This window comes from Streptomyces sp. NPDC045967 (assembly GCF_056430495.1).
In genome coordinates this window covers 111,827-226,239 of the sequence record NZ_JBWKLE010000002.1, presented here as the reverse complement: position 1 = coordinate 226,239, position 114,413 = coordinate 111,827, and the positions used below count along the sequence as shown (strand labels likewise).

General features: G+C 73.6%; 94 protein-coding genes, 2 tRNA genes, 2 pseudogenes and 1 riboswitch (1 of these 99 cut by a window edge). Of the genes and pseudogenes, 29 read left to right on the top strand and 69 right to left on the bottom strand.

The genetic code is table 11. From position 1 onward, the window contains the following. From AC07FY_RS04870 to AC07FY_RS04805, 14 genes are all read right to left on the bottom strand, one after another. A protein-coding gene (locus tag AC07FY_RS04870; RefSeq protein WP_479000444.1) for a non-ribosomal peptide synthetase crosses the window boundary here: on the bottom strand, positions 1–39 show its start. It extends 13,455 nt beyond the left edge of the window; the window shows 39 of its 13,494 coding nt (coding positions 1–39); the start codon lies at positions 37–39; its stop codon lies beyond the left edge, outside the window. Positions 40–69: 30 nt separating this feature from the next. Continuing rightward, on the bottom strand, positions 70–1,068 hold the full coding sequence (locus AC07FY_RS04865) for a TauD/TfdA family dioxygenase (protein WP_479001557.1): 999 nt from the start codon (positions 1,066–1,068) through the stop codon (positions 70–72). 8 nt (positions 1,069–1,076) lie between these two features. Then, a complete protein-coding gene (locus AC07FY_RS04860; protein WP_479000442.1) occupies positions 1,077–1,289 on the bottom strand; it encodes an MbtH family protein in 213 nt (70 codons plus the stop codon). A gap of 152 nt (positions 1,290–1,441) precedes the next feature. Next, positions 1,442–2,680, bottom strand: a complete 1,239-nt coding sequence (locus tag AC07FY_RS04855) for a cytochrome P450 (RefSeq protein WP_479000439.1) — start codon at positions 2,678–2,680, stop codon at positions 1,442–1,444. Then, positions 2,680–3,633 carry a thioesterase II family protein gene (locus AC07FY_RS04850; RefSeq protein WP_479000436.1) on the bottom strand — a complete coding sequence of 318 codons (954 nt, stop codon included), beginning with the start codon at positions 3,631–3,633 and terminating at the stop codon, positions 2,680–2,682. The genes AC07FY_RS04855 and AC07FY_RS04850 overlap by 1 nt, the downstream gene beginning before the upstream one ends. Then, positions 3,630–5,456, bottom strand: a complete 1,827-nt coding sequence (locus AC07FY_RS04845) for a non-ribosomal peptide synthetase (RefSeq protein WP_479000433.1) — start codon at positions 5,454–5,456, stop codon at positions 3,630–3,632. Before AC07FY_RS04845 ends, AC07FY_RS04850 begins: the two co-directional genes overlap by 4 nt. 201 nt (positions 5,457–5,657) lie before the next feature. Next, positions 5,658–10,241 carry an amino acid adenylation domain-containing protein gene (locus AC07FY_RS04840; RefSeq protein WP_479000430.1) on the bottom strand — a complete coding sequence of 1,528 codons (4,584 nt, stop codon included), beginning with the start codon at positions 10,239–10,241 and terminating at the stop codon, positions 5,658–5,660. 58 nt (positions 10,242–10,299) lie between these two features. After that, positions 10,300–15,045, bottom strand: a complete 4,746-nt coding sequence (locus AC07FY_RS04835) for an amino acid adenylation domain-containing protein (RefSeq protein ID WP_479001554.1) — start codon at positions 15,043–15,045, stop codon at positions 10,300–10,302. A gap of 208 nt (positions 15,046–15,253) precedes the next feature. Then, positions 15,254–16,528 carry a glutamate synthase-related protein gene (locus AC07FY_RS04830; RefSeq protein ID WP_479000427.1) on the bottom strand — a complete coding sequence of 425 codons (1,275 nt, stop codon included), beginning with the start codon at positions 16,526–16,528 and terminating at the stop codon, positions 15,254–15,256. Then, on the bottom strand, positions 16,525–17,526 hold the full coding sequence (locus AC07FY_RS04825; RefSeq protein WP_479000424.1) for an asparagine synthetase A: 1,002 nt from the start codon (positions 17,524–17,526) through the stop codon (positions 16,525–16,527). The genes AC07FY_RS04830 and AC07FY_RS04825 overlap by 4 nt, the downstream gene beginning before the upstream one ends. Further along, a complete protein-coding gene (locus tag AC07FY_RS04820; protein ID WP_479000422.1) occupies positions 17,516–19,036 on the bottom strand; it encodes a methylaspartate mutase in 1,521 nt (506 codons plus the stop codon). Before AC07FY_RS04820 ends, AC07FY_RS04825 begins: the two co-directional genes overlap by 11 nt. After that, positions 19,033–19,527, bottom strand: coding sequence for a cobalamin B12-binding domain-containing protein (locus AC07FY_RS04815; protein WP_479000419.1), 495 nt, complete (start codon positions 19,525–19,527; stop codon positions 19,033–19,035). Before AC07FY_RS04815 ends, AC07FY_RS04820 begins: the two co-directional genes overlap by 4 nt. A gap of 289 nt (positions 19,528–19,816) precedes the next feature. Next, complete coding sequence (locus AC07FY_RS04810; protein WP_479000416.1) at positions 19,817–21,073, bottom strand: P-loop NTPase; 1,257 nt, start codon at positions 21,071–21,073, stop codon at positions 19,817–19,819. Between the two features lie 361 nt (positions 21,074–21,434). Beyond that, positions 21,435–21,511, bottom strand: a tRNA-Pro gene (locus tag AC07FY_RS04805). Positions 21,512–21,659: 148 nt separating this feature from the next. Here AC07FY_RS04805 and AC07FY_RS04800 point away from each other — a divergent pair. Both AC07FY_RS04800 and AC07FY_RS04795 read left to right on the top strand, forming a co-directional pair. Beyond that, positions 21,660–22,361: a transketolase gene (locus AC07FY_RS04800; RefSeq protein ID WP_479000414.1), complete on the top strand. Its 702-nt coding sequence runs from the start codon at positions 21,660–21,662 to the stop codon at positions 22,359–22,361. A 45-nt stretch (positions 22,362–22,406) separates the two neighbouring features. Further along, the gene (locus AC07FY_RS04795; protein WP_479000411.1) at positions 22,407–23,312 is read left to right on the top strand and encodes a transketolase family protein; all 906 of its coding nucleotides are present in this window, start codon (positions 22,407–22,409) and stop codon (positions 23,310–23,312) included. 63 nt (positions 23,313–23,375) lie between these two features. Here the strand turns inward: AC07FY_RS04795 and AC07FY_RS04790 are convergent, their stop codons facing one another. From AC07FY_RS04790 to AC07FY_RS04755, 8 genes are all read right to left on the bottom strand, one after another. After that, a complete protein-coding gene (locus AC07FY_RS04790; RefSeq protein WP_479000408.1) occupies positions 23,376–23,927 on the bottom strand; it encodes a GAF domain-containing protein in 552 nt (183 codons plus the stop codon). Continuing rightward, positions 23,924–24,562 carry a GTP-binding protein gene (locus tag AC07FY_RS04785; protein WP_479000405.1) on the bottom strand — a complete coding sequence of 213 codons (639 nt, stop codon included), beginning with the start codon at positions 24,560–24,562 and terminating at the stop codon, positions 23,924–23,926. The genes AC07FY_RS04790 and AC07FY_RS04785 overlap by 4 nt, the downstream gene beginning before the upstream one ends. Continuing rightward, entirely contained in the window at positions 24,540–24,878 is a 339-nt protein-coding gene (locus AC07FY_RS04780; RefSeq protein WP_479001551.1) for a DUF742 domain-containing protein, read from the bottom strand. The genes AC07FY_RS04785 and AC07FY_RS04780 overlap by 23 nt, the downstream gene beginning before the upstream one ends. A 71-nt stretch (positions 24,879–24,949) precedes the next feature. After that, on the bottom strand, positions 24,950–25,384 hold the full coding sequence (locus AC07FY_RS04775) for a roadblock/LC7 domain-containing protein (RefSeq protein WP_479001548.1): 435 nt from the start codon (positions 25,382–25,384) through the stop codon (positions 24,950–24,952). Between the two features lie 35 nt (positions 25,385–25,419). Then, on the bottom strand, positions 25,420–27,285 hold the full coding sequence (locus AC07FY_RS04770; protein WP_479000402.1) for a sensor histidine kinase: 1,866 nt from the start codon (positions 27,283–27,285) through the stop codon (positions 25,420–25,422). A gap of 243 nt (positions 27,286–27,528) precedes the next feature. Continuing rightward, positions 27,529–28,737 carry an MBL fold metallo-hydrolase gene (locus AC07FY_RS04765; protein ID WP_479000399.1) on the bottom strand — a complete coding sequence of 403 codons (1,209 nt, stop codon included), beginning with the start codon at positions 28,735–28,737 and terminating at the stop codon, positions 27,529–27,531. Between the two features lie 201 nt (positions 28,738–28,938). After that, a complete protein-coding gene (locus AC07FY_RS04760; protein WP_479000396.1) occupies positions 28,939–29,724 on the bottom strand; it encodes an SGNH/GDSL hydrolase family protein in 786 nt (261 codons plus the stop codon). 162 nt (positions 29,725–29,886) lie between these two features. Then, positions 29,887–30,849, bottom strand: coding sequence for a LysM peptidoglycan-binding domain-containing M23 family metallopeptidase (locus AC07FY_RS04755; protein WP_479000393.1), 963 nt, complete (start codon positions 30,847–30,849; stop codon positions 29,887–29,889). Between the two features lie 2 nt (positions 30,850–30,851). Beyond that, positions 30,852–31,028, bottom strand: a riboswitch (cyclic di-AMP (ydaO/yuaA leader). A gap of 316 nt (positions 31,029–31,344) precedes the next feature. On the opposite strand from AC07FY_RS04755, the gene AC07FY_RS04750 reads away from it, so the two are divergent. After that, positions 31,345–32,136, top strand: a complete 792-nt coding sequence (locus AC07FY_RS04750) for a tyrosine-protein phosphatase (protein ID WP_479000390.1) — start codon at positions 31,345–31,347, stop codon at positions 32,134–32,136. Between the two features lie 34 nt (positions 32,137–32,170). Here AC07FY_RS04750 and AC07FY_RS04745 read toward each other — a convergent pair whose 3' ends face one another. The 15 genes from AC07FY_RS04745 to AC07FY_RS04675 form a co-directional block, all read right to left on the bottom strand. Then, positions 32,171–33,586, bottom strand: a complete 1,416-nt coding sequence (locus AC07FY_RS04745; RefSeq protein WP_479000387.1) for an aspartate aminotransferase family protein — start codon at positions 33,584–33,586, stop codon at positions 32,171–32,173. Further along, entirely contained in the window at positions 33,583–34,614 is a 1,032-nt protein-coding gene (gene hpnH / locus AC07FY_RS04740) for an adenosyl-hopene transferase HpnH (RefSeq protein ID WP_479000384.1), read from the bottom strand. The genes AC07FY_RS04745 and hpnH overlap by 4 nt, the downstream gene beginning before the upstream one ends. Positions 34,615–34,619: 5 nt before the next feature. Next, positions 34,620–35,303, bottom strand: a complete 684-nt coding sequence (locus tag AC07FY_RS04735) for a phosphorylase family protein (protein ID WP_479000381.1) — start codon at positions 35,301–35,303, stop codon at positions 34,620–34,622. Beyond that, positions 35,303–37,405 (bottom strand): squalene--hopene cyclase, encoded by a 2,103-nt coding sequence (gene shc / locus AC07FY_RS04730; RefSeq protein WP_479000378.1) that lies wholly within the window; start codon positions 37,403–37,405, stop codon positions 35,303–35,305. Before shc ends, AC07FY_RS04735 begins: the two co-directional genes overlap by 1 nt. A gap of 123 nt (positions 37,406–37,528) precedes the next feature. Then, positions 37,529–38,629: a polyprenyl synthetase family protein gene (locus tag AC07FY_RS04725; protein ID WP_479001545.1), complete on the bottom strand. Its 1,101-nt coding sequence runs from the start codon at positions 38,627–38,629 to the stop codon at positions 37,529–37,531. A gap of 59 nt (positions 38,630–38,688) precedes the next feature. Beyond that, the gene (gene hpnE, locus AC07FY_RS04720; protein ID WP_479000375.1) at positions 38,689–40,068 is read right to left on the bottom strand and encodes a hydroxysqualene dehydroxylase HpnE; all 1,380 of its coding nucleotides are present in this window, start codon (positions 40,066–40,068) and stop codon (positions 38,689–38,691) included. 313 nt (positions 40,069–40,381) lie between these two features. After that, positions 40,382–41,332 (bottom strand): presqualene diphosphate synthase HpnD, encoded by a 951-nt coding sequence (gene hpnD / locus AC07FY_RS04715; protein WP_479000372.1) that lies wholly within the window; start codon positions 41,330–41,332, stop codon positions 40,382–40,384. After that, a complete protein-coding gene (gene hpnC, locus AC07FY_RS04710; protein ID WP_479000369.1) occupies positions 41,329–42,255 on the bottom strand; it encodes a squalene synthase HpnC in 927 nt (308 codons plus the stop codon). Before hpnC ends, hpnD begins: the two co-directional genes overlap by 4 nt. 372 nt (positions 42,256–42,627) lie before the next feature. Then, positions 42,628–43,410, bottom strand: a complete 783-nt coding sequence (locus tag AC07FY_RS04705; protein WP_479000366.1) for an ABC transporter ATP-binding protein — start codon at positions 43,408–43,410, stop codon at positions 42,628–42,630. Then, positions 43,403–44,332, bottom strand: a complete 930-nt coding sequence (locus AC07FY_RS04700; RefSeq protein ID WP_479000363.1) for an ABC transporter permease — start codon at positions 44,330–44,332, stop codon at positions 43,403–43,405. Before AC07FY_RS04700 ends, AC07FY_RS04705 begins: the two co-directional genes overlap by 8 nt. Before the next feature lie 94 nt (positions 44,333–44,426). Next, a complete protein-coding gene (locus tag AC07FY_RS04695; RefSeq protein WP_479001542.1) occupies positions 44,427–45,308 on the bottom strand; it encodes a glycosyltransferase family 2 protein in 882 nt (293 codons plus the stop codon). A gap of 8 nt (positions 45,309–45,316) precedes the next feature. Continuing rightward, a complete protein-coding gene (locus AC07FY_RS04690; RefSeq protein ID WP_479000360.1) occupies positions 45,317–46,096 on the bottom strand; it encodes a CDP-alcohol phosphatidyltransferase family protein in 780 nt (259 codons plus the stop codon). Next, positions 46,074–47,135, bottom strand: coding sequence for an iron-containing alcohol dehydrogenase family protein (locus AC07FY_RS04685; RefSeq protein ID WP_479000358.1), 1,062 nt, complete (start codon positions 47,133–47,135; stop codon positions 46,074–46,076). The genes AC07FY_RS04690 and AC07FY_RS04685 overlap by 23 nt, the downstream gene beginning before the upstream one ends. Next, a complete protein-coding gene (locus tag AC07FY_RS04680; RefSeq protein ID WP_479000355.1) occupies positions 47,123–47,875 on the bottom strand; it encodes a phosphocholine cytidylyltransferase family protein in 753 nt (250 codons plus the stop codon). Before AC07FY_RS04680 ends, AC07FY_RS04685 begins: the two co-directional genes overlap by 13 nt. Continuing rightward, positions 47,872–49,500, bottom strand: coding sequence for a DUF5941 domain-containing protein (locus AC07FY_RS04675; protein ID WP_479000352.1), 1,629 nt, complete (start codon positions 49,498–49,500; stop codon positions 47,872–47,874). Before AC07FY_RS04675 ends, AC07FY_RS04680 begins: the two co-directional genes overlap by 4 nt. Positions 49,501–50,050: 550 nt before the next feature. On the opposite strand from AC07FY_RS04675, the gene AC07FY_RS04670 reads away from it, so the two are divergent. Together AC07FY_RS04670 and idi are read left to right on the top strand one after the other, a co-directional pair. Then, positions 50,051–51,364, top strand: a complete 1,314-nt coding sequence (locus AC07FY_RS04670) for a GNAT family N-acetyltransferase (RefSeq protein ID WP_479000349.1) — start codon at positions 50,051–50,053, stop codon at positions 51,362–51,364. A 154-nt stretch (positions 51,365–51,518) separates the two neighbouring features. Continuing rightward, positions 51,519–52,118: an isopentenyl-diphosphate Delta-isomerase gene (gene idi / locus AC07FY_RS04665; protein WP_479000346.1), complete on the top strand. Its 600-nt coding sequence runs from the start codon at positions 51,519–51,521 to the stop codon at positions 52,116–52,118. Between the two features lie 54 nt (positions 52,119–52,172). Here idi and AC07FY_RS04660 read toward each other — a convergent pair whose 3' ends face one another. Next, complete coding sequence (locus tag AC07FY_RS04660; RefSeq protein WP_479000343.1) at positions 52,173–52,700, bottom strand: ATP-binding protein; 528 nt, start codon at positions 52,698–52,700, stop codon at positions 52,173–52,175. A 356-nt stretch (positions 52,701–53,056) separates the two neighbouring features. Between AC07FY_RS04660 and AC07FY_RS04655 the strand changes: the two genes are divergently transcribed. Further along, the gene (locus AC07FY_RS04655) at positions 53,057–53,821 is read left to right on the top strand and encodes an enoyl-CoA hydratase/isomerase family protein (protein ID WP_479000340.1); all 765 of its coding nucleotides are present in this window, start codon (positions 53,057–53,059) and stop codon (positions 53,819–53,821) included. Here AC07FY_RS04655 and AC07FY_RS04650 read toward each other — a convergent pair. Together AC07FY_RS04650 and AC07FY_RS04645 are read right to left on the bottom strand one after the other, a co-directional pair. Then, a complete protein-coding gene (locus tag AC07FY_RS04650; protein WP_479000337.1) occupies positions 53,808–54,434 on the bottom strand; it encodes a DJ-1/PfpI family protein in 627 nt (208 codons plus the stop codon). The genes AC07FY_RS04655 and AC07FY_RS04650 overlap by 14 nt on opposite strands. Positions 54,435–54,578: 144 nt before the next feature. Beyond that, positions 54,579–55,544 (bottom strand): GlxA family transcriptional regulator, encoded by a 966-nt coding sequence (locus tag AC07FY_RS04645; protein ID WP_479000334.1) that lies wholly within the window; start codon positions 55,542–55,544, stop codon positions 54,579–54,581. 103 nt (positions 55,545–55,647) lie between these two features. Here AC07FY_RS04645 and AC07FY_RS04640 point away from each other — a divergent pair, with 103 nt between their 5' ends. Both AC07FY_RS04640 and AC07FY_RS04635 read left to right on the top strand, forming a co-directional pair. Then, positions 55,648–57,285 (top strand): ABC-F family ATP-binding cassette domain-containing protein, encoded by a 1,638-nt coding sequence (locus AC07FY_RS04640; RefSeq protein WP_479000331.1) that lies wholly within the window; start codon positions 55,648–55,650, stop codon positions 57,283–57,285. Positions 57,286–57,620: 335 nt separating this feature from the next. Further along, positions 57,621–57,917 (top strand): hypothetical protein, encoded by a 297-nt coding sequence (locus AC07FY_RS04635; RefSeq protein WP_479000328.1) that lies wholly within the window; start codon positions 57,621–57,623, stop codon positions 57,915–57,917. Between the two features lie 69 nt (positions 57,918–57,986). Here the strand turns inward: AC07FY_RS04635 and AC07FY_RS04630 are convergent, their stop codons facing one another. The 5 genes from AC07FY_RS04630 to AC07FY_RS04610 all read right to left on the bottom strand — a co-directional run bounded on the left by AC07FY_RS04630 (position 57,987) and on the right by AC07FY_RS04610 (position 64,181). After that, positions 57,987–58,760: an SDR family NAD(P)-dependent oxidoreductase gene (locus AC07FY_RS04630; RefSeq protein WP_479000325.1), complete on the bottom strand. Its 774-nt coding sequence runs from the start codon at positions 58,758–58,760 to the stop codon at positions 57,987–57,989. Beyond that, on the bottom strand, positions 58,757–59,929 hold the full coding sequence (locus AC07FY_RS04625; RefSeq protein WP_479000322.1) for an MAB_1171c family putative transporter: 1,173 nt from the start codon (positions 59,927–59,929) through the stop codon (positions 58,757–58,759). The genes AC07FY_RS04630 and AC07FY_RS04625 overlap by 4 nt, the downstream gene beginning before the upstream one ends. Continuing rightward, a complete protein-coding gene (locus AC07FY_RS04620; RefSeq protein WP_479000320.1) occupies positions 59,919–60,419 on the bottom strand; it encodes a hypothetical protein in 501 nt (166 codons plus the stop codon). The genes AC07FY_RS04625 and AC07FY_RS04620 overlap by 11 nt, the downstream gene beginning before the upstream one ends. A 262-nt stretch (positions 60,420–60,681) precedes the next feature. After that, the gene (locus AC07FY_RS04615; protein WP_479000318.1) at positions 60,682–63,225 is read right to left on the bottom strand and encodes a Tex family protein; all 2,544 of its coding nucleotides are present in this window, start codon (positions 63,223–63,225) and stop codon (positions 60,682–60,684) included. A gap of 92 nt (positions 63,226–63,317) precedes the next feature. Beyond that, positions 63,318–64,181: an SCO6745 family protein gene (locus AC07FY_RS04610; RefSeq protein ID WP_479000315.1), complete on the bottom strand. Its 864-nt coding sequence runs from the start codon at positions 64,179–64,181 to the stop codon at positions 63,318–63,320. A 293-nt stretch (positions 64,182–64,474) separates the two neighbouring features. Between AC07FY_RS04610 and AC07FY_RS04605 the strand changes: the two genes are divergently transcribed. After that, complete coding sequence (locus AC07FY_RS04605) at positions 64,475–66,022, top strand: M1 family metallopeptidase (RefSeq protein WP_479000312.1); 1,548 nt, start codon at positions 64,475–64,477, stop codon at positions 66,020–66,022. 7 nt (positions 66,023–66,029) lie between these two features. Here AC07FY_RS04605 and AC07FY_RS04600 read toward each other — a convergent pair whose 3' ends face one another. Continuing rightward, the gene (locus AC07FY_RS04600) at positions 66,030–66,917 is read right to left on the bottom strand and encodes an oxygenase MpaB family protein (protein WP_479000309.1); all 888 of its coding nucleotides are present in this window, start codon (positions 66,915–66,917) and stop codon (positions 66,030–66,032) included. 286 nt (positions 66,918–67,203) lie between these two features. On the opposite strand from AC07FY_RS04600, the gene sph reads away from it, so the two are divergent. Further along, positions 67,204–68,193: a sphingomyelin phosphodiesterase gene (gene sph, locus AC07FY_RS04595; RefSeq protein WP_479000306.1), complete on the top strand. Its 990-nt coding sequence runs from the start codon at positions 67,204–67,206 to the stop codon at positions 68,191–68,193. A 42-nt stretch (positions 68,194–68,235) separates the two neighbouring features. On the opposite strand, the gene AC07FY_RS04590 is transcribed toward sph, so the two are convergent. Together AC07FY_RS04590 and AC07FY_RS04585 are read right to left on the bottom strand one after the other, a co-directional pair. After that, positions 68,236–68,670, bottom strand: coding sequence for a hypothetical protein (locus tag AC07FY_RS04590; RefSeq protein WP_479000304.1), 435 nt, complete (start codon positions 68,668–68,670; stop codon positions 68,236–68,238). Between the two features lie 145 nt (positions 68,671–68,815). Then, positions 68,816–70,657: an AMP-dependent synthetase/ligase gene (locus AC07FY_RS04585; protein WP_479000302.1), complete on the bottom strand. Its 1,842-nt coding sequence runs from the start codon at positions 70,655–70,657 to the stop codon at positions 68,816–68,818. An 85-nt stretch (positions 70,658–70,742) separates the two neighbouring features. Between AC07FY_RS04585 and AC07FY_RS04580 the strand changes: the two genes are divergently transcribed. After that, positions 70,743–71,534: a MerR family transcriptional regulator gene (locus tag AC07FY_RS04580; protein WP_479000299.1), complete on the top strand. Its 792-nt coding sequence runs from the start codon at positions 70,743–70,745 to the stop codon at positions 71,532–71,534. A gap of 113 nt (positions 71,535–71,647) precedes the next feature. On the opposite strand, the gene AC07FY_RS04575 is transcribed toward AC07FY_RS04580, so the two are convergent. The 6 genes and pseudogenes from AC07FY_RS04575 to AC07FY_RS04550 all read right to left on the bottom strand — a co-directional run bounded on the left by AC07FY_RS04575 (position 71,648) and on the right by AC07FY_RS04550 (position 78,237). Beyond that, a complete protein-coding gene (locus AC07FY_RS04575; RefSeq protein WP_479000296.1) occupies positions 71,648–73,819 on the bottom strand; it encodes a 3-hydroxyacyl-CoA dehydrogenase NAD-binding domain-containing protein in 2,172 nt (723 codons plus the stop codon). 120 nt (positions 73,820–73,939) lie between these two features. Continuing rightward, positions 73,940–75,154: an acetyl-CoA C-acetyltransferase gene (locus AC07FY_RS04570; RefSeq protein WP_479000294.1), complete on the bottom strand. Its 1,215-nt coding sequence runs from the start codon at positions 75,152–75,154 to the stop codon at positions 73,940–73,942. A 38-nt stretch (positions 75,155–75,192) separates the two neighbouring features. Then, on the bottom strand, positions 75,193–76,335 hold the full coding sequence (locus AC07FY_RS04565; RefSeq protein WP_479000291.1) for an acyl-CoA dehydrogenase family protein: 1,143 nt from the start codon (positions 76,333–76,335) through the stop codon (positions 75,193–75,195). A gap of 10 nt (positions 76,336–76,345) precedes the next feature. After that, positions 76,346–76,516, bottom strand: a pseudogene (locus AC07FY_RS04560) (LLM class F420-dependent oxidoreductase); the annotation flags it as partial. A gap of 104 nt (positions 76,517–76,620) precedes the next feature. Then, the gene (locus AC07FY_RS04555) at positions 76,621–77,751 is read right to left on the bottom strand and encodes a CaiB/BaiF CoA transferase family protein (RefSeq protein WP_479000288.1); all 1,131 of its coding nucleotides are present in this window, start codon (positions 77,749–77,751) and stop codon (positions 76,621–76,623) included. Positions 77,752–77,826: 75 nt separating this feature from the next. After that, positions 77,827–78,237: an MmcQ/YjbR family DNA-binding protein gene (locus AC07FY_RS04550; protein WP_479000285.1), complete on the bottom strand. Its 411-nt coding sequence runs from the start codon at positions 78,235–78,237 to the stop codon at positions 77,827–77,829. A 176-nt stretch (positions 78,238–78,413) separates the two neighbouring features. Between AC07FY_RS04550 and AC07FY_RS04545 the strand changes: the two genes are divergently transcribed. Both AC07FY_RS04545 and AC07FY_RS04540 read left to right on the top strand, forming a co-directional pair. Then, entirely contained in the window at positions 78,414–80,033 is a 1,620-nt protein-coding gene (locus tag AC07FY_RS04545; RefSeq protein WP_479000282.1) for a hypothetical protein, read from the top strand. Between the two features lie 116 nt (positions 80,034–80,149). Next, positions 80,150–81,352, top strand: a complete 1,203-nt coding sequence (locus AC07FY_RS04540) for a saccharopine dehydrogenase family protein (protein ID WP_479000279.1) — start codon at positions 80,150–80,152, stop codon at positions 81,350–81,352. Positions 81,353–81,358: 6 nt separating this feature from the next. Here AC07FY_RS04540 and AC07FY_RS04535 read toward each other — a convergent pair whose 3' ends face one another. Then, the gene (locus AC07FY_RS04535; RefSeq protein ID WP_479000276.1) at positions 81,359–82,039 is read right to left on the bottom strand and encodes an endonuclease V; all 681 of its coding nucleotides are present in this window, start codon (positions 82,037–82,039) and stop codon (positions 81,359–81,361) included. A gap of 26 nt (positions 82,040–82,065) precedes the next feature. Between AC07FY_RS04535 and AC07FY_RS04530 the strand changes: the two genes are divergently transcribed. After that, complete coding sequence (locus AC07FY_RS04530) at positions 82,066–82,365, top strand: YciI family protein (RefSeq protein WP_479000273.1); 300 nt, start codon at positions 82,066–82,068, stop codon at positions 82,363–82,365. 166 nt (positions 82,366–82,531) lie between these two features. On the opposite strand, the gene AC07FY_RS04525 is transcribed toward AC07FY_RS04530, so the two are convergent. Beyond that, on the bottom strand, positions 82,532–83,656 hold the full coding sequence (locus AC07FY_RS04525; protein WP_479000271.1) for a WD40/YVTN/BNR-like repeat-containing protein: 1,125 nt from the start codon (positions 83,654–83,656) through the stop codon (positions 82,532–82,534). Positions 83,657–83,979: 323 nt separating this feature from the next. On the opposite strand from AC07FY_RS04525, the gene ssgD reads away from it, so the two are divergent. From ssgD to AC07FY_RS04510, 3 genes are all read left to right on the top strand, one after another. Then, a complete protein-coding gene (ssgD, locus tag AC07FY_RS04520) occupies positions 83,980–84,396 on the top strand; it encodes a spore wall synthesis regulator SsgD (RefSeq protein WP_479000269.1) in 417 nt (138 codons plus the stop codon). A 286-nt stretch (positions 84,397–84,682) separates the two neighbouring features. Beyond that, positions 84,683–86,323 carry an ABC-F family ATP-binding cassette domain-containing protein gene (locus tag AC07FY_RS04515; RefSeq protein ID WP_479000266.1) on the top strand — a complete coding sequence of 547 codons (1,641 nt, stop codon included), beginning with the start codon at positions 84,683–84,685 and terminating at the stop codon, positions 86,321–86,323. Between the two features lie 218 nt (positions 86,324–86,541). Then, positions 86,542–87,513 (top strand): acyl-ACP desaturase, encoded by a 972-nt coding sequence (locus tag AC07FY_RS04510; RefSeq protein WP_479000263.1) that lies wholly within the window; start codon positions 86,542–86,544, stop codon positions 87,511–87,513. 91 nt (positions 87,514–87,604) lie between these two features. Here AC07FY_RS04510 and AC07FY_RS04505 read toward each other — a convergent pair whose 3' ends face one another. Together AC07FY_RS04505 and ligD are read right to left on the bottom strand one after the other, a co-directional pair. Next, positions 87,605–87,853, bottom strand: a complete 249-nt coding sequence (locus AC07FY_RS04505) for a WhiB family transcriptional regulator (protein WP_479000260.1) — start codon at positions 87,851–87,853, stop codon at positions 87,605–87,607. 99 nt (positions 87,854–87,952) lie between these two features. Then, positions 87,953–88,972: a non-homologous end-joining DNA ligase gene (gene ligD / locus AC07FY_RS04500; RefSeq protein WP_479000257.1), complete on the bottom strand. Its 1,020-nt coding sequence runs from the start codon at positions 88,970–88,972 to the stop codon at positions 87,953–87,955. 75 nt (positions 88,973–89,047) lie between these two features. Between ligD and AC07FY_RS04495 the strand changes: the two genes are divergently transcribed. Continuing rightward, positions 89,048–90,121, top strand: a complete 1,074-nt coding sequence (locus AC07FY_RS04495) for an ATP-dependent DNA ligase (protein WP_479000254.1) — start codon at positions 89,048–89,050, stop codon at positions 90,119–90,121. Positions 90,122–90,265: 144 nt separating this feature from the next. On the opposite strand, the gene AC07FY_RS04490 is transcribed toward AC07FY_RS04495, so the two are convergent. Further along, on the bottom strand, positions 90,266–91,243 hold the full coding sequence (locus AC07FY_RS04490) for an NAD(P)/FAD-dependent oxidoreductase (RefSeq protein WP_479001539.1): 978 nt from the start codon (positions 91,241–91,243) through the stop codon (positions 90,266–90,268). A gap of 132 nt (positions 91,244–91,375) precedes the next feature. On the opposite strand from AC07FY_RS04490, the gene AC07FY_RS04485 reads away from it, so the two are divergent. Both AC07FY_RS04485 and AC07FY_RS04480 read left to right on the top strand, forming a co-directional pair. Further along, positions 91,376–92,044 (top strand): helix-turn-helix domain-containing protein, encoded by a 669-nt coding sequence (locus AC07FY_RS04485; protein WP_479000251.1) that lies wholly within the window; start codon positions 91,376–91,378, stop codon positions 92,042–92,044. Continuing rightward, entirely contained in the window at positions 92,041–92,562 is a 522-nt protein-coding gene (locus AC07FY_RS04480; RefSeq protein WP_479000248.1) for an NUDIX domain-containing protein, read from the top strand. Before AC07FY_RS04485 ends, AC07FY_RS04480 begins: the two co-directional genes overlap by 4 nt. Positions 92,563–92,632: 70 nt before the next feature. Here AC07FY_RS04480 and AC07FY_RS04475 read toward each other — a convergent pair whose 3' ends face one another. The 3 genes from AC07FY_RS04475 to AC07FY_RS04465 all read right to left on the bottom strand — a co-directional run bounded on the left by AC07FY_RS04475 (position 92,633) and on the right by AC07FY_RS04465 (position 97,249). After that, the gene (locus tag AC07FY_RS04475; protein WP_479000245.1) at positions 92,633–94,708 is read right to left on the bottom strand and encodes an MDR family MFS transporter; all 2,076 of its coding nucleotides are present in this window, start codon (positions 94,706–94,708) and stop codon (positions 92,633–92,635) included. Positions 94,709–94,804: 96 nt separating this feature from the next. Beyond that, positions 94,805–96,160: a 6-phospho-beta-glucosidase gene (locus AC07FY_RS04470; RefSeq protein ID WP_479001536.1), complete on the bottom strand. Its 1,356-nt coding sequence runs from the start codon at positions 96,158–96,160 to the stop codon at positions 94,805–94,807. Between the two features lie 102 nt (positions 96,161–96,262). Beyond that, on the bottom strand, positions 96,263–97,249 hold the full coding sequence (locus AC07FY_RS04465) for a helix-turn-helix domain-containing protein (RefSeq protein ID WP_479000242.1): 987 nt from the start codon (positions 97,247–97,249) through the stop codon (positions 96,263–96,265). A gap of 218 nt (positions 97,250–97,467) precedes the next feature. Here AC07FY_RS04465 and AC07FY_RS04460 point away from each other — a divergent pair, with 218 nt between their 5' ends. The 3 genes from AC07FY_RS04460 (at position 97,468) to AC07FY_RS04450 (ending at position 99,942) form a co-directional block, all read left to right on the top strand. Beyond that, positions 97,468–98,136 carry a helix-turn-helix domain-containing protein gene (locus AC07FY_RS04460; RefSeq protein WP_479000239.1) on the top strand — a complete coding sequence of 223 codons (669 nt, stop codon included), beginning with the start codon at positions 97,468–97,470 and terminating at the stop codon, positions 98,134–98,136. Between the two features lie 64 nt (positions 98,137–98,200). After that, positions 98,201–98,758: a toxin-antitoxin system, toxin component gene (locus AC07FY_RS04455; RefSeq protein ID WP_361752715.1), complete on the top strand. Its 558-nt coding sequence runs from the start codon at positions 98,201–98,203 to the stop codon at positions 98,756–98,758. Then, positions 98,755–99,942, top strand: coding sequence for an MAB_1171c family putative transporter (locus AC07FY_RS04450; RefSeq protein WP_479000236.1), 1,188 nt, complete (start codon positions 98,755–98,757; stop codon positions 99,940–99,942). Before AC07FY_RS04455 ends, AC07FY_RS04450 begins: the two co-directional genes overlap by 4 nt. Before the next feature lie 107 nt (positions 99,943–100,049). On the opposite strand, the gene AC07FY_RS04445 is transcribed toward AC07FY_RS04450, so the two are convergent. Continuing rightward, entirely contained in the window at positions 100,050–100,826 is a 777-nt protein-coding gene (locus tag AC07FY_RS04445) for a bestrophin-like domain (RefSeq protein WP_479000233.1), read from the bottom strand. Between the two features lie 139 nt (positions 100,827–100,965). Further along, on the bottom strand, positions 100,966–101,541 hold the full coding sequence (locus AC07FY_RS04440; RefSeq protein WP_479000231.1) for a hypothetical protein: 576 nt from the start codon (positions 101,539–101,541) through the stop codon (positions 100,966–100,968). Between the two features lie 313 nt (positions 101,542–101,854). Here AC07FY_RS04440 and AC07FY_RS04435 point away from each other — a divergent pair, with 313 nt between their 5' ends. Continuing rightward, complete coding sequence (locus AC07FY_RS04435) at positions 101,855–102,778, top strand: alpha/beta fold hydrolase (protein ID WP_479000229.1); 924 nt, start codon at positions 101,855–101,857, stop codon at positions 102,776–102,778. Between the two features lie 105 nt (positions 102,779–102,883). Here the strand turns inward: AC07FY_RS04435 and metG are convergent, their stop codons facing one another. Continuing rightward, positions 102,884–104,599: a methionine--tRNA ligase gene (gene metG / locus AC07FY_RS04430; RefSeq protein WP_479000226.1), complete on the bottom strand. Its 1,716-nt coding sequence runs from the start codon at positions 104,597–104,599 to the stop codon at positions 102,884–102,886. A gap of 508 nt (positions 104,600–105,107) precedes the next feature. On the opposite strand from metG, the gene AC07FY_RS04425 reads away from it, so the two are divergent. Both AC07FY_RS04425 and AC07FY_RS04420 read left to right on the top strand, forming a co-directional pair. Beyond that, complete coding sequence (locus tag AC07FY_RS04425; protein WP_479000223.1) at positions 105,108–105,767, top strand: sigma factor-like helix-turn-helix DNA-binding protein; 660 nt, start codon at positions 105,108–105,110, stop codon at positions 105,765–105,767. A gap of 893 nt (positions 105,768–106,660) precedes the next feature. Next, positions 106,661–107,371: pseudogene (locus AC07FY_RS04420) on the top strand (IclR family transcriptional regulator domain-containing protein); the annotation flags it as partial. Positions 107,372–107,614: 243 nt separating this feature from the next. Here AC07FY_RS04420 and AC07FY_RS04415 read toward each other — a convergent pair. Together AC07FY_RS04415 and AC07FY_RS04410 are read right to left on the bottom strand one after the other, a co-directional pair. Continuing rightward, a tRNA-Leu gene (locus AC07FY_RS04415) sits at positions 107,615–107,702 on the bottom strand. 157 nt (positions 107,703–107,859) lie between these two features. After that, positions 107,860–108,801 carry a beta-ketoacyl-ACP synthase III gene (locus tag AC07FY_RS04410; RefSeq protein WP_479000220.1) on the bottom strand — a complete coding sequence of 314 codons (942 nt, stop codon included), beginning with the start codon at positions 108,799–108,801 and terminating at the stop codon, positions 107,860–107,862. Between the two features lie 218 nt (positions 108,802–109,019). Between AC07FY_RS04410 and fdhD the strand changes: the two genes are divergently transcribed. Next, on the top strand, positions 109,020–109,847 hold the full coding sequence (gene fdhD / locus AC07FY_RS04405) for a formate dehydrogenase accessory sulfurtransferase FdhD (protein WP_479000217.1): 828 nt from the start codon (positions 109,020–109,022) through the stop codon (positions 109,845–109,847). 45 nt (positions 109,848–109,892) lie between these two features. Here fdhD and AC07FY_RS04400 read toward each other — a convergent pair whose 3' ends face one another. Together AC07FY_RS04400 and AC07FY_RS04395 are read right to left on the bottom strand one after the other, a co-directional pair. Then, positions 109,893–110,324 carry a (2Fe-2S) ferredoxin domain-containing protein gene (locus AC07FY_RS04400; protein ID WP_479000214.1) on the bottom strand — a complete coding sequence of 144 codons (432 nt, stop codon included), beginning with the start codon at positions 110,322–110,324 and terminating at the stop codon, positions 109,893–109,895. 9 nt (positions 110,325–110,333) lie between these two features. After that, a complete protein-coding gene (locus tag AC07FY_RS04395) occupies positions 110,334–111,377 on the bottom strand; it encodes a bile acid:sodium symporter family protein (protein WP_479000211.1) in 1,044 nt (347 codons plus the stop codon). Between the two features lie 130 nt (positions 111,378–111,507). On the opposite strand from AC07FY_RS04395, the gene AC07FY_RS04390 reads away from it, so the two are divergent. Then, positions 111,508–112,359, top strand: a complete 852-nt coding sequence (locus AC07FY_RS04390; RefSeq protein WP_479000208.1) for a LysR substrate-binding domain-containing protein — start codon at positions 111,508–111,510, stop codon at positions 112,357–112,359. A gap of 98 nt (positions 112,360–112,457) precedes the next feature. Next, positions 112,458–114,281 carry an AMP-dependent synthetase/ligase gene (locus tag AC07FY_RS04385; protein WP_479000205.1) on the top strand — a complete coding sequence of 608 codons (1,824 nt, stop codon included), beginning with the start codon at positions 112,458–112,460 and terminating at the stop codon, positions 114,279–114,281. Positions 114,282–114,413: the final 132 nt, after the last annotated feature.

Sequence of the window (114,413 nt, the reverse complement as noted above, 5' to 3'; positions counted from 1 at the left end):
TGCGTACGAAACCGGGATCACGGTGCTTCCTCTGCTCACGTCACGGCTCGGATGGTGTGCGGGGTGCCCTCAGGCAAGGACCGCGGTGGTCGGCTGGACCGTGGGCCGGCAGTCCCCGAGGTCGACGGGGCAGCCCATCGCGACGGCGATCTTCCGGTCGCCGCTGAACGGGTCGCGGCCGTGTGCGCAGAGCACGTTGTCGACCAGCATCACGTCGCCGACCTGCCAGGTCTCCCGGACGGTGGCGGCTTCGTACGCCGCGTGCAGGGCGTCGACGTCCTCCCGGGTCAGCGGTTCGCCGTCGCCGAAGCCGGTGTTGAACGGCAGCCCGTCCGGGCCGAACTCCTCGGCCATCGCCTCGCGGATGTCCGGGTCGAGCGACCACTCGCTCCAGAAGGCCAGGTGGTTGAACCAGACCTCCTCCCCGGTCACCGGGTGGTGGATGGTGGCGGAACGCAGCTGCCTGGTCGCCAGGTTGCCGTCGGGCCGCCATTCCCAGGCGATCCCGTTCTCCCGGCAGTACTCCTCCACGTCGGCCCGCTCCTGCGTGCCGAAGGCGGTCCGCCAGCCGAGCGAGAGGTAGTCCGAGTAGCTGCGGGTGAGCGTCCAGCCGGAGGACCGGCCCCGTTCCGCGAGGTGCTCCGGCAAGGCCGCCAGCACCTTGCGGACGTCGGCCGTGGGGGTGGCACCGCCCACCGCGGGGGCGGTCAGGCAGGCGAAGAGCAGCCGGCCGGGGAAGGTCAGGGTGTAGCTGTTCTCGTTGTGCATCCGGATCGACTGCGCGGGCGGCAGGTCGGTGGACGAGAAGACGCCGTCGCCGAAGTCGCTGCGCGGGGTCGCCTTCTCCCGGTACGGCGTGGGCTCGGGGATCAGCACGTCCCGTACGGCGGCGACGTCCGCGCTGTCCGCCACCGGCAGGCCGCGCAGGAAGAGCGTGCCGTGCTCGTGCAGGGCCGCGGTCAGCGCGGCCTCGTTCTCCTTCAGCCACGCGCAGGCCCCGGCGAGGTCGGCCGTGGCGGGCACCCGGGCCAGGGCGGGGCGGCCGGGGTTCAGCTCCCAGGTCGGCATGGCGGCGCTCACCGCTGGTCGAGGGTGGCGAGCAGGCTCGCCGGGCGGATGTCCGTCCAGTTGGTCTCGATCCAGTCCAGGCACTCCTGGCGGCTCGCCTCGCCGTGGACGGTGGTCCAGCCGGCCGGCACGTCGATCCAGACCGGCCAGAGCGAGTGCTGGTTCTCGTCGTTGACCAGGACCAGGTAGCGGGCGTCGTCGTCCTCGAACGGGTTGCTCATGGTGGTCTCCGTAAGGTGAGAGGTGTTCCGGGGGTGTGTTTCGAAGGTAGGGGCGCCGATCGGGGCGCAGGGGCACAAGGTCCGGCAGGAGAGCGGCAGTTGCGCGGGATCGCAGGGAGGGCTTCCTGCCGCTGCCGTGTCGGGCGCGGCGGTCAGCGGGGGGTGAGGCGCACCGGGAAGTGGTCCAGGCCGAAGTTGATGATCGAGCGGTTGTAGCGGACCGGTCCGGTCGGCTCGATGACGGCGGCCTTCTCCAGCGCGGCCGAGTACAGCGCGCTCAGCTCGGCCTTGGCCAGTGGCGCTCCGATGCAGTAGTGGGCCCCCAGGCCGAGCGCGAGGTGCTTGTTGGGGGACCGGTCGAGGCGGATCTCCTCCGGCCGGTCGAAGGCATCCGGGTCCCGGTCGGCGGACCACACCCAGACCGCGACCCGGTCGCCGCGCCGGATCTGCCGTCCGCCCAGCTCGACGTCCCGGGTGGCGGTGCGCAGGGTGTGCAGGCCCACCGAGGTCCAGCGCAGCAGCTCGTCCACGGCCGAGTCCATGGAGACCTCGCCGCGCTGCAATCGCCGCCACAGGTCGGGGCGTCCGACGAGGGTGTGCAATCCCATGGCCGCCGTGTGCCGTACGGTCTGGACGCCGCCCACGACGATGTTGTCCAGGTTGAGCACCACGTCCTCGATCGGCAGCAGCCGTCCGCCGACCTTGTACGTGGCCATCATGGAGATCAGGTCGTCGCGCGGGTCGGAGCGGCGCAGCATCACCTGGTGCAGCAGGTAGGGGATCAACTGCTGGTGTCCGGCCCGGCGTTCCTCCGGCGTCCGCCCGAGGAAGGCCGCGTCGCAGACCCGGACCACCATGTCCCGGTCCTTCTCGGGGACGTCCAGCAGGTCGCACATGACCGCGAGGGGCAGCGCGGAGACCACGTCGACGAGGTCCACCTCGCCCTGTTCGACGGCCCGGTCGAAGAGTTCGGCGGCCCGTTCGGCGATCGAGCGGGCGGCGCCGCGCACCCCGCCCTTGGAGAAGAACGGGTTGGCCGGTGCGCGCAGGTCGCGGTGGCGCGGCGGGTCGGTGAGGGCCATCATGCGGCCCGAGCCGACCGGCACCTTGCCCTCGCCGGAGCCCAGCAGCGAGCCGGACTCGGAGCTGAAGACGGCCGCGTTGCGCAGCACGTCCGCCGATTCCCGGTAGGTGAGCACGGACCACACCGGGCCGTCGTCGGCGGTGTCGGTCAAATGGACGGGCGCCTCACGGCGCAGTTCGGCGATCAGGGCCGGGGTGTCGGGCCGGGCCCACAGGTCGGGGTCGGTGAGGTCGGTGGTCGCGCGGGTGGCGGTGAGGTCGGTGGTCGCGCGGGTGGCGGTGAGGTCGGTTGCGGTGCTGGTCAGCATCACTGCTCCTTGGGGTCGTCTTGGCAGGGGGCGGCCGCCCGGCGGCCGGTCAGCAGCGCGGTCAGGACGTCGACCGGACCGGGCAGGTCGACGGTGGCGAGGAGGTGGCCGCCGGGGACGACGCCGTGGCCGAACGCGCCGCGGGTGTGGGCGGCCCAGCCGGAGAGGCCGGCGGGGGCGAGCATCGGGTCGTCGGCGCCGGCCAGTGCGTGGATCGCGGAACCGATCGGCGTGTGCGGACGGTGGCGGTACGTGGCGCTGACCGCGAGGTCGGTGCGCAGGGCGGCGAGGGCCAGCTCGGCCAGGGCCGGATCGTCCCGGACGACCTGCTCCAGGCCGGTGAGGCCGAGGAGTTCGGGTGCGTCCAGGTCCCTGGTGGTGCGCGCGGTCCAGTCGGCGGGGCAGGGTGCGCCGACCGCGACCACCAGCTCGGGGCGCAGACCGGCGGGCAGTGCGCGGGCGACCTCGTAGGCGAGCAGCGCACCGAAGCTCTGCCCGTAGAAGGCGAACCGGCCGCCGTCACCGCCGGTCAGGTGCGGGGTCAGCGCCTCGGTGACCACGTCCACCAGGGCGTCGAAGTCCGGTGGCATCGGGTGCCGGGTGCGGCCGCCCCGGGCCGGCGGGCGCAGCGCCCAGACCTCGGCGAGGGGAGCCAGGGCGCGTGCCAGCGGGGTGTAGGCGGTGGCGTCGCCCCCCGCGTGCGGGAAGCAGAACAGGCGGACGGGGCGGTGCGGTTGCGGCGCGGGGACCAGGAGCCAGTCCCCCTCGGTCCGGGGGCGTGCGGTCCGCGCGGTACGGGAGCGGGCGGGGGTGGTCCCGGTGGTCCTGGTGGCCGTCGCGGCCGCCGTCGTCGCCGTGGTCACGGTCGTCGCCGTCGTCACCGTGGTCGCCGTGGTCGCCGTGGTCGCCGTGGTCGCCGTGGTCGCCGTGGTCGCCGTGGTCGCCGTGGTCATCGGACGGCCTCCCGGCGGGCGGTGAGGGCGGGCCGGGCGGCGGCCGGGCCCGCCTCGGCGGCGCGCCGGACGGCGGCGGTGAAGCCCGCCAGGTCGGCCGCGTCCAGCAGGTCGCGGAGGTGGATCTCGACGTTGAGCCTGCGGCGCAGCAGGTGGACCACGCGCAGGGCGGCGAGCGAGTGCCCGCCGAGGGAGAGGAAGTCGTCGGTCGGCTCGACGCCGGGGAGACCGAGCACGGTGCGCCAGACCTCGGCGACCTGCTCGTCCACTCCGCCCGCGGCGTCCGGTCCGGTGGCCGCCCCCGAGGCCGCCGGCTCCGCCGCCGGGGCGGGCAGGGCGCGGTGGTCGACCTTGCCGTTCGGGGTGAGCGGCATCGCGTCCAGTACGGTCACGGTGGACGGCACCAGGTGGGCGGGCAGGGTGCGGCGCAGCTCGGCCAGCAGCTCGGCGGGACGGACGGACCCACCGGTGACGTAGCCGGCCAGCCGGTGGTCGCCCGGCGCCGCCTCGTGGACGGCGACCGCCGCCGCGGCCACCCCGGGGAGGGCGCCCAGGGCGTGCTCGACCTCTCCGGGTTCGATCCGGAAGCCGCGCACCTTGACCTGGCGGTCCGACCGGCCGACGTACTCCAGGAGGCCCTCGGCGGAGCGGCGGGCCTGGTCCCCGGTGCGGTACATCCGGGCGCCCGGCTCCGCGCCGAACGGGTCCGCGACGAACCGGCCCGCGGTCAGGCCAGGGTGGCCCGGGTAGCCGTGCGCCAGGCCGGGCCCGGCCAGGTACAGCTCACCGACCGCGCCGGCGGCCGTCACCGGGGTGAGCCGGGTGTCGAGCAGGTAGGCGCGGACGCCGGGCAGCGGCTCGCCGAGGTGCGGGCCGGGGCCGGTGACCGGGGCGGTGATCGCGTCGACGGTGCACTCGGTGGGCCCGTACAGGTTGAGCGCGTCGGTGCCGGCGTCGGCCAGTTCGCGCCAGGTCCGGGCGGGTACGGGCTCGCCGCCCATGAACAGCCGCGGGACGCGGGCGCCGGCCAGCGGCTCGCGCAGCAGCTGCCAGTGCGAAGGGGTCAGGTCTAGGTCGGTGACGCCGTGTTCGGCGAGGAGGCGGACGAGACGGGCGGGGTCGGCCCGCCGGGCGTCGTCGACCACCACCAGGGTGTCGCCCCGGCAGATCCGGATCCACTGCTGGACGGAGGCGTCGAAGGACACGCTGGCGTTCCAGGCCACGACGCCCGGTTCGGGGCGGTAGGCGCCGCTGAGCTCCAGGGCCGCGGCGAGGTCGGCGACGGCGCCGTGGGGGACCTCCACACCCTTCGGGCGGCCGGTGGAGCCGGAGGTGTAGATGACGTAGGCGGAGTCCAGCGGGTGCGGCGCGAACGCGGACGGCGGGCCGTCGGCGTCCGGGGCGTCGGCGTCCGGGCGCAGCACCGCGACCCCGGACGGTACGGGCGGCGCGGCGTCCGTGCTGACCACGGCGGTCAGGCGGGCGTCGGCGGCCATGAAGGCGATCCGCTGCGCCGGGTAGGCGGGGTCGAGCGGGACGTACGCGGCGCCGGCCCGCCAGGTGGCGAGCAGGGCGACCGGCAGGTCGCGGGTGCGGGCGAGGTGGATGCCGACCCGGTCGCCCCGTCGGACGCCGTGCGCCCGCAGGGCGCGGGCCAGGGCGGCGGTGCGGCGCTCCAGGCCGGCGAAGTCGAGGCTCCCGTCGACGGCGTGCACCGCGGGCCGCCCGGGGTGCGCGGCGACGGCGGCCCCCAGCCGGGCCAGCAGGTCCCCGGCGGCGGCCGGGACCGGGGCGGGGGTGGGCGGCTCTGCGTAGGTGGTCATGCGCGGGTGCTCCTCTGTGGTGGGGTGGGGTGGGGCGAAAGGGATGGATCAGGACCTGCGGACGCCACGCCGGCGGGGCGGGGCCCGCGCGGCGACGAGGTACGACCGTCCGGCGTGCGGTCGCCGCTGCCGCCGGCGGGGGACGGCGTGGCCGCCGGCCGCGGACGCGGGGTGGGGGCCCGCCGCGGGCGAGCGGTGGCGTCAGGCGTCGGCGGCCAGGCGGGCCAGTGCCGTCGTGTACGCGTCGATGAACTCCTCCGCCGTGGCGTCGTCCACCAGCGCGCGCTGGTGGTCCACGGCGAGCAGCACGCGGTGCGACACCGGGTCCTGGATGAGCGAGGCGCCGAACGCGAAGCTGTTCGGCTCGTGCCGCAGGGTCGGCTCGCAGCCGATCCGGCCGTCCTCGATCCGGGCCGCGCTGAGCCGGCCCAGCGCGTGGAACCGCAGGAAGCCGAACTGGCTGTCGAGCGCGGTGTCGGCCATCATCCGGGCCAGCCGGGCGAACGGCACCCGGCGGTGCGGCATCATGTCCAGCTCCTCCCGGTGCACGTGCCGCACCAGCGCGGCCAGGTCCTCGTCGGGCTCGGCGACCAGCGGAACGGTGTTGAGGAACAGTCCGTACACCTCGGTGCCGCCGAGCCGTTCCAGCCGCCCGTTCATCGCCAGCCCGGTGGTGACCCGGCGGCGCCCGGTGATCCGGGCCAGGGCGTGCAGGTGCGCGGCGAGCGCGACGGACTTGACCGGGACGGCGAGCGCGTCGGCGACGGCGCGCAGTTGCCCGGGGGCGTCGGGCAGCACCCGCTCCACCGTGCGCGGCAGCTCGTGGACGTCCTCGCTGCCGGGCCAGAGCTGGCCGGTGGCCCCGTCGAGCCGCTCCTTCCAGTACGCCAGGGACTCCTGGTCGGCGGCGGCCGCGCGTTCCACCGCGACGAAGTCGCGGAAGGCGGTGCGCGGCGGCGGGGCGGGCGCGGACGCCGGGTCGGCGGCGAGGGCGGTGTGCCGTTCGAGGATCTCGGTGAGCAGCGAGGTGAAGCTCCAGCCGTCGAGGATGGCGTGGTGTTCGGAGATGGTGAGCTGGAAGGCGTCGTCGGCCAGCCGCTGCACGGTGATGCGGAAGAGCGGCGGTTCGGTGAGGTCGAAGGGCCGGTCGCGGTGGTGGGCGAAGACGGTGCGGACGCTGTCGTCCTGCTCCGCCGCCCCGGCCCCGCGCAGGTCCGCGAACTCGACCGGTACCGGCAGCGTGCCGTGCACCAGCTGGAGCGGTTCGCCGTAGCCGGAGAGATCGAGTCCGGTGCGCAGGACGGCGTGCCGGGCCATCGCCTCCCCGACCGAGCGGCGCAGGGCGCTCTCGTCGAGGTCGCCGGTGATGCGGTAGGAGTTGACGTTGTGGTAGCTGTCGGTGCCGCCGGCGACCTCCATGTGGAAGACCATGGACAGCTGCATCGAGACCATCGGGTAGGCGTCGGTGATCGAGGCCGGCAGGTCGGCCCGGTCCTCCTCGGAGATCAGCGCGAACGGCCGGTCCGCGGCCGGGTCGGCGTCCACCGGGCGGGCGAGCGGCAGGAGTCCGGCGACAGTGGGCGCGTTGAAGACGTCCCGCAGGGTGACCTGCCAGCCCCGGTCGTGCAGGGCGCCCGCCAGCTGCACGGCGCGGATGGAGTCCCCGCCGAGGTGGAAGAAGTCGTCGTGGACCCCGATCCCCCCGACCCCGAGGACGTCCGTCCAGACGGCGGCGAACAGCTCCTCCTCGGGCGTGCGCGGTTCGACGTGCCGGCCGGCGGCCGTCGGCGCCGCCCGGTCGGGGTCGGGCAGCGCGGCCCGGTCGACCTTGCCGTTGACGGTGAGGGGCAGGGCGTCCAGCACGGTGACGCTCGCGGGGATCATGTACTCGGGCAGCGAGCGGCCGAGGAAGGCCCGCAGGTCGCCGGGCTCGGCCGGGAAGCCACCGGTGACGTACGCGGCGAGCCGGTCGTCGTGCACGGTGACCACGCAGGCGTCCACCCGGGGGTGGGCGGCGACGGCGTTCTCGATCTCGCCGAGCTCGATGCGGAAGCCGCGCAGCTTGACCTGGAAGTCGGCGCGGCCCACGTATTCCATCCCGCCGCCCGGCAGCCGCCTGGCCACGTCGCCCGTCCGGTAGAGCCTGGCACCGGGCGGTCCGTACGGGTCGGCGACGAAGCGGCCGGCGGTGAGGCCGGGGCGGCCCCAGTAGCCGTGCGCGAGGCTGCCGCCGCCGATGTACAGCTCGCCGAGGACGCCGGGCGGGCAGGGGCGCAGCCAGTCGTCGAGGACGAGTGCGGTCAGGTGCGGCATGGGTTCGCCGACGAGGCTGCGTTCGAAGCCGGCGCCGCCCTCGGCGACGTCGTGCGTGGTGACGTGGACGGTGGTCTCGGTGATGCCGTAGAGGTTGCACAGCCGGGCGGGCGGCAGCGGGTCGAGGTCGTGCCAGCGCTGGACCACGCCCGGGTCGAGCGCCTCCCCGCCGAGCATGATCCAGCGCAGGGCGGGCAGGGCGCGGGGGCGGCGGCGCAGGGCCGGCTCCAGCTGGCGCAGTGCCGAGGGCGTGAGGCAGAGGTGGGTGACCCGTTCCTCGTCGAGCAGTCCGGCGAACTCGTCGGGCGAGCGGCTGGTGAGATGGGGGACGACGACCAGGCGGCCGCCGTGCAGCAGGGCGCCCCAGAGCTCCCAGACCGTCCAGTCGAAGGCGTAGCTGTGGAACAGGGTCCACACCGTCTGCGGTCCGAAGGCGAAGGGATCCCGGCCGGAGTCGAGGAGGCGGCTGACGTGCTCGTGGGCGACGGCGACGCCCTTGGGGCGCCCGGTGGAGCCGGAGGTGAAGATGAGGTAGGCGAGGTCTCCGGGGTGGCCGGCGAGCGGGGGCCGGTCCGCGGGCCGGGCGGCGATCTCCCCGGCCCGTGCGGCGAGGTCGAGCGTCTGCCAGGGGCCTTGCGGTACCCGGTCGGACCGGTCGGTGAGGACGACGGTGACGGCGGTGTCGCCGAACACCAGGGCCGCCCGGTCGGCGGGGGCCGCGAGGTCGACCGGTACGTAGGCGGCGCCGGTCTTGAGGACGCCCAGGATCGCGGCCGGTACGGAGGCGGTGCGCTCCAGCAGCAGCCCGATCCGGTCGCCGGGGCGCACCCCGCGGGCGAGCAGGGCGTGGGCGAGCCGGTTGGCCCGGCGGTCGAGTTCCGCGTAGGTCAGGGTGGCGTCGCGGTCGCTGACGGCGGGCCGGTCGCCGTGCTCGTCGGCGGCCCGCTCGAAGAGGTGGTGCAGGCAGGTTCCCGGATCGAGCCGGGCGGGGCGGTGCGGCCGCCCGCCGGAGGTGAGCCGCAGGACCGTGGCGTCGGGGTCGGTGAGGGCGGCGTCCAGCAGGCCGGTGTAGTCGGCGGCGAGCCGGCGCACGGTGTCGGCGTCGAAGAGGTCGCTGCTGTATTCGGCTTCGCCGCGCAGCTCCCCGCCGTCGGTGCCTTCGAAGACGGACCAGGTGAGGTCGAACTTGCTGGTGCCGTTGGAGCGGACGGTGCGCTCGGCGGTGGTGCCGGAGCCGAACGCGAGGGGGGTGCGGTCCTCGGCGTGCGCCCCGAACACCACTTGGACCAGGGGCGGGTGCTGCGGGGTGCGGGCGGCGCCGAGTGCGTCGGTCAGCTGGTCGAACGGCAGGTCGAGGTAGCCGAAGGCGTCGAAGGCACCGTCCTGGATCCCGCCGAGCAGCCCCCGGAAGGTGGCGTCGGGGGCGAGGCGGATGCGCAGCGGCAGGAGGTTGACGAAGTAGCCGATGACATCGGCGAGTTCGGGCCGGTCACGGGTGGTGACCGGTGTGCCGACGAGCAGGTCGTCGGCGCCGGTCCAGCGGCCCATCAGCAGGGCGAACGCCGCGAGCTGGACGGTGAACGGGGTGACGCCCTCCTGTTCGGCGAGCGCCCGGACCCGGGCCGCTGTGCCGGGAGGCAGGCCGAACGGCTCGGTCGCGCCGAGCCTGCTGCCCTCCGCGGGCCGGGGCCGGTCGCCGGGCAGTTCGAGCAGGGTGGGGGCGCCGTCGAGGCTCTGCTTCCAGTGGGTGAGGTGCTCTTCGTAGGCGGTGTATCGCTCCTCCCGCGCCCAGTCGGCGTACTGGAGGGGCAGCTCCGGCAGGAGGGGGGCCCGGTCTTCGCACGACGCGCGGTAGAGCTCGGTGAGTTCGCGCTCGAAGAGCTCGGCCGACCAGCCGTCCCAGACGATGTGGTGGACCGTGAACAGGAGCGTGGTGCGGTCGTCGGCGAGCCGGAACGCCTCGGCGCGCAGCAGGGGTCCCGTGGTCAGGTCGAACGGCGCGGCGGCCCGTTCGGTGATCAGCTGCTCGGCGCGTGCGTGCCGCCGGTGTGCGGGCAGGCCGCGGAGGTCGGTGACGGCGAGCGGCACGGCGAGGGCGGGGTGGACGTGCTGGCGGGGGCCGTCGGGGTGGAGGGCGAAGGTCGTGCGCAGCGCCTCGTGCCGGGCGGTCACCCCGTCGAGGGCCCGCTGGAGCAGTCCGAGGTCGAGCGGGCCGGTGACGTCGTACGTCCAGGGCGTGGTGTAGGTGGCGGCCTGCGGGTCCCACCGGTCGAGGAACCACAGGCCGCGCTGGAGACCGGAGAGGGGCGCCTCACGGACCGCACCGGCGGGCGGGGGCACCGGGGCGGCGGGGGCGGTGGAGCCGGCGGTGGGCGCGGTGGCCCCTGAAGCGTGCGCGGTGGCCGGCGCGGCCGGTTCCCTGGCCGGGTGGGCGGTCTGCGGTGCGGCGGGCAGGTCGGCGGACGGGTTCACGGCCTCGTTCCCTTCGTTCGGGCGGATCCACTGGCGGGGCGGCGGGCCGGGGGGCGCCTCACGGCGAGACCAGCCGTTCGGCGATGGCGCCGACCGTCCGGCCGCGGAAGACCACCTGCGGCGGGACGCGGGTGCCGGTCTGCTGGGAGAGCCGCATGGCGACCCGTACGGCGGCCAGCGAGTTGCCGCCGACCCGGAAGAAGTCGCTGTCCGGGCCGAGGTCCCCGGCCAGGCTCAGCACGGCCCGGACGGCGTCGGCGACCAGCCGCTCGTCCGGCGTCAGGGCGTCGGCCGGAGCGGTCTCGGGGCGCTCGGCCGGGGCGGGCAGGGCCTTCCGGTCGACCTTGCCGTTGGGGTTCAGGGGCAGGGCGGCCAGCACGTCGAGCGTCGCGGGGACCATGTGCTCGGGCAGGCGCCCGGCCAGGTGGTCCAGCAGCGCGTCCGGATCGGGCGCCGGCGCACCGGCCGCGGCGGTGACGTAGGCGGCGAGCCGGCGGTCGCCCCGGGCGGGCTCGTGGACGGTGACGGCGGCCTCCCCCACCGACGGGTGGCGGGTGAGCGCGTCCTCGATCTCCCCGGGCTCGACCCGGAACCCGCGGACCTTCACCTGGTCGTCGACCCGGCCGGTGATCTCCAGTACGCCCTCCGGCGTGCGGTGCCCGAGGTCTCCGGTGCGGTAGAGCCGCTCCCCCGGCGGGCCGAACGGGGAGGCGACGAACCGCTCGGCGGTCAGGCCGGGCCGGCCGAGGTAGCCGAGGGCCAGTCCGCCGCCGGCCGCGTACAGCTCGCCGGTGGCGCCGTCCGGGACGGGACGCAGGCTCTCGTCGAGGACGTGGACCCGCTTGCCGTGCACCGGGTGGCCGATCGGAATGGAGGCGCCCGCGGCGTCGTCCCGGGTGGCCCGGTGGCAGGTGGTCAGGCCCAGGCTCTCCACGGGACCGTAGCCGTTGGCGACGACGAGCTGCGGGTACTGGTCGAGTGCTTTGCCGACATGGGTGACGGAGGCCCGCTCTCCGGCGGTGAAGGCCACCCCGAGGTCGTCGTAGGTCTCCGGGAGCTCCTCCAGCAGGAAGTTGAACAGGCTGGCGGAGAGCTGGAGCTGGGTCACGCCGTGCCGGCGCGTGAGTTCGCGGATGCTCTGCGGATCGGGCCGCTGACCGGGCTGGAGGACGCACACCCCGCCGTGGGCCAGCGCGCCGTACAGCTCCAGGGCGAAGGCGTCCCAGGACACCGGGGAGCACTGGAGCCAGACCTCGTCGGGGCCGAAGCGGGCGTAGTCCTGGCCGAGGTAGGTCGTGGTGAGGGCGCGGTGCGGGACGGCCACGCCCTTGGGGCGGCCGGTGGAGCCGGAGGTGAACATCACGCAGGCGAGATCGCCGCCGGTGACCGGTGGGCCCGGGTCGTGGCCGGGGCGGGCCGCCACGGCGGCGGCCTCGGCGTCCAGGTCGAGGTGGCGCTCGACGGGGAAGGGCGGGCTCGCACGGCGGTGGGTGACCAGCAGGACGGCGCCGCTGTCGGCGACCGCGCCCGCCAGCCGCTCGGCCGGGAAGTCCGGGTCGAGCAGCGTGTAGGCGGCGCCCGACTTGAGAGCGGCGAGCAGGGCCGCCACCAGGTCCGGTCCGCGCTCGACCAGGACGGCGACGGTGTCGCCGCGGCCGATACCGAGTCCGGCGAGGTGGTGGGCGAGACGGTTGGCCCGCTCGTTCAGGGTGCCGTAGTCGAGCCGGTCGTCCCCGCAGACCAGAGCGAGCGCGCGCGGATCCCGGGCGGCCCGGTCCTCGAACAGGGCGTGCACGGGCGTCTCGACGGCGGCGGCGAGCGTGCCGAGCCATGCCTCGCACAGCTCGGCCATGGTGGCGGGGTCGAAGAGGTCGGAGTCGTACTCGAAGCGGCCGGTGAAGTCGGTGCCGCGGTCGTCGACGGAGATCGACAGGTCGAAGCGGGAGACCGGGTTGGAGTGCAGCTCGCGCGTCACCTCGGTGCCGCCGATGGTCAACGGGCGCGAGTCCAGCGGGTGCAGTTCCAGCAGGACCTGGCAGAGCGGATTGCGGTCCTCGGTGCGGTCGTCCGGGCGCTCCTCCATGACGGCGCTCGCGATGGCGTCGAACGGCGCCTCCTGGTGGCGGTAGCCGTCGATCGCCACCTCCCGGACGTGCCGGACCAGGTCCCGGAAGTCCATGTCGTCGTCGAGCCGGACGCGCAGCGGCAGCAGGTTGACGAAGTAGCCGATCAGCGCGTCGAGTTCGGCGCGGCCGCGGACGCTCACCGGGGAACCGATCACCAGGTCCCGCCGGCCGGTCCGCCGTCGCAGGGTCAGCGCGAGCCCGGCGAGCAGCACCATGAAGGGGGTCGCGTCCTCGCTGCGGGCCAGCGCCCGGACGGCCTCGGCGACCGGTCGGGGCATCGAGAACCGGTGGAACGCGCCGCGGAACGCCTGCAGTTCGGGGCGGGGCCGGTCGGTGGGCAGCGGGGACTCGGTGGGCGCGTCGCGCAGGTGCTCGCGCCAGTGGTCGAGCTGCCGGTGGGCCGCGCCGTCCCGGCGCTGCCAGGCGCTGTAGTCGGCGTACTGGACCGGGAGTTCGGCGAGAACGGCGGGCCGCCCGGCGGCCAGTGCCTCGTACAGGGCGGTCAGTTCGGTCTCCAGGACGGGCAGCGACCCCTCGTCCCAGACGATGTGGTGGCAGGTCAGCAGCAGCGTGGAGGTCCCGCCGGTGCGGTAGAGGTGGGCGCGGACCAGCGGGCCGGCCTCCAGGTCGAAGGGCACCAGCGCGGCCTGGGCGATCAGCTCGTCCAGGGCGTCGGCGGTGGTCTCCACGACGGTGAACGGCAGTTCCACGCGGGCGTGCACCACCTGCCGGGGGCCCTCCTCGCGCAGCTCGAAGGTGGTGCGCAGCGCTTCGTGGCGCTCGACCACGCCGCCCAGCGCCCGCCGCAGCAGCTCCGGGTCCACCGGACCGGCGAACCGGAACACCCACGGCACGACGTAGGTCGGCGCACCCGGGTTCCACTGGTCGAGGAACCACAGCCCGCGCTGGAATTCCGCGAGCGGTGCCTCACGGGCGCCGGTCCGGGTCAGCGCGGGGCGCTCGCCGGCGTCCGAGGAGGCGGTGACCGCGGCGGCGAACTCGGCGAGGGTGGGTGCGTCGAAGATGGTGTAGGGGGAGATCATCCCGAACACGTCGAAGACCCGCCCGACGACGCGTACGGCGGTGAGCGAGTCCCCGCCCAGGTGGAAGAAGTTGTCGTCGGCGGCGACCTCGGACACCCCGAGCACATCGGCCCAGACGGCGGCGATCAGCTGCTCGGCGGGGGTGCGCGGCGGGCGCCGGCCGGCGCCCGCCGGTGCGGGGGCGACCTGGGGCTCGGGGAGCGCCGACCGGTCCACCTTGCCGCCGGCGGTCAGCGGGAAGGCGTCCAGCAGGGTCACGGTCGCCGGGACCATGTGCTCGGGGAGCCGCTCGGCCAGGTGGGCGCGGAGCTCCGCGGCATCGGGGGCGGTCCCGGTCGCATAGGCGGCGAGCCGGCCCTCGTGGGCCACCACGACCGCTCCCGCGACGTCGGGGTGGCCGGCCAGGACCAGCTCGATCTCGCCGGGCTCGACCCGGAACCCGCGGATCTTCACCTGGTGGTCGGTGCGGCCGACGAACTCCAGCGGGGCGTGCGCACCGGCCCGCCGGACCACGTCTCCGGTGCGGTACATCCGGGCGCCCGGCTCCGTTGCGAAGGGGTCCGCGACGAACCGGCCGGCCGTCAGGCCCGGGCGGCCGTGGTAGCCGGAGGCCAGCAGCGGGCCCCCGAGGTACAGCTCGCCCGGCGCGCCGGGGGCCACCGGCCGCAGCCGGTCGTCCAGCACGTACGCGCGGCGCTCTCCGAGCGGGCGGCCGATCGGGACCGTGCCGCCGTCCCTCCCGTCGGGGTCGGGCAGCGCGTGGACGGTGGCGGTGACGACGGTCTCGGTCGGCCCGTAGGCGTTCAGCAGCGGCACGCCCGTGGCGGCGCACCAGCCGGCGGCGGCGTCCGGGTGGAGCCGGTCGCTGCCGGAGATCATCAGACGCAGCGTGCGCGGCGCCCGGCCGTCCCCGCGCAGTGCCGCCACCACTTCCTGGAAGTACCCGGCGGCGAGGTTCGCCACGGTGACGCCCTCGGTGTCCAGCAGGTCCAAGAGGGCCGCGGGCGCGAGGAGTCGCTCCTCGGGGATGAGGAGGCAGGCGCCGGCCGAGAGGGCGGTGAGCACCTGCTCGACGGCCACGTCCACGGTCGGGCGGGCGAAGTGCAGGACCACGTCGTGCTCGGTGAGGCCGAAGCGGTCCACGGCGGCGGCCAGATGGCCGGCCAGCGCCGCGAGCGGGACGTGCACGCCCTTGGGGCGGCCGGTGGTACCGGAGGTGTAGATGAGGTAGCCCGCGGTGGATGCGCGGCGCCGGTCCGGCCCCGGCCCCGGCCCTGGTTCCGGTGCGGCGACGCGTGCGGCTGCACGGCCGTCGGCCCCGACGAGCGCGCCCCCGGTGTAGGCGAGCGTGGCGCCGGCGTCCTCACGGATCCAGTGGTTGCGCTCATCGGGCGCCTCCCGGTCCAGCGGCAGGTAGGTGGCGCCGGCCCGAAGGGCCGCGAGCAGGCCGACGACGTGGTCGATCCGGTCCCGGCCGGTGACGGCCACCGTGCGGCCGGGGGCGATCCGGTCGGCGAGGGCGCCGCTCAGCTCGTCCAGCTCGCGGTAGCTGACGGTCCGGGAACCGAGGCGCAGGGCCGGCCGGTCCGGGAACCGGTGTGCGACGGATAGGAAAGGGAGATCTCGATATTCCATCATCCAACCCCGATGAGTTAACGACGCTGCGGGCAGTGGTCCCGACGATAGGGCGGCACGAAGGGAGCGATCGGCAGAATGCACGGAAGACCACGGGCAGTTTCAACTGCCGGTTGACCTGCGACTTTGATCGAAAAACGAACAGCCCGCCGCGACGCACAGGGGCGCCGGGGCGGGCTACGGACGTTACTTCTCCAATGACTCCGCGTTACTCCGCTCCGGGAATTCCGGGGAAATGCGGGGACCACATGTCGTCCCGGTCCAGCGCGGCCGGCGCGTATTTCCCCAGCGCGCTGATCAGGAGTCGGATCTCGAGTGCGAGGCACTCGGTGAACCGGATCAGCCCGGCCCGCGGGTCCTCGGCCGTCGCGAGCAGCGCCGCCCGCCCCAGACCCACGGCGCGGGCGCCGAGCGCGAGGCTCTTCACCGCCCGGCCGCCTTCCCAGATCCGTCCGGAGACCAGCAGGCACGGCGGGGGCCCGGCGATCGCCAGTCGGCGCAGGCACTCGGCCAGCGGCAGGCCGACCTGCGCCGGGAATGCCTCGGGCGCCCAGCCCGTGCCTCCTTCGGCACCGTCCACGGTGACGGCGTCCGCTCCCGCCTCGGCGGCCACGCGGGCGGCCTCGGCCACGTCCCGGCCGGGGTGCAGCTTCACCCAGACCCGGGCCCGCGGGAAGTTGTTGCGCATGAGCCGGATCTGCTGGCGCAGGATCTCCGCCGTGAAGGTGCCGGGGGTGCTGGAGCGCAGGACCCGGCCGTCGCCGAAGACCGCTTCCAGCCCGTACCGGTGGCCGAGCCGCGCGGCTTCCTCGGCGTCCAGCACGGTCATCCCGCCGAGGCCCGGTTTGGCCCCCTGCCCCACCTTCAACTCGAAGGCCAGCCGCCCTGATTCGAGCAGGGGCAGTGCGGCCGGGTCGCTGTAGACGAGGTTCCACACCTCGGCGTCCGCGTCCTCGGTCGACTGCTGGACGGCGACGCCGCCCCGGCCGTCCGGCAGTTCCCCGGCGTAGGCGCGCAGGCGGCCGAGAAGGGCCCGGTCCGCCGCCTCGCCGAGCCGGCCGTAGCCGTTGACCGGGACGACGTTCTCACCGATCACCATGGGCAGGCCCAGCGCACCGGCCTGTCTGCTGAGTGCCAGGCCGAGGTCGCCGCCGGCCGCCCGGGTGGAGCCGAGCGCGGACACGTACACCGGCAGGGAGGACGTGAAGCCCCCCAGCTCCGTGACCAGTTCGACATCGCGGTAATCAGGCTCCCGACCGAGGTCGATCAGGCGGGCGAGCCGCTCGGGCATGAAGACCGGTGGGACGATCCGCAGGGCGTCGAGCGGATCCGCCTCGACGCCCGGGTACCGCTCGCCCCGGTGCTCCGCGCCGAACAGGACCCTGCCGTAGTCGCCGGGAGGCGGGAAGGCCGCCGCCGCCCCGCCCTGGGCGCGCCGGCGGACCTCCTCCTCGGGGAAGCCGGGCGCCGCCAGGTCGCTCACGGCGACACCACTCCCGCCACCTTCGGGAAGGCCGCGGCCTGCCAGACCGCGTCCAGCCCGGCCACGTAGCGGGTGAGCCGCTCGACGCCGATGCCGAAGCCGGCGCTGCCCGGCACGCCCTCGCGGACCAGGTCCAGGTACCAGCGGTACTTCTGCGGGTTCTCGCCCGTCTCCCGGATGCGGGTGACGATCTCCGCGTAGTCGTTGGTGCGCTGACTGCCGCTGCACAGCTCGCCGTACCCCTCGGCCGCGATGAGGTCGAAGTTCCGGAGCAGGCCCGGCTGTTCGGGGTCCTCCCGGTCGTAGAAGCCGCGCGATCCCTTGGGGTAGTCGGTGACGAAGAAGGGCCGGTCGCGCTGGGCGGAGAGACGCGCCTCGCCCTCCCAGTCGAGTTCCGCGTCGGCGCTCTGCGGGTGGCCGAGCCCCTGGAGCTCGGCGACCGCCTCGGCGTGGCGCATCCGGCCGAAGGAGCCCTTGAGCAGCTCGGTGAACGCATCGACGTCCCTGCCGAGTGCGGCGAACTCCTTGGGCAGCTCACCGACCGTGCTGTCGACCATGTGCACCACCAGCTCTTCGACCAATTGGACGGCGTCGTCCCGGGTCGCACCCGCGATCTCGACGTCGAGCTGGTGGAACTCGGCCAGGTGGCGGCGGGTACCGGCGGTCTCCAGCGGCTCCAGCCGGACGTTGGGGGCGATGCAGAAGATCTTGTCGAAGGCCAGCAGCGATGCCTGCTTGTAGAGGATGGCGCTCGTCATCAACTTGTAGCGGTGCCCGTAGAAGTCGACATCGACCTGCTTGGAGCCGCGCGAACCGGGGTCGGTGACCGGTCCGATGATCGGCGGGAGCAGTTCGATGAAGCCCTTCCCGCGCAGGAACTCGCGGGCTGCGCAGAGGAGCTGGTGCTGGATCCGGAGCGCGCTGCGCGTGGTCCCGTCGGTCAGGTGGCGACCGGGGGCCGGGATCGCATCGCCGGCCGTGAGCCCGTCAGTGGTCATGGTGGAGTCCCAACTCTTGTCGTGGCGGGGGCGTCGTGCGGGGAGGCAGTGACGTACGGGGCACGGCGGGGGCGGCGCCGACGGCCGACCGCGCCTCGGCGCGGGCGTCGTAGGTCCGCTGGACCTGGGAGAGCGCCGAGATCAGCCCGGCCGACCCGAGGATCGGCGGGCTCGGGCCGTCCTCCGCCAGACCGGCGATGGGCATCGACCCGACGCTCGACCAGCGCAGCCTGCCGTCGGGGGCCAGCGAAGTGCGGGACCGGCCGGCGTTGTCGGGGTGCAGGCAGTAGGGAAGGTCCAGGTAGCCGGCGGCGAAGGCCCGCACCAGCGCCCGGCCGATGTCGGCGTCCAGCTCCAGCACGGCACCGATCAGCGCCCGCGCCTCCGCCTCGATACCGGTGTCCTGGATGCCGGGGCTGCCGTAACCGGGCTGTCGGCAACCGGGGTTCCGGCTGCCGGCGCTGTGGATGTCGGCGTTCCGGACGCCTGACTCCTGCGGGAGCGCGACCGCGCCGAGGGCGTGCCGTCGGCCGGCCCGCTCGTCCGCCGCCGCCGCGGCTGCCGTCTCCAGGGCCCGGATGTTCTCGCCCACGGTCGGGATCCGGTGGGCCTCGGCGGTGGTCTTGACGATCAGCCGGGCCGCCCCGGCCCGCACCGCCAGCCGCGCCGCGTCCTCCAGCAGCATCCGCGCCCCGCCGGGCGAGCGGGGGAAGACGCCCATGTAGGCGTAGAGGACGAGGTGGTGGTCGACGTCCGGCAGCAGCTCGTCGGCCAGCCGCCCAAGCACGGTGAGCGCCTCGTCGTCCTGGCGCGGATCGGCCTGCTGGGCGTAGCTGAGCGAGATGGACGACAGCCCCTGCTGCCGGAAGAACAGTGCCTCCAGCACACTGACCGCGATCAGCAGGCTCGGCGGGCAGAGCTGGCCCATCAGGCAGCCGCCGAACGTCTCCAGGTGCGGCTCGGCGCCGAACTCCGTGGCCGACAGCAGCAGTTCGCAGCTTCGCTGCCAGCTGGCGACGGCCTCGCGCAGCGGTGTCCGGCTGTACGGCAGGCAGTACGAGACCGGACCGCCCTCGGTGGCGTCCAGACCGAGCGCCAGCAGCGCGCGGACGATGTGGTCCGGCGTCGCCGAACCGTGCCGGACCTGCACCGGGAAGTGCGCGCCCGCCACCCCGCGCAGTACCGCGCGGGTGGTGTCCGCGGAGTGCGCGGCGATCGGGTAGCCGTTCAGGCCGACCCCCTCGGCGAGCGCGCGCCTGGCCGAGGCGAAGTCGCCGGTGCGGGTGTAGCTGTCGAGCGTGATGGTGCCGACGGTGACGGCGTCGGCGTCCCGCGTGGCGATCAGGCCGTCGCGCATCCGCAGCGGATCGGCCATGCCCATCCTGGGCTGGACCACCAGATCACCCCTCACCCGGGCGCGGGCGACGAAGGCGCCGAAGCCGGACGACGGCGCGGGAGGCGCGGCCGGCCGGGCGGTGACGGCCTCGCCCGCCCCGCCGGAGGCGGTCACAGCAGCACCCCGGACCCGGCGGGCAACGGTGCGGGTCCGGCCGGCAGCGCCCGGGGGCCGCTCGGCAGCGAGCCGATGAAGGACTGGAAGTCCAGCACCGAGCCGCCCTCCTCGAAGACACCGTCGAAGCCCGCCGTCAGCAACGCCTGCTGCCGGGTCGGGGTGCCGGAGCCGGCTATCCCGAGCTTCCCGCCGATGACCGTCGGTGTGCGGGCCAGCTCGGGGCAGGCGCGCAGCGCCGTGATCACCCGCAGCCCGTCGTGGAACCCGTGCCCGTTGACGCTGCTCAGGACGACCAGGTCCGGCTTGATCCGGCGGCACTCGGCGACGAGCAGCTCGTCCGGTACGCACGCGCCCAGGTTGGTGACCCGGTGACCGAGCTCCTCCAGCAACAGCTGGAGGAAGACCAGGTTCCAGGTGTGTGAGTCCGAGGCCATGGTCGTCACGACGACGTCCAGACCGGTCGGCTCGTCCTTTCCGTGCTGCTCCACGGCATGCTGCTCCACGGCGCGAACCCTCTGTGTCGGTAGGTGGTGGCGGGACCCGGTGGGTGCCGGGCCTGCGGCGTTCCTTGTGTGCGGATGCCCTTGTGTGCGGCGCCCCTGTGTCCGGGTGTCCTTGTGTCCGGGTGTCCTTGTGTCCGGGTGCGTCCGGACCGTGGACAGAACGCTAGGGAGCTTCGGGGCACCGGACCGGCAGGTCACCCGGCAGGAACCGGGCAGTATCGGACCGGCGCGCCCCGGGCGGCGCCTTCGGGCGGGGCGGCACCTTCGGACGGGTTCAGCTCGCGGCCGCGAGCTCCGGGTACGCGCCGGCCCCGCACAGGCGCCGGCAGAGGTTCAGCACGGTGAACCGGACACCGTCGCGGGAGGGGACGCTGCGGATCAGCCCGCTCGCCAGCAGTTCGTGCACCGAGGCCAGGCACTCCTGCGGCGGGCGCCCGCTCAGCTCGACGGCGTCTTCGCCCGACCAGTCCCCCGGTCTCGCCGCGAGCCGCTCCAGCAGGTCCCGCTGGCCCAGCGTCAGCCGCTCCAGCGCGGCCCCCAGCGCAGCACCCACGTCCGCCCCGCCGCCGAACCCGGCCGGCGGCGGCGCCAGATGGAACGGCCCGTCCGCCAGCCGCGCCACCAGCTGGCGGGGGGACAGCACCGTCGACCAGCCGGCCACGAGTTCCAGCGCCCCGGGCAGGCCGTCCAGCTGGCGGCAGAGCGCGGCGACGGCGGGCGCCTCCTCGGGCCCGAGGCGGTAGCCGGGGCGCAGCCGGCGCAGGTGCGAGAGCAGCAGCCGGACGGCGCCCACCTCGGCCAGTGCCACCGGATCGTGGTCGAGTTCCGGCCCGGGGATGGGCAGCGGGGCGAGCGGGATCACCTGACCGCCCGGCAGGGGCTGCGGGACCCGCGCGGTGATCAGCACCCGCAGGCCGGGGCAGCGCTGGAACAGTTCGTCCAGCAGGGCCGTGTCCACGCCGGCGTCGGCGCCGTCCAGGACCAGCAGCGTGGGCCGCTCCCCGATCGCCCGGGCGAGGTCCGCACGGCGCTCGGGCCCGGCGGCCGGCGGCCGGCCGCAGTCGATCCAGCGCACCGACCACCGGGAGGCGAGGTGGAGCCGGCGCGCTACTTCCAGGACCAGCCGGGTCTTGCCGGCCCCGCCCAGGCCGGCCACCGTGACCAGCCGGTCGCCGTGCACGGCGAGGGCGTCGGTCAGCACCTCCGCCTCCAGCTCCCGGCCGACGATGGCGCCCCGGGCGACCGGGGGCGCGGTCGGCTCCTCGCCCGGCTCCTCGACCAGCGTCTGCCGGCGCGCCGCCGCTTCGAAGTCGGCGCGGCCGCGCCCCTCCAGCCGCAGCGCGTCGGCCAGCAACCGGACGGTCTCCTGCCGGGGCCGCTGCACCCGCCCGCTCTCCATGTCCCGGATCGCGCGGACGCTGAGGGTCGCGTGATCGGCGAGCACCTGCTGGGTCAGCCCGATCCGTTCGCGCCGGATCCTGAGCAGCTCTCCGAAGCCCGTCGTCGACTGCAGCACCTGAAGACCGTGCATGCCCGTCCACCTTCCGTGGGTTGGCCAAGTACCGGGGACCGGGGGGTCCGGGCGGCCGTACGGGACGCCGAGTACGGCGGCGACCGGTGGTGACCGTCGAGCCGTGTTCCCCTTGGCGCCGATGGTCCACGGCACGGCTCTACGGCCGATCAACAGCCGATCACCACACGTTCACGCTCTCTCCACACGGCCCGCCGACCGTCGGGGCCGGCGGCGGGGGGCGGGCACCGTCGGCCGGTGCCCCGCGCCCGCGCTCCCCACCCCGACCCTCGCCCGGTCCCCGGCCCTCACCCGGCCCCGGAACGCACGAAAGGCCGCCCTCCCACGAATGAGAGAACGACCTCCGACCTGCGTTTCCGCATGGTCGGGACGACAGGATTTGAACCTGCGACCCCTTGACCCCCAGTCAAGTGCGCTACCAAGCTGCGCCACGTCCCGATGCGCGCTGACCTGGGGTTTCCCCTGGATGAACGCGCAGGAGAACAATACCGCACTTCGCGGGGTGGTCGCGCGCACCTTTTCCCCGTTCCGGTCGGCCACGGCTGCTCCTTGACCTCGACCGGGCTTGAGGTTGCACGATCCCCTCATGACGCAGGCAACCGCGGACATCGACTTCCGCTACGAGGACCTGGGCCGGCTGATCGGCCTCATGACCGGCGCCGAGAAGCACGGGCCCGCCGCCACCTCCACGCTCGACGTGCTGTGGGTGCTCTACGACCGGGTGCTGCGGGTCGCCCCCGGAACCGCCGAGGACCCCGGGCGGGACCGGTTCCTGCTGTCCAAGGGGCACGGGCCGATGGCGTACTACGCCGTCCTCGCCGCGAAGGGGTTCTTCCCCGTCGGCTGGCTGCCCGGATTCGGGTCGTACGACTCGCCCCTCGGGCACCACCCGGACCGGACCCTGATCCCCGGCGTCGAGATCGGCAGCGGCTCGCTCGGACACGGGCTGCCGCTCGCCGTGGGCACCGCGCTCGGGCTGCGTGCGCAGGGGCTGACGGATCCGGCGGTGTGGGTGCTGATCGGGGACGCCGAGCTGGACGAGGGCAGCAACCACGAGGCGCTCGCGTACGCGGGCTCCGCCGGGCTGGAGCGGCTGCACACCGTCGTGATCGACAACGACTCGGCCACGCACGGCTGGCCCGGCGGGATCGCTGCCCGCTTCGAGGCCGCCGGCTGGTCCGCGGCCACCGTGGACGGCCGGGACCACGAGGCGCTGCTGGCCGCCTTCACCGCGCCGCACCCCGGACGCCCCCACGTGGTGGTCGCCCGGGTCGAGAAGAAGCAGTAGACGAGAAGAAGACGCAGACGAGGCAGTAGGGGAGCCGAGACGTACATGGACACCATGCGGGAACGATTCATCTCCGTCACCTCACACCTGCTCGACGAGGATCCGCGGCTGGCCCTGGTGCTCGCCGAGATCACCATGGACGGGTTCCTCCCCGCCCAGCGGCGCCACCCGGACCGGGTGGTCAACGTCGGGATCCGGGAGCAGCTGCTGGTCGGCGTGGGCGGCGGCCTCGCCCTCACGGGCCTGCGGCCGGTGGTGCACACCTTCGCCAGCTTTCTCGTGGAGCGGCCGTTCGAGCAGGTCAAGCTGGACTTCGGGCACCAGGGCACCGGCGGTGTGCTGGTCAGCGCGAGTGCCAGCTACGACTGGCCGGCCGGCGGGTACACGCACATGGCGCCGGGCGACGTGGCCCTCCTGGACACCCTCGACGGCTGGACCGTGCACGTGCCGGGGCACCCCGACGAGGCGGAGGAACTGCTGCGGCACGCCTACGCCGCCGGCGACGACAAGGTCTACGTCCGGCTCTCGCAGCAGTCCAACGCCGCGCCGCGGCCGGTGGCGGGCCTGCGCTTCCAGACCGTACGGGAGGGACGCGCGGGCGTGGTCCTCGCCGTCGGGCCGCTGCTCGACAACGTGCTCGCGGCGACCGAGGACCTGGACCTGACCGTGCTGTACGCCCCGACCGTGCGCCCGTTCGACGGCGCGGCGCTGCGCCGCGCCGTCCGGAGCGCGGGCACCGCGGACGTCGTCCTCGTCGAGCCCTACCTCGCCGGAACCTCCACGGCGGCCGCGAACGACGCCCTGGAAGACGCGCCGCACCGAGTGCTGGGCCTCGGCGTGGGCCGCGCCGAGCTGCGCCGCTACGGCACGATCGACGAACACACCGCGGCGCACGGCCTGGACCCGCGCTCGCTCCGCGACCGCCTCACCGGCTTCCTGCGCCCGGCCTGACCGGCGATCGGCCCCCGGGCCCGCGGGCGATCGGTCCGCCGCCCGCGGCAACCGGCCTCAGGGCTACGCCGTCCGGCGCCGGTCCTCCCGGGCGCGCAGGAGCTCCACCAGCTCCGCCGCCAGCGACTTCACCGCGGCGAGGCCCTCCGTGCCCCAGCGGCGCGGCACCACGTCCACCGCGCACACCGTGCCCAGGACGAACCCGCGCCGGTCCGTCAGCGGCGCGCCCGCGTACGAGCGCACCCCGCTCCCGTCCACCACCGCGTTGCCCGCGAAGCGCGCGAAGTCCCGTACGTCCTCCAGCACCAGCGCTCGGCGCCGTACCACCACGTGCGGGCAGTAGCCGTGGTCGCGGGCCAGCACCCGCGCCGGGTAGTCGCTCGGCGGCGCGTCGGGGGCGTGGTGCAGCCCGGCGAAGAACTGCCGTTCCTCGCCGATGAAGTTGACACCCGTGTAGGGCGCGGCCAGCACCTCGGCGACGCGCCGGGCGAAGGCGTCCAGTTCGCTGTCCACCCGCTCGCCCAGGCCCAGCTCCCGCAGCCGGACGGCCCGTGCGGGCGCCTCCCGGTCCACGGGCGTGAGCAGCAGGTGTCCGGTCGATTCGTAGTACGTCATGACGGTTCCCCCGACTCCGGAGACGAAGAGCTGGCCGCGGCCGCGGCGGCCTCGGGAGCCGCCGTGCACAGGAGGTGGCGGACGAGGGCGGCCAAGGTCCCCGTCCCGGAACTGGTCAGGCGCGCGTCGCACCGTACGACGGGCACCTGGGGCCCGAGTCCCACCGCTTCGCGGACTTCTTCGGGCGTGTAGGTGTGACTGCCGTCGAACTCGTTGACGGCGACGACGAATCCGATCCCGCGCCGCTCGAAGAAGTCCACGGCGGGAAAGCAGTCGGCGAGGCGGCGGGTGTCGGCGAGCACCACCGCCCCGAGCGCGCCGGCGCACAGCTCCTCCCACAGGAACCAGAAGCGGTGCTGCCCGGGCGTGCCGAAGAGGTAGAGGACGTGCCCCTGGTCGAGCGTGATGCGGCCGAAGTCGAGCGCGACGGTCGTCGTGGCCTTGGCCTCGACCCCGCCCAGCGGGTCCGTGCTCTCGCCGATGCCGCTGATCAGCTCCTCCGTGCTCAGCGGCTCGATCTCGCTCACCGCGCCCACGAACGTGGTCTTGCCCGCCCCGAACCCGCCCGCGACCAGGATCTTCAGCGTCGCGGGAGCGGGCCGGGCGGAGGTGTCACAGGCGTCTGTGGAGGCCATCGAGCACCGCCCGCAGCAGGGAACGGTCATCGGCGGCGAACGACCCGCCGCCCGGGAACCGCGGCGCCCGGGCCGTCACGGCGCCGTGTTCCACCAGGTCGGACAGGAGCACCTTCACCACCACCGCGGGCAGCCGCAGCTGGCCCGCGACCTCGGCGACCGTGACCGCGGCGGCGCCCGCGCACAGCCGGAGGGCGAGGAGGTGCTCCGCCCCCAGCGGTACGCGCGGCCGCACTCCGGTCGCGCTCACCAGCGAGAGCAGGTCGAGCGCGACACCCGGCCGGGTCCGGCCGCCGCTGGCGGTGTACGGGCGCATCACCCGGCCCGCCGAGTCGTCGAGCCAGGGGGTGTCCCGGCCCTTGGGGTGGGCGCCCGGGGCGCGGGCCCTCACCGCTCTCCGTCGGCGACGGGCCGCCGGGGCGGAGCCGCCAGGTACGGCCGCACGCTCTTGACCAGCATGGCCATTTCGTAGCCGAGCACCCCGGCGTCGGCCTCGCGGTCGGCGAGGACCGCCAGACAGGTGCCGGAACCCGCGGCCGAGACGAAGACGAGCGCGGTGTCGAGCTCCACGACGACCTGGCGGACCCCGGCTCCGTCGGCGAACCGGGAGCCGGCGCTGCGCCCCAGCGAGTACAGCCCGGACGCGAGCGCCGCCATGTGGTCGGCGCTGTCCGGGTCGAGGCCGTGGACGCAGGTCACGAGCCCGTCGGCGGTGAGCAGCACCGCGCTGCGCGTGTAGGGCACGCGTTGCACCAGGCCGCTGAGCAGCCAGTCGAGATCCGAGAGCCGGGTGCCGGTCTGCGTCGCCACTTCGCCGCCCATGGGGGTGCGCTCCTTGCCGGGGTGGGGGGTGGGGGTCATGCCTGGTTCTCCGACTGCGCGAGGCCGAATCCGCGCTGGAAGGCGGCCATCAGGCCGGGGTCGTGCACGGGCGGCTCGGGGTCCGGGGGCCGCCGCGGCGCGGGCGCCTCGCGCAGCTGCGGCGCGAGGTGCTGCTGGGCGCGCCGCCGGGGCAGGGCGGGCCGGTGCTGCGCCGCCGCGGGCCCGGGCCCGGGCGGTAGGCCGGTCCTGGCCGCGGGCACGGCCACCACACCGGACGCGTGCTGGGATGCGGACTCGCACGCGGACTCTGACTCGGACTCCTCCCAGGTCTCGGGCGGCGCGGGGACGGGCTGGGATCCGCCCCCCGGCCCCTCCCCGGTCCCGGCGGGGACCGCCGGGTCCACCGGCTCGTCCCACGTCTCGGGCGCGGCCGGCACGGGCCGGTCCTCACCCCCGGTCCGGGGTGCGGGCACGGCTCCGTTCGCGGGCCGCGGCCAGGACGCCGCGACGGTCCCGGTCCCCGGTCCGGGCGGAGCGCCGTCCCCGGGTCCCGCCGGTACGCCGGCCGGTACGCCTCCGGCGCGCTCCGGGCGCGGGCGGGGCATCCGTACGGGTTCCAGCGGGGGCGGGGGCGGCAGCGGCGAGGACTCACCCGTCCCCCAGGAGGTGGCGCGGGAGCCGCCGGCATCGGCGGCGCCCGGGGCCTGCGCGCCGAGCAGTTCCTGCGGCAGGACCAGGACGGCGAGCACCCCGCCGTAGATGTTGGACTTGAGCTCCACGGCGATCCCGTGCCTGCGGGCCAGCGAGGAGACGACGAACAGCCCGATCCGCCCGTCGGCGAGGAGGCTGCGGACGCTGATCTGGTCGGGGTCGCGCAGCAGCGTGTTCATCCGGTGCTGCTCCTCGGGCGGCATGCCGAGCCCGCGGTCCTCGACCTCGACGGCGATCCCGGCGGTGACCCGTTCGGCGCGGAGCACCACGTCGGTGTCGGGTGCCGAGAACACCGTGGCGTTCTCGACCAGTTCGGCCAGCAGGTGCACCACGTCGGCGACGGCGTGCCCGCGCACGCTGCCGCCCGCCGGGGGGACCACCTTGACCCGGGTGTACTGCTCGACCTCCGCGACCGAGGAGCGCAGTACCTCGCTGAGGTCGATGGGCCGGGTCCACTGGCGCCGGGAGGCGGCCCCGCCGAGCACCGCGAGGTTCTCCGCGTGGCGGCGGATCCGGGTGGCGAGGTGGTCGACGTGGAACAGCTCCCTGAGCAGGTCCGGGTCCTCGACCGTGTCCTCCAGGTCGTCCAGCAGCGAGATCTCGCGGTGGACGAGGGACTGCAGGCGGCGTGCGAGGTTGACGAAGACCTCGACCTTCCGCTCGCTGTCGGACGGCGCGGCCGGTCCGGCCAGCCGGACGAGGGTCGCGTGGGCCTGTTCGCGGGCACCGCGCAGCTCCTGGGCGAGCAGCCAGAACTCGTCCACTCCCGCGGGATCGGCTCCGGCCGGGGCGCCGGTGGGGCCGCCGCGCACCGGGCGGCCCGGGGCCTCGCCGCGCTCCAGCCGGTCGGCGGCTGCGCGCAGCTCCTGGCGGCCGCGCACGCTGGAGCGCCGCAGCGCCTCGCACCGGTCCCGTACGGCCTTGTCGGCGCGCTGGGCGCCGAGCAGGGCCGCGGCGAGGGCTCCGACGCCGAGCAGCGCGCAGCCCGTGAGCACCGGCCAGAGCCGGGCATCCCGGTCTCCTGCTCCCCCGCCGAGCTGGAGGGTGAACAGGACCGCGGCGGCGCCGCTGAGCGCGGCGGCGAGCGTGGGCAGGACGGCGGCGCGGACCAGCTGGGGGCGTATCTGCCGGCCCGGACCGGTGACGGCGTGTCTCGACGGGGCGTGGCGGGCGGCGCGGGGTCCGGACATCGGCGTCCTCGGTACGTGGGGCCCGGTCCCCAGCGTTCCCGGGGTCCGGTGTTGATCACCGGATACCCACGCTAGACCGCACCGTCCCGCCCGGGACCGCCAGTTGGGGAAGTTCCCCGGGGTGCTTCCCGCTCCCGGTGGAGCGCTCGCACATCCGCCCGAATCCCCGGGGGCGCCTTTCGGCGCGGCGGGGACGGCCGGACGCCGCCCGGCCCCGCGGCGGGGCCGGGCGGCGTCCGGCCGTCAGGAACCCACGGTCTCGGACTCCTCGCGGATGACGCCCGTGGCCCGGCCCGCGGTGAGCGCGGCGACGGATGCCTCGGACGCGGCATGGCCGCCGGCCACGAAGGGCCGCCACCACGGCTCCGCGGGGGCGTCCGCCGCGCCGGGCTCGAAGGGCTGCCCCGGGATCGGCAGGGCGAGCGCGGTTCCGGCCCCCCGCGCCGCGGCGAGGCTCCCCTCACCCGGCTCGTCCCACGGGTGGGGGGCCAGGTTGAAGGTGCCCCAGTGGATCGGCAGCATCGTGCCGTGCGGGGTGCCGCCCTGGAGGTCGAGGTGGGCGCGCATGCCCTCCTCGGGCGTCATGTGGATGTCGGGCCAGTAGGCGGAGTAGGCGCCGATCTGGATCATCGTCGCGTCGAAGGGCCCGTGCGCGGCGCCGATCTCCGCGAAGCCGGGGAAGTAACCGGTGTCCCCGCTGTGGTAGATCCGGTGCTCGTCACCGGCGACCACCCAGGAGGCCCACAGGGTGTGCTGCTGGTTGCGCAGTCCGCGTCCGCAGAAGTGCCGGGCGGGGGTCGCCGTGAGCGAGAGCCCGGCGACGTCGGTGCTCTCGTTCCAGTCCAGTTCGCGCAGCCGGTCGGCCGGCACGCCCCAGCGTTCGAGGTGCGCGCCGACGCCCAGCGGGACGGCGAAGACGGTGTCGGTACCGGCCAGCTGCTTGATCGTCGGCAGGTCGAGGTGGTCGTAGTGGTCGTGCGAGATCACCACGACGTCGACCGCACCCAGCGAGGCCAGCGGTACGGGCACCGGGTGCAGCCGCCTGGGCCCGGCGAAGGGGAAGGGCGAGCACCGCTCGCCCCACACCGGGTCGAACAGCACGCGCCGCCCGTCGATCTCGGCGAGCACGCTGGAGTGTCCCATCCAGGTGAGCCGCAGTCCGCTCGCGGGCGGCTTCGCCAGCTCCGCGAGGGTCGTCGGGTAGACGGGGATCGGGGCGCCGGGGCTGCGGCGGAGCCGCTGCTCCCGGTGGAAGTAGATCTTGGCGAACTCCGCCATCGACCCCGAGGGCCTGGTCCGGGCCCCGACCGGGTTCTGGAAGACGCCGTCGGCGAAGTTCGGCGAACGGTGGATCCGCTCCAGCCGGGCGCCGGAGGGGTCCGCGCCGAAGGCTTCGGGTCGCAGGGCACGCAGCCGCGGACGCAGGGGACGCGGGGGTCGGGAGCCGGTCAAGGCGCCTCCTGGGGAAAGGGGGTCAGGGCGGTCGTCGGTCTACGACCATCCCAACGCACACATACCCCGAAGGATTCCGCTTACGGCCGCCTGCCCGGTCCAGGACCTTCCCCTGCGGCCCGCGCGCCCCGGTCCGCGACCTTCCCCCTGCGGCTCGCGCGCCCCCGTCCGCGGCCTCCCCCTGCGTCCCGCGCCCGGGACCTACAGGGGCAGCAGATCCGGCCGCTTCGCCGCGACGTGGTCGCCGGAGGACTCGCCGCGCAGCCGGCGCCCGATCCAGGGCACCAGGTGCTCGCGCGCCCACTGGATGTTGTCCCGGGTGACGTCCACCGAGCCGCGGGGACGCTGCGGCGGCCACGGCTGGTCCGGGTCGGCGGGCACCTCGAGACCGAGCACCTGCGCGGCCCGCAGCGCCACCCGCGTGTGCCCCTCGGGCGACAGGTGCAGCCGGTCGGCGTCCCAGGCGCGCCGGTCCTGGACGGACCTCAGCGACCAGAGGTCGAGCACCGGGCAGTCGTACCGGTCGGCGATGGCGCGCACGTGTGCGCTGTACGTCGCCACCTTGCCCCTGATGTGCCTGAGGACCGGAACGCCCCGGGTGTCGAAGCCGGTGGTGATCATGACCAGGCCGACGGCCCCGGTGAGGTCGGCGACGGCGGCCTCGAACCGCTCCGCCACGTCGTCGGGGTCGCTGCCGGGCCGGATGATGTCGTTGCCGCCGGCGCAGAAGGTGACCAGGTCCGGTGCGAGCCGCTTGGCCCGCGGCACCTGCTCGGCCACGATCTGGTCCAGGAGCCGGCCGCGCACCGCCAGGTTCGCGTACCGGAAGTCGTGTTCGTCCCGCCGGTCGGCCAGGAGCACGGCGAGCCGGTCCGCCCAGCCGAGAGGGGAACCCCCGGGTCCCGGGTCCCCCACGCCCTCGGTGAAGCTGTCCCCGATCGCCGCGTACGAGCCGATGGTCTTGAGTGTCGTCGTCGTCGCTGCCACGGGACGACATCCTTCACCCGCGCACACGACCTACGCCAACGTAAGCAGGGGTTGACGGACCGTGATCTGCGCCACGCCCCGTCCGGGGAATAGGCGCGCACCGGGCCGGGACCCCCCTCGGGCCCCGGCCCGGTGCGTGTTCGTGCCCGGCGGCGGCTGCCGTCAGAGGGTGACGCCCTTCGAGCGGAGGTAGCCCACCGGATCGATGTCGGAGCCGTAGGACTGCCCGGTGCGGATCTCGAAATGCAGGTGCGGACCGGTGGAGTTGCCGGTGGAGCCGGCGAGCCCGACGCGCTGGCCGGCCGTGACGCTCTGGCCCACCGAGACGGACAGCGCGGAGAGGTGGCCGTACTGGGAGTACTTGCCGTCGGCGTGCCGGATGATGACCTCGTTGCCGTACGACCCGGCCCAGCCGGCCGACACCACGGTGCCCGCGCCGACGGCCTTGACGGTGGTGCCGGAACTCGCGATGAAGTCGACGCCCGTGTGGTAGCCCGAGGACCACATCGCACCCGAGGCGCGGTAGGGGGTGGAGATCCCGCCGCTCACCGGGGACACGAACCCGGCGGCGGTCGGGGCCTTGGCCGCGGTGGAGGAACCACTGCTCTGCGCCTTCTGCTGCGGGCGCGGGGCCGGGACGGGCGCGGCCTTGGCGGAGGAGCCCTCGGCGGCGGACCGGGCGCCGGTCGAGGACCGCTGGGCGGGCGCCGGAGCCGGAGCCGCTTCGGCGGCCTTCGCACCGAGGGTCAGCTTCAGGCCCGGGTGGATCAGGGACGGGTCGGCGCCGACGGCCTCGCGGTTGTCGGCGTAGAGCTTCTCCCAGCCGCCGGAGAGCCGGCGCTCGGCGGCGATCTTGGAGAGGTAGTCGCCGGGCACGACGGTGTAGACGGTCGGCGCGGCCTCCGCTGCGGCGGGGGCGGCCTGGAGCGCGACGGGGAGCTGCGGGGCGACGGCGGGGGCCGAGGCGGGCGCGGCTGCGGCGGGGGCGGCCGCGGCAGGGGCCGCGTGGGCCGTGGCGGCGCCCATCAGGGGCAGCGCGAGCGCTGCGCCACCGGTGCCGGCGGCGGCGAGGCCGCGGGGAAGGGAAAGGGACTTGGGACGGCGGTGCTTACCCTGTGCGGGCATGGCGAATTCCTCTCCGTCGCCGGCGAGGTGAGCTGTCGGGTTCGGACTGGAGATGTCCGGCCGTACGCGAACGGATCGCGCACGACTTCACCCCTAGCCGTTCCGGAGGGAAGATCCGGGACGGCGGCTTACCTGGTTCCCCCGCTCCTGCCGCGCGCGTGAATAGACGGGTGCGGTTTCCGGGAGGCGGCAGGATTAGGCGGTCCACCCGGATCGATCGCGAAGGTAATCGAGTTCGGGCACACGGAACAAGCCATGTATTCCCCAAGGGAATCGGCGGGACGGGGGATCGGCGGAATTCCCGTCACCCTCCGTTTGTTCCGCACCGTCAACAACCCTTCCGGCCGGGCCATTCGACTTTCGCGATCAGGCACGCACGGTCACCGTATGATCTGGCTCACGGGGCGAGGCCCGATCTCGCCGTCGCGTGCGGCAAGTTGGAGCCAATCAGCTCAATACGGACAAGCTGTCCCACGATGAAGCGGAGGAGTTCCTTTGACCCAGCAGATACAGGAGCCGGAGCTGTCGGGAGTGCGCAATTTCCGCGACGTGGGCGGATTGCCGACTTCGAACGGACGCCAGGTCAGGCCAGGGCAATTGTTCCGAAGCGGACATCTTGCACATGCCACCGAAACCGATGCGGAGTTCCTCGCATCGCTCGGACTCCACACCATCTTCGACTTCCGCAACGACGCCGACCACGCCCTGGAGGGGCCGGACATCGCGCTGCCCGGCGTACGGAACGTCAACATCCCGCTCACGGACCCGGCGGACGGCCGGGAGTTCTGGACGATGGTCCGCGAGGGAGCCCTCGAGGAGTTGCGCTCGGCCCTCGGCGACGGCAAGGGCGCGGCCCGGATGGCGCAGTCGTACCGCACGATCATCCTGCAGCGCACGGCCGAGCACAGCCGCGTGGTGCACGCCCTCGCGGAGGACAGCGTCCCCGCCCTGCTGCACTGCGCGGCCGGGAAGGACCGGGCGGGCCTGTCGGTCGCCGTCGTGCTGCTGGCGCTGGGCGTCGAGCGCGAGGCGATCATCGCGGACTACCTCGAGTCGAACGCCCCGCACCGCCGCTACCGGGTGCGCCGCGGCGACGGGGCGCAGGAGACCCGCGCCCCCGAGGTGATGGAACTCCTCGCCCCGCTCTTCGACGCCCGCGCCGAATACCTCACCACGGCCTTCGACACCATCGAGGAGCGGTGGGGCGGAAACGCGGCCTACCTCGCACAGGGCCTCGGGCTCACACCCGAGACCCTCGGCCGACTGCGGGAACGGCTGCTGGTCTGAGCCCGTGGGCGTCCGCCCCTGCCGGAGCGGGCCGTCACCGGTTGCCGACGGCCTGCTTCACCAGGGTCCTGCCGAACTCCCACATCAGCCCCGACCCGCCGTGCGCCTCGTCCATGACCGCCCGGAAGGCGCCGACGAACCGGTCCACGTCGGTCTCGTCCACGATCAGCGGCGGAATCAGCTTGATCACCTCCAGGTGGTCCCCGGACACCTGCGTGAGGATGCGGTGCTTCTGCAGCAGCGGCACCACGACCATCTGCGCGAAGAGCCCCTTGCGGGCCGCCTGGAGCATGCTCCACCGGCCGCGCAGCCCCAGCGAGGACGGCCGGCCGAACTCGATGCCGATCATCAGCCCGCGCCCGCGCACCTCGTGCAGCAGCTCGTACTCCTCCACCAGGGCCGCGAGCCGGCCGCGGAGCAGATCGCCCATGGCCCGGGCGTTCGCGACGACCTCCTCGTCGTCCATGACCGACAGCACCGCCAGTCCAGCCGCCATCGCCTGCGCGTTGGAGCCGAAACTGGCGGAGTGCACGAGGACCCGGTCCATGGAGGAGTAGACCTTCTTGAAGATCCAGTCCCTGCCCAGTGTCGCGCCGACCGGCACGTAGCCGCCCGAGAGCGCCTTGGCCACGCACACCAGGTCGGGCTCCACGCCCGGTTCGTGCTGGTACGCATAGAAGTCACCGGTCCGTCCGAGGCCGGTCTGCACCTCGTCGGCGATCAGCAGCGCCTTGTGGTGGCGCAGCAGCTCCTGCGCGGCGGGCAGGTATCCGGGCGGGGCGGCGAGCACGCCCTTGCCCTGGATCGGCTCCACGATCAGGGCGGCCACGTCCCCCTTGCGCAGCTCCCGCTCCAGGGCACCCAGGTCCCCCAGGGCGATCTTCGTATCGGGCAGCAGGGGGGCGAACCCGTCGCGGAAGCCGCCCTCCCCGTTGACCGAGAGGGCACCCGTCGTCAGGCCGTGGAAGGCGTGGTCGCAGTAGAGGACCCTGGGCCGGCCCGTGGCGTACCGGGCGAACTTCAGGGCCGTCTCCACCGCCTCGGTGCCGCTGTTGCCGAAGAAGACCCGGTCGAGGTGGGGGCTGTACGAGAGCAGCTTCTCCGCCAGCAGCCCCGGCAGTGGCTGGCAGTCGAAGCGGGTGAGGTCGGCGAGCTGGGCGTCGAGGACGTCGTGCAGGGCGCGGCGGACCACCGGGTGGTGCCGCCCCAGGCCCATCACCCCGAACCCGGCCAGCATGTCGAGGTAGTCGTTGCCCTCGGCGTCCCAGAAGTGGGCGCCCTCGGCGCGCTCGTAGACCTTGTCGAAGCCGATGGTGTGCAGCATCCGCGGCAGCTGGTGGTTGAGGTGCCGGGCGTGCAGCTCGTACCGCTCGCCCCCGCGCTCGGCCAGCAGGGCCCCGAGGTCGAACCCCCCGGCCCGGCCGCCCCCCTCCGGTGGAACGGCGGTCATGACGAGGCGCCCCGGTTGCCGCCGATCGTCTCGCGGGCCGCCCGCAGGGACTCCTTGAGGGATCCCATGGTGGCGAGGACGGCGGTGGGCTCGTATCCGCAGTGCGCCATGCAGTTCGCGCAGCGCGGGTCCTTGCCCCGGCCGTACTTGCTCCAGTCGGTTTCGTCGATCAATTCCCGGTAGGTGGGCACATAGCCGTCGCTCATCAGGTAACAGGGTCGCTGCCAGCCGAAGAGGGAGTAATTGGGAATGGCCCAGGCCGTGCAGGGGAAATCGGCCTTTCCTTCCAGGAAGTCCAGGAAGAGCGGCGAGTGATTGAGCCGCCAGCGCCTGCGGTTGCCGCCCGCGAACGCCTTCCTGAACAGTTCGCGGGTCTGCTCGACACCCAGGAAGTGCTCCTGGTCGGGTGCCTTTTCATAGGCGTACGCGGGCGAGATCATCATCTCGTCCACCTGGAGCTCGTCGTTGAGGTAGTTGAGCACCTCGATGATCGTCTGCGGGGTGTCGGTGTTGAAGAAGGTGGAGTTGGTGGTCACCCGGAACCCGCGCTTCTTCGCCTCCTTGATGGCCGCGACCGCCTCGTCGAAGACGCCTTCCTTGGCCACGGACTCGTCGTGCCGCTCGCGCAGCCCGTCGATGTGCACGGCGAAGGCGAAGTACGGGGAAGGGGTGAACTTGTCCATCTTCTTGCGCATGAGCAGCGCGTTCGTGCAGAGGAACACGTACTTCCGCTTGGCTGTCAACTGGCGGACGATCTCGTGGATCTGCGGGTGCATCAAGGGCTCACCGCCCGCGATGGACACCATGGGCGCACCGGACTCCAGTACGGCGCCGACCGCCTGGGCGACCGGCATCCGCTGCTTGAGCACCCCGGCCGGGTGCTGGATCTTCCCGCACCCCTCACAGGCCAGGTTGCAGGCGTACAGCGGTTCCAGTTCGACGATCAGCGGGAACTTCTCCCGCTTGCGGAGCTTCTGTTCGAGCAGATAGGTCCCGACCCTGACGGTCTGGCGCAGCGGCATGGCCATCTGGCTCACCTCCTGGGGAGCAGCAAAGAACGGTGCCAGTCGTAAAACGCGGGCAGTACGGCACGCAGTACACGGAAGGCCGATATTCCACTGCGGACCGTGCCGATCCGGACGAGCTCGTGCTCCGGGGCGTCGACGATCACCCGGACGGCCGCAACCGGGCGCCCTCCCCGTGACGGGCCGCCGCCGCCCCCGGTGGCGGCCCACAGGGTCGCGGCGGACTCCATGTCCACGGCGACGGCGCCGGTGGCCCGCAGCCGCGCACGCTCCTGGCCGCGGACGACGCGGTCGGATCCGGTCAGCGCACCGGTGTGCACGGTCCGGCCGGGGGCGGCCCGGGCCAGTGCCTCGGCGAGCAGGGAGGTCCCGGTGCAGGCGACGACCCCGTGCCGGTCCCGGGTCTCCTCGGCGACGACCAGGTCGCCGGGGTGCATGCCGGGAACCAGCCCAGCGCAGAACCCGGTCGCGAGGACGGCGGCCCGCTCCATCCCCGGCCGCTCCAGCGCCCGTTCCACGGACCGCCCGGCCGCGCGCGGGCCCATGCCGGTGCGCAGCAGGGCGTGGTCCCCGCGGCCGGCGCTGCGCAGCGCCGCCTGCTCGATGCGCAGCGCGCAGGCCACCAGCAGCGGGCCGGGTCGCTCTGCCGCGTCCCCGGCCCCAGCCCCGGCCCCGGCCCAGGCCCCGGACATCAGGACCCCCCGGCGGCCGCGAACGGTTCCCCGTGCAGGTAGCGCCCCAACGCGGTGAGCGGGAACACCAGCCGGTACAGGTGGTAGTTGATGGAGAAGTCCCAGGGGAAGCCGGTGCCCGTGAAGTGGGGCTCGTCCCAGGAGCCCTCCTCGTCCTGGGTGGCCACCAGGTAGCCGATGCCCCGTTCGACGGCCCCGCCGTCCCGCTCGCCCGCCGAGAGCAGGGCCATCAGCGCCCACGCGGTCTGCGAGGGGGTGGAGGCGCCCTTCCCGGCCCAGGAGCGGTCCTGGTAGGAGCGCTGGTCCTCGCCCCACCCTCCGTCCTCGTTCTGTACGGACTCCAGCCAGCGCACGGCGCGCCGGATCGCGGGGTGCCTCGGGCTGAGGCCGGCCGCCGTGAGGGCGGGCACCACCGAACCCGTTCCGTAGACGTAGTTGGTGCCCCAGCGTCCGAACCAGGCGCCGTCGGGCTCCTGTTCGGCGAGCAGCCACGCGATGCCGCGCCGGGTGCGCGCGTCGCCCGCCCTGCCCTCGACGGCGAGCATCTCGACCACGTGGGCGGTGACGTCGGCCGAGGGCGGGTCGATGACCTCGCCGAAGTCGCAGAAGGGAAGCCGGTTGGGGAAGGGGCTGGTGTTGTCGGCGTCGAAGGCGCCCCACGCACCGTTCCCGGACTGCATGCCGAAGGTCCAGGACACGCCGCGGGCGATGGCCGCCTCGACCCGGGCGGGTTCGGGGTGCTTGACGCGGCGCAGCGCGAGGACGACCTCGGCGGTGTCGTCGATGTCGGGATAGGTGTCGTTGTGGAACTCGAACGCCCAGCCGCCCGGGGCGAGGCCGGGCCGTCGTACCGCCCAGTCACCGCTGCGCACGACCTCCTCGCCGAGCATCCAGTCGGCGGCCTTGACCAGCGCCGGGTGGTCGGGGCGCAGGCCCGCGTCGGCCAGGGCGATCGCGGCGAGGCAGGTGTCCCAGACCGGGGACTGGCAGGCTTCGATCATCCGGGCGCCGTCCTCGCGCCACACCGCGAAACGGTCGAGGGATTCCAGTCCGGCGCGCATCACCGGGTGGCCGAGGTCGTAGCCGAGCAGGTGCAGGGCGATGACCGAGTACACGGCGGGCGGCTGGATGCCGCCCCAGCAGCCGTCGTTCTCCTGCCGCTCGACGATCCAGCGGGCGGCGGCGGACATGGCCGCCTTGCGCAGCCGGCGCGGGGCGAACCGCCGGTAGACGTGCAGGGCCCTGTCCATCCGCTGGAAGACGCCGTCCCAACTCGCCAGGGGGGCGGGGCGTTTGGCGGGGTTCGGCACCCGTGCGTCGGTGTGCAGCTCGTCGAGGGCGAAGGGGGCGGGGCGGACGGGACGCAGCGCCGAGACGATCGTGAGGGGAACGATGGTCTGGCGGGCCCAGCAACCGAAGTCGTAGATGTTCAGCGGCACCCAGGAGGGCAGGAACATCAGCTCGGGCGGGAGTTCGGGCAGGTGTTCCCAGCTCCACCAGCCGAACAGGGCCAGCCAGACCCGGGTGAAGACCCGGGCGGAGGCGATGCCGCCGTGCGCCCGGATCCAGGCCGACGCGCGGGACATGTGCGGGGCGTCGGGCGCGTCACCGGCGAGGCGCAGGGCCACGTACGCCTCGATGGTGGCCGAGAGTTCGGGCGGTCCGCCGTGGAAGGTGGCCCAGGTCCCGTCGGCATGCTGCCGGCCGCGGATGAAGAGGGCGGCGGCGCGGGTGGTGGCCTCGTCCCGGATCCCGAGGAACTGGCGCAGCAGCAGGTCCTCGGCGTCCATGGTGATGTTGGTCTCCAGGTCGCCCTTCCACCACCCTTCGGCGTCCTGGCGCGCCAGCAGGTGCCGGGTGGCCCGCGCGGCCGCCTCGTACGCCTCCTGCCGCAGGCCGGCGGCGGCCGGCCCGGGTGGGAGGGGGGCGGGTGGTTCGGGCGGGGCGACGGTGAGGCCGTGCCCGCAGCCGCCCGGCTCGGCTGCCGGGCGGGCCGGTCGGACCTCGGCCTCGGTGGCCGCCCTGGGGGCCGGCGCGGTCCCGGTGGTGGTGTCGCTGCCCACGCCGGCGCCCTCGGCACCGCCGTCGGTCGTCGCTGTCATGGCTTCCCCTTCGTGCAGTCTGTCCTCTGCTGTGCTGGGGTCTGCCGTCGGCCGGGGCGCGCCTCTCTCGGGGCGACGGCGCCGGCCGGCGACTAGCGAGTCATATCAGCTTGCGTGCGCCGTTCACCTCTTGCGCACGACGACGAAGTCGGCGAGGGCGACCAGCTGGTCGCGCACGCGCTGCGGCATGTCGACGTCGTCCAGGGCCCTGATCGCCACCGCGTGCTGGCGGCGCGCCTCGTCGGCGGTCCACTGCCGTCCCCCCGCCGCCTCGATGAGCGCCGCGCGGGCCGCGAACTCCTCCTCGGAGAAGTTCTCGAAGTCGTTGCTCTTGGCATCGGCGGCCAGCAGCTGGGCGAGCTCCTCGGCGGCGGGCCCGTCGGCCGCGAGGGCGGCGACCACCGGCAGGGACTTCTTGCGCTGGCGCAGGTCGCTCCACGTCTGCTTGCCGGTGGCGTCCGGGTCGCCCCAGATGCCGAGGAGGTCGTCCACGGCCTGGAAGGCGAGGCCCAGGTGGTACCCGTACTCCTCGAGCTTGTCGGCCGTGCGGTCGTCGGCGCCGCCGAGCACGGCGCCGATGGAGACGGAACAGGCGAGCAGGGCGCCCGTCTTGTTGCCCTCCATCTCCAGGCACTCCTCGACGCTGACGCGCTCGCGGTGCTCGTAGGAGATGTCCTGGGCCTGCCCGTCGATGAGCTTGCGGCTGGCGGTGGTCAGCCGGCGCGCCGCGCGGCCCGCCTCGACGGTGCCGAGCTCCAGCAGCACCTCGTTCGCCAGGGCGAAGAGCGCGTCGCCCACCAGGATCGCCAGGGCCGGCCCGTGCACCTTCCACACCGTGTCGCGGTGGCGGCGCTGCTCGTCGCCGTCCATCAGGTCGTCGTGGAGCAGCGAGAAGTTGTGCACGAGCTCGACGGCCACGGCGCCGGGGACGCCGACCTCGGCGGCAGCGCCCGCGGCTTCCGCGGACAGCAGGGCCAGGGCGGGACGGACGGCCTTGCCGCCGTCACCGTCCGCGGGGTTGCCGTGGGTGTCGATCCAGCCGAAGTGGTAGGCGGCGACGGTGTCCATGGGCGGGGCGAGCCGGTCCACGGCGGCACGGAGCGCGGGCGTCGACAGCGTGCGGCCCCGCTCCAGGAGGGCGAGCGTGTCGGCCTGCTCCACTCCCCCGGCGGCTGCGCCCACGCTGGCATCCGTGTTCTCGACAGCCGGATTCCCCGGGTTCACTGGCTCTCCTCTGGTTCCTGTACGTGCTGTGCCGGTGGTGCTGGTGGTGCTGGTGGTCGTCATGCCGCCTCCTGCAGAGGGTGTTCGCGGGGGCGGCCGAGCGCGGCGAGTGCGGCGTGCGCCGCGCTGATGCCGCTGCGGACGGCGCTCTCCATGGTCGCGGGCCAACCGGTGGCGGTCCACGCACCGGCCAGATACAGCCCCGGCGTGTCGGTCCGCGCGCCGGGGCGCAGCCGGCCGACGCCGGGTGCGGGAGCGAAGGTGGCCGTCCGCTCCCTGGTGACGAAGAAGTCCCGCACCTTGGCGCCGCGCGCGGCGGGCAGCAGCCGTTCGAGCTCCGGCAGGTACTTGGCCCGCAGGACGGACACCGGTTCGTCGATGTCGTCCTGGGCGGCGGACTGGGACAGTGCGAGGTACTGGCCGCCGTCGGGGAGTCCGGAGGAGTCGGTGCGGTCGAAGACCCACTGCACCGGGGAGCCCAGCGCCGCGAAGAAGGGCTGCTTGAGGACCTTGCGGTCGTACACGACGTGGACGTTGAGGATCGGGGCGGTGCCGATGTCGAGCAGCTTGTCGGGGTCGGCGAGCGCGCCGGACGGCAGCAGCCCGTGCGCCTCGCGCTGCGGGACGGCGAGGACGGCGGTGCCGGCCTCGAGGGACTCGTCCTCGGTGTCGACGCGCCACGTCCCCTCGGGCGTACGGGAGACGGCGGTGACCCGGGCGCGCAGTTCCGTGCGCACCCCGGCGGCGTCGAGGGCCTTGCGGGCGAGCGTGTCGTGCAGGTCGCCGAGGGGGACGCGGGCCCAGCCGATGTCGGCGGCGCCGTTCTCGGAGAGCAGGCCGGTCTTGAAGACCATGGCGGCGAGGCCCAGGGAGGAGTCCCCGGCGGTGGCGTTGAGGGTGGCGATGCCGACGAGGTCCCACAGGGCCTCGATGGTGCGGGGGGACTGGCCGTGGCGGGCGAGCCAGGTCGCGAAGTCCAGGCCGTCCAGGGCCGGGTCGGCGGGGTCGAGCCGGCGCAGCGCGAGGGCGGCGCGGCCGACGCCGGCGCGTTCGGCGAGGGACAGGTGGCCGTAGCGGGCCAGCGATCCGGCCAGGTGCAGGGGGACCGGCAGGGCGCTGCGGCGCAGCCTGCCCAGGCGCGGCCCGCGCGGGTGGGCGACGTCCAGGACGGGCACGTCGAGCCGGTCCTGGAGCGGGGCGAGGGCGGCGCCGTCGACACGGTCGAGGAACCACCGGTAGGCGGTGCAGCAGCGCAGGTAGACGTGCTGGCCGTTGTCCACGGTGAGTTCGCCGCGCTTGAAGGAGAACGCCAGCCCGCCGAGGCGCGGGCGGCCTTCGAGCAGGGTCACCCGCAGGCCGGCGTCGGCGAGTTCGAGTGCGGCGGTGACCCCGGCCAGCCCGCCGCCGATGACCACGGCCCGGCGATCGGTGTCGCTCATGCGCCCTCCCCCGTCCGGTCCGCGCCCACCGCGACGGCCGTCGGCCGCGGAGCCCGGTCCGCGGAGCCCGCCCGGAGAGACGCCCGCGCCCACGCGGTGGTTGCCCGGGTCGCGTTCCGGCCGCGGTGCTCCATCGGCCGGGGCCGCGGCACGGCGGCGGCCCGTCCGGGGCGGCGCGGGGCAGCGGCACCGGGTACGGCGCGCGGCGCCGCCGGGAGCGGACCGGCCGGGGCCGCGGACCGGGTGCGGTCACCGGGCAGGGCCGGGCGCCGGGCGGCGGAGGTGCCGGCCGGGGTGCGGGGGGTCGGGGGCATCAGGTGCGCCTCCGGGTGCTCTGGCGGGTGATGGTCCGGGCGTCGAGGCCCGAGAGGCCGCGCACGGCGACGTACGCCTTCTCGTGCGGGGGCAGCGAGACGCGGCCGCGCAGGACCGCCTCCGGCTCCCGCTCGATGCGGTCGAGGAGCCGGCGGTAGATGCCGGCCATGGCGGCCACGCAGGCGCCGCTGCGCCGGTCGAGCATCGGCAGCAGCCGGTAGCCCTCGGCGAACAGCGCGCGGGCGCGGCGCACTTCGTGGTGGACGAGCCCGGCGAAGTCGGATCCCGCGGGGGCCCGGTCCGCGAGGAACCCTTCGGAGCAGCCGAACTTGGCGAGGTCCTCGGCGGGCAGGTAGGTGCGCCCGTTGTCGGCGTCCTCGCGAACGTCCCGCAGGATGTTGGTGAGTTGCAGGGCCAGCCCGAGGGTGTCGGCGTACTCGGCGGCGCGCGCGGAGTCCGGGGCGCCCGCGGCGGTGCCGAACACGCCGAGCGAGAGCCTGCCGATGGCGCCGGCCACGCACCGGCAGTATGCCTCGAGGTCGTCCCAGGTCTCGTAGGTCTCGCCGCGCACGTCCATCAGGACCCCGTCGATGAGTTCGTCGAGCCCGCCGAGGGGGATGGGGAAGCGGCGCGCTGCGTGCGCGAGGGCGACGGCGACCGGGTCGGTGTCGTCCTCGTCGACCTCTTCGGCGCGGATCCGCCCGAGCAGGGCGCGGGTCTCCTCCAGCCGCACCAGTTTCGCCTCGGGCGCCAGCGCGCCGTCGCCGATGTCGTCGACCCGCCGGGAGAAGGCGTAGAGCGCGGACATCGCCTGCCGCTTGTCGGCGGGCAGCAGCCGGATGCCGTACGCGAAGTTGCGCGCCTGCGACCCGGTGACGGCCTCGCAGTAGCCGTACGCCGCCAGGACCGGCGCGGACACGTGTGTGGGGCCCTCCACGGTCGGGCTCACCCCTTTCTCGGCGCAGTGCGCAGGACGGCGGCCACCTCGCGGAGCAAGCCGGTCTTGGTGGACGTGGGAGGGCCGGGCAGGACGTCGAAGCCGGCGGCGCGGACGGCTCCGAGGGCGGCGCGGCCGCCTCCGACGAAGCCCGCGAGCAGCAGCCGGAGCCTGCCGCGCACGCTGCCCACGAGGGGGGTGCCCTCGTCCAGCAGCTGCCGGGCGCGCTCGGTCTCGTACGCGATCAGCGTGCGGACGGACGCGCCGGCGGACGCGGCCCCGAGGTCGGCCTCCGTGACGTGGAAGCGCCGCATGTCCTCGGCGGGCAGGTAGACGCGGTCGCGGCGGAGGTCCTCGGCGACGTCCTGGAGGTGCTCTGCGATCTGCAGCGCGGTGCAGACGGCGTCGGAGCGCCGGATCCGCTCGGGGGTGGCGGTGCCAGTGAGGGCGAGCACGAGGCGGCCGACGGGGTTGGCGGAGAGTTCGCAGTAGGCGAGGAGGTCCCCGTAGGTCTCGTAGCGCGCGACCCGCTGGTCCTGGCGGTTGGCCTCGATGAGTGCGAGGAACGGCTCGGGGGGCAGGTCGTGGGCGCGGACGACGGGGCGCAGGGCCCGCAGCAGCGGGTGGCGCGGCTGGCCGCCACCGCCGAACACGCGCCGCAGGTCGGCCTCGAAGGCGTCGAGCATGGCGGGGCGGTCGTCGGCCGCGGCCGGGTCCAGGCCGAGGAGGACGGCGTCGCGCCCGCCGGGGGCCAGGTCCCCGTCGCCGATGTCGTCGACGAGGCGGGCGTACCCGTAGATCGCCGTCAGGCCGTCCCGCCAGGCGCGGGGCAGGAACGCGGGGGCCACGGGGAAGTTCTCCGCGGCGGCCTTGCCCAGGGTGGCGTGCGCGTGGAGCGTGTCGGACAGGGCGCTGGTGCCGTCCCCCGGGGTCACCGCCCGCCGCCCGGGGCGGAGACGGCCGTCGCGCCTGGGGGCCGGAGAATTCCCGTAGCCATTGCCGTCACATCTCCCGTTCTACACTGCCGACCCAATACATCCTATTTCGGACACGCCGCCTGGATTTCCCCGGGGTCTGCGTCAGGCCGTTCACCTGCGGGGAATCGTCCCCTCTCGCCGCGATTCAGGACCGCCTCAGCTTACGCTGTACAACGAGTCGAGGACCTTGGGGGTATGGACCGCGCCGGCGGGGGCCGCCGCCGAATGTCACCACTCCGCGGCGGCGGGAACAGCCGCGACACGCCGAGGCCCCCGCCGCGCTGAGCGGCGGGGGCCTCGGCGGTGGGCCCGGGGTGCGGCCTGCGGCCGTCAGCCGTTGGACGCCTTCTCGTATGCCGAGACGACCTCTTCGGTGGGTCCGTCCATCAGGAGCTCGCCCTTCTCCAGCCACAGCACCCGGTCGCAGGTGTCGCGGATGGACTTGTTGTTGTGGCTCACCAGGAAGACGGTGCCGGCCTTCTCCCGCAGTTCGCGGATGCGATCCTCCGAGCGCTTCTGGAACGCGCGGTCACCGGTGGCCAGGGCCTCGTCGATCATCAGGACGTCGTGGTCCTTCGCCGCCGCGATGGAGAAGCGCAGGCGCGCCGCCATGCCGGAGGAGTAGGTGCGCATCGGCAGGGAGATGAAGTCGCCCTTCTCGTTGATGCCCGAGAAGTCGACGATGCCCTGGTAGCGCTCCCTGATCTGCTCGCGGGTCATGCCCATCGCCAGACCGCCGAGAACGACGTTGCGCTCCCCGGTGAGGTCGTTCATCAGGGCCGCGTTGACGCCCAGGAGCGACGGCTGGCCGTCGGTGTAGACCTTGCCCTCCTCGCAGGGCAGCAGGCCCGCGATGGCCCGCAGCAGGGTCGACTTGCCGGAGCCGTTGGAGCCGATGAGGCCGATGGCCTCGCCCCGGTAGGCGGTGAAGGACACGCCGCGCACGGCGTGGACCCGCCGGACGCCCGGTGCGTCGCCCTTCCTCCGGCGGATTATCTTGCTGAGCGCGGCGGTGGCCGCGCCCTTGCCGGCGCTGCCGGTGTTGACGCGGTAGACGATGTGGACACCGTCCGCGATCACGGTGGGGACGCGCCCCTGGGTCGGGTCAGCCACGGCCGTAACGCTCCTCAGCCTTCCAGAAGTACACGAAGCCGCCGAGGCCGATCACCGCGGCCCAGCCGACGGCGAAGAGCCAGACGTGCGGGGGCAGGTTGCTCGCGCCGTAGTCGTCGATCAGGGCGAACCGGATGAGGTCCATGTAGATCGCGACCGGGTTCCACAGCAGGACGTCGCTGATCCACTGCGGGTGGTCCTTGAGGTAGATCCCGATCGGGAACATGACGCCCGAGGCGTACATCCACGTGCGCATCACGAACGGCATCAGCTGCGCCAGGTCGGGGGTCTTGGAGCCCATCCGCGCGAAGATCATGGCGAGGCCGGTGTTGAAGACGAACTGCAGGGCCAGCGTCGGGATCACCAGCAGCCAGGACAGGCGCGGGTAGTTGCCGAAGCCGATGGCGATGATGAAGACGACGACCATCGAGTACATGAGCTGCTGGAGCTGCTGGAGCGAGAAGGACACCGGCAGGGCGGCCCGCGGGAAGTGCAGCGCGCGCACCAGCCCCAGGTTCCCGGAGATGGCCCGGACGCCCGCCATCACCGAGCTCTGGGTGAAGGTGAAGACGAAGATGCCCATCATCAGGAACGGGACGTAGACGCCCTTGGGCATCTCCCGGCCCGCACCGAGGATGAGGCCGAAGATCAGCCAGTAGACGGCCGCGTTCAGCAGTGGGGTCGCCACCTGCCAGACCTGGCCGAGCTTCGCCTGGCTGTACTGCGCGACCAGCCTCGCCCGCGAGAAGGCCAGCACGAAGTGGCGCCGGCCCCAGAGCTGCCGCACGTACTCGACCAGGCCGGGCCGGGCACCGCTGACGGAGAGGCCGTACTTCCTGGCGAGCTCCGCGGGGCTCAGCCCCGCGTCTTCGGACGGCGGCCTGCTCGTGGCGAGGGCGCCGTCGTGGGTTGTGTCACTCACAAGTTGAAACTTTCGTCTTCAAGATGCGGCAGGAGGGGCATCGGGCTGGTGGCGCGAAGCCCGTGATCGCGTCATGTTCCCAGACGTGGGCCGGTCAGATGACAGGAGGTCGGCCGAGCCGGGTCAACCGCCAGACCGTACGCCATCTCATGGGGCGGCGAGGACCACAGGGCGTGGTCCACCCCTCCTTGAACCCGGCGAACCATGCCTTGAGCGCGGGCGCCGAGGGCCTGCGCAGGAGCGTCAGCAGAAGCCAGACGCCCACGTAGACGGGGACCAGCGGGGCGGGCAGGTTGCGGCGGGCGAGCCACACGCGGTTACGAGCCACCATACGGTGGTAGACCGCGTGCCGGGAGGGGGCGGTCGTCGGGTGCAGCAGCACCATGTCCGCGCGGTAGTCGATCAGCCACCCCGCGTCGAGCGCCCGCCAGGCGAGGTCGGTCTCCTCGTGCGCGTAGAAGAACTCCGCCGGGAGCGGCCCGACCTGCTGGAAGACCGCGGTGCGCACCGCGTTGGCGCCGCCCAGGAAGGTGGTCACCCGGGAGGAGCGCAGCGGGTCCGAGGCGCGCAGCCGCGGTACGTGCCGGCGCTGTGTGATCCCGGTCTCGGGGTCCGCGATCCGGAAGCTGACGATGCCGAGCGAGGGGTCCTCCGTGAAGGCCTGCCGGCACAGCTCGGCGGTGTCGGTGCGCTCCAGCAGTCCGTCGTCGTCCAGGAAGAGCAGGACGTCGACCTCGCGGCCACCGGGGCCGAAGGCCTCGATGCCGACGTTGCGCCCGCCGGGGATGCCCAGGTTCTCGGGCAGGTCCACCGTACGGACGCCCGGCGGCAGGTCCGTGATGCCCGCGACCTCCACGCCCTGGCCCACCACGACGACCTCGACTCGGTCGCCTTCCTGCCGGGCGACCGAGTCGAGCAGCGCCTTCAGCTCGTCCGGGCGGTTGCCCATGGTGATGATCACGGCGCCCAGCCGCATCGGCGTACTCACTTGAGCCTGCTGGAGGCCAGGATCGACACCAGGTGCAGCACGGTCTGGAGCAGCGCGATGGCCGCGAGGACCGCGACGCCGACCCGGGAGAAGAACAGGTCGCCGCGGACCTGGTCGACGACGGCCAGCACCAGGATGAGCAGGGATGCCTCGATGCCGAGGACGAGCCGGTGGAACTTCAGCGCGGCGGCGGCCCGGCGGGCGAGCGCCATGCCGGACGAGCGCGGCTCGGCGGCGGCGTCCTTGACCACGGGCTTGCCCGCCTGGTGGCGGGCGACGCCGACCAGGTCCGTCTCGGCCTTGATCAGGATCGCGCCGAGCGCCGCGAGGGTGCCCAGGAAGGCCCACAGCCAGTCGATGCGCCCGCCTCCCCACAGGTCCGCGGCGCGCAGGCCGAAGCCGACGAGCACCGCCGCGTCGCACAGGTACGCGCCGACCCGGTCGAGGTACACGCCGGACAGCGAGAACTGCTTCTTCCAGCGGGCGACCTCGCCGTCGACGCAGTCGAGCAGCAGGTACAGCTGGACGGCGACGACACCGAGCACGGCGCCCCAGACGCCCGGCACCAGCAGGGCCGGTGCGGCGAGGACGCCGGCGAGCGTCATCAGGTAGGTCAGCTGGTTCGGCGTGACCTTGGTGATGACCAGGTGGCGGGTGATGCGCAGGGAGATCTCGCGCATGTAGAGGCGGCCGCCCCAGTGCTCGCCGCTGACCCGGTCCTTCACGCCCGCCGGGTGGACGACGGGCCTCAGTTCAGCTACGGATGGTCTTGGCATAGTCGGCGTATGCGTCCCTGATCTCGGCGGCGGACAGGTTGAGGTGCTCCAGGATCGTGAAGCGTCCCGGGCGGGTCTGCGGGGCGTACTCGACGGCCGTGACGAACTCGTCGATGCTGAAGCCGATCTCCTCGGGGGTCACCGGCAGGCCGTGCCGGCGCAGTACCTCGACGAAGAGCCCGGACGACTCCTCGGATCCGCGCAGGTGCATCGCGAAGGCGGCGCCCATGCCGACCTGCTCGCCGTGGAGCGCGGAGCGCCCCGGGTAGAGCAGGTCGAATGCGTGGCTGATCTCGTGGCAGGCGCCGGAGGCGGGGCGGGTGTCCCCGCTGATCGACATGGCGATGCCCGTCAGGACCAGGCCCTCGGAGAGCACGGTGAGGAACTCGTCGTCGCCGCAGCCGCCGGGGTGGCGCAGGACCGACTGGCCCGCGGTCCGGGCCATGGCGGCGGCCAGTCCGTCGACGGGCTCGCCGGTGACCTGGTGCGAGAGCTCCCAGTCGGCGACCGCCGAGATGTTGGAGATCGCGTCGCCGACGCCGGCGCGGATGAACCGGACCGGCGCCTCCTTGATCACGTCGAGGTCGATCACCATGGCGATGGGCGTCGGCACGCCGTAGGAGCCGCGGCCGTTGTCGTTGTCCAGGATGGACACCGGCGAGCAGATGCCGTCGTGGGAGAGGTTGGTGGCGACGGCCACCATGGGCAGCCCGACCCGCGCCGCGGCGTACTTCGCCACGTCGATGATCTTCCCGCCGCCCAGGCCCACGACGGCGTCGTAGCGGCGGCCCTTTATGTCGTCGGCGAGCTTGACCGCGGAGTCGAGGGTGCCGTCGACGACGGCGTACCAGTCGGCGTGCGGCAGCACGGGCTCGAGCTTGGCCCGCAGCGCCACGCCCGATCCCCCGCTGATCGCGATCGCCAGCTTGCCGGAGGCGGAGATCCGCTGGTCGGCCAGCAGGCCGGCCAGGTCGTCCATCGCTCCGCTGGCGATGTCGACGACGACGGGCGAGGGGATGAGCCTCGTCAGTACTGGCATGCGATCGTCCGGCCCTTGGCGAGGTCGTCGTGGTTGTCGATCTCGACCCACTTGACGTCGCCGATGGGAGCCACGTCGATGGTGAAGCCGTCGTTCACGAGCTGCTGGTAGCCGTCCTCGTAGTAGAGGTCGGGGTCGCGCTCGAAGGTGGTCTTCAGGGCGTCGGCCAGCTGCTCGGCGGCCTCGGCCTCGATGAGGGTGACCCCGATGTACTCGCCCGTCGCGTCGGCCGGGTCCATCAGCTTGGTGATCCTGCGCACGCCCCGGCCCTCGGCCGTGACGACCTTCATCTCCTCGTCGGCCAGGTTCTTGACCGTGTCGAGGGCGAGGATGATCTTCCGGCCGTCGCCGCGGGCGGCGAGCAGGGTGCGCTCGACGGAGACGGGGTGGACGGTGTCGCCGTTGGCGAGGATCACGCCCTGCTTGAGGACGTCACGCGCGCACCACAGGGAGTAGGCGTTGTTCCACTCCTCGGCCTTGTCGTTGTCGATCAGCGTGATCTTGACGCCGTACTTGGCCTCCAGGGCCTCGCGGCGCTCGTAGACGGCCTCCTTGCGGTAGCCGACGACGACGGCGACCTCGGTGAGGCCGACCTCGGCGAAGTTGCCCAGGGTCAGGTCGAGGACGGTGAGGCTGTCCTCCTGCCCTTCGGGGCCGACGGGCACGAGGGCCTTGGGCAGGGTGTCGGTGTAGGGACGCAGACGGCGTCCGGCACCGGCAGCGAGTACAAGGCCGATCATGCTGGTTCTCCTTCGTCATGTACGGCGGGTGCTCCGGAGGAGACCCAGAAGCGGATGCTCTCCACGAGCACCACGAGTGCCACGAACACGGCCATGGCCGTGAGCGCGACGGGGAAGTCCGGGGCGCGCGCCGCCAGGACGGCGGCCAGCACCGCGGTCACCAGGACCCGGCCCTCGTGGCCGCCGATCGTCCTCACCAGCCAGTGCGGGGGCGCGCCGGTGCCGCCGCGAATGCGGTACACCGTGTCGTAGTGATGGTAGGCGACCGCCGCGATCAGGCCGAATGCCGCCGGGAGGGCTCCGGGGACGTCAGCCTTGGCCGCCAGGATCAGCACCGTCGTGTACTCCGCGGCCCGGAAGACGGGCGGTACGAGCCAGTCGAGGGCGCCCTTGAGCGGGCGGGCGACGGCGGCGCCCGCCAGCACCGTGTAGAAGACGGCGGCGGCGACCACCTGCAGGCTGCCGAAACCGTGGGCCCAGGCCGCCCACAGCAGGACGGCCGAACCGATGACCGCGCCGGCGACGCCGGCACCGGGCACGACCCTGCCGATCACCCGCGCCGCGAGCTCGGCCAGCGGGCCCGAGTCGGCGAGGTCGGCGAGGGCCTGTGCGGCCCGGTCGGTCCTCTTCGCCCTGCGGGTCAGGGAGCGCAGGACGCGGCCGGCCGTGGTGTAGAGCGCGCCGAAGGCGCAGCCGGCGAGCAGGGCGTAGAAGACGATCCGGGGAGTGGTGACGGCGGTCAGGACCGCGATCATCGCCCAGCGCTCACCGATCGGCAGAATGATCATCCGCCGGACCCAGACCGTCCAGCCGACGCTGTCCAGCCGGTCGGAGAGGGCGGCCGTGGGGCTCGTGTTGGCCGTGGCGTCGTGGTTGGCCTCGTTGAAGGAGAAGTCCACGACGTGCCGGCAGGTCATGAGGATCATCGCGCCGACCGCGAGCGCCCATACGTCGTCGCCGTTCCTGGCCGCACCGAGCGCGAGGCCCGCGTAGAAGGCGTACTCCTTCGCGCGGTCGAAGGTCGCGTCGAGCCAGGCGCCCATCGTCGAGTACTGGAGCGAGTAGCGGGCGAGCTGCCCGTCGGTGCAGTCCAGGACGAAGGAGAGGAGCAGCAGCACCCCCGCCGCGACGTAGCCCCAGCGCTCGCCCGTGGCGGCGCAGCCGGCCGCGACCAGCGCGGTCACCAGCGAGGCGGTGGTGACCTGGTTCGGGGTCAGGCCGCGGCGCGCGCACCAGCGGGCGAGGTAGCGGGAGTAAGGGCTGATGCAGAAGGTGGTGAAGAAGCCGTCGCGGGACTTCACGGCGGTCCGCAGGCGTACGGCCTCGTCGTCGACGGCCGCGACGGCGGCGACGGCCGCGGCCCGCTCCGCCCCGTCGGCGGGGACGGCGGCGACGAGGGTGCCGAGGTCGGGGCGCTGGACGGCCGTCCCGGCGGCCTCGACCGCGGCGGCGAGCCGGTCGGCGTAGGGGGCCGCGCCGTCACCGGGGGCGGCGGCGGCCCGGTCGAGCGCGCCGCGTGCGGCGGGCTGCACCGTGAGGGCGCCGGGGACCGCGCAGGCGTCGAAGCGGGGGTCGGTCAGCGCCAGGCGCAGCGCGTGCACGTGCCCGACGAAGTCGCTGTCCACGACGGCCACCCGCTGGTCGGCGGGTACGGCGGCCAGGGCGGCGGCGGCGTCCTTCGGACCGGCGGCGGGGCGGACCTCGAAGCCGAGTGAGCGCAGCTCGTCAGCGAGCGGTGATCCGGGGACCGGCAGGCCGGTGAGGATGGCGGTCGGCAGACGAACTCACTCCTTGCAACGAAGTCCGGACTGGCTCCGGACGGGCGCCTCAGGGGGCGGCGGCACGTCGGCAGAGGCTATCGGATGAATGGAAGCAGCCGTTCACCACCCGTTTACGCCCTGACGTGCCCGCGATCCGGCCCCGGGCCGGGGCGTGATCATCATTGACGATCACGCGCGCTACCACAAACGGCCCTGATGTTACGGTGGACACGCCCCTTGATCGTGTCGAGTGGAAAGAGGTGGGTCGATGACCGTCGCAGTGGTCGCGGCCGAGCGCCGCGAATTCCGGTACGTCCCCCCTCTTCTCCTCCGGGCACCCGGCCGGGTCTGACGCACACGCGCTGAGCGGCGCTGAACGGCCCCGTCGGCGGGTGCCCCCGTTCAAGGGTTCACGTTGACCGACAACACCACCTCCACCGGTTCCACCGGCATGCCCACTTTCGAGCAGGCCTTCTTGGCGCTGCACGGCGGCCTGCCCCGGCAGGGCCCCGGTTCCGACGCGACCACCCGGCACCTGCTGTCCCTGTGCGGACCGCTGCCCGAGCGGCCGCGCGTCCTGGACCTCGGCTGCGGTCCGGGCCGCAGCGCCCTCCTGCTCGCCGCGGAGGGCGGCCGGCGCGGCGCGGACGTCACCGCCGTCGACCTCCACGCGCCGTTCCTCGACGAACTGAGGGCCGCCGCCTCGGCCCGCGGCCTCGGCGACCGGGTGCGCGCCGTCAGGGCGGACATGGGCGCGCTCGACCATGAGGCCGACGCGTTCGCCGACGGCTCCTTCGACCTGGTCTGGGCCGAGGGCTCCGCCTACTGCATCGGCTTCGACACCGCGCTCGCGCGGTGGAAGCGGCTGCTCGCCCCCGGCGGCACGCTGGTGCTGACCGAGTGCCAGTGGACCGTCGAGGAGCCGTCCGCCGGCGCCCGCGCCTTCTGGGACGGGCAGTGCCCCCTGCGGACCACCGCCGGCAACCTCGCGGCCGCCCAGGCCGCCGGCTACCGGGTACTGGGCGTGCACCAGCTGCCCGACGCCGACTGGGACGAGTACTACGGTCCGCTCGCCGAGCGGGTCGCCGGCCACCCCCCGGCCGGTGATCCGGCGACGGCCGCCGCCCTGGCCGGCGCCCGCGAGGAGATCGCCCTGCGGGCCCGGCACGGGCACGAGTACGGCTACACGGGCTACGTGCTGCGCCCGGTGACCGCCGGGGACGGCGGCGCCTGGCCCGCCCGCCCGGAGACCCCGGCCGACGCGGCCGCCGTACGGGCCGTCAACCTGGCGGCCTTCGGCACCCCGCTGGAGGCGGACCTCGTGGACGCGCTGCGCGAGGACGACGCCTGGGTGCCCGGGCTGTCGTACGTGGCCGAGGGCCCGGACGGGTCGGTGGCGGCGCACGCGCTGCTCACCGTGTGCCGGGTGGACGGGGCACGGGCGCTGGCGCTCGCGCCGGTGGCCGCCGCTCCGGCGCTCCAGCGCTCGGGCGCGGGCAGCTCGGTCGTACGGGCCGTGCTCGCCGCGGCCAGGCGGCGCGGGGAGTCGCTCGTCCTGGTGCTGGGCCACCCGGAGTACTACCCGCGGTTCGGTTTCGTGCCGGCCTCGCACTTCGGGATCCGGGCGCCGTTCGAGGTGCCGGACGAGGCCATGATGGCGCTCGTACTGGACGATTCCGTTCCGGTGCCCTCGGGCACGATCCGGTATCCCGCGCCCTTCGGGGTCTGACACCCGGTCCGGCCACCCGGCCGCGACACCGCGGGTGATCCGCCCCCCGTCGCTTATCACGCGACGGGGGGCAGACATGCGCGGATGTCCGAAGTGGGGACAAGCCGCTTTTGTACGGCAGACTGAGGGCCGGAGTCCGAAGCGAAGGATGGGTATGCCGACACCACCAGCCACCGCCGCGAGCAGCGCGACCAACGGCACCGGAACTCAAGAACCGATCATGCTCGAACTGGTCGACGAGTCCGGCAACACCATCGGCACGGCGGAGAAGCTCTCCGCTCATCAGGCTCCCGGGCTGCTGCACCGGGCGTTCTCCGTGTTCCTCTTCGACGAGCGGGGTCGTCTGCTGCTCCAGCAGCGGGCCCTCGGGAAGTACCACTCCCCCGGCGTCTGGTCGAACACCTGCTGCGGTCACCCCTACCCCGGGGAGTCGCCGTTCGCGGCCGCGGCCCGGCGGACCCACGAGGAGCTCGGGCTGTCGCCGTCGCTGCTCGCGGAGGCGGGGACGGTCCGCTACAACCACCCGGACCCCGCGTCGGGTCTGGTGGAGCAGGAGTTCAACCACCTCTTCGTGGGACTGGCCCAGTCCTCGCCGCGGCCGGATGCGGAGGAGGTCGGGGACACCGCCTTCGTCACCGCGGAGGAGCTGGCGAAGCGGCACGCCGAGGCGCCGTTCTCGGCCTGGTTCATGACCGTGCTGGACGCGGCCCGGCCCGCGATCCGCGAACTGACCGGCGACGCCGCGGGCTGGTAGCCCGGGCCCGCTCCCGGCCGGGCCCGCTCCCTGTCCGGCGGGTGCGGCCGGGGCCTAGGGTGCGGCCGGGGCGGTCAGCGGCAGGGCCGCCCAGATGACCTTGCCGCCCGTCGCGGTGTGCTCGACGTCGCACACCCCGCCGGCTTCCCGGGTGACCTCCCGCACCAGGAGCAGGCCCCGGCCGCCGGTCTGGCCGAAATCCGCCTCCAGCGCCTTGGGCCGGTACGGGTGGTTGTCCTCGACGGCCACCCGTACCCACTCGCGGCCGATGGCGACCTCGACGGCGACCTCCGGCGACAGCAGGGCGGCGTGCCGGACCGAGTTCGTCACGAGCTCGGAGACGATCAGCAGGAGCGAGTACACGAGGTCCTGCCGGGCGGCCACCCCCTGGCGCCCGAGCAGGTCCCGGACCGCGCGGCGTGCCTGCGGAACGGATTCTTCAACCGCGGGAGCGGTGAACCTCCACACTCCCTCATAGGCGAGGGGGTCGGCCGGAGCCTCTGCCTCCGCCTCCCGGGCTGGCGGGACGTTCCCGCTGACATCCATCTTCCGTCCCCCGTCTTCGCGCTCGATCGTCTCCACGCGTCCAGAGTGGGGAACAGCCTGTTCCGGGCCGCGCTCCTGACCACAAGTCAGCGCCTATCGGACGCTTTCTGACCGAGGGCGTATGACAGAGTCAGTTGTTCGACCGTTCCTGATCTTCTGCGGGACGCTTTCCCGGCCGCCTCTCGCGTCCGTTCCGCGTCGGCGGACGGCAGCCGCGCCGCGTCGTCGCTGACCAGGCCCAGGACCGCGTCCGCGAGCCGGAACAGCCCGCCGGTCAGGAACAAGCGGCGCGGCGGCGACGGTCTGCGTCCATGGACGTGCCGCCTCCTCGCACCCCCCGGACGACGACTCCCCCGATCACGGGTTCGACCCCCCGGGATAGCATCCGGCGCATGGACGCAGCCCGGGACGCAGCCCTCCTGCACACCGTCGACGACGGGGTCGCCACCGTCGTCATCTCGCACCCCGCCAAGCGCAACGCCATGACGGCCGCCATGTGGCGGGCGCTGCCGGAGCTGCTGCCGGGACTGGCCGCCGATCCGGCCGTGCGGGTGCTGGTACTGACCGGGGCGGGAGCGACCTTCTGCGCGGGCGCGGACATCTCCTCGCTGACCGGCGAGGGCGGGCGGGACCCGCAGGCGCTCGCCGTCGCGGCCGAGGAGGCGCTGGCCGCCTTCCCCAAGCCGACGCTCGCCGCGATCCGCGGGTTCTGCGTGGGAGGTGGAAGCCAGCTGGCGGCCGCCTGCGACCTGCGGTTCGCGGAGGAGGGGGCCTCCTTCGGGGTGACCCCGGCCAAGCTGGGCATCGTCTACCCGGCTTCCTCGACCCGGCGGCTGGCCCGGCTGGTCGGTCCGGCCACCGCCAAGTACCTCCTGTTCTCAGGGGAGTTGATCGACGCGGAGCGGGCGCTGCGGACCGGTTTCCTGGACGAGCTGCTGCCCGCCGGCGAACTCGGCAAGCGGGTGGCCGACTTCACCCGGGTGCTGGTCTCGCGGTCGCGGCTGACGCAGGCGGCGGCGAAGGAGTTCGCGGACGGGCGGACCGACCGGGACGCCCACTGGGCGGCCCAGGCCGCCGCGAGCGGCGACACCGCGGAGGGTGTCGCCGCGTTCCTCGAGCGCCGGGCGCCCGTCTTCCGCTGGCCTACAGCGGATTGACCGCCCGCAGCCGGGCGACGAGCTCGGCCGGAGCCTTGGCCGGGGAACCGGCGTCGTAGGGCGGCTGGGGGTCGTACTCGGTCATCAGCTGGACGGTCTGGGCGTACTCGTCGCCGGCGATCCTGCCGAGCAGGGTGAGGCCCATGTCGATCCCGGCGGAGACGCCCGCCGCGGTGACGTACTTCCCGTCGAAGACGACCCGCTCCCCGGTGGGCTCGGCCCCGAACTGCGGCAGCCGGTCCAGGTACAGCCAGTGGCCGGCGGCCTTGCGCCCGTCGAGCAGCCCGGCGGCGGCGAGCAGCAGGGAGCCGGTGCAGACGGAGGCTGTCCAGGTGGTGCCCGCGTCCACGTCCCGCAGCCACTGGAGCACGGCGGGGTTCTCCATCTCCAGCTCGGGATGCGGTCCGCCCGGGACGAGGACGATGTCGGGGCGGGTCACCTCGTGGAGCGCCTTGTCGGCGACCAGGGCGAGTGATCCGTTGTCCGTCCGGACGGGCCCGGGACGCTCGGAGACGAACACCGTCTCGGCGCCCTGGAGCCGGCCGAGCGTGTCGAAGGGCCCGATGGCGTCGAGGGCGGTGAAGCGGTCGTAGAGCAGTACGGCGATCTGCATGGCTCCTCCGGAGCGATGGCGCGGTGCCGGTCCCCGGCCGGGGACGGCAGGTGGGTGTGGGCGAGTCGGTGGGTCGGGGTTCGGCGGGTCGCAGCGGTTGCGGCGGCTGCTCGGCAGGGGGCCGGCGGGCGAGCGGGCCGGGCGCTAGTCGGGGTACGGGCCAAAGCGGCGGCGGTACTCGGCCGGGGGCTGGCCCAGGGTCCGCAGGAACGCCCGGCGCAGGGCCTCCGGGGTGCCGTAGCCGCAGGCGCGGGAGATCTGGGCGATGCCCTCCCTGGTCTCCTCCAGCAGCCGCCGTGCGTGCTCCACCCGTACCCGCTCGACGTACCGGCCGGGCGTGAGCCCGGTCTCCGCCCGGAAGGCACGGGCGAAGTGGCGCGGCGACAGCCGGGCCCGGGCGGCGAGCGCCTCGACGCCGAGGTCGCCGCCCGGGTGCTCCGTGATCCACTGCTGGACGTCCCGCAGCGGCTCCCGCCGCGCCGTCTGCGCCGCCAGCTGCGCGCTGAACTGGGCCTGGTTGCCGGGCCGGCGCAGGAACACCACCAGGTGCCGGGCGATCGTCAGCGCCACCTCGCGCCCGTGGTCCTCCTCCACCAGCGCGAGCGCGAGGTCGATCCCCGCCGTGACCCCGGCCGACGTGGCGACCGGCCCGTCCCGTACGAAGATGGGCTCCGGCTCCACCACCACGTCCGGGTAGTCCCGGGCCATCCGCTCGCACACGTACCAGTGCGTCGTCGCCCGCCGCCCGTCCAGCAGCCCCGCCTCGGCCAGCAGCAGCCCGCCCGTGCACACGGACACCAGCCGCTGCGCCCCACCCCCGTAGGCGCGCAGCCAGTCGGTGAGCCGCGGCTCGAAGTCGGCCGTGTAGCGGCCGCCGGGCACGAGCAGCGTGGTCCCGCGGCCCGGGCGGGCGGCCTCCAGCTCCCCGTCCGGGACCAGCGTCAGGCCGCTGCTCGTGCGGACGGGCACACCGCCCGGGGACACCGTGCGGATCTTGTACGGGGCCCGCCCGGGGAACCGGGCCGCGGCGGCGAACACCTCCACCGGCCCGGTCACGTCCAGACTCTGCACCCCGTCGTAGAGGACGACGAGCACGTTTCGCGACGACATGGCCTCATGGTGTGACGCCGCGCCCCGCGGCCGCAATGCCGGATCTCCCACCTATCCGGCCATCGCCGGCGGCCGCCACCTGCCCGGATAGGATCGGCACATCATGACTGCAACCCTCGTCGCCAAGAAGCTCACCGCCGGCCACGGTGAGCGCACGCTGTTCGCCGACCTCGACCTCGTGGTCGCGCCCGGCGACGTCATCGGCCTGGTCGGCGTGAACGGCGCCGGGAAGTCCACCCTGCTGCGGCTCCTCGCCGGGCTGGACACCCCCGAGACGGGTGAGCTGCGGCTCTCCCCGCCCGGCGCCGCCGTCGGCCACCTGCCGCAGGAGCCGGAGCGCCGGCCCGCCGAGTCGGTTCGGGAGTTCCTGGCGCGCCGGACCGGAGTGGCGGCCGCGCAGGCCGAGCTGGACGCGGCGACGCAGGGCCTGGTGGACGGGACCCCGGGCGCGGACGACGCGTACGCGACGGCGCTGGACCGGTGGCTGGACCTCGGCGGCGCCGATCTCGACGAGCGCGCCGAGGAGGTCGCCGCCGATCTCGGTCTCACGGTGGGCCTGGACCTGCCCATGACGGCGCTGTCCGGCGGCCAGGCGGCCCGCGCGGGCCTCGCCTCGCTGCTCCTCTCCCGCTACGACGTCTTCCTGCTGGACGAGCCCACCAACGACCTGGACCTCGACGGTCTGGAGCGGCTGGAGCGGTTCGTCAAGGGGCTGCGCGCGGGCACCGTCGTGATCAGCCACGACCGCGAGTTCCTGGCCAGGACCGTCACCAAGGTCCTGGAGCTGGACCTGGTGCAGCAGCAGGTCAACCTCTACGGCGGCGGGTACGACGCCTACCTGGAGGAGCGGGAGCGCGCCCGCGGCCACGCCCGTGAGGAGTTCGAGGAGTACGCGGACAAGAAGTCGGCCCTCGAGGGCCGGGCGCAGATGCAGCGCAACTGGATGGACAAAGGCGTGCGCAACGCCCGCCGCAAGGCGAGTGACAACGACAAGATCGGCAAGAACCTGCGCGGCGAGTCCAGCGAGAAGCAGGCCGCCAAGGCCCGTCAGACGCAGCGGGCTATCGAGCGGCTGGACGTCGTGGAGGAGCCGCGCAAGGAGTGGGAGCTGCGCATGGAGATCGCCGCGGCTCCCCGCTCCGGCTCCGTGGTGGCCACCCTGCGCGAAGCGGCCGTCCGGCGCGGTGACTTCGCCTTCGGCCCGGCCTCGCTGCAGGTCGACTGGGCGGACCGGGTCGCGATCACCGGGGCCAACGGCGCGGGCAAGTCGACCCTGCTGGCCCTCCTGCTCGGCCGGCTGGCCCCGGACTTCGGCTCCGCGACGCTCGGTTCCGGCGTGCTGATCGGCGAAGTGGACCAGGCCCGCGGCCTGTTCCTCGGCGACGAACCGCTGCTGGAGGCGTTCTGCGCGGCCGTCCCGGACACCGAGCCGGCCGAAGTCCGCACCCTGCTGGCGAAGTTCGGCCTGAAGGCGGCTCACGTCCTGCGTCCGGCGGCCACCCTCTCCCCGGGCGAGCGCACCCGCGCCGCGCTGGCCCTGCTGCAGGGCCGGGGGGTCAACCTGCTGGTCCTGGACGAGCCCACCAACCACCTCGACCTGCCGGCGATCGAGCAGTTGGAGTCCGCCCTGGAGGCGTACGAGGGAACGCTGCTGCTGGTCACCCACGACCGCCGCATGCTGGACGCCGTGGCGGTGACGCGCCGCCTGCGGGTGGAGGACGGCAAGGTCACCGAGCTGTAGCCGCCGCAGCGCCGCCCGGCGGATCCCGCCGTCCCGAGGTGCCGTCGTCCCGAGGTGCCGACCGGCCGGTGCGCGACTAGCCTTTGTGGTGAGGGCCGCAACCGCGGAGCACACCCCCATGGCCGAAGCGCCGTGTCACCAGGGCTCGCACCTCTGCCGCGACGCCTTCGGACATCCCCGTGGGGGGCCGGGCCCCTGTGCCCGAACAGACGCGTCTTCGCACTTCCGGCGGCCCTTCACCCGACCCGCGCTGCGCTGTGCGCAGTTCTGCGGCCGCGGTTCCGCTGGCGCCCACCTCGTCGAGGTGTGCGGCTGGCGGAAGAAAGGGATCTTCCATGCATGCACTGAGAGTGAAGCGCCTCTTCGTGGTCTCCGCCGCCGGTCTCCTGATGGCCGGTGGGGCCGCGCTCGGTACGGCGGGCACCGCCTCGGCGGCGACGCCCACCGGATCCGTCAGCTACGTCACCGGCGGCGGCTGGGACCACGACGACCACGACGACGACGACGGCTACGGCCACCACGGCGGCTGGCGCCACGGCGGCTGGGACCACGACGACGACAAGGGCGACAAGGGCGACAAGGGCTACAAGGGTTACGGAGGACACGGCCACCACGGGCGAGGGGGCTGCTGAGCGGGCACCCTCACCGCACACCGTGCGCGGACCGGTCGCCGGCCCGCGCATCGGTCTGCCGCCATGGCGTCAGCGTGCGGCCGGAGCGCGCCGCGTGCGGGCCATCCTGCGCGCCACGAAGCCGCGCGGAAGGTGCCGGGCCGCCAGGGCGTAGGCCCGGTAGCGGCGGCCCGTGATGCTGAGCGGGCGGCGCATCGCGAGGTCGCGCAGTGCCCGGTCGACGACGTCCCGAGGCTCGAGCCAGACCGCTTCGCGCAATGCGCTGACGTCCATCCCGGCGCGCTCCTGGAACTCGGTGCGGGTGAAGCCCGGCACCACGGCCAGCACCCGGACGCCGTACGGCTCCATGTCCACCCGCAGCGACTCGCTGAAGGCGGTGACCCACGCCTTGGCCGCCCCGTAGGTGCCGGTCGGCAGCAGTCCGGCCACCGAGGAGACGTTGACCACCGCGCCCCTGCGGCGCTCGCGCAGGCCCGGCAGCACGGCGTGGGTGAGCCGGAGCGGGACCTTGACCAGCAGGTCGAGCATCCGCTCCTCGTCCTCGACCGGGCTGTAGGGGAAGGGCGCGGGCAGCCCGAAGCCCGCGTTGTTGACCAGGATGTCCACGGGCCGCGACGGGTCTGCGAGCCGTGCCGCGACGGCCTCGCGGTCCTGCGGGTCCAGCAGGTCGGCGGGCAGCACCTCGGCCCGCGTGCCGAACTCCCGGCCGAGGTCGCGGGCCACGGCCTCCAGTCGTTGCGCGTCACGGGCCACGAGGACCAGCTCGGCCCCCTTGGCCGCGAAGCCCCGGGCGAAGGCGGCGCCCAGTCCGGCGCTCGCCCCGGTGATCAGTACGGTCGTCACGACGCTGCCGCCTCCCGGGTGTACTCGTGGGCGACGTCGACGAGGAAGCGCGCCTCCTCGGCCAGGTCCCCGCCCTCGGCGGACGTCTGGATGGCGGCGGGCAGCTCCAACCCGGCCGCCTCGCCCGGCCGTCCGGGCACTCCGGCGAGCTTCGCCCGGCGTGCCTCGCGCAGTACGCAGGCCAGTGCGGCCGCGGTGCGCCGCTGCTCGGGGACCCCGCGCCCGGCGACGCGGCCCCGGGCGTCCTCCAGGGCGCCCGGGGAGACGTACTCGCCCAGGATCAGGATGGCGTCGCGCGTCTCGATCACCTTGCGGTACACGAGCAGGTTGCGCGGGACCGGCGGCCACAGCAGCTCCACCGTCCGCCCGGCCCGCGGCTTGTTGAGGGCCACGTGTGGGACGGCCTGGACCAGGTCGCGCCACAGCGGCCACAGCCGCCAGGCGGTGGTGATGTCCGCGGCGGTGCGGCGGAAGGTGAAGAGGGTCGGGACCAGGATGGCGGCGGCCCGCAGCAGCCCGTGGAGGTTCATCAGCAGCGGCAGCGCGGGCATCGCCCAGGTGCTGCCGAACAGTGCCTTGACCAGGTACGCCAGCCAGAACAGCCCGGCGAGGGCGGTGCCGAGACCGAAGAGCCTGAGCCCCGCCGCCAGTCCGCGGCTCTCGGTGCGGCGGCTGTAGCGCCAGCACAGCGCCACGCAGACGGTGTTGGCGGCCACGTGCGCCGAGATCAGCACCAGCCAGTACGCGAGGGAGGGCACCGGGTCGCCGACCGGCGGCATGGTGTGCGTGCCGTGCGCGGGCGCCGCGGCGTCCAGCGCGATCAGGGCGGCCAGCCACCCGGTCGTGGCGGTCCAGGAGACGAGGCGGAGCCTGCCGCCGCCCGCGGCGGCGGCCACGAAGAACAGGACGGCGCCGGCGGACAGGACGCCGATGAGGTTGCGGACGAGACCGATGGTGTGCGCGTAACCGGCGCCGCGGTCCATCGCGTAGGCGACGACGTCGGGCAGGTTCAGGGTCATCGCGGCGGCGGCGGTGGCCACGGCCAGCCACAGGCCGCGCTGCCGCGGGGAGCGCAGGGCGCCCGGGGCGCGGAGGAGGACCGCGGCCCACAGGCACACCACGCTCGGGACGGCGAGCCAGTTGCCGAAGGCGGTCAGGTCAGCTGCCATCGTTCCCCCGCTCGTAGCCCATGGCGGACTCCAGCCGGGCCAGGGTGCCCCGGGCGGGGGTCGCCGCCGACGGGCCGGCGTTCGCCGTGCGGATGCGGATCATGCTCGCGAGCATCTCCGCCTCCTGCTCCTGGCGGGTGGTGTAGTTGGTGCGTCCGAGCACGACGGGGGCGCGCCCGTCGCTCTCCTCACCCTCCAGCGAATGGTGCCCGAAGAGGATGTGGCCGAGTTCGTGGAGCACGATGTGCTCCCGGTGCAGCGGGGTGGTCTGCGCCTCGTAGAAGACGTAGTCGACGCTCGCCGTTCCGACCCACAGCCCGCACACGCCCGATTCCGCGGCCTCCTTGGGCAGCGGGTGCAGCTTGATGGGACGGCCGCGCTGCTCGGCCATGCGAGCGCACAGGGCGTCGAGGGAGAACGGATGGGTCAGATCCAGTTGGCCGAGAATGTTCTCGCACCGTTTGCGGAGGCTGAGTTGCCGGTAAGGCATGTGATCCCTCTTCGGACCCTTCCTCGGGCAGCGTCGGTAGGCGTGTACTGGCATGGGCATGGCGTCCTGTGCCTTCGAAGGCGGCCTCGGGAAATGCGGTCCTGAGGGGGAATGCGAAAGCCCGTCCGCCGAGGTGACGAACGGGCGTTCCACCATGCCTACAGATCTTGTACGGGAGTTGGCAAGGCCGGTCCCGGGCCGGGGGACCTATTCGGCCACCGCCCGGAGGGTCCGCGGGCGCCGGGTGGCCGCATCTCCCCGGTTACCGCTTGCGGCGCTCCTCGGGTCCGGTGAGGCCGGCCCGGCGCAGTGCGTCGGCCATCGCGCTGTTGGCGGGCGCGGGGGCGGAGGCGGACGCCCCGCCACCCTGGCGGGGCCCCTGACCGCGACGTCCCTGACCGCGCTGCCCCTCGACGCCGCCTGGGCGCTCCCCCTGACCGCGCCGGCCCTGCCCCTGACCCTGCCCCCGCGCCTGACCGCCCTGGCCCTGGCCAGTTTGGCCTTGGCTGCCCTGCCCCGGCCCCTGGCCGCCCTGGCCCTGACCGTCCGCGCCGCGCTGCCGCGGCGGACGGCCGCCGCCCCGCCGCTCCTGGCCCGGGTTGCCCGCGCCGCGCTCCGCGCCCGCCTCGTCCTCCAGCCGCAGGGTCAGCGAGATGCGCTTGCGCGGGATGTCCACGTCCATGACCTTCACGCGGACGACGTCGCCCGGCTTGACCACGTCCCGGGGGTCCTTGACGAAGGTCTTCGACAGCGCCGAGACATGCGCGAGCCCGTCCTGGTGCACGCCGATGTCGATGAAGGCGCCGAAGGCGGCCACGTTGGTGACCACGCCCTCCAGCACCATCCCGGGAGCCAGGTCCCCGATCTTCTCCACACCCTCCTTGAAGGTGGCGGTCTTGAAGGCGGGGCGCGGGTCGCGGCCGGGCTTCTCCAGCTCGCGCAGGATGTCGGTGACGGTGGGCAGGCCGAAGGACTCGGTGACGAACTGCTCCGGCCGCAGGGAGCGCAGGACTCCGGTGTTGCCGATCAGCGCGGCCACCTCGCCGCCCGCCGTCTTGCCCATCGCCCGGACCACCGGGTACGCCTCGGGGTGCACCGCGGAGGCGTCCAGCGGGTCGTCCCCGCCGCGGATCCGCAGGAAGCCGGCGCACTGCTCGTACGCCTTCGGACCCAGCCGCGGCACGTCCTTGAGGCCCTTGCGGTTGCGGAAGGGGCCGTTGGCGTCGCGGTGGGCGACGATGTTCTCGGCGAGGCCGCCGCTGATGCCCGACACCCGCGAGAGCAGCGGCGCGGAGGCGGTGTTCACGTCCACGCCGACACCGTTCACACAGTCCTCGACCACCGCGTCGAGGGAGCGGGAGAGCTTCATCTCGGACAGGTCGTGCTGGTACTGGCCGACGCCGATCGACTTCGGGTCGATCTTGACCAGTTCGGCCAGCGGGTCCTGGAGGCGGCGGGCGATGGAGACCGCGCCGCGCAACGACACGTCCATGCCGGGGAGCTCCTGCGAGGCGAAGGCCGACGCGGAGTACACGGAGGCGCCCGCCTCCGAGACCATCACCTTGGTGAGCTTCAGCTCGGGGTGGCGGGCGATCAGCTCCCCGGCGAGCTTGTCGGTCTCGCGGGAGGCCGTGCCGTTGCCGATGGCGACCAGCTCGACGGCGTGCTGCTCCGCGAGCCGGGCGAGCTTGGCGAGGGACTCGTCCCACTTGTTGGCGGGCACGTGCGGGTAGATGACGTCGGTGGCCACCACCTTGCCGGTGGCGTCCACGACGGCCACCTTCACGCCGGTGCGGAAGCCCGGGTCCAGGCCGAGCGTCGCGCGAGTGCCGGCCGGGGCGGCGAGCAGCAGGTCGCGCAGGTTCGCGGCGAAGACCCGCACGGCCTCGTCCTCGGCGGCCGCGCGCAGCCGCGTCCGCAGGTCGATGCCGAGGTGCACCTGGATCTTCGTCCGCCAGGCCCAGCGGACCGTGTCGGCCAGCCACTTGTCGCCGGGGCGGCTGTGCTCCGAGGGGGTCGCGATGCCGAAGCGGCGGGCGACCATGACCTCGTACGTGGAGGGGCCGGGCGTCTCGCTCGGCGGCTCCGGCTCCAGCGTGAGGTCGAGGACGTCCTCCTTCTCGCCGCGCAGCATGGCGAGGACCCGGTGCGAGGGGAGGTCGGTGAAGGGCTCGGCGAAGTCGAAGTAGTCGGCGAACTTGGCGCCCGCCTCCTCCTTGCCCTCGCGGACCTTCGCGGCGAGCCGCCCCCGGTTCCACATGCGCTCGCGCAGCTCGCCGATCAGGTCGGCGTCCTCGGCGAACCGCTCGGTGAGGATCGCGCGGGCACCCTCCAGGGCGGCGGCCGGGTCGGCGACGCCCTTGCCGGCGTCGACGAACGCGGCGGCCGCGGCGGCCGGTTCCCCGGACGGGTCGGTCAGCAGCTTCTCGGCGAGCGGTTCCAGACCGGCCTCGCGGGCGATCTGCGCCTTGGTGCGCCGCTTGGGCTTGAAGGGCAGGTAGATGTCCTCCAGCCGGGCCTTGGTGTCGGCCGCGTTGATCCGCGCCTCCAGCTCGGCGTCCAGCTTGCCCTGCTCCCGTACGGAGTCCAGGATCGCGGCGCGCCGGTCCTCCAGCTCGCGCAGGTAGCGCAGCCGTTCCTCGAGGGTGCGCAGCTGCTCGTCGTCGAGCATCTCGGTCGCTTCCTTGCGGTAGCGCGCGATGAACGGCACGGTGGAGCCGCCGTCGAGCAGCTCGACGGCGGCCTTGACCTGCCGCTCCCGTACGCCGAGCTCCTCGGCGATCCTGCCTTCGATGGACATCGTCACGATCGGGTCCCGCCTGCCTTCGTTTGCACTGGAAGGCTGCCAATTGTGGCAGGTGGCGGTGGCGGGGCGCCGTAAGGGAGCCCGGGGCCCCGTCACGCCTTGGCGCGCAGGCCCGCCGGGAAGGCTCCGGCGGCCATCGCCGTGCGCACGAAGCCGCCGCCGAGTTCGGCGAGGCGGGCGAGGCCCTCGGCGCCGAGGTGTTCGTAGGGGGCGGCGTCGAGGCGGTCGGTGTCGGCCTCCAGGTTCTCGCGGACGGCCCTGCCCTTCTCGGTGAGCTCGCCGTCCGCGTCGAGGACGCCGCGCGCGCGGAGCCGGTCGGCCGCGGCGTCCAGGTCGGACTGCTCCCAGCCGCGGACGGCCTTGAGCCAGCTCGGAGCCATTCCCTTGCCGGTGGCCGTGTGGCTGACGAGGGCCTCGAGCGGGTCGAGGCCGGCGAGGAGGAGGGCGGCGAGGTGGCCGTCGCCGCGGTGCTCGCGCAGCAGGGTGGTGGCGTGCCACAGCCGCAGGTGCGGTGCCTCGGGTACGGGGAGGTCGGCGTGGGCCGCGTAGAGGGTGCGGGCGTGCCGGGTGCAGGCCTCGGTGGCGCGCAGGGCCAGCTCGGCGGCCTCGGCGAGCTCGGGTGACGCGATGGCCTCCTCGCCGAGCAGCCTGCGCAGGGTGGCGTCGGCGGCGCGCAGCCGGGCGGCGAGGACCTGCTCGGGCGTGGCGGTGTCCCAGACGGCGGGCAGGTGCCGGGCGATGAGGTCGTGGCGGTAGTTGTAGAACGTCGCGGTCACCGTGCCCGCGCCGACGGCGCCCATGGCGGCGGAGCGGTGGGCGAGGTTGACGGCCGCACGGTCGGTGATGCCGAGGCCGGCGAACTCCTCGAGGGTGTCCGGGGAGAAGTAGACGGTGGAGTGCAGGGGGTTGATCGCGGCGTGCCAGCAGTGCCGGGCGGCGAGCGGGGGAAGGGTCATGAACGGCAGGTTACCGACTGCTCAGTATGTCGGGTAGGCCGTGCCGGGCACCGCGTCCGGGCGGCTCCCGGCGGGCTCCGCTCCTGCGGCCGGGGCGGCCCGAAGGCGGCCGTCGGGACGGTTCCGGCGCGCCGTGCGGGGGCTGCGCTTTTTGGCCTTTCCTCGGCTGTGACGGCCGAATGGCGATCGTGTGACAGCAGGAGCCATGGACATGACGTGGGGCGCCACGCGTGAATACGGTCGAGCGACAAGCGCTTGAACCGATCTGACTCCTCTCCCACTTGGAGCCCTTCGTGCACCGCAAAGTCATCGCCCCGAGCGTGCTCGCCGCCTCCCTGCTGCTGGTGATCCCGGCATCCGCGGCGAGTTCCGGTCCGGGCGCCCCGGGTATCGGCGATCCTTACTACCCGGCCAGCGGCAACGGCGGATACGACGTGTCGCACTACGACCTCCGGCTGAAGTACCAGCCCGAGACGGACCTGCTCGAAGGCACCGCCACCCTCCTCGCCACCGCCAAGCAGGACCTGTCCCGGTTCAACCTGGACTTCGGCCTCCAGGTCAGCGAGGTCCGGGTCAACGGGACCAAGGCGAAGTTCGCGGCGTCCGGCAGCCACGAGCTGGAGGTCACCCCGGCGAAGCCGCTGGCGCGCAACACCCCGCTGACCGTCGTGGTCAAGTACGCGGGCAAGCCCTCCGAGTTGAAGGTGGACGGCTGGACGGCCTGGCACCGCACGCCCGACGGCGGGGTGGCGGCGCAGGAGCCCGACTCGGCGGTCTGGTGGTTCCCGAGCAACGACCACCCGCTCGACAAGGCCACCTTCGACGTCTCGGTCAACGTCCCCGACGGCACCCAGGCGATCAGCAACGGCGTGCTCCAGTCGCAGACCTCGCGGCTGGGCTGGACCAGGTACAACTGGCGGTCCAACAAGCCCCAGGCCACCTACCTCGCCACGCTCGCGGTCGGCAAGTTCGACATCACCACCGACAAGACGGCGAGCGGTCTGCCGGTCCTCAACGCCTACAGCAAGGACCTCGGCGACAACGCCGGGGCGGCGCGGGCCAGCGTGGAGCGGACCGGCGAGGTCGCCGAATGGCTGGAGGGGGTCTTCGGCCCCTACCCGTTCAACGCGCTGGGCGGATACGTGCCGAACGTGACCGCCGGTTTCGCACTGGAGACCCAGACGCGCCCGTTCTACGGCCCGGGGCAGTTCCGCAACGGCGCCAACGTCTCGGTGGTCGTGCACGAGCTGGCCCACCAGTGGTACGGCGACAGCGTGTCGGTCGAAGGCTGGAAGGACATCTGGATCAACGAGGGCTTCGCCCGCTACAGCCAGTGGCTGTGGTCGGAGAAGGAGGGCGAGGGCACCGCGCAGGAACTGGCCGACTGGGCCTACTCCGTCCGCCCGGCCGAGGACCCCTTCTGGCAGGTCAAGCCCGGTGACCCGGGCCCGGAGAACCAGTTCCACGGGGCCGTCTACGACCGTGGCGCCATCGCCCTGCAGGCGCTGCGCAACGAGATCGGCGACGAGAAGTTCTTCGAGATCCTCAAGGGCTGGCCGGCCGAGCGGGCCTACGGCAACGCCAAGGTCGGCGACTTCGTCCGCTACGCGGAGAAGGTGTCGGGCGAGCCGCTGGCCCAGCTGTTCGAGACCTGGCTCTACACGCCGGGCAAGCCGGACGCCTCGGCCCTGAACCCCGCGGGGGCCGGCGCCGCGGCCCGGTCCTCCTCGGCGGTCCCGGCGCCGAAGACCGAGCCGAAGTCCTGGAAAAAAATCGCGGAGACGAACACGATCCACCGCCACGACGAGCACGACGAGCGCGGCGAGCACGCCGGGCACTGAGCGTCGGTCAGCGGGCGGCGGCGTGCCGACGGGCACGCGCCGCCCGCGCGACGGGCAGGTACCGCAGCCGCTCCGGCAGCACCGGTACCAGGAGCCGCACGAGCGTGCTGAACCGGCGCAGCCTGCGCTCCTGGGCCGGGGTCCACTCCAGCCCGATGGCCGCGCGCGCCTCGGGCGGCATATAGCCGGCCGTGACGAAGGCCCGGAAGTGCAGGAAGGCCACGCGCAGCGCCGGCCAGGCGAGCCGCAGCAGCAGCCGGACCAGAGGCCCGCCGGCCTCGGGCCGGGGCAGCGGGACGTCGGTGGCGACCAGCTCGCGGGCGACGGCGGTGGGGCCGATCTCCTCGGCGAGCATTCGGGCCCAGTACGTCCAGTACTCCTCGACGGTCCGGGGCATGTCCCGGTCGCGCAGGCCCAGGATCCGGCCGACCTGGAGCCACTCGCGGTAGAGCTGCCGTTCCTGGGCGGGGGTCATGTGCCGCAGGAGGTAGCGCCCGGCGTACAGGTAGACGGGGAACCCGGTCGCGTGCACCCAGGCGTAGCAGGCCGGGTCCAGCGCGTGGTAGCGCCGGCCCCGCGTGTCGACGCCCTGGATGTCCTTGTGCAGGCGGCGCACCCGGCGCCCTTCCTCGGCGGCGCCCTCCCCGCCGTACACCCACAGCTGGACCGAGCGCAGCGAGCGCTCGCCGCGCCCCCAGGGGTCGGTGCGGAAGACGGAGTACTGGTCGACTCCGGCCGCGACGGCCGGGTGGGCGACCTGCAGGGTGAAGGCGGCGGGCAGCATGAGCAGGGACCGGACGTCTCCGGCGATGGTCCACAGCACCCCGCCGGGCGGGGGCGGCTCGGGGTCCGCCCCGCGCACGGCGCCCGCGGCCGGGTGTTCCGTCGTGGCCATGCGCGTGCCCCCAGGGGTGTCGAACTCGCCGTACGTCCAGTATGGCCCGCGGTTCGGTCCGCCCGGCGGGCCCGGGGCGGCGGGCGGCTCCCGGTCCCGCGAGGACCCCGCGGCTGAAGCCGCCGGCTCCGTTCCCGGCCGTTGCGCGACCGCGCCGCCGGGCCGCGTCGCCGCGTCGTCGCGGCCCGGACAGAAAGTCGCCGCACGGGTGTTACCCAGAGGTAACCGCGGCTGCTTGGATGGCGGAGCCGATCCGGTCTTCCCCGCAGGAACGATGGAGTCCCCCATGCCGCAGACCTCTGCCCGCCGCCACCGGGCCGCCGCCGCTGCCGTCGCCGCGATCGCCGCGGGCGCCCTGGCCGCCACCACCGCTCCGGCCGCCGCGGCCGCGGAGCCCGCCGCAGCGCCGCGGCTCAGCGTCCTGTCGTACAACGTGTTCCTGATGAGCAAGAGCCTCTACCCGAACTGGGGTCAGGACCACCGGGCCGCGCAGATCCCCCGCGCCTCCTTCTACCGGGGCCACGACGTGGTCGTGCTCCAAGAGGCCTTCGACAACGCCGCCTCGGACGCGCTGAAGGCAGACTCCGCAGCCCAGTACCCCTACCAGACCCCCGTCGTCGGACGCGGCAGGACGGGCTGGGACGCCACGGGCGGCGCGTACTCCTCCACCACTCCGGAGGACGGCGGCGTCACGATCCTCAGCAAGTGGCCCATCGTCCGCAAGGAGCAGGTCGTCTACAAGGACGCCTGCGGCGCCGACTGGTGGTCCAACAAGGGCTTCGCCTACGTCGTGCTGGACGTGGGCGGCGCCAAGGTGCACGTCGTCGGCACCCACGCGCAGTCCACCGACCCGGGCTGCGCCGCCGGCGAGGCGGCGCAGATGCGCTCCCGGCAGTTCCGCGCCATCGACGCCTTCCTGGACGGCAAGAACATCCCGGCGAACGAACAGGTCATCGTGGCGGGCGACTTGAACGTCGACTCCCGCACCCCGGAGCTCGCCTCCATGCTGGCCGACGCCGATCTGGCGGGATCGGACACGCGCACCGGTCACCCGTACTCCTTCGACACCGCCCTGAACTCGATCGCCAGCTACCGCTACCCGAGCGATCCCCGCGAGGACCTGGACTACGTCCTGTACCGCAAGGGCAACGCCCGTCCGGCGGGCTGGGAGAACGCCGTGGTGAAGGAGCAGTCGGCCCCCTGGACGGTCTCCAGCTGGGGCACCTCCTACACGTACACCAACCTCTCCGACCACTACCCGGTGATCGGGCGCTGAGCCGGCCGGTGGCCGCCCCGGGCCGGACGGGCCCGGGGCGGCTCAAGACGGAATGGACAGCGACCAGCCGACGATGTCGGCGAGCCGGCCGCGCCACAACCCGTAGTGCATCGTCTGGTTCGGCGCTCCGGTGAGGAAGGTGGCCTCCCGCAGGTGCACCCACCGCGGCAGCGGGTTGGCCTCGCGCTCCTCCAGCTGCTCCTCCAGCACCTGGTTGATCAGCCTCGGCAGGCTGGCCAGCGACTCGGCGCCGGCGCCGGGCAGGTCGCGCAGCGCGGCCTCCCACTCCTCGGCGTACGCGTTGCGGCTGATCACCTGCCCGTAGATCACTCCGCCGGGGATGTTCAGCGACACCCCGAAGTGGGAGCGGTTCTCCTCGTCCTTGTTCACCAAATTGATCAGCATGCGCAGCTCCAGGTCCAGGAGCGGCTCCACCCTCTCCGGCGGCCGCAGCCAGGGCCGCTCGGCTGCGCTCACTCGGGAATCGTCGGCCATCGGGCACCCTCTCGGCGGGGGCCGGCCCGAGGGCCGCCCCAGGACTGGAACAGGAGTTTCCTGCTCCAGTGCCCGCCCGTCGCCGTCGCATGCCGCACGGGCGCCCCCGTTTCGCCGTCCGATCCGGTCACGACTGCTCGTACGGCTCCGCGTAGAGCCCGTCGATCAGGGCGCCGTACTTCTCCCGCACCACCCGGCGGCGCAGCTTCAGCGAGGGGGTGAGCTCCCCCGACTCCGGCCCCCACTCCTCGGTGAGCACGCGGTAGCGCTTGATCTGCTCGGTCCGGTTGAGCCGCGCGTTGGCGGCGCCCACCGCACGGGCTATCTCGGCCCGTACGGCGGGGTCCTCGGCGAGGGCGGCGAGCGAGTCGGCCGCGATGCCCCGGGCCGCGGCCCAGGCCGGCGCCAGCTCCGGGTCGAGTACCAGGAGCGCCACCAGGTAGGAGCGGCCGTCTCCGTGGACCAGGGCCTGGCCTATCAGCGGATGCTCCTTGACGGTGTTCTCCACCAGCGCCGGGGAGACGTTCTTGCCGTTGGAGGTGATGATCAGCTCCTTCTTGCGGTCGGTCAGCCAGAGGAACCCGTCCTCGTCCAGCCGGCCGACGTCCCCGGTCGGGAACCAGCCCTCCTCGTCGGCGGCGCTCCGCACGGTGCCGTCGGGCCGCAGGTAGCCGCCGAAGACGGTCGCGCCCCGGGTCAGGATCTCGCCGTCCTCGGCGAGCCGCAGCTCCACCCCCTCGATGGCGCGGCCCACCGAGCCCAGCCGGAAGGCGTCCGGACGGTTGACCGTGCACACGCCGGAGGTCTCGGTCAGCCCCCAGGCGTCCATGATGGTGATGCCCCAGCCCGCCCAGAAGCGGACCACGTCGATCGGCATGGGCGCCGTGGCGCTGGCCGTCCAGAGGAGGCGGTCCAGGCCGGCCAGGCTCAGCAGGGGGTCCAGTGCCCGCTCCTTGGCGGCGGCGTACGAGGCTTCGAGCGCGGCCGGTACCTGCTCACCGCGCTCGCGGTGGCCGGCGCGGGCCCGGGCGAGGTCGTTCGCGGCCTCGATCTGCGCGCGCTGCTCCTCGGGAAGCGTCCCGAGGACCGCCTTGACCCCGGCGGCGAGCTTCTCCCACACCCGGGGGACGCCGAAGAACTGCACCGGGCGCAGTTCGCGGACCGCCGCGGCCACCGCGGTCGGGTCGGCGCACAGCCGCACGTGCGCGGCGCGCAGCAGCGGCAGGTAGATGCCGAGCACGCGCTCCGCGATGTGCGCGAAGGGCAGGTAGCAGATGTGCTCGGCGTGCTCGGGCAGCTCCACGTTCCGGTCGAGGCGGACCGCCTGGAGCATGAGGTTGCGGTGGGTGAGGCGGACGCCCTTGGGGTCTCCGGTGGTGCCGGAGGTGTAGACGACGGTCAGCGGGTCCTCGGGGCGGCCCTCCTGCCAGGCCTTCTCGAAGCCCTCGGGCCGGTGCAGCCGGGCCCCGGCGGCGTACAGGGAGCCGTAGGTGCGGTGCGGGCCGGCCTCCGCGGCCTCGGCCACGACCAGCCGTTCCAGCGGCACTTCGGCGTCGGCGAGCAGCGGCTCCCACCGGACGAGCTCGCGGGCGCCCTCGACGACGGCGAACCTGGCCCGGCTGTGGCGGGCGATGTGGGCGATCTGCTCGGGCGCGGAGGTCCCGTACACGGTGACGGGTACGGCGCCGAGGTGGACGAGGGCGAGGTCGCTCAGCCAGTGCTCGGGCCGGTTGCCCATCATCATCAGCACGTGTTCGCCGCGCTCGACCCCCAGGGCGGCGTAGCCGGAGGCGAGGACGGCGACCTGGCGGCGCACCTCGCGCCAGGTGAGGGTCGTCCACGGGGCCGCCTGGGGGCCGGCGCGCCACGACAGGGCGGGCAGGTCGCCGTGGTCGGCGGCGTTGCGGGCCAGCAGGGCGGGGAGGGTGAGCTCCTCGGGTCGTCCGGGCAGTCGCAGGTTCGTGGTCATGGGCAGCTCCTGGCCGTTTCACATCGTTGGTGCGACAGCAATACTGTTGAACCCAAGCTGTGGAGCAGAGAGCGAGGCGCAGACGATGGCCGACCGGGCACCCGAGCCGATGCTCACCGTGGACGAGCTGGCGGCCCGGGCGGGCGTCACCGTCCGCACCGTACGGTTCTACAGCACGCGCGGGCTTTTGCCCCCTCCCGTGATCGGTCCTCGTCGGGTGGGGCACTACGGGCCGGAGCACCTGTCGCGGCTGGCGCTGATCGAGGAGTTGCAGCACCAGGGCATGACGCTGTCCGCCATCGAGCGCTACCTGGACGCCCTGCCCGACGACCTGAGCGCGCACGATCTGGCGATCCACCGCGCCCTGGTGGCCAGTTGGGCTCCCGATGCGGCCCAGGAGGTCTCCCGGGCGGAGCTGGAGAAGCGCGCGGGGCGGGGCCTGTCGGACACCGACGTCCGGAGGCTGACGGCGATGAACGTGCTCGCGGCCGCCGGGGACGGCTTCCGGGTGGACGTGGGGCTGCTGCGGCTGGGGGTGGCGCTGCTCGACGTACCGATCGCCCACGAGACGATCCTGGCGGCGCGCAGGGTGCTGGTGGAGCACACCCGCTCGGCGGCGCACGAGCTGACGGCGCTGTTCCGGGACGAGGTGTGGGGGCCGTTCACCCGGGGCGAGAGCGATCCGGAGCGGGTGGAGTCGATGAAGGCGCTGTCCGCACACATGCAGCCGATGGTGGTGCAGGCGCTGGTGACGGCCTTCCAGCGGTCCCTGCGGGAGGAACTGCGGGCGGCGTTCGTCTCCGGTGAGACGGTCGCGGAAGGAGCTGCGGACGGGACGGCGAGCGGGTCTGGGGGTGGGGCGTCCGGCGCGTCGTGAGCGGGCGCGAGCCACGGTCCGGGGAGGCCGGCCGGGACACCCCGGCCGGCCTCCCCGGACACCGCGTCAGGCGCTGTCGCAGGCGCCGTCGTCAGGCGCCGTCGTCAGCTCCTTCAGTCGCTGTACGTCTCGCCCCGCTCGGCCTTCGCCACCAGGGACGCCGGCGGGGTGAAGCGCTCGCCGTAGGTGGTGGCGAGTTCGCGCGCGCGGGCCACGAAGCCGGGCAGGCCGCCCTCGTAGCCGTTGATGTACTGGACGACGCCGCCGGTCCAGGCCGGGAAGCCGATGCCCATGATGGAGCCGATGTTGGCGTCGGCGATGGAGGTGAGCACGCCTTCGTCGAGGCAGCGGACGGTGTCCAGGGCCTCGGAGAAGAGCATCCGCTCCTTCATGTCCTCGAAGGGGATCTCGTACCCCGGCTTGGTGAAGTGCTCGCGCAGGCCCGGCCAGATGCCGGCGCGCTTGCCGGTCTCGTCGTACGCGTAGAAGCCGGCCCCGCCGCTGCGGCCCGGGCGTTCGAACTCGTCGACCATCCGGTCGATGACGGCGTCGGCGGGGTGCTCCGTCCACGCGCGGCCCTCGGCCTCGAAGGCCTTGCGGGTCTCGTTGCGGATCTTGCGCGGCAGGGTGAGGGTGAGCTCGTCCATCAGCGAGAGCACCTTGGCCGGGTAGCCGGCCTGGGCGGCGGCCTGCTCGATCGAGGCGGGCTCGACGCCCTCGCCGACCATGGCCACGCCCTCGTTGATGAACTGGCCGATGACGCGCGAGGTGAAGAAGCCGCGTGAGTCATTGACCACGATCGGGGTCTTGTTGATCTGGCGGACCAGGTCGAAGGCGCGGGCGACGGCCTCGTCGCCGGTGCGCTCGCCCTTGATGATCTCGACCAGCGGCATCTTGTCGACGGGCGAGAAGAAGTGCAGGCCGATGAAGTCGGCCTGCCGGGAAACCCCCTGCGCCAGGCCGGAGATGGGCAGGGTGGAGGTGTTGGAGCACAGCAGCGCGTCCGGGGCGACGACGTCCCCGATCTCCTGGAACACCTTGTGCTTGAGGGCGGTGTCCTCGAAGACGGCCTCGATGACGGCGTCGCAGCCGGCCAGGTCCGCCGCGTCGGCGGTGGGGGTGATGCGGGCCAGCAGCTCGGCGCGCTGGGCCTCGGTCGTACGGCCGCGGGAGACGGCCTTGTCGAGCAGCTTCTCGGAGTACGCCTTGCCCTTGGCGGCGGCCTCGGCGCTGACGTCCTTGAGCACCACCTCGATGCCCGCGCGGGCGCAGGAGTAGGCGATGCCCGCGCCCATCATGCCGGCGCCGAGCACGGCGACCTTGCGGACGGTGCGGGGTTCGACGCCCTGCGGGCGGCTGCGGCCGGCGTTGACGGCCTGGAGGTCGAAGAAGAACGCCTGGATCATGTTCTTGGCGGTCTGGCCGGTGACCAGCTCGGTGAAGTAGCGGGCCTCGATGGTCAGCGCCGTCTCGAAGTCCACCTGGGCGCCCTCGACGGCGCAGGCCAGGATGTTGCGCGGGGCCGGATAGGGGGCCCCGTTCAGCTGCTTCTTCAGGTTGGCGGGGAAGGCCGGCAGGTTGGCGGCGAACCGCGGGTTGGAGGGGGTGCCCCCCGGGATCTTGTAGCCGGGTACGTCCCAGGGCTGCTTCGACTCGGGGTTAGCGTCGATGAAGGCGCGCGCCTTGGCCATCATCTCCTCGGTCGTGTCCGCCAGTTCGTGGACCAGGCCGTTCTCCAGGGCGCGCCGGGGGTTGTACTGGGTGCCCTGGAGCAGCACCTTCAGCAGCGCGTCGGCGATGCCCATCAGGCGCACGGTGCGGGTGACGCCGCCGCCGGCCGGCAGGAGGCCGAGGGTGACCTCGGGCAGGCCGATCTTGGAGCCGGGGGCGTCGAGGGCGACGCGGTGGTGCGAGGCCAGGCAGATCTCGTAACCGCCGCCCAGCGCCGCGCCGTTGATCGCGGCGACCACGGGCTTGCCGAGGGTCTCGATGCGGCGCAGGGAGCGCTTGATCTCGGTCCCGGTGTCGAAGGCGAGCCGGGCGTGCTCGGGGCGCAACCGGATCATGTCCTTGAGGTCGCCGCCCGCGAAGAAGGTCTTCTTGGCGGAGGTGTAGATGATGCCCCGGATGGAGTCCTTCTCCGCCTCGGCCCGGTCGGCGATGGCCGCGATGGAGTCCTTGAAGGCCTGGTTCATGGTGTTGGCGGACTGGTCGGGGTCGTCGAGCACCAGGGTGACGACGCCGGTCTCGTCCTGTTCCCAGCGGATGGTGCGGGTCTCGGTCATGGGGTGGGTCTCTTCCGTGGAGGTCTGGTTCGGCGGGGCCGGGCGGGAGGGGCCGGCCGGAGGGGCCGGGAGGTCCGGATCGGGCGGCCGGCGCGGGTCTGGCCGCGCCGCGCCGTCCGGCTACAGGCGCTCGACGACGGTGGCGACGCCCATGCCGCCGCCGACGCAGAGGGTGACGAGCCCGTAGCGCTTGTCCTGGCGCTCCAGCTCGTCCACGATCGTCCCGAGGATCATCGCGCCGGTGGCGCCGAGCGGATGGCCGAGCGCGATGGCGCCGCCGTTGACGTTGACCTTCTCCAGCGGGACGCCCATGTCCTTGACGAAGCGCAGCACGACGCCGGCGAAGGCTTCGTTGATCTCGATCAGGTCGATGTCGTCGATGGTCAGCCCCGCCTTGGCGAGGGCCTTGCGGGTGGCCGGGGCGGGGCCGGTGAGCATGATCGTGGGCTCGGAGCCGGAGACGGCCGCCGAGACGATCCGGGCGCGGGGCGCGAGACCGTTGCGCTCGCCGGCCTCGCGGGAGCCGATCGCGACGAGGGAGGCCCCGTCGACGATGCCGGAGGAGTTGCCGGCGTGGTGGACGTGGTCGATCTTCTCGACCCAGTGGTACTTCTGCAGGGCGACGGCGTCGAAGCCGCCGAGCTCGCCGATCTCGGCGAAGGAGGGCTTGAGCTTGGCGAGGCTGTCCGCGGTGGTGCCGGGCCGGACGAACTCGTCGTGGTCCAGGACGACCAGCCCGTTGCGGTCGGTGACCGGCACCACGGACTTGGCGAAGCGGCCGTCCTTGATGGCCGCGGCGGCCCGCTCCTGGGAGAGCGCCGCGTACTCGTCGACGTCGCGCCGGGAGAATCCCTCGATGGTGGCGATCAGGTCGGCGCCGATGCCCTGGGGGACGAAGTTGACGTCCCAGTTGGTCATCGGGTCGTTGAACCAGGCGCCGCCGTCGGAGGCCATCGGGACGCGGGACATGGACTCCACGCCGCCCGCGAGGACCAGGTCCTCCCAGCCGGAGCGGACCTTGGCGGCGGCCAGGTTGACGGCCTCCAGACCGGAGGCGCAGAAGCGGTTCTCCTGTACGCCCGCCACGGTGTCCGGGAGTCCGGCGGCGATGGCCGCGATCCGGGCGATGTCGGAGCCCTGGTCGCCCACCGGGCCGACGACGCCGAGCACGATGTCGTCGATGGAGGCGGGGTCCAGCCCCGGGTTGCGCTCGCGCAGGGCGGCGATGAGGCCGACGACCAGGTCGATCGGCTTGGTGCCGTGCAGGGCGCCACTGGCCTTGCCGCGGCCGCGCGGGGTGCGGATCGCGTCGTACACGTACGCTTCGGTGCTCACTGGTCAAGCCTTTCGGAGGTCGGGGTCTCGGGCCGTGTCTAGCCGAGGAGGGAGCGGCCGATGATCTCTTTCATGATCTCGGTCGTGCCGCCGTAGATGGTCTGGATGCGGCCGTCGGTGAAGGCCCGCGCGACCCGGTATTCGGTCATGTATCCGTATCCGCCGTGCAGTTGCAGACAGCGGTCGGCGACCCGCTTCTGCAGCTCGGTGGCCCACCACTTGGCCATGGAGGCGTGCACGTGGTCCAGTTCGCCGTTGGAGTGGTCGGTGATGCAGCGGTCGAGGAAGGTGCGGGTGACCGCGCACTCCGTGGCCATCTCCGCTATCTCGAAGCGGACGTGCTGGAGCTTGGACAGCGGCCGGCCGAAGGCCTCGCGCTCCTTGACGTACCGGGTGGTGATCTCCAGCAGGTGCTCGGCGGCGGCGATGCCGGCCATCGCGATGCCCATCCGCTCCTGCGCGAGGTTGGTCATCAGGTGCACGAAGGCGCCGTTCAGTTCGCCGAGCAGGTTCTCCTTGGGGACGCGGACGTCGTGGAAGAACAGTTCGGCGGTGTCCTGGGCCTTCTGGCCGATCTTGTCGAGGTTGCGGCCGCGCTCGAAACCCTCCATGCCGCGCTCGACGACCAGCAGCGACAGGCCGTGCGCCCCGCCCTCCGGCGTGGTCTTGGCGACCACGATCACCAGGTCGGCGAGGATGCCGTTGGAGATGAACGTCTTGGAGCCGTTCAGCACCCAGTGGTCGCCCCGGTCCTCGGCGCCGGTGCGGATCCCCTGGAGGTCGGAGCCCGCGCCCGGCTCGGTCATGGCGATGGCGGTCACCGTCTCGCCCGAGCAGAAGCCCGGCAGCCAGCGGCGTTTCTGCTCCTCGGTGGCCAGCGAGGTCAGGTAGGGCCCGATGATGTCGTTGTGCAGGCCGATGGCGAGCCCGGGGGCGCCCGCCCGGGTGAACTCCTCGGCGATCACGGCGGCATAGCGGAAGTCGGGGTTGCCGCCGCCGCCGTACTCCTCCGGCACGGCCAGGCCCAGCAGTCCCTGCCGGCCCGCGGCCCGCCAGGCCCCGCGGCTGACGATGCCGTCCCTCTCCCACTGGTCGTAGTGCGGCAGCACCTCCTTGGCGAGGAAGGTGCGGACGGTCTCGCGGAACGCCTCGTGGTCGGCGTCGAAGATCCGGCGTTGCATCGGGGGCTCCTTAAAGCCAGTTCTTGACGGTCTCGATCAGGCGGGCGGGCTCGGGCCCGACGGGCGTTCCGTCGAGCATGGTGACCCCCGCCTCGCGGAACGCCTCGACGCGGTCGCGGACGTGGCCCTCCGGCCCGCACAGCGTCATCAGCTCGCAGAACTCGTCGGGGACGGCGGCCGCCTCGGCGGTCCACAGGGCGTCGAGGACGGCCGACTCCAGCGCCGCCGCCTCGTCCGCGGCGCGGCGGGCCTCCCCGGCGTGGTGGAGCAGCATCGACGGTTCCATCAGGCCCCTTCCGGGAGCAGGGCCGGTACGTCCCAGTCGGCGGCCACCGACGCGGTGTCCGCGCCGGGCAGGGCCGGCCCGCCGGTGACGCGGGCCGGGGTCGCGGAGAAGCGCGGGGCGGGGGCGGGCTGGGTGATCCCGCCGTACTCGGTGAACGTCCCGCGGGCAGCGAGGTGCGGGTGGTGCGGGGCCTCGCGCAGCGAGAGCACCGGCGCCACGCACGCGTCGGTGCCTTCGAACACGGCCGTCCACTCCGCGCGGGTACGGGTCTTGAAGCGTGCGGCGACCGCCTCGCGCAGCTCGCCCCAGCGGGCCGGGTCCTTGCGGGCGGACGCCTGCTCCGTGATGCCGAGGAGTTCGGTGAAGGTGTCGTAGAACTGCTGCTCCAGCGCGCCGACGGCCACGTACCGGCCGTCGGAGGTCTCGTAGGTCCCGTAGAAGGGGCAGCCGCCGTCGAGCAGGTTGGCCCCGCGGCGGTCCTGCCAGCCGCCGGCCGCCACCATGGCGTGGATCATGGCGGTGAGGTGGGCGGTCCCGTCGACGATGGCCGCGTCGACCACCTGGCCCGTGCCCCCGGGGGCGGCGGCGTGCCGGAGGGCGGCGAGGACGCCGACGACGAGGTAGAGGGAGCCGCCCGCGTAGTCGCCGACCAGGTTGGCGGGGACGGCCGGCGGCCGGTCCGGGTCGCCGATCATGCCGAGGGCGCCGGTGACGGCGATGTACGCGATGTCGTGCCCGGCGGTGTGGGCGAGGGGGCCGTCCTGGCCCCAACCGGTCATCCGGCCGTAGACCAGCTTCGGGTTGCGGGCGTGGCACTCCCGCGGTCCGACGCCGAGCCGCTCGGCGACCCCGGGGCGGAAGCCCTCGATGAGGACGTCGGCGCGCTCGACGAGGTCCAGGACGCGGCCGGGTCCGCCGGCGGCCTTCAGGTCGACCAGGACGGAGCGCTTGCCCCGGTTGGTCACGTCGCAGGCCGGGTCGACCGCGAGCCCGCCGCCGCCCGGCCGGTCCACGCGCACGACGTCCGCACCCAGGTCGGCGAGGAGCATGGCGGCGAACGGGCCGGGGCCGATGCCCGCCAGTTCGACGACGCGCACTCCGGCCAGCGGGCCGGTCCCTGTCACTGCCATCGAGCCCCCAGCGTTCTCAAGCGCACGGTGTGACACATCTGATGTAACACCAGCGATGCTAGGAACGTGTTCCATTCAGCACAAGAGCAAGCGCTTAGCCATTTGCCTCGCTCCGGGCGTCCAGTCCCTGACGTGCCGCTTGAGGGCCACGGTGCGGTAGCTCTCCTCCACCCATTCGCACACCACCTGCGCGGAGGGCGCCCCCTCCTCCCCCAGCGGCACGGAGACCCAGCCCGAGCGGCCGAGGCCGTAGCCGGTGGGTTCCGCCCCGGGCACCGACATCGCATGGCCGTGCAGCGCCTCGTCCTTGAGCTTGACGGACACCCCGGGCGGCCGGGGCCCGTCGGCGTTCCCGAGGAAGACGAAGATCTTCTTGTTGACCTTCACCACGCAGTCCTCGGGACCCCACGGATACTCCTCCACGGCTTCCGGCAGCCCACGGGCGAACTCCCGCACCGCCTGCCACGTGCGTACCGCAGCCTTCATCAACGCCTCCCGCGACGAGTCGATCCTCACGCTAACCCCCGCCCGCTGATCAAAGTCCTTTCGGCGCGGCAGACGGCTATGTACTCTGAGCACGCTTCAAACCTGAGCGAGTTCAAAAAAATCGAAAAACGGGGGGTTCGGTGCGCAATCGCCGACTCGTAATGTCCGCTGCCGTCGTGGCCGCGAGCGTGGGTCTCATACCGGGGGTGGCCCAGGCCGATCCGGTCACACCGGGCAAGAAGGGCGTATCCGCACCTGACGTGGACCCGAAGCAGGCCGCGGCGGAGAACTTCAAGACGTTCGAAAGCTCCGCCGCGCGCTCGGTCCGCGCCTCCGGCGACAAGGCCACCGCGCAGTCGGCGGCCGCCAACCCCAACCTCGCCGTGGGCCTGGCGGCCTCCAACTGGTCCGCCCACTCGCTGAAGCTGACCACGTCCGTCACCAGCGACCCCAACCGGTACGTGGACGCCGTCATCGACTGGGGCGACGGCACCACGAGCAACGAGACCGCCTACGGCAGCGCGACGATCACCAACGTGCACAACTACAGCGAGCTGGGCACCTACAACGTCACGGTCACCGCGACGGACCGCGTCGACGGCACGAGCGTCACCAACTCGGTGGAGATCCTCACCGCGGGCTCGGACTTCACCCCCCACGCCCCCACCCGCCTGCTGGACACCCGCAGCGGCATCGGCGGCGCAAAGGCGAAGATCGCCCCCTACAGCACGACCCGCGTGCAGATCGCCGGCAACGGCTCGATCCCGGCGGGCGTCACGGCCGTGGTCCTGAACCTCACGGTCACCAACACCACCAGCGGCGGCCACGTCACGGCGTTCCCCTCGGGCACCGAGCGTCCGATCACCTCGAACGTCAACTTCGCCCCCGGCCAGACCGTGCCGAACCTGTCCGTCGTGCGGGTCGGCGCGGACGGCTACGTCGAGCTGTACAACGGCGGCTGGAACTCGATCGACCTGATCGCCGACGTCACCGGCTACTACACCCGGAACGCCTCCAGCGGCTACACGCCCATCTCCCCGATCCGCTTCGCCGACACCCGCGAGGGCCTCGGCACATCGCGCGGCCAGCTCCCCGGGCAGTCCTCCTTCGGCCTGCAGGTCGGCGGCAGCCGCGGCGTGCCCGCCGGCATCACCGCCGTGGCGCTCAACGTGACCGTCACCAACCCGCGCGAGGCCGGCCACCTGACCGCCTACCCGAGCGGTCAGGCGGCGCCGAGCGCGTCCAACCTGAACTTCACCGCCTGGCAGACCGTCGCCAACTCGGTGATCGTCCCGGTCGGCAACGACGGCAGGATCAACATCCGCAACGGCGCCTGGGCCGGGACCGACGTCGTCGTCGACGTCGTCGGCTACTACAGCAAGGACAGCGAGGGCGCGTACCTGGGCTTCACGAAGCCCGCCCGCGTGTTCGACACCCGCGACCCCGAGGACAACGTCTACGGGCCCCTGGGCGGCCGCGACTACATCTGGGTGGACTTCGCCTCGAAGTGGCCCGACGACATCGGCTACGTGCTGAACACCACCGCCACCAACACGGCCGGGGCCGGCTTCGTCGCGGTCGCGCCGGACCCCAACTACCGCTGGCAGTACGACGGCAATTCGGCCTCCTGGCCTGCCGCGCCCACCTCGTCCACCCTCAACTTCACCGCGGGCAAGACGGTCCCGAACCTGGTGCAGGCGAGCACGGGCCACACCGGCATCGTCGACTTCTGGAACCAGTCGGACGACGACATCGACCTGATCGTCGACATGTTCGGCTACTACGACAGGAACTGACCGCCGGCAGCCGGCGGGTCCAGCGCCCCGGGAACGGCTTCCAGCCGTCACCGGGGCGCTGCCCGTTCCCCTCACGCGCTAGCCTCGCCCCCTATCACCAGCCGGGAGGAGCGGTCATGAACGCACAGGTTCCACAGGACCAACCGCAGGAGCGGTCCCACGACATCGTGCTCTTCGGCGCCACCGGGTTCGTGGGGGCGCTGACCGCCGAGTACCTGGCCGCTCACGCGCCCACCGGCTGCCGCTGGGCGCTCGCCGGCCGGGACCTCGGCAAGCTGGAGCGGCTGCGCGAGCGGCTGGCCGCCGTCGACCCGGCCTGCGCCGGGCTGCCGCTGCTGCGGGCCGACGCCTCGGACCCCGCGGCGGTGCGCGAACTGGCCGCCTCCACCCGGGTGCTGGCCACCACCGTGGGCCCGTACGTCTGGTACGGCGCGGAGCTGGTCGCCGCCTGCGCCGAGGCGGGCACGGACTACGTGGACCTGACCGGGGAGCCCGAGTTCGTGGACCGGATGTACGTCGAGCACGACGCTCGGGCCCGGGAGAGCGGCGCGCGGATCGTGCACGCGTGCGGCTTCGACTCGATCCCCGCCGACCTCGGGGCCTACTTCACGGTCGGGCAGCTGCCCCGGGGCGTGCCGCTGCGCGTCGACGGGTTCATGCGGTCCAACGCCTTCTTCTCCGGCGGCACCCTGGCCTCGGCGCTGACCGCGCTGGGCCGCGGCCCGCAGACCGCGGCCGCGGCGCGGGCGCGCCGGCTGCACGAGCCGCGGCTGCCGGGCCGGCGGGCGCGCGGCCCGGTGGGTCCGCCGCGGTTCAGCCGGGAGACGGGTACCTGGGCGCTGCCGCTGCCCACGCTGGACCCGCGGGTGGTGGCCCGGTCCGCCGCCGCGCTGGAGGTCTACGGCCCTGACTTCCGCTACCGGCACTACGCCTCGGTCAAGCACCTCCCCGTCGCGGTGGGCGGCGCCGCCGCGGTGGGCGCGACGGCGGCCCTGGCGCAGGTCCCGGCGGCCCGGCGGTGGCTGATGGGCCGCTGGGAGCCGGGCCGGGGGCCGGACGCGGAGCGGCGGGCGCGCAGCTGGTTCACCGTACGGTTCGTGGGCGAGGGCGGCGGGCGGCGCGTGCTCACCGAGGTGTCGGGCGGTGACCCCGGCTACGGCGAGACGGCGAAGATGCTGGCCGAATCCGCGCTCTGCCTGGCCTTCGACGACCTGCCCGCCGTCGCCGGTCAGCTGACGACGGCCGTCGCGATGGGTGACGCGCTCACCCTCCGGCTCCGGAAGGCGGGCATCTCCTTCCGGGTGGCGGACGCCCGCTGAGCGGAGTCATCCCGCGGCCTCGCGCAGGGCGCGGCGGCACAGGGAGTCGGCGTGCCGGGTGGTCTCCGGAATGCGGAAGCGCGGGCTCAGGGCGAGGACGTGGGCGCAGGCGTTGTCCAGCGACACCCGGTGCCCGACGGAGACGAACACCGGCTTGATCCCGTCCTGGGTCCGCAGCGCCCGGCCCACCTCCGCTCCGTCGGAGGCGACCAGCGGGGCGAAGTCGCCGCGCCCGGCGCCCGGTTCCCCATGGGTGAAGGTGAACGGGTTCTTCGCCACGCCGATCGCGGGGAGCCCGGTGACCACACCGAGGTGGCAGGCGAGGCCGAAGCCGCGGGGGTGGGCGAGGCCGTAGCCGTCGCAGACGACGAGGCCGGGCGCGGCGGCGAGCGAGTCGAGGGCGGCCAGTACGGTCGGCAGCTCGCGGAAGGCGAGCAGCCCGGGCACGTACGGGAAGCTGACCCGGCCCACGGCGGTGGCCTCCTCGACGACTTCGAGGGTGGCGGCGTCCAGCACCACGGCCGCCGCGGCGACCAGGTCCCGCTCGTCGTCGTAGGCGACGTCCACCCCGGCGACCAGCCCGCGGCCGAGGGGCGGTCCGGGCTCGGTGAGCACGACGTGTCGGCGCAGTTCGTCCTGTATCGCCCGGGCCTCGGCCTCATCGGCGGGGGTCTTCGTACTCCTCATGATGGAGCGAGAGTAGCCTGGCGATCATGTTCGTCATGGAGCTCACCTACACCGCGCCCCTGGAAGCCGTCGAAGACCACATGGACGCCCACATCGCCTGGCTCGACGGCTACTACGCCGCAGGCGTCTTCCTCGCGTCGGGCCGCAAGGTCCCGCGCGACGGCGGCGTGATCCTGGCCGCCGGGGTGTCCCGCGCGGAGATCGAGAAGATCGCGGCGGAGGACCCGTTCACGGTGGCGGGCGTGTGCGCCTACCGCGTCACGGAGTTCATCGCCACGAAGACCTCCTCCGACCTCTCCACGGTCCGCGAGAACCCCCCGACCTGACCCAGGGGCCCTGACGGGGCCCACACCTCCCTGGGCCCTGTCGTCAAAGTCCCGCCTGGCCCGCGCTCCTTCGACGACAGGACCTGGAAGCCGGCCGCCGGAGTCCGCCCCGCGACACCGCCCGGCGGGGCGGCTCGGCGGGGAGCCCCCGAATGCGTCTGGCGGGTCAGGGGCGTTGCAGGCGGGCTGCGCGGCCCTTCTCGCCGGCGGCCCAGCAGGACCCGTCCGGGGCGCAGTCGATCGTGTCGAAGGAGCCGGTGGCCAGCGGTCGCCAGGTGCGGCCGCCGTCCACGGTCACGTCCGTGCCCGTCGGCCCGACCGCCAGGGCCGTGCCGCGGCTGTGCGGGAACCAGGCGACGCCCGACCGGTAGGCCGGCGGCGGGGTGGCCGCCTGGCGCCAGGTGCGGCCGCCGTCGCCGGAGACGGCCGCGGCCTGCGGGGACGCCTGCCCGGTGCGGTAGTCGCCGCCGACCGCGAGTCCCTGCGTGCGGTTGCGGAAGGCCAGGGCGAAGACGCCCCGCGCCGGATCGCCCGCCGGGACGGTTGACTCGGCGACGCGCCAGGACAGGCCGCGGTCCGAGGAGTGCAGCACCCGGGCCGTCGCCCCTCCCCCGGTCGCCAGCCAGACATCGCGTGGACCGGCGCTGACGAGGCACTGACCGCTCGCCGCGAAGCCCGCCTCACCGGGCAGCGCCGCCGGCATTCCGGCGTCCGGCAGCACGCGCCAGCTGCGCCCGCCGTCGTCCGTGGACAGGATGCGGAACCTGCCGTCCACCGGGTCGCTCATCGCCAGACCGTGCCGGGAGTCGAAGAAGGTGAGGCAGTCGTAGAAGGCCCTCGGGTCGGGGTTGCGGAAGGTCTCCGTCCAGGTGGCGCCGCCGTCCTCGGTGCGCAGCACCCGGGAGGCCTCGCCCTCGCCGATCGACAGGGCCACCGCCCGTCGCGCGTCGAACGCCTCGACGTCGCGCAACTCGAGCCCCTCCGCGACCGCGCCCGGCGGCGAGACGTCCTGCCAGCTGCGGCCGCCGTCCACCGTGCGCAGGACCGTGCCCCGGGAACCGGCGAGCCAGGCCGTGCTCCGGCTCACCGCCGCGAGCCCACGGAAACGCGCGGTGCTGCCCGTGTCCTTCATCGCCCAGTCCGCGCCGCCCGGTCCCGCCTGTCCTGCCGCCCCGGCCGCGGGTCCCACCCCGGCCCCGGTTCCGGGCCCGGTCCCGACCGCATGGGCGGGCGCGGTCAGGAGGCCCACCGTCAAGACTGCCGCGAACATGCCAATTCCCAGAGGTCTCATGGCGCCGGAAGCTAACGCACGCCCGATCCCCCGTCCAGGGCGCCTCGCACCCCCCGCGGCACCAGCCGGGGCGGGGCCTTGCGCCTGTGGAGTGAGCGGTAACCGGCCCTTCTTCGCGGCCACCGCGCCGGCCGGGCGCTCCGGCCTTCCCGCCGCCCCCACCCCTCCGCGGTCACTCTGTGCGATCACACGGGCGGGTTCCGGCCAATCGGTGACACAGCTCACGTCAGCTCCCATGCACGGATGTGCCGATTCGGGCGTCTATCGGGTTGCCGGGTCCCACCCCACAGCCCGGCAGCAGATCCGCCGCAAGGGAGTGAGCCGTGATCACTGTCATCGAGCAGGCCGCACAGGCCCGTCTGGTCGCCACCGCGCCGAAGGTCGAGACCGTTCCCGTCACCCTCTGCTACGACCGGGCGGACCCGTTCGCCGTGCGGATGGCCTTCCCCGCCCTGGCCACCCTGGAGGGCGTCGCGGTCTCCTGGACCTTCTCGCGCGAACTCCTCGAAGCCGGGCTGGACCGCCCGGCGGGCTGCGGCGACGTACGCGTGCGCCCGTACGACGGCGACCGCACCACGATCGAGTTCCACGCGCCCGAAGGGGTGGCGATCATCCTGATGCTGACGGCCGAGCTGCACCGGTTCCTGGAACGGGCGTCGACGGTGGTCGCGCCCGGCCTCGAGCACCTCTACCTCGACATGGACCACAGCCTGGCCGAGCTGATGCGCGACACCTGCTGACCCGGACCGCCGGACTTCGGGGGCCGGCCCGGCGAAGGCTCCGGCCGGCCGGACGCCTAATTCGATTGCGGGCGGCTTCGGCCGCCCGTAGCTTCGTTCACGGCCCGCGCCCACGGCCCTTGCCCGTCCCCGCACGCCCTCGCAGCTGCCCCAGCGCTTGGTTCACGTGCCGCCGAAACGGAGTAGGACATTGCTCTTCTGAGGTTCGAGACACCGGCCACCAACCACCCCACAGCCGGCCGTCTCCCCGCGTTGCACGCACCACTCACGCAACCTGGAGGCCTCCATGAGCCATGCACCCACGTTCGTCACCTGCTCCCGACTGTCCTTCGACTGGCCCGACGGGACGCCCGTCTTCGACGGCCTCCAGCTCGCCGTCGGCCCCGGCCGCACCGGCCTGATCGGGGTCAACGGCTGCGGGAAGTCCACCCTGCTGAAGCTTCTCGCCGGTGAACTGACCCCTTCCGGCGGCCAGTTGTCCATCGCCGGCACCGTCGGCCACCTCCCGCAGGACATCATCCTCGACACCGCGCTGCGCGTGGACGAGGTGCTCGGCATCCGCGCCACCCGGACGGCACTGCACGCCATCGAGGCGGGTGGGGCCACCGAGGCCGACTTCGCCGCCGTGGGCGACGACTGGGACGTGGAGGAGCGGGCCCTGGCCACGCTCGACCAGCTCGGTCTCGGCCGGATCGGCCTGGACCGGACCGTCGGCGAGCTCTCGGGCGGGGAGGGCGTCCTGCTGCGGCTGGCCGCGCTGCTGCTCGCACGCCCCGACGTACTGCTGCTGGACGAGCCCACCAACAACCTCGACCTGCGGGCGCGCGGCCGCCTCTACGCGGCGGTGGAGTCCTGGACCGGGGTGATGGTTTTGGTCAGCCACGACCGGGAGCTGCTGGCCCGGGTCGACCAGATCGCCGACCTGCGCGACGGCGAAGTCCGGTGGTACGGCGGGAACTTCACGGACTACGAGGCGATGCTCGCCGCCGAGCAGGATGCGGCCGAGCGGATGGTCAGGGTCGCGGAGGCCGACGTGCAGCGGCAGAAGCGCGAACTGACCGAAGCGCACGTCACCTTGGCGCGGCGCAAGCGGTACGGGCAGAAGATGAACGACAACAAGCGCGAACCGAAGATCGTGATGGGCGCGCGCAAGCGGGCCGCGCAGGAGTCGGCGGGCAGGCACCGCATCCTGCACACCGAGAAGCTGGCCCGGGCCAAGGAGCGGCTGGACCACGCGGTGGACGCGGTCCGCGACGACGACGCGATCCGCATCGAACTGCCGGCCACCCGGGTCCCGCCGGGCCGCCGGGTGCTGACCCTGAGCGATCTGCGGCTGGCCCATGGGGCGCGCGTCCCGGGCGAGTGGGAGCTGCGCGGTCCGGAGCGGATCGCGCTGGTGGGCCGCAACGGATCGGGCAAGACCACCCTGCTGCGCACGGTCGCGGGCCTGCTCGCGCCGGAGTCCGGGGCGGTGGAGACCCATGTGGCCACGCGGTTCCTGCCCCAGCGCCTGGACGTGCTGGACGACGACCGCTCGGTTGTGGAGAACGTGGCACGGTTCGCCCCGCAGGCGACGAACAACGTGATCCGGGCCCGGCTGGCGCACTTCCTGTTCCGGGGCGCCCGGGCGGACCGGGCGGCCGGCACCCTGTCCGGCGGCGAGCGGTTCCGGGCGGCACTGGCGGCCCTGCTGCTGGCGGAGCCGGCGCCGCAGCTGCTGATGCTGGACGAACCGACGAACAACCTGGACCTGGCGAGCGTGCGGCAGCTGGCGGACGCGCTGGAGTCGTACGAGGGAGCGCTGGTGGTGGCCGGCCACGACGTGCCGTTTCTGGAGTCGGTCGGCATCACCCGCTGGCTGGTCCTCGACGGTGAGCTGCGGCAGACCACGGCCGAGGAGGTCCGGGCGACGCTGTGGCACGGGTGAACGGCTGTTTTGGGCCGTCAAGGGGTAGGGAGGAACCACCTGGGGGCATGACTTTTGCCCCCGGGTGGCCCCTTCAGGACGCCTTCAAACTGCATGGATAACGGGATGTAACCGGTCATAGCCTTGGCTGGGACTTGGCTGGCCTTGACGCCGCGTTTAACCTACGACTCCGTAGGCTACGGAACCGTAGGTAATTCGCTTTGCACCCAGGAGTACCCGTGACGATCACCTCTCCCCACCTCGGCAGCTCGGAGGCGTGGACCGACGCCAAGTTGCTGTTCGCGCTGGAAGAGGTGGTCGAAAAGGAACTGAACCGCCACCTGGCGGTCACCAAGGACTGGATGCCCCACGAGTACGTGCCGTGGAGCGACGGGCGGAACTTCCCCGGCTTCTTCGAGGACGGCGAAGCCTGGGACCCCGAGCAGTCCAAGGTCACCGAGATCGGCAAGATCGCGCTCGTCGTGAACCTGCTGACCGAGGACAACCTCCCCAGCTACCACCACGAGATCGCCTCGCTCTTCGGCCGCAACGGCGCCTGGGGCACCTGGGTGCACCGCTGGACGGCCGAGGAGGGCCGCCACGGAATCGTGATGCGCGACTACCTGCTGGCCTCGCGCGCCGTGGACCCGGACAAGCTGGAAGTGTTCCGGATGCAGCACATGTCGGAGGGGTTCGAGTCCGACAACCGCCACTCCATGCTGCACTCGGTGGCGTACGTCGCCTTCCAGGAGCTCGCCACCCGCATCTCGCACCGCAACACCGGCCACCAGTCCGGTGACCCCGTGTGCGACCGGATGCTGGCGCGCATCGCGCAGGACGAGAACCTGCACATGGTCTTCTACCGCAACCTGCTGGGTGCGGCCTTCGAGCTCGCCCCGGACCTGACGATGCAGGCCGTGCGGGACGTGGTGGTCAACTTCCGCATGCCGGGACACGGCATGCCCGGGTTCGAGCGGATGGCCGCGCAGATGGCCATCGGCGGGGTCTACAACCTGCGGATCCACCACGACGACGTACTGAGCCCCGTGATCCGCTTCCTGAAGATCATGGACATCGACGGTCTGGGTCCCGAGGGCCAGAAGGCCCAGGAGGAGCTCGGCCTGTTCATGAACGGGCTGGACTCCGAGGCCCGCAAGTTCGACGAGCGCCTGGCCGCCCGCGCGGCCCGCATCGCGGCCCGCAAGGGCTGATCCGCCCCTCGCCCACCGCCCTCGCCCCGGGGGAAGCCGATCGCCCTGGCGGAGCCGCGCTCCGCCGGGGCCTTCGTGTCGCTGCCCCGGCTCAGCCGCGGCGCGCCCGCAGGGCCAGGCGCTCGGACTCCGAGAGACCGCCCCAGACCCCGAAGCGCTCGTCGTTGGCGAGGGCGTACTCCAGGCATGCGGTCCGGCCCTCGCACGCCCCGCACAGCCGCTTCGCGTCGCGCAGTGACGAGCCGGGCTCCGGGAAGAAGAAGCCCGGACCCGTCTGGGCGCACAGGGCGAGGTCGTACCAGGCGGGGATGACGGTGGTGTCAGCGGTGTTCATCGACATGCCGGTGATCCTGGCCGCCCCCGATGGACGTCTTCTCAACGAGCGATCAACACCGTTCCCGGCCGGCGTCCACCTCGCGGTCGTGGACGCGGTCCCCGCTCAGTCCTCGTGCTTCGCGCGGCTCGGCTGGACGCGCTTCGGCTCGCCCGGCATCTTCGGGTAGTCCGGGGGGTAGGGCATGTCGCCCAGGCCCTGCTCGTGCTCGTCGCGGGCGGCGAGTTCGAGCACGGCGTCCAGGCTGAACGCGTGGTCGTCCATGTCGGCGTGCAGGTCGCCCAGCTCGGCGAAGCGGGCGGGCATGGTCACGATGTCGAAGTCGCGCGGTTCCGCGTCGTCCACCTCGTCCCAGCGCAGCGGCGCCGAGACCGGGGCGTGCGGGCGGGGGCGGACGGAGTAGGCGGAGGCGATCGTGCGGTCGCGCGCCGTCTGGTTGTAGTCGACGAAGATCCGCTCGCCGCGCTCCTCCTTCCACCAGGCGGTGGTGACCCTGCCCGGCATGCGGCGCTCCAGTTCCCGGCCGAGGGCGATGGCGCACCTGCGGACCTCGGTGAACGTCCAGCGCGGCTCGATCGGGACAAAGACGTGCAGGCCGCGACCGCCCGAGGTCTTGGGCCAGCCCCGCAGTCCGAGTTCCTCCAGCAGGCCGCGCAGTTCGTGCGCGGCCGCCACGGCGTGGTGGTAGTCGGTGCCCGGCTGCGGGTCGAGGTCGATCCGCAGCTCGTCGGGCCGGTCGGTGTCCTCGCGGCGCACCGGCCAGGGGTGGAAGGTGAGGCAGCCCAGGTTGGCGGCCCACAGGACCGCGGCCGGCTCCGTCGGGCAGATCTCGTCGGCGCTGCGGCCGCTCGGGAAGGCGATGTGGGCGGTCGGGATCCAGTCGGGCAGGTTCTTCGGAGCCCGCTTCTGGAAGAAGGACTCGCCCTCCACGCCGTCCGGGTAGCGCTCCAGGGTGGTCGGCCGGTTGCGCAGGGCGCGGGTGATGCCGTCCGCGACGGCCAGGTAGTACTCGGCCACGTCCCGCTTGGTGAGGCCGCGCTCGGGGAAGTAGACCTTGTCCGGACTGGACAGCCGTACCGTCCGCCCGCCCGCGTCCAGCTCGATGGCATTGCCCGCAGCACCCATGTGCGCCACGGTAGGCGGCCGCGGCCGGGTGCGCACACCGGGCGGGCACGGGCGCACCGCCGCAGAATCGGAGACATGGACCTGCCGGTGATGCCGCCCGTGAAACCGATGCTCGCCAAGTCCGTGACGAAGATCCCGCCCGGGATGCAGTACGAGGCGAAGTGGGACGGCTTCCGGGCCATCGTCCACCGCGACGGCGACGAGATCGAGCTGGGAAGCCGTACGGGCAAGAGCCTGACCAGGTACTTCCCCGAGCTGGTGACGGCCCTGAAGGAGAACCTGCCCGACCGCTGCGTCGTCGACGGGGAGGTCGTCATCGTCCACGGCGGGCGCCTGGACTTCGACCGGCTGACCGAGCGCATCCACCCCGCCGACTCCCGCGTGCGTATGCTCGCCGACACCACCCCGGCCAGCTTCGTCGCCTTCGACCTGCTCGCCCTCGGCGACCGGGCGCTCCTCGACACCCCGCTCACCGAGCGCCGCAGTGCTCTCGCCCGCTCCCTCGCCACCGTCCGGCCCCCCGTCCACCTCGCGCCCGCGACCACCGATCCCGCGCTGGCGCAGGAGTGGTTCGAGCGGTTCGAAGGCGCCGGGCTCGACGGAGTGATCGCCAAACCGCTCGATCTGCCCTACCGGCCCGATGCCCGTCTGATGTTCAAGATCAAGCACGAGCGTACGGCGGACGTCGTCCTCGCGGGTCTCCGCTTCCACAAGAGCGGTCCGATCGTCGGATCGCTGCTGCTCGGCCTGTACGACGCCCACGGCGCCCTCCAGCACGTGGGCGTGTGCGCCGCGTTCCCGATGAGGCGCCGCGCCGAGATGGTCGAGGAGCTCGAACCGCTGCGCATGCCGGACGCCGCCGGACATCCGTGGGCCGCCTGGGCGGAGGAGGCCGCGCACGAGAGCGCCCGCCTGCCCGGCGCCCCGAGCCGGTGGACCGGGAAGAAGGACCTCTCCTGGGTCCCCCTGCGCCCCGAACGGGTGCTGGAGGTGCGGTACGACCACATGGAAGGCGACCGCTTCCGCCACACGGCCCAGTTCCACCGCTGGCGCCCCGACCGGGAACCGGAGAGCTGCACCTACGCCCAGTTGGAGGAGGTCGTGGGATACGACCTCGCCGAAGTGCTCGGCGCTCCCCCCACCGGCTGACCGGGCGGAACGCCGGGCACGCCGGCACCCCGGCACCCCCGGCGCCCGTGGACAGGGGCGGCAGGGCCCCGGCCCCGGCAGGACGCGGGAGATCCGGGCAGGGGCCGGAATCGGGCAGGGGCCGGGGGATCCGGGCGCCGGCCCTCACCCCGACGTGGACGGGCCCGCCGCCGCCCGGTAGACCTCCAGCGCGCGCCGCGTCTGCGCCTCGACGAGGTCGGCGTTGATCGCGGCTCCCGCGCGCACCCCCTGGGCGGCGGCCCCCGCGACCTGCTCCATCGGCGAGACCACGTTGCCCGCGACCCAGACGCCCGGGTGGGCGGTCGCGCCGGTCAGCGGGTCGGCCTCGACGCAGGTGCCCACGACATGACCGTCGCGTTCGAGCGCCGTCGTCGGCAGGCCGAGGCCGGTCAGGACCCCGGAACGGGCCGTGAACCGGGGAGTGACCACGAGCGCCCCGCAGCGTGCCGCGCCGCCGCCCGCCAGGGCCACCCCGGTGAGCCGGTCGTCCTCGACCAGCAGTCCGCGGACCTCGCCCTCGACGACCTCGACGCCCCGGGCGGCCAGCAGCTCCCGGTCCTCGGCGGTGAGCCGCCAGGTGTGCGCGAGGAGCGTGGTCCGGGCGGTCCACTGCCGCCACAGCCCGGCCTGGAACACCGCGAGGGGGCCGTCGGCCAGCACCGCGACCGCCTGGTCCCGGACCTCCCAGCCGTGGCAGTACGGGCAGTGCAGGACGTCCCGCCCCCACCGCGCCCGCAGCCCCGGTACGGCCGGGAGCTCGTCCACCAGACCGGTGGCCACCAGCAGCCGCCCCGCCCGGACGACGGAGCCGTCGCCGCAGCGCACCAGGAACCCTCCGTCGGGCAGCCTTTCCGCGGCGATCACCGTGCCCGTCCGGACGGCTCCGCCGTAACCGGCGACCTCCGCCCTCCCCCGGGCCAGCAGATCGGCCGGGCTCCGCCCGTCGTGGCCGAGGTACGCGTGCAGGTGCGCGGCGGGGGCGTTGCGCGGGCTGCCCGAGTCGATCACCAGCACCGAGCGGCGGGCGCGGACCAGGGTCAGGGCTCCGGCGAGACCGGCCGCGCCGCCCCCGACGACCACCACGTCGAACCGTTCCGCCATCGTGTCGTCGTTCTCGCCGTGGTTGTGGCTGTTGCTGTTGCTGTTGCTGTTGCTGTTGCTGTCCATAGCGCGAGCATCTTCCCGCCTGCTCGGACTTGACAAATGTTGTTGCCGAAGCGGCAAATGGAACACATGGCCACCGACCGACACACCGACCAGCCGGGTGAGAAACCGGACGCGAAGCGAAGCGCCAAGCAGGACGACGATCTCGCCGGCGTGCTCACCGCCGTCGGTCCCCGGCTGCGCGCACTGCGCCAGGAGCGCGGCACCACCCTGGCCCAGCTCGGCGAGGCCACCGGAATCTCGCTCTCCACCCTGTCCCGGCTCGAATCCGGACAGCGCCGGCCCACCCTCGAGCTGCTGCTCCCCCTCGCCAAGGCGCACCGGGTGGCACTCGACGAGCTGGTCGGCGCGCCCGAGACCGGGGATCCGCGGATCCGCCCGCGCCCCCTCGTCCGGCATGGCACCACCATCCTGCCGCTGACCCGCCACTTCGGCGGGGTGCACGCCTTCAAGCAGGTCTTCCCGGCCGTCGAAGGCAGCCCGGCCCCGCCGGAACTGCGCGTCCACGAGGGCTACGAGTGGCTGTACGTGCTGTCCGGACGCATCCGCCTGCTGCTCGGCGAGCACGACCTGGTCCTCGGCCCCGGGGAGGTCGCCGAGTTCGACACCCGCACCCCGCACGCCTTCTTCAACGCCGGTCCGCATGCGGCGGAGTGCCTCAGCCTCTTCGGACCGCAGGGCGAGCGGATCCACGTCCGCGCCAGGCCCACCTCCACCACACCGGAAGGACGCCCGTGAACGGCACCGAAGAGCAGCCCGAGCGCGCCGAGCGCGCCGAGCACCCCGGCCGCCCGCAGCGCCCCGAACGGGCCGCTCCGCAGCCCCACGCCGTCGTCGGCGTCGGCCTGGTCGTCGTCCGCGAGGACGGCCGGATCCTTCTGGGCCAGGCGCACGACGGCCGGTGGGAGCTGCCCGGCGGCAAGGTCGACCCGGGTGAGGGCTTCGAGCAGGCGGCCGCCCGGGAGCTCGCCGAGGAGACGGCCCTCGAGGCGGAGCCGGAGGGGATCCACGTGCTCTCCGTGCAGCTCGAGACGAAGGCGGGCCTGACCCGGCTGACGGCGGCCGCCGTGACCACGACGGCCCGCGGTGTCCCCGCCGTCACGGAACCGCACAAGATCGCCCGGTGGCAGTGGTTCGCCCCGACCGCCATCCCCCCGGCCCTCTACGCCCCGACCGCGGCGGTGCTGCGCGCCTGGCGCCCGGACCTCACCGCGTTGCCGCAGGTGCCCTCGCACGACTACCGGATCGCGACCTGAACCGGACCCTCCGGCCCCAGGGCCCCGAACCCGGAATCCACGGGCCCGTCCCGGCCCGCCCGAACCGCCCTCACACCCCGGCCCGCACCCGCACCCGCGGCGCGAAGTTGCCCTCGCCCAGGTCCTCCGCGAGCAGTCGCTTCGCGATCGCGTCCGCCGCCACCCGCAGCTCCGCGCTCCGCGGCCGGCCGCGGTCCTTCTCCAGCCGGTCCCGAAGCCAGTCCGCCCACGCCGCCGAGATGACGCCCGCTTCCCGTTGGCCGGCCGGGGTGAGGGTGAAGTAGCTGCCCTCTCGGCTGAGGTAGCCCTCTTCCACCATCCGGTCGAACACCGGCACCAGCACCTCCGGCGGCACCGACCTGCGCCCGGCGATCAGGCCGAGGCTGGCGGTGCCCACCGTCCGGGTCATGAGTTCCACCTGCATCACGGCCCACGCACCGGCCATGTCCAGCCGGGTGTCCGAGCCCCGGACGATCGAGCGCGCGGTGTCGGGCCCCATGGTCCGGACGAGCTTGCCGACCGCCAGCTCCAGCAGCTTGGCCGAGTCCCCGCTCGCCGTGGCCGGCGAGCCGAAGCCGTCGCCCATGTCCGTCGACCCGGCGCGGGCGCTGTCGCGCAGCTTGACCTGCTTGAGGAACAACCCGACGACCAGGCCGAACGCCGCGACCGGCACGGTCCACAGGAACACCGTGTGCAGGGCGTGCGCGTAGGCGGCGATCACCGGTTCCGCGGCTGCCGGGTCCAGTCCGTGCACCCCTTCGGGGCTCGACGCGGCCTCCGCCAGCCGCGCAGGGTCCTGCCCGGTGAGCCGCGCCGCCTCGGCGACCGCGGCGCTCAGTCCGGGCCCCAGGCTGTTGGCGTAGATGGTGCCGAAGACGGCCGTCCCGAAGGCGCTGCCGAGGGTACGGAAGAAGGTGACGCCGGAGGTGGCCGTGCCGAGGTCGGCGTAGTCCACGGTGTTCTGCACGGCGATCGTCAGCACCTGCATGGACAGCCCGATGCCGGTGCCGAGCACGAACATGTACAGCGATTCCAGCAGGGAGTTCGTCCCGGGTCCCATCATCGACAGCAGGTACAGCCCGACGCCCATGACCGCCGAGCCCACGATGGGGAAGATCCGGTACCGGCCGGTCTTGCTGGTGACGTTGCCGCTGAAGACGGAGGCGATCAGCAGCCCGAAGACCATGGGCAGGGTCCGCACTCCGGAGACGGTGGCCGAGTCCCCGTCGACGTACTGCAGGTAGGTCGGCAGGAACGTCAGCGCGCCGAGCATCGCGAACCCGACGACGAAGCTCAGTACGGAGCAGACGGAGAAGACCGGGTTGCGGAAGAGCCGCATGGGCAGCATCGGCTGCGCGGCCCGGGTCTCGGCGAGGCAGAACAGGGCGAGCGCGACGGCCCCGCCCGCGAACAGGCCGATGATCGTCGGCGAGGTCCAGGCGTACTCGTTCCCGCCCCAGCTGGTGGCCAGGATCAGGGCGCTCGCGCCGACCGCGACCAGGGCGATGCCCAGGTAGTCGATGACCGGTTTGCCCGTGGCCCGCACCGAGGGGATCGTGCGGGCGGCCGCGATGACGACGAGGATCGCGATCGGCACGTTGACGTAGAAGCACCACCGCCAGCTGAGCTGATCGGTGAACAGGCCGCCGAGGAGGGGGCCGATGACGGTGGCCACGCCGAAGACCGCGCCGATCAGGCCCTGGTACTTGCCGCGTTCGCGCAGGGGCACGACATCGGTGATCAGCGCCATGGACGTGACCATCAGACCGCCCGCGCCGATGCCCTGGACTCCGCGCCACAGGATCAGGAGCGTCATGTTGCCGGCCAGGCCGCACAGGAAGGAGCCGCTGATGAACACCACGGTGGATACCTGGAAGATGAGCTTCCGGCCGAAGAGGTCGCCGAACTTGCCGACCAGCACCGTCGCGACGGTCTCGGCGAGCAGGTAGGCGGTCACCACCCACGACATGTGGTCGCCACCGCCGAGGTCCGCCACGATCGTGGGCAGGGCGGTGCCGACGATCGTCTGGTCGAGCGCGGCCAGCAGCACGCCCAGCATGATCGTGCCGAAGACGACGTTGCGCCGCCCGCGGTCGAGCACGGGGGGCGCGAGGGGCGCGGGAGCCGTGGCGCGGGCAGTGGTCACCCTCGCACTCTCACAGCGCCCCCGCCGCCCCGCATGCGGCACTGGACCGTACGGGCGAGTGCGCCACTCGCTCCGCCGGACCCCGCGCGCGGGGCATCAGCGCAGGTAGGACAGGCCCGGGTGCGCGGAGGCGTAGCCGTCGAGCAGCCGCCGGGCCACACCCACGGAGTCCACCAGCGGGTGCAGGGCGAAGGCCTTCACGGCGGTGGCCCGCGAGCCGCTGGCCGCGGCCGCCAGGACCTCCCGCTCGACCGCCTTGACCGCCGTCACGAGCCCGACGGCGTGCAGCGGCAGCGGGGCCACGCCGACCGGGTGGGCGCCGTTGGCGTCGACCAGGCAGGGCACCTCGATGACGGCGTCCGCGTCGAGGACCGACAGGGTCGAGCCGTTGCGCACGTTGAGGATCAGCGTGGCCCGCTCGTCGCGGGCGATGGCCCGCATCAGCGCGAGCGCCACCTGCTCGTAGCCGCCGGACTCCGGATCGCTCCCGTCGCGCGCGCCGGCGCCCGCCGCCTCGCGGTTCTCGGCCATGTACGTGGCCTCGCGCTCGGCCCGGGTCCGGTCCCAGGCGGCCAGCGCCGCTCCGGCCGGCAGCCCGGGCCGGCCCGCCTCCGCGTAGAACCGGCGCTGCTGGTCGCGCAGGAAGGCCCCGCGCGTGCGTTCGGCCTTCTGGTAGGCGCGTACGGTGTCGCGGTTGAAGTAGTAGTAGTGCAGGTACTCGTTGGGGACCGCGCCGAGTGAGCGCAGCCACTCGGCTCCGAAGAGCCGGCCCTCCTCGAACGACTCCAGCGCCTCGGTGTCGGCCAGCAGCCGGGGCAGTTGGTCGCGGCCGCCGACGCGCAGCCCGCGCACCCAGCCCAGGTGGTTGAGGCCGACGTAGTCGATCCACGCGTCCTGCGGCCGGGCGCCCAGCACCCGGGCGATGCGCCGGCCCAGACCCACGGGCGAGTCGCAGATGCCGATGACGCGCTCGCCGAGTTCCTCGGCCATCGCCTCGGTCACCAGACCGGCCGGGTTGGTGAAGTTGATGACCCAGGCGTCCGGAGCGGTGCGCGCGATCCTGCGCGCGAGCTCCCGGGCGACCGGCACCGTCCGCAGTCCGTAGGCGATCCCGCCCGCGCCGACCGTCTCCTGGCCCAGCACCCCCTCGGCCAGGGCGATCCGCTCGTCGGCGGCGCGCCCGTCGAGCCCGCCGACCCGGACGGCCGAGAAGACGAAGTCGGCGCCGCGCAGAGCTTCGTCGAGGTCCCCGGTGGCGGTGACGGCCGGGGCGTCGGGCAGCCCGGCGGCGGCCGCCTGGTCCGCGAGCACCCGGGCCGTGGCGCCGAGCCGTGCCGGGTCCTCGTCGTAGAGGGTCACCGCCGTCACCCGGCCCTCGGCGCGGTCGCCGAGGAGTGCTCCGTAGACGAGGGGGACCCTGAACCCGCCCCCGCCGAGGATCGTCAGCCGCACGCCCTTACCGCCCTTCACCGAGACCAGTGCCACGGTCGGTGGCACGGGACCGGCACGGCGTCCGCGGCACGCGACCTGCGGGGACCAGTCTCCCCCGAAGGCTCACTCCCCCAGCGACGGCACGGCGCGCAGCCGGGCGCCCTGGTGCTGGGCGAGCCCGCCGCCCCGCACGGGGCCCGCCGGCGCGCCCTGCGGCGCCGAGAGGATCAGGGTGATCCGGGTCAGCCCCATGGCGTCCAGCATGCGGCTGGTCTCGGCCACCATGCGGCAGCGCACCAGGCCCTGGCGCGGGTCGGGGTGGCGCACCGTGCGCACCGCCCCGTCCTGTTCGGCCGCCTCGGCTCCGCGCATGCTCAGCCAGTGCGGGACCCCGTAGCGGTAGGCCGCTTCCATGAAGGGATCACGGGCCACCTCCTGGCGGATGCTGCTCAGCCCCTCGTCCTCCGGGGCCGCCTCGAGCGCGGTGGCGAACTGCGCCAGCAGCGGTACGCACCAGGCCGGTTCGTGGTCCTCCAGCACGGCCGCGGCGTCCGGGTGGAACAGCACGAAGCGCAGGAAGTTGTCGTCCGGCAGGGCCGTGGGGTGCGGCCGTACCGACTGGAAGAGCTGGTCGAAGGCCGAGTTGGTGAGGGCGACGTCCCAGCGGTGGTCCACCAGGAAGCTCGGGTAGGGGACGGCTTCCATGAGGGCCGCGTAGTCGCACAGGTAGTCGCGCTGCGCGGGATCCTCGGGGAGCCGGTTCTCCTCGGCGGCCCGCCAGGTGGGCGGGGGGTCGCGGTCGACCATGACGCGGAAGAGCCAGAAGCACTGCCGCTCGCTCATCTCCAACGCCTCGGCGAGCGCCAGGAGTTTGCGGTCCGTCCACTCCTTGACCAGGCCGCGTTCCCAATTGCCGTACGCGCGCACGCTGATGCGCAACCGAGCGGCGAGGTCCTCCTGGCTGAGCCCCAGTTCCTCGCGGCGCTGGCGCAAAATCTCCTTGCGTCGCTCCGACCGCACGGCGCCGCGTGCGGACTCCTCGCCCGCCAGGCGCTCCTCACCGGCTCGGGCGAGGCCATCGGCCGGGCCCACCGCTGCGAGATATGGCACCGAGAGCTCCCCCTCCTCACGGTCTGGATCTTCATTTCCGTGTGGCGATCCTGCTACCGACTTCATTCGAGTGTCAACTATTGTGGCAATTCCAGCCTCTTGACAGCTCATTCCCGCCACAGCTGTGGCACGTTCTAGCCCTTCGGTGTGTTAGCGGCTAGATTCCAGGAGCCGACCATGTGCCCGTACCGACTTCGTGCGAACTAGGAGAACCCCTGGTGACAGACGGCTTCCCGGCTCCCGTCGCGGTGGCCCACGCACCCCTGGCAGCCACCGTCACGCGCGTCGCCGAACTCGCGGGCAAGTTGGGCCGCGACCTGAACCAGGTCTTCGACCTGCGGCGCCTCTCGGAGGCGTCCGGCGTGCCCACGGACGTGGTCAGGATCCTGCTCGACGGCAGGCCCGCCGGCGAACCCGATCTCCAAACGCGCTTCCTGCAGCGCCTCGACCTGCTGCGGCGCACCCGGGTCAAACCCAACGGCCGCCGCTACACGCAGCAGGAGATCGCGGACGGCGCCGGAATGTCCCGGCAGCAGGCCGGAGCCCTGATCAACGGCGACCGCCGCCCCACCATGGAGCACTGCGACGCGATCCAGCGCTTCTTCGGGGTGCACGCCGGTTTCCTCACCGCCCATGACGCGGACGCCCTCACCGACGCCCTCCAGCGCACCGAGCAGCAGCTGCTCCAGGACTTCGCCGGCCGCGCGCGCGAAACCGTACCGGCCCCGGCCGCTTCGGCAGGCGATCCGCTGGCAAGACTCCTCCAGAACCACGGTGTGCGGGGCATCGCCTGGAGAGCCGCACAACTGCCCAGCGACAAGCACCGGGACAAGGTGACCGAATGGCTGGACATGCTCCTCGAAAGCGTCAAACCGAACGAATCCTGACCCAGTCGAACGTCTGGGTCTGATCCTTGAGTCCTGATCCGGATCCGCGCCGACGGGGAGAACGGTGAGCATAGGCAGAGAGCAGCGGCGGTTGTGCGGGGAGCTGGTGGCCGGGATCCGGCTGACCGCCCCCGTGGAACCCGTGGACCTCTACGCCGCCCTCTGCGAGGGCATGAGCAGACACCGCGGCCGCCGGGTGGACTTCCGGATGGCCTCGTTCCCGCCGGGGACGGCCAGCGGCCTCTGGCTCGACATGGCGGACCGCGATCTCGTGGTCATCGAGGAGCGCACGGCGCCCGACCACCAGCTGGTCATCCTGGGCCACGAGTTGTGGCACATGAAGGCCGGCCACTGCAGCCACCACGTCGACGGCGCCGCCGTCGCCGCCCGGCTGCTGTCCGACGAGGCCGACATCGGCGAGACCGTTCGCCGCGTCGCCGCGCGCACGCGTGCCGACGTACGGGAGGAGAGCGAGGCCGAGACCTTCGGCTTACTGCTGGGGAGCCGGTGCCGGACCTGGCTCGCCGGCTCGGCGAGCCACCGGGCGCCGGCGCAGCGCGACCATTTGGCGGGCCGGATCGAGGCCGCGCTGGGCTATCGGGGGCACAGGAACGATCGTTGAACGGCCAGGACTACTACATACCGGCAGCCGCGATGGCGGTCTCCCTCGGCTTCAAGCTGCCGGCCCTGCGCTCCAACTGGCGTGATCCGCTGCTCCGGTCGGTCTGCGCGCTGCTGATGCTGGCCGGCGCCGTGTTCGCGTTCGCGGCCCCGCCCACCATCGCCGCCGTGAACCGCTGGACCGGGGTGCCGAACGTCTCCGCACCGCTGGTGTACTGCCTGATCACCGCGTTCAGCGCGTCCTGCCTGGTCCTGGTCGTCAACTGGCGCGGCGGGCCGGCCGAGGAGACCCGGCGGGTCTCGCAGCGCTGGATCCTGGGCTACAGCATCGTGATCGTCGCGCTGGTCGTGCTCTTCGCGCTGGGGGACGCCCCGGAGGAGCGGCTGCGCGATCTGGACACGCACTACGCGAACACCCCGTACATCCGCGAGATGATCGCCCTCTACCTGGTGGCGCACAACGTGGCCGCCGTGGTGATGGTGGCGATGTGCTGGCGCTGGTCGCTCCAGGTGCGCGGCTGGCTGCGGGTCGGCCTGATGATCATTGTCGTGGGCTACCTGTTCAACCTCAGCTACGACGCCACCAAGATGACCGCGGTGATCGCCCGCTGGACCGGCCACGACCTCGACTACCTCAGCACCCTCGTCGCCCCTCCGCTGGCCTCGGTCGGAGCCCTGATCAGCGCGATCGGCTTCGTGCTCCCGCTCGTCTGCCAGCGGATGTCCGACAACTGGGAGACCTGGACGACGTACCGCCGGCTCGGTGCGCTGTGGCAGGAGGTGCAGATCTCCGCGCCGAGCGGGACTCCGTCCGTGCGGATGGCCTGGTGGTCCGCCGCCGAGCTGCGCGTGATCCAGCGCGAGTCGGACATCCACGACGGGTTCCTGCACCTGGGCCCCTACTTCGACCGGAACCTGCGCGCGCGGGCCTACGAGCGGGCCCGCGCGGAAGGGGCCGACGAGACGGCCGCCCGCGCGGTCGCCGACGCCGCCATGGTCGCCGCCGCCGTGCGGGCCCGCTCGGCCGACCCCGACGGCAAGGTCATCGGCGCGGGCGAGGAGACGGTGCTCGACACCGCGGACGGACCGCGCGACCTGCTGCGGATCTCCCACGCCCTGCGGCATTCGCCGCTGGTGCAGACGGTCCGCCGGCAGGCCGCGCTGTCCGGGAGCGGTCACTCCTGAGACACCCCTGAGCCACCGGTCCGCGGCGGCGCCAGGTCCTGTCGTCGAAGGAGCGCCGCCGGGCGGGACGTTGACGACAGGAACCAGGGGGGCACGGGCCCGCGGGCTCAGCGCGCGGCGGCCACGGCCGTCGCCGGGAACAGGTCCTGGAAGGGGCCCGCGGAGTCGACCCCGGCCCGCCCGTAGGGCGCGTCGAAGCTCCACACCATGAACAGCAGGAACACGATCAGCGCGCTGAACAGGCCGGCCAGCAGGAGTTCCCGCCCGGAGCGCCGGATCTGCAGGGTGAAGATCAACCCGACCGTGACCACCCCGCCGACGAGCAGCCCGAACCACACCACGCTCGGCAGGGTGGACTCCGAGCTCTGGGTGCGCGAGTGGCGGGCGTCGTCGGCGGCGGCGATGTGGTCCAGCAGCGGCTGGTAGGCCTGCGCCTGGAGTTCGGTCGCGGGACTCTGGTGGGTGACGTCGCTGCGCAGCTTGCCGAGCAGCTGCGCGCCCTCGGCCGAGGCCCTCTCCCCCGAGGTGAGCAGCGGCCAGTCCACGGCGACCGTGTGGGAGACGTAGGCGTCCACCTCGCCGCGGATCCGGTCGCGGACGGCGGCCGGGTAGACGTCGGCGCGCTGGGTGACCTCGTACAGCGCCTGGGCCTCGCGGCGGACGCTGTCCTCGGCGGCGCCGCGCGCCTCCCAGACACCGGCGATGGCCAGGCCCAGCACGATCGCGTAGACCACGCCCACCATCATGGTCATGTACTCGATGACATCGGGGGTTTCGCTGGTGTCCTCGTCGTCGGAGACCCGGCGGTGCCGGATCAGGGTGATGGCGAGGACGAGGGCGCAGACGAGCGCCATGGCGATGGCCAGGACCAGCCATTCGGACACGTGGGTTCTCCGGGGTGGCTCAGTGGGGCGGTCGGTCACGGATCGTGGATCAGTGGACGGTCGGTCGCGGATCGGTGGGCGGATCGAGGTGCTGATCGGCTGTGCGGATCGGCTGTGCGGGCGTGCGGCGCCGGCGCGGTCAGCCGCGGCTCCGGGAGCGGGGGCGCAGGGCGGCGGCCGCCAGCACGGCCGGGGTCGTGACGACGACCATGAGCATCATGGTGGACATCCCCCCGGGCGTCCGCCGCTCCAGGGCCGCGGAGCGGTACGGGCGCACGTGGAAGGCGCTCGGGGGCGCGGCCGCGGCTCCGGGCCGGGGCGGGGCGGGTGCGTCCGCCCGGACCGGTCCGGGAGCGGACCCGGGATCCGGCGCGGGCACCGGCGGCTCCGTCCCCTCGGGCGGCGCAGCCGCAGCGGCCCCAACGGGACGCGGCGGCTGCGCTGCCCGGGGCGTCCCCGACGGCGCGACCGGGTCCGCGCGAACGGGCGGCTCGGAGGCCCGCCCCGGGTGGTGCACGGTCGGCCGGCGGGATCCGGGCGCGCCCGGCCGTACCGACGGCGGGCGGAACACCGGGCGCCCCGGTTCACCGCCGGGTACGCACAGGTCGATCCGGGCGCCACGGCCGTGTCCGTCGCCCGCGACCGCCACGTGCCCGTGCAGCGGGCACAGCGCCGCCACCAGGCCCGCCCCGGCGAGGTACTGCCAAGCGGTCACCGCGTGTCCTCCCGATTTCCGCAGCACAGCGGGTCTTCGCGCCGCCCCGTGAGGCCACGGGGTGCACGGGGGTGATGGGGCGTACGGCTGAAGAAACGATCACGGCGCCGCTTCGACACGCGGTGGACCGGACGAGATCACCCAGCGGGCGGAGAAGGTCACCGGGCGGGCGGACCCGGTCACCGGCCGAGCGGATGGGACCGGGTTCGGCGCGTCACCTCAGGGATACGACAATCCCAGCGCAGGATGCTCCCGTGGACACGCACGTCATCACCGCCGGCGCCGGGCGGACCGCTCCCCGGCGGGTGCCGGCATGAGCACCGCGCGCGAGGGCCTGTCCGCGGGGGTGCGCCGGATCGCCCTGGACGCGGCCGGCACCTCCCTGTCCGCCCTGCTCTGCGCCCCGTCGAAGGGCCCGCCGCGGGCCGCGGTGGTCGCGGTGCACGGCGCGGGCATGAACGCCGGCTACTTCGACAGCCAGGCTCACCCCGACTTCTCGCTGCTGACCCTGGGCGCCCGGCTCGGGTACACGGTCGTGGCCGTCGACCGGCCGGGCTACGGCCGGTCTGCCGCCGAACTCCCCGCCGGGCAGACGGTCGCCGAACAGGCAGCCGCCCTCGCGGCCGCGGTGGGGGACTTCGCCGCCCGCTATCCGACCGGGGCCGGCGTCTTCCTGCTGGCCCACTCCTTCGGCGGCAAGGTCGCCCTGCTCACCGCGGCCGACCACGCCCCGCCCCGACTGCTCGGCATGGAGATCTCCGGCTGCGGCCACCGCTACGCCCCGGACGCCTTCACCGGGACGGGCGCCTCCCGGGGCGGCCGCCGCAGCTGGGGCCCGCTGCGCCTCTACCCGCCGAGCACCTTCGCCACCTGCGGGTCCGTCGTCGCGCCCGTGCCCCCGCGGGAACAGGCGGACATCGCCCGCTGGCCGAAGGTCTTCCCCGGCGCCGCCGCGCGCGTCCGGGTGCCCGTGCGGTTCACCTTCGCCGAGTACGAGCCCTGGTGGCGCTACGACCGGGACGCGCTCGCGGAGCTGCGCTCGCGGCTCACCGGCGCCCCGCGGGTGCACATCGACCGGCAGCCGGAGGCCGGCCACAACATCAGCCTGGGCCACGCGGCCCGCGCCTACCACCTGCGGTGCCTGGGCTTCTTCGAGGACTGCCTGGTGCGGGGCACCGTCGCCCTCCCCCCGCCGGCCTCGGACGGCGACTCGGAGCGGACGGGCGTCACGGCCTGAGGCACCCGGCCACCACCCCCCGGTCGCCTCCGGCGCGCGCCTCTCGCGCGGGTACGCCGAAGGGGCGCGGCCCCGGTGGGTCGCGCCCCTTCGGTCGGGCGGGTGTCAGCCTTCGTCGGTGCCGCCGAACCGCTCGCGGTAGGACTCCAGGTCCTCCTCGGTGACGCGCGCGAACAGCACCGGCGGCACGGTGAACGGGGTACCGGCCGGCACCGCGTCCAGGGACCGGGCCTGCTCCGGGGTGATCCAGGCGGCCGTGTCGTCGGCGAGCGCGAACGAGGAGCGCATGGCGCGGGCCGAGGCCGGGATGAACGGCTCGGAGACCACCGAGTAGAGGTGGATGAGGTTCATCGCGGTGCGCAGGGTGAGCGCCGCGCCGTCGAGGTCGGTCTTGACCTCCAGCCAGGGGGCCTTCTCGTCGAGGTACGCGTTGCCGGCCGACCACAGCGCGCGCAGCGCGGCCGCGGCCTTGCGGTACTGGAGGGACTCCATGTGGCTCTCGTACTCGGCCAGGAGCGCGGCGATCTGCTCGCCCAGCTTGGCCTCGGCCTCGCCGGCGGGGCTGCCCGCCGGGACCTCGTCGCCGAACTTCTTGCGGGAGAAGGTCAGCACGCGGTTGACGAAGTTGCCGAGGGTGCCGCCGAGGTCCTTGTTGACCGTGGCGGCGAAGTGCTCCCACGTGAAGGACGAGTCGTCGGACTCGGGCGCGTTGGCGATGAGGAAGTAGCGCCAGAAGTCGGCCGGGAGGAGCTCCAGCGCCTGGTCGGTGAAGACGCCGCGCTTCTGCGAGGTGGAGAACTTGCCGCCGTAGTAGGTCAGCCAGTTGAAGGCCTTGACGTAGTCGACCTTCTTCCACGGCTCACGGGTGCCCAGCTCGGTGGCGGGGAACATCACCGTGTGGAAGGGGACGTTGTCCTTGGCCATGAACTGCGTGTACCGGACGTCCTCGGCCTCGTACCACCACGACCGGTAGTCGCCGCGGGCGGCGTCGAGGTCCGCCCACTCCTTCGTCGCGCCGATGTACTCGATCGGGGCGTCGAACCAGACGTAGAAGACCTTGCCCTCGGCCGCGAGCTCGGGCCAGGTGTCGGCCGGGACGGGGACCCCCCAGTCCAGGTCGCGGGTGATGGCGCGGTCGTGCAGGCCCTCGGTCAGCCACTTGCGGGCGATGGAGGACGCGAGCTGGGGCCACTCCTCCTCGTGCCGCGCCACCCAGCCCTCGACCTCGTGCTGCAGCTTGGACTGGAGCAGGAAGAGGTGCTTGGTCTCGCGGACCTCCAGCTCGGTGGAGCCGGAGATCGCCGAGCGGGGCTCGATCAGGTCGGTGGGGTCCAGGACGCGGGTGCAGTTCTCGCACTGGTCGCCCCGGGCCTTGTCGTAGCCGCAGTGCGGGCAGGTGCCCTCCACGTAGCGGTCCGGCAGGAAGCGGCCGTCGACCGGCGAGTAGACCTGCCGGATCGCCCGCTCCTCGATGAAGCCGTTCTCCTGCAGCCGGCGCGCGAAGTGCTGGGTGATCTCGCGGTTCTGCTCCGAGGAGCTGCGGCCGAAGTAGTCGAAGGACAGCTCGAAGCCGTCGTAGACCGCCTTCTGGGCGTCGTGGGCCTGCGCGCAGAACTCGGCGACCGAGAGACCGGCCTGCTTGGCGGCGAGTTCGGCGGGGGTGCCGTGCTCGTCGGTGGCGCAGATGTAGAGGACGTCGTGGCCGCGCTGGCGGAGGTACCGGGAGTACACATCCGCCGGAAGCATCGACCCGACCATGTTGCCCAGGTGCTTGATCCCGTTGATGTAGGGAAGCGCGCTGGTGATCAGGTGTCGAGCCATCCTCGGATGCTCCATTTCGTCTGTGCGGTACAACGTGACGTGACGGATTGTGAGTGCGGTTCATCGTATCGAACCGCCGAAAGGCCCCGCGCCGCAGTTTCTCAGGGTGGACGTAACGCAAAAGCGAGGGTGGTGACCTCTGCGTCACGGCCCTCGCGATGGCGCCCATGCTACAGCGGGCGGCCCGCCCGCCCGACCGCCCGCCCGACCGGCGGGCCCGGTTGGCGACGGGGCTCCCCGCGGCGCACGCGTCACGGGTCCGCGAGGAGCCCCCGAGGAGGGGCGCGGCCCCCGGGCGCGGGGCGCCTGGCCGGGACGGTCCGTCACGCGCCGTGCGCCGCCATCTGCGACCGGCATATGCATACGCGCTGGTTGCCCGCCTGCGTGATCACCCTCGATCACGGCCCGATCATCACCGAACGTAATATTTCCAGGTTTCCCAATTGCGCCCCCCGAGTGCGCCCTCGCTGCTTTCCTTGAGCACGGGACAGGGGATGAGGTGGAGACGGTGAGCGATGGCGGACCGGAGGAGTCCGGTGGGGCCGTGGGACTGCCGAGCCGACGCCGGCGGCCGACGCCCATGAGCCAGTGGGATCCGACGGCGCGCCTGTCGTACTGGGCCTTCCACGCCAACCGGAGGCCCACGTACATGCGTTTCGCGTACTTACAGCTGGGCTCCGACGAGGCGGCCGAGGAAGCCGTGGACGCCGCCTTCGACTCGATCATGGGCGAATGGCTCCGCATGCTCCCCATGGACCGCCTGGACGCCTATGCGTGGACCGTGCTCAAGCAGTGCCTGGTCCAATGCCGGCACCGGCGCCACCCCTGGGAGCCGCAGGCGCCCGAACCGACGGACATCAGCGCCTTCGAGGCGGCCCTGAAGGAAGCCGGCGCCGACCGGTACGACGTGCTGACCGACACCATCCGGTTCTACTCCGCCGTCTCCCGGCTCGCGGAGCGCCAGCGGGACGCGGTGCTGCTGCGGTACGGACTCCAGTGCTCCGCCGGGGAGGCCGCCGGCGTGATGGGCGTCGACGAGGCCACGCTCCGCTCCTACCTCGGACAGGCCCACCGGCGCCTGGCTCGGCTGCTCGACACCTCCGTGGAAGCCACCGGCGCCACCGAGTCGTCCGGATGCTCGGAAGCCGCGGGACCAGCCGGATCATGAGGCCCTACGAGCGCCGACGGGCGCAGGACGGCGAGCCGACCCCCCGCTCCCTGGCCGAGTTCCTCGCCCGGGCGGGCGTCCGCGACCGCTATCCGCACTACGACCTGGGCGCGGCCGAGGCCCGGCTGCTGCGCACGGCGCCGCACGCGTCCTCGGCCGGCCACCGCGCCCGCCGCCGGTCGGTGTTCGGCTGGAGCGACCCGGCTCGGGACTGCCCGCTCGAATCGGAGCGGGCCCGGCGCGACCTGAAGGCCGCCTGCCTGGCCTGCGTGTGCGGGCCCAAGGCCGAGGAGCAGCTGGAGTCCTTCCTGGCCGACGGGCACACCGACCTGGCCGGCGCCGTCGTCTTCGGATGCCTGCTGCACCTGGCCGGACTGCGCGAAGGGGCGCGGTTCTGGTGGCAGTTCGCCGCCGGTTCGGGCCGTGCGCGGACCGCCGCGGCCGCCTACTGCCTCTTCCTCGACCACTCGCGGCGCGGCGAGCACCACGACGCCCGGCTGTGGGCGCGCGAGCTGGGCCGCCGCGGCTTCCGGCCGGGCGGCCGCCGGGACCTGCGGGAGGTGCGGCTCTGCGCGCAGGCCGCCGTCCTGCGGTACGTCGACCAGCTGGACGATCCCGACCTGGGCCCGGTGCCGCTGCCCCGGCCGGGGCTGCCCCGGGTGCTCGCCGCGTTCCGGCCTCCGCTGTCCGCGGTCGCTGCCGTCCCGGACAACCCTCCCGCTCCCCCCGCCCCTCCCGTCCCGGCCGCCGCTCGCGGGCGGGGCGGCGCTCCGGCGGCGCCGGCGCCCGTGGCCGCTCCGCCCCTCGCGACCGGTCCGCTGCGCCACCCGGCGCTGACCGCCGCCGCGCGCCGGACGGTCGTCCAGACCGGGACCGGCCGGGCCCTGGAGGAGGCGCGGCGGGCGCTGGCCGTCGTACGGGTGCTGGAGCGGCAGCCGCTGGGCGTGCGGGCCGCCCGGCTCGCCCGGACGGCGGGGCTCACCCCGCGGGAGCTCGGGCCGCTGCTGGTGATGCTGTGCGAGGAGGAGTACGCCAGCCGCCCGGCCGCGGGGGTGTACGCGCGGGGGCCGGCGCTGGAGCGGCTCGCGGCCCCCGGCGGCCACGGACTGGCGGGGCAGCTCCAGCGCACCCTGGCCCTGGCCCGGGACAGCGCGGGCGCCGCCGTGTACCTGAGCCGGTACGCCGAGGGGGAGGTCCGGATCACGCAGATGGCGGACGGCCCCGGCACCCCGCCGGTGCGGGAGTGGGTCGACTTCCGGGCCGCCGCCCACGCCAGCGCCGTGGGCAAGTGCCTGCTGACCCAGCTCGACCACGACCGCCGGGCCGACCACGTGGCCCGGCACCGCCCGGCCCGGCTCACCCCGCGCACGATCACGGACAGCCGGGCCCTGTTCACCGCCCTCGACGCGGTGGCTCCGGGCGCGCCCGTCTTCGACCTGCTCGAGTACTCCCCCGGCGTCGTCTGCTCGGCCATCCCGATCGCCACCGGCGACTGCGCCGGAAGCCTCGCGCTCTCGCTGCCCGCCGCCCATGCGCACCGGCTGGCCTCGGCGACGGCGGCGCTGCGCCGCAAGGCGGTGCCGGTCCTGCTCGCGCTGCTGCTGTCGGGGGCGATCCCCCCCGACGCCCCGGCCGGCGGGCAGGACCTCGCGCCGGCGGGCACCGGTGGGGCACGGCTGTCCTTGCCGCACGGCGTCACCGGGACCGCCGCCGGCGCCCTGGCCGCTCCGGCGGGGCTGCTGGTCCTGGGCGGCTGAACCCGCGGGGGCGGTCGGGACCCCCGGGCGCCCGGGGCTCCCGGCGGCGCGACAACGAAGAAGGACCCCGCCGCAGCGGGGTCCTTCTCTTGGTGTCCGAGGGGGGACTTGAACCCCCACGCCCGATAAAGGGCACTAGCACCTCAAGCTAGCGCGTCTGCCATTCCGCCACCCGGACCAGGTGGTCGGCCCCGGTTTCCCGCGGCGACATGGACAACAATAGCAGGGGATCGGCGGGGCTCCGACCACTTATCCGAGCGATCGCCGGCCGCCACGCCGTGCTGACCTGCGGGCATGCGTCGGCGGGCATGACGAGACGGCGCGTCTCGCCTTGGTCACGGGCAGCGGATGACCTGGCCGGCGTAGGAGAGGTTTCCGCCGAATCCGAAGAGGAGCACGGGGGCGCCGGTCGGGATCTCGCCGCGCTGCACCAACTTGGACAGGGCCATCGGGATGCTGGCGGCGGAGGTGTTGCCCGAGTCGACGACATCGCGCGCGACGACGGCGTTGACGGCGCCGATCCGGGCGGCGAGCGGCTCGATGATCCGCAGGTTCGCCTGGTGCAGGACGACCGCGGCCAGCTCCTCGGGGAGGACCCCGGCCTTCTCGCACACCTTGCGGGCGAGCGGCGGGAGCCGGCTGGTGGTCCAGCGGTAGACGGACTGGCCCTCCTGCGCGAAGACCGGCGGCGAACCCTCGATCCGCACGGCGTTGCCCATCTCGGGGACCGAGCCCCACAGCACCGGGCCGATGCCCGGCTCGTCGGCGGCCTCGACGACGGCCGCGCCGGCTCCGTCGCCGGTGAGCACACAGGTGCTGCGGTCGGTCCAGTCGGTGATCTCGGTCATCTTGTCGGCGCCGATGACCAGGGCGCGGGTGGCGGAGCCGGCCCGGATGGCGTGGTCGGCGGTGGCCAGGGCATGGGTGAAGCCCGAGCAGACGACGTTGAGGTCCATGACGGCGGGGGCACCGCCCATGCCGAGCTTCGCGGCGACGCGCGCGGCCATGTTGGGCGAGCGGTCGATGGCGGTGGAGGTGGCCACCAGCACCAGGTCGATGTCGTCGGGGGTCAGGCCGGCCCCGGCCAGGGCCTTGCCGGCTGCCTGGAAGGCCAGCTCGTCCACCGGCTCGTCGGGACCCGCGATGTGGCGCGTCCTGATGCCGACCCGGGACCGGATCCACTCGTCGGTGGTGTCGACCATGGCCGAGAGGTCCTCGTTGGTGAGCACTCTTGCGGGCTGGTAGTGCCCTAGCGCCACCACGCGTGAACCGGTCATGGGCGGGGTCCCCCCTCGTACGGAAGTCAGGATCACCCAGCTTTGCCTGCTACTGGTGGGTACGTGTGCGTGTGACCCGACAGGATTCGGGTGCCGGAATTTGGAGCTTCCCGAGGATCCGGCAGCCGGGGAGGGTGCGGGAAGCGGAACCGCGACAATGAGGGTGTCGCTTACCGGCAGGAATAACAGGCAAACACCGAAGGGGTGGGCTGATCGCCATGGGACGGGTCACCGAGCGCCGTCGCACCGTCCGGATCCGGAACGGCACGGTGGTGGTCCGTCCGGACACGCTGGTCGCCGAGGAGCCGCTGGAGATAAGGCTCAACGGCAGGCCGCTGGCCATCACGATGCGCACGCCGGGGGACGACTTCGCCCTGGCCGTGGGCTTCCTGGTGAGCGAGGGTGTGCTCGCCGCGGCCTCGGACGTGCGGGCCGTCACCTACTGCGAGGGGGCGGCCGAGGACGGCACCAACACCTACAACGTGGTCAACGTGCAGTTGGCGGCCGGGGTTGCGCTGCCCGACATCACGCTGGAGCGGAACGTCTACACCACCTCCTCCTGCGGCCTGTGCGGCAAGGCCAGTCTGGACGCGGTGCGGACGGCCACCCGCTTCCCGGCCGCCGGCACCGACCCGGTGCGGATCCCGGCGGAGCTCCTGAGCGCGCTGCCGGACCGGCTGCGCGCGGCCCAGAAGGTCTTCGACCGCACGGGGGGCCTGCACGCGGCAGGTCTGTTCTCGGCCGGCGGGGAGCTGCTGGACCTGCGCGAGGACGTGGGCCGGCACAACGCGGTGGACAAGATCGTCGGGCGGGCCCTGCAGTCGGGCGGCCTGCCGCTGACCGGTTCGGTCCTGCTGGTGTCGGGCCGGGCCTCCTTCGAGCTCGCCCAGAAGGCCGTGATGGCGGGTATCCCGATCCTGGCGGCGGTCTCGGCGCCGTCCTCCCTCGCCGTGGACCTGGCGCTGGAATCGGGCCTGACCCTGGTGGGCTTCCTGCGCGGTCCGGACATGAACGTCTACGCGGGCGAGGAGCGCATCACGCTGTGAGCACCGGGCCGCCGCCGCGGCCGCACCCGCACCGCCTCCGCCGTCTCAGCGGCCGCGGCGGGAGCGGCGCGTGGGACGGGCGGCGGGGGCGGGATCCGGTGGGGTGATGCGGTGCAGGTCCAGGGCGGGCGGGACCGGTGCGGCGCCCGGGCCGCCCGATGCGGCCCAGGCGATGACCTCGTCCGTCGCGGTGTCGTCCAGGGCCCAGCCGAACCAGGCGGCGCGGGCTCCACGCCGACGGGCCTCGGTGGTGGGCTGGACCACGATGACGTTCGCCTGGGCGCAGGGGCCGAGGCAGTCGCTCGTACGGACGGCCAGCCGGCCCCCTGAGGCGGCCGCGGCCTCGCGCAGCCGGGCGAGCTGGCCGGCGTGGTCGATGCCGGGGTTCTTGCGGGGGTCGCCGCAGCAGCAGCCGCGGCAGACCACCAGGGTGCAGGGGCGTTCGGCGTGGGCGCCGTCGGGGCGTATCCAGGTCACCACCGCACGTTATCGGGCCCGGCCGGTGGGCTGTTGGGACGGGGACGAGACCTCCGCCACACGGTCGGCGGCGGGTTGGGGGTCCGCCGGGTCCCCGGCGCGGCGGCGGGCGAGGACCGCGCAGACCATCAGCTGCATCTGGTGGAAGAGCATCAGCGGCAGGACCGCGATGCTCGCCTGTGCGCCGAACAGCACGCTGGCCATGGGCAGTCCGGCCGCGAGGCTCTTCTTGGAGCCGGCGAACTGGATGGCGATGCGGTCCGCCCGGCCGAAGCCGAGGCGCCCGGCCCCGTACCAGGTGGCGAGGAGCATGACGGCGAGGAGGACGGCCTCCACCGCGACGAGCGCCCCCAGGCGCAGGACGCTGACCTGGCGCCAGATCCCGGCGACCACGCCCGCGCTGAAGGCGGCGTACACGACGAGCAGGATCGAGCCGCGGTCGACGTAGCCGAGGACGGGCCGGTGGCGCACCAGGAAGCCGCCGACCCAGGGGCGCAGGAACTGCCCGAGGAGGAAGGGCAGGAGGAGCTGGACGACGATCTTGAGGAGGGAGTCCGGGGAGAAGCCGCCCCCGTCACCGCCGAGCAGGACGGCCGCGAGGAGGGGGGTGAGGAGGATGCCGGCGAGGCTGGAGAAGGAGCCCGCGCAGATCGCGGCGGGGACGTTGCCGCGGGCGATCGAGGTGAAGGCGATGGAGGACTGGACGGTCGAGGGGACCAGGCAGAGGAAGAGCAGGCCGCTGTAGAGGGCAGGGGTGAGCACGCCGGGCACCAGGGCCCGGGCGGCGAGGCCGAGGAGGGGGAAGAGGAGGAACGTGCAGGCGAGCACGGTGAGGTGCAGCCGCCAGTGGCGCACGCCGTCGAGGGCCTCGCGGGTGGAGAGCCGGGCGCCGTAGAGGAAGAAGAGCAGCGCCACGGCCCCGGTGGCGGCTGCGCCCGCGACGGTGGCGGCCGGGCCGCGGGCGGGGAGCAGCGCGGCGAGGCCGACGGTGCCGAGAAGGGCCAGGACGTACGGGTCCAGCGGCAGCCGGTCGGGGAGGTGCGGGCGGCGCATGCGGGGTGCTCTCCTGCTTTCGTCAACGGTCCGCTCCCATGGTCGGTCCTGACCGGTGATCGGGAAACCCGCACACCACGCTGACTGCCATCACGATGCGTGATGACCGCAGCGCCCTAGGATGAGCGGTATGTACGATCCGGACCAGCTGCGTACGTTCCTCACCGTCGCGCAGACCCTCAGCTTCACGCAGGCCGCCGGGCGGCTCGGCGTACGGCAGTCCACGGTGAGCCAGCACGTGCGGCGGCTGGAGGAGGCGACCGGGCGGCCGCTGTTCCTGCGGGACACCCACAGCGTGGAGCTGACGGAGGACGGCGAGGCGCTGCTGGGCTTCGCGCGCACGATCCTCGAGGCGCACGAGCGGGCGGCGGCCTTCTTCACCGGGACCCGGTTGCGGGGGCGGCTGCGGTTCGGCGCCTCGGAGGACTTCGTGCTGACGAGGCTGCCGGAGATCCTGGAGGGGTTCCGGCACCAGCACCCCGAGGTGGACCTCGAGCTGTCGGTGGAACTGTCGGGCACGCCGCACGAGCGACTGGACGCGGGCCGTCTGGACCTGGTGCTGGCGAAGCGGCGGGGCCCGGGCGACGAGCGCGGCCGGCTGGTGTGGCGGGACCGCATGGTGTGGATCGGGGCGGAGGGACTGCGGGTGGATCCGGAGCGACCGGTCCCGCTCATCGCCTTTCCGCCTCCGGGCATCACCCGGGCGCGGGCCCTGGAGGTGCTGGAGCGGGCGGGGCGGCCCTGGCGGATCGCCTGTACGAGCGGCAGCCTGAGCGGGCTGATCGCGGCGGCCAGGGCGGGGCTCGGGGTGATGGCGCACACCCGGGGGCTGATCCCGCCGGGGCTGGTCCGCGTCGGAGGGCTTCCCGAGCTCGGCCCGGTGGAGTTCGCCCTGCTGCGCGGGGCCCGTGTGCCGGCCGCCGCGGAAGCCCTGGCCTCGGCCGTCCTCGCGGGGGCCGACCGCCTCAGCCGCACCGCGTGACCCGGCGCTGCGGAGGTCTTGTGGAGGTATCGACGGCCTGATCAACTGCCGTTCGGCGTGGGGTAGCGTCGCCGCGCCGCACGGAGAGGAGCGGGGCCATGCGCGAGATCACCGTCCCACCCGTCATCACGGGCGCGCCCGTCGGCGGTCTGGCCGACGCCGTCTTCCGGCACGCGTACGAGGAACCGGGCCGGGTGGTCCTGGGCCGCAAGACCGCTGGCGTCTGGCGGGACGTGACCTCCGGCGAGCTGGCCGCCGAGGTGCTGGACCTCGCCAAGGGGCTGCTGTCCCAGGGGGTGCGGTTCGGGGACCGGGTCGCCGTCATGTCCCGCACCCGGTACGAGTGGACCCTCTTCGACTTCGCGCTGTGGGCGATCGGCGCCCAGCCCGTGCCCGTCTACCCGACGTCCTCCGCCGAGCAGGTGCAGTGGATCCTGGGCGATTCGGCGTGCACGGCCTGCGTCGTGGAGAACGAGGACCAGGCCATGACGGTGGGCTCGGTCGTCGACGGGCTCCCCCGGCTGCGGCTGCTGTGGCAGCTCGACGCGGGGGCCGTGGACGCGCTCGTCGCCGACGGGCGCGGGGTGAGCGAGGACGTCGTACACCGCCACCGGCGCGCGGTGACCCCGGACGCGGTCGCCACCGTCATCTACACCTCCGGGACCACCGGGCGGCCCAAGGGGTGCGTCCTCACCCACGCCAACTTCATGTTCGAGGCCGACACGATGGTCAGCCGCTGGGAGTCCGTCTTCCGGGCCGGTCCGGACGAGCAGCCGTCCACCCTGCTCTTCCTGCCCCTGGCGCACGTCTTCGGGCGGATGGTGGAGGTGGCCGCCATCCGGGCGGGGGTCAAGCTCGGGCACCAGCCGGTGCTGGCGGCGGCCGAGCTGCTGCCGGACCTCGCCGCGTTCCGTCCGACCTTCGTGCTGGGGGTGCCGTACGTCTTCGAGAAGGTCTTCGCGGCGGCCCGCCGCAAGGCCGAGGCGGAGGGGCGCACGGGCCCGTTCGACCGCGCGGTGGAGACGGCCGTGCGGTACGCCGAGGCGCGCGAGCAGAAGGCGTTCGGCAGCGGGCCGGGGCCTTCGGCGGGGCTGCGGATGGAGCACCAGGTGTTCGAGAAGCTGGTGTACGGCAAGGTCCGGGCGGCGATGGGCGGCCGGGTGCGCCACGCCATGTCGGGCGGGTCGGCGATGTCGCGCCGCCTCGGGCTGTTCTTCGACGGTGCGGGGATCACGATCTTCGAGGGGTACGGGCTGACCGAATCGAGCGCGGCGGCCACGGCGAACCCGCCGGGGGCGACCAAGTACGGCACGGTGGGTCCTCCGATCCCGGGCGGCACGGTGCACATCGCACAGGACGGGGAGGTGTGGCTGCGCGGCGGCCACGTCTTCTCCGGCTACCTGAACGACCCCCGCGGGACGGAGGAGGTGCTGCGCGACGGCTGGCTGGCGACCGGGGACCTGGGGCGGCTCGACGCGGACGGCTACCTCACCATCACGGGCCGCAAGAAGGAGATCCTGGTGACCTCCAACGGCAAGAGCGTCCAGCCCGCCGCGCTGGAGGAGCGGGTGCGGTCGCATCCGCTGGTGGCGCAGTGCGTACTGGTGGGCAACGACCGGCCGTACATAGCGGCCCTGATCACCCTGGATCCGGAGGGGATCGCGCACTGGCTGTCGATGCGCGGTCTGCCGCAGCGGCCGGCGGCGGAGCTGGTGCACGACGCGGACCTGTCGGCGGAGGTCCGGCGGGCGGTGGTGGCCGCCAACACCCTGGTCTCGCAGGCGGAGTCGATCCGCACCTTCCGGGTGCTGCCCGAGCAGTTCAGCGAGGAGCGGGGGCTGCTGACCCCCTCGCTGAAGCTCAAGCGCCGGGCGATCGAGAACGCGTACGCGAAGGAGGTCGCGGCCCTGTACCAGGCGTGAGCAGGCCGCTCGGCGGCACGGACCACCCGCGTGGACTGCCCTGACGATCCGTCAACTTTCTCCTGCCACCTGTATTGACGGTGCGTCAGGTCATGTCCAGACTGCGGGGATCGCCGACCGGAGGGGATCCCC

What these genes read in the sequence shown, in the direction of transcription:
- AC07FY_RS04640 (WP_479000331.1), top strand. Translation starts at nt 55,648, where the DNA reads ATGACTGCAACCCTCGTCGCCAAGAAGCTCACCGCCGGCCACGGTGAG.
- AC07FY_RS04575 (WP_479000296.1), bottom strand. Translation starts at nt 73,819, where the DNA reads ATGACCGAGACCCGCACCATCCGCTGGGAACAGGACGAGACCGGCGTC.
- idi (WP_479000346.1), top strand. Translation starts at nt 51,519, where the DNA reads ATGCCGACACCACCAGCCACCGCCGCGAGCAGCGCGACCAACGGCACC.
- AC07FY_RS04860 (WP_479000442.1), bottom strand. Translation starts at nt 1,289, where the DNA reads ATGAGCAACCCGTTCGAGGACGACGACGCCCGCTACCTGGTCCTGGTC.
- AC07FY_RS04600 (WP_479000309.1), bottom strand. Translation starts at nt 66,917, where the DNA reads ATGGCCACGACGGAACACCCGGCCGCGGGCGCCGTGCGCGGGGCGGAC.
- AC07FY_RS04555 (WP_479000288.1), bottom strand. Translation starts at nt 77,751, where the DNA reads ATGGCAGTGACAGGGACCGGCCCGCTGGCCGGAGTGCGCGTCGTCGAA.
- AC07FY_RS04785 (WP_479000405.1), bottom strand. Translation starts at nt 24,562, where the DNA reads ATGGCCTCCACAGACGCCTGTGACACCTCCGCCCGGCCCGCTCCCGCG.
- AC07FY_RS04515 (WP_479000266.1), top strand. Translation starts at nt 84,683, where the DNA reads ATGAGCCATGCACCCACGTTCGTCACCTGCTCCCGACTGTCCTTCGAC.
- AC07FY_RS04855 (WP_479000439.1), bottom strand. Translation starts at nt 2,680, where the DNA reads ATGCTGACCAGCACCGCAACCGACCTCACCGCCACCCGCGCGACCACC.
- AC07FY_RS04410 (WP_479000220.1), bottom strand. Translation starts at nt 108,801, where the DNA reads ATGACCGGTTCACGCGTGGTGGCGCTAGGGCACTACCAGCCCGCAAGA.
- metG (WP_479000226.1), bottom strand. Translation starts at nt 104,599, where the DNA reads ATGGCTCGACACCTGATCACCAGCGCGCTTCCCTACATCAACGGGATC.
- AC07FY_RS04645 (WP_479000334.1), bottom strand. Translation starts at nt 55,544, where the DNA reads ATGTCGTCGCGAAACGTGCTCGTCGTCCTCTACGACGGGGTGCAGAGT.
- AC07FY_RS04790 (WP_479000408.1), bottom strand. Translation starts at nt 23,927, where the DNA reads ATGACGTACTACGAATCGACCGGACACCTGCTGCTCACGCCCGTGGAC.
- AC07FY_RS04735 (WP_479000381.1), bottom strand. Translation starts at nt 35,303, where the DNA reads ATGTCCGGGGCCTGGGCCGGGGCCGGGGCTGGGGCCGGGGACGCGGCA.
- AC07FY_RS04490 (WP_479001539.1), bottom strand. Translation starts at nt 91,243, where the DNA reads ATGGCGGAACGGTTCGACGTGGTGGTCGTCGGGGGCGGCGCGGCCGGT.
- AC07FY_RS04395 (WP_479000211.1), bottom strand. Translation starts at nt 111,377, where the DNA reads ATGCGCCGCCCGCACCTCCCCGACCGGCTGCCGCTGGACCCGTACGTC.
- AC07FY_RS04620 (WP_479000320.1), bottom strand. Translation starts at nt 60,419, where the DNA reads ATGCCTTACCGGCAACTCAGCCTCCGCAAACGGTGCGAGAACATTCTC.
- AC07FY_RS04795 (WP_479000411.1), top strand. Translation starts at nt 22,407, where the DNA reads ATGGACACCATGCGGGAACGATTCATCTCCGTCACCTCACACCTGCTC.
- AC07FY_RS04435 (WP_479000229.1), top strand. Translation starts at nt 101,855, where the DNA reads ATGAGCACCGCGCGCGAGGGCCTGTCCGCGGGGGTGCGCCGGATCGCC.
- AC07FY_RS04685 (WP_479000358.1), bottom strand. Translation starts at nt 47,135, where the DNA reads ATGCCAGTACTGACGAGGCTCATCCCCTCGCCCGTCGTCGTCGACATC.
- AC07FY_RS04780 (WP_479001551.1), bottom strand. Translation starts at nt 24,878, where the DNA reads ATGCGCCCGTACACCGCCAGCGGCGGCCGGACCCGGCCGGGTGTCGCG.
- AC07FY_RS04810 (WP_479000416.1), bottom strand. Translation starts at nt 21,073, where the DNA reads ATGCACGGTCTTCAGGTGCTGCAGTCGACGACGGGCTTCGGAGAGCTG.
- AC07FY_RS04845 (WP_479000433.1), bottom strand. Translation starts at nt 5,456, where the DNA reads ATGACCACCTACGCAGAGCCGCCCACCCCCGCCCCGGTCCCGGCCGCC.
- AC07FY_RS04745 (WP_479000387.1), bottom strand. Translation starts at nt 33,586, where the DNA reads ATGACCGCCGTTCCACCGGAGGGGGGCGGCCGGGCCGGGGGGTTCGAC.
- AC07FY_RS04770 (WP_479000402.1), bottom strand. Translation starts at nt 27,285, where the DNA reads ATGTCCGGACCCCGCGCCGCCCGCCACGCCCCGTCGAGACACGCCGTC.
- AC07FY_RS04390 (WP_479000208.1), top strand. Translation starts at nt 111,508, where the DNA reads ATGTACGATCCGGACCAGCTGCGTACGTTCCTCACCGTCGCGCAGACC.
- AC07FY_RS04835 (WP_479001554.1), bottom strand. Translation starts at nt 15,045, where the DNA reads ATGGAATATCGAGATCTCCCTTTCCTATCCGTCGCACACCGGTTCCCG.
- shc (WP_479000378.1), bottom strand. Translation starts at nt 37,405, where the DNA reads ATGACAGCGACGACCGACGGCGGTGCCGAGGGCGCCGGCGTGGGCAGC.
- AC07FY_RS04800 (WP_479000414.1), top strand. Translation starts at nt 21,660, where the DNA reads ATGACGCAGGCAACCGCGGACATCGACTTCCGCTACGAGGACCTGGGC.
- AC07FY_RS04610 (WP_479000315.1), bottom strand. Translation starts at nt 64,181, where the DNA reads ATGACCCTTCCCCCGCTCGCCGCCCGGCACTGCTGGCACGCCGCGATC.
- AC07FY_RS04655 (WP_479000340.1), top strand. Translation starts at nt 53,057, where the DNA reads ATGGACGCAGCCCGGGACGCAGCCCTCCTGCACACCGTCGACGACGGG.
- AC07FY_RS04755 (WP_479000393.1), bottom strand. Translation starts at nt 30,849, where the DNA reads ATGCCCGCACAGGGTAAGCACCGCCGTCCCAAGTCCCTTTCCCTTCCC.
- AC07FY_RS04585 (WP_479000302.1), bottom strand. Translation starts at nt 70,657, where the DNA reads ATGACCACGAACCTGCGACTGCCCGGACGACCCGAGGAGCTCACCCTC.
- AC07FY_RS04535 (WP_479000276.1), bottom strand. Translation starts at nt 82,039, where the DNA reads ATGAGGAGTACGAAGACCCCCGCCGATGAGGCCGAGGCCCGGGCGATA.
- AC07FY_RS04695 (WP_479001542.1), bottom strand. Translation starts at nt 45,308, where the DNA reads ATGCGGCTGGGCGCCGTGATCATCACCATGGGCAACCGCCCGGACGAG.
- hpnH (WP_479000384.1), bottom strand. Translation starts at nt 34,614, where the DNA reads ATGGCCATGCCGCTGCGCCAGACCGTCAGGGTCGGGACCTATCTGCTC.
- AC07FY_RS04485 (WP_479000251.1), top strand. Translation starts at nt 91,376, where the DNA reads ATGGCCACCGACCGACACACCGACCAGCCGGGTGAGAAACCGGACGCG.
- fdhD (WP_479000217.1), top strand. Translation starts at nt 109,020, where the DNA reads ATGGGACGGGTCACCGAGCGCCGTCGCACCGTCCGGATCCGGAACGGC.
- sph (WP_479000306.1), top strand. Translation starts at nt 67,204, where the DNA reads ATGCCGCAGACCTCTGCCCGCCGCCACCGGGCCGCCGCCGCTGCCGTC.
- AC07FY_RS04540 (WP_479000279.1), top strand. Translation starts at nt 80,150, where the DNA reads ATGAACGCACAGGTTCCACAGGACCAACCGCAGGAGCGGTCCCACGAC.
- AC07FY_RS04525 (WP_479000271.1), bottom strand. Translation starts at nt 83,656, where the DNA reads ATGAGACCTCTGGGAATTGGCATGTTCGCGGCAGTCTTGACGGTGGGC.
- ligD (WP_479000257.1), bottom strand. Translation starts at nt 88,972, where the DNA reads ATGGGTGCTGCGGGCAATGCCATCGAGCTGGACGCGGGCGGGCGGACG.
- AC07FY_RS04565 (WP_479000291.1), bottom strand. Translation starts at nt 76,335, where the DNA reads ATGCAACGCCGGATCTTCGACGCCGACCACGAGGCGTTCCGCGAGACC.
- hpnE (WP_479000375.1), bottom strand. Translation starts at nt 40,068, where the DNA reads ATGAGCGACACCGATCGCCGGGCCGTGGTCATCGGCGGCGGGCTGGCC.
- AC07FY_RS04690 (WP_479000360.1), bottom strand. Translation starts at nt 46,096, where the DNA reads ATGCCAAGACCATCCGTAGCTGAACTGAGGCCCGTCGTCCACCCGGCG.
- AC07FY_RS04495 (WP_479000254.1), top strand. Translation starts at nt 89,048, where the DNA reads ATGGACCTGCCGGTGATGCCGCCCGTGAAACCGATGCTCGCCAAGTCC.
- AC07FY_RS04650 (WP_479000337.1), bottom strand. Translation starts at nt 54,434, where the DNA reads ATGCAGATCGCCGTACTGCTCTACGACCGCTTCACCGCCCTCGACGCC.
- AC07FY_RS04550 (WP_479000285.1), bottom strand. Translation starts at nt 78,237, where the DNA reads ATGAAGGCTGCGGTACGCACGTGGCAGGCGGTGCGGGAGTTCGCCCGT.
- AC07FY_RS04865 (WP_479001557.1), bottom strand. Translation starts at nt 1,068, where the DNA reads ATGCCGACCTGGGAGCTGAACCCCGGCCGCCCCGCCCTGGCCCGGGTG.
- AC07FY_RS04850 (WP_479000436.1), bottom strand. Translation starts at nt 3,633, where the DNA reads ATGACCACGGCGACCACGGCGACCACGGCGACCACGGCGACCACGGCG.
- AC07FY_RS04505 (WP_479000260.1), bottom strand. Translation starts at nt 87,853, where the DNA reads ATGTCGATGAACACCGCTGACACCACCGTCATCCCCGCCTGGTACGAC.
- AC07FY_RS04385 (WP_479000205.1), top strand. Translation starts at nt 112,458, where the DNA reads ATGCGCGAGATCACCGTCCCACCCGTCATCACGGGCGCGCCCGTCGGC.
- AC07FY_RS04530 (WP_479000273.1), top strand. Translation starts at nt 82,066, where the DNA reads ATGTTCGTCATGGAGCTCACCTACACCGCGCCCCTGGAAGCCGTCGAA.
- AC07FY_RS04580 (WP_479000299.1), top strand. Translation starts at nt 70,743, where the DNA reads ATGGCCGACCGGGCACCCGAGCCGATGCTCACCGTGGACGAGCTGGCG.
- AC07FY_RS04680 (WP_479000355.1), bottom strand. Translation starts at nt 47,875, where the DNA reads ATGATCGGCCTTGTACTCGCTGCCGGTGCCGGACGCCGTCTGCGTCCC.
- AC07FY_RS04825 (WP_479000424.1), bottom strand. Translation starts at nt 17,526, where the DNA reads ATGACCACTGACGGGCTCACGGCCGGCGATGCGATCCCGGCCCCCGGT.
- AC07FY_RS04625 (WP_479000322.1), bottom strand. Translation starts at nt 59,929, where the DNA reads ATGGCAGCTGACCTGACCGCCTTCGGCAACTGGCTCGCCGTCCCGAGC.
- AC07FY_RS04635 (WP_479000328.1), top strand. Translation starts at nt 57,621, where the DNA reads ATGCATGCACTGAGAGTGAAGCGCCTCTTCGTGGTCTCCGCCGCCGGT.
- AC07FY_RS04775 (WP_479001548.1), bottom strand. Translation starts at nt 25,384, where the DNA reads ATGGGCGGCGAAGTGGCGACGCAGACCGGCACCCGGCTCTCGGATCTC.